At 64.1% G+C, this 113703-nt stretch carries 105 protein-coding genes, 1 tRNA gene, 1 pseudogene and 2 riboswitches (1 of these 109 running past the window's edge); of the genes and pseudogenes, 57 read left to right on the top strand and 50 right to left on the bottom strand.

All coding sequences use genetic code 11. The features are described from left to right. Both CK224_RS04190 and cbiE read right to left on the bottom strand, forming a co-directional pair. On the bottom strand, positions 1–360 hold the 5' portion of the coding sequence (locus tag CK224_RS04190) for a cobalamin biosynthesis protein (protein ID WP_095780855.1). The gene continues 27 nt to the left of window position 1, outside the view; 360 of the gene's 387 nt are visible here — the first part of the coding sequence; its start codon is at positions 358–360; its stop codon lies beyond the left edge, outside the window. Continuing rightward, positions 357–1598: a precorrin-6y C5,15-methyltransferase (decarboxylating) subunit CbiE gene (gene cbiE / locus CK224_RS04185; protein ID WP_095780854.1), complete on the bottom strand. Its 1242-nt coding sequence runs from the start codon at positions 1596–1598 to the stop codon at positions 357–359. The genes CK224_RS04190 and cbiE overlap by 4 nt, the downstream gene beginning before the upstream one ends. Before the next feature lies 1 nt (position 1599). Between cbiE and CK224_RS04180 the strand changes: the two genes are divergently transcribed. Continuing rightward, positions 1600–2367, top strand: coding sequence for a cobalt-precorrin-6A reductase (locus CK224_RS04180; protein WP_095780915.1), 768 nt, complete (start codon positions 1600–1602; stop codon positions 2365–2367). Here CK224_RS04180 and CK224_RS04175 read toward each other — a convergent pair. The 8 genes from CK224_RS04175 to CK224_RS04140 all read right to left on the bottom strand — a co-directional run bounded on the left by CK224_RS04175 (position 2331) and on the right by CK224_RS04140 (position 12389). After that, a complete protein-coding gene (locus tag CK224_RS04175) occupies positions 2331–3095 on the bottom strand; it encodes a precorrin-3B C(17)-methyltransferase (RefSeq protein WP_095780853.1) in 765 nt (254 codons plus the stop codon). The genes CK224_RS04180 and CK224_RS04175 overlap by 37 nt on opposite strands. Then, positions 3092–3850, bottom strand: a complete 759-nt coding sequence (locus CK224_RS04170) for a precorrin-2 C(20)-methyltransferase (protein ID WP_066998739.1) — start codon at positions 3848–3850, stop codon at positions 3092–3094. Before CK224_RS04170 ends, CK224_RS04175 begins: the two co-directional genes overlap by 4 nt. Next, on the bottom strand, positions 3847–4479 hold the full coding sequence (locus CK224_RS04165) for a precorrin-8X methylmutase (RefSeq protein WP_066998742.1): 633 nt from the start codon (positions 4477–4479) through the stop codon (positions 3847–3849). The genes CK224_RS04170 and CK224_RS04165 overlap by 4 nt, the downstream gene beginning before the upstream one ends. Positions 4480–4482: 3 nt before the next feature. Further along, the gene (cobG, locus tag CK224_RS04160) at positions 4483–5844 is read right to left on the bottom strand and encodes a precorrin-3B synthase (RefSeq protein WP_095780852.1); all 1362 of its coding nucleotides are present in this window, start codon (positions 5842–5844) and stop codon (positions 4483–4485) included. Next, complete coding sequence (cobN, locus tag CK224_RS04155; RefSeq protein WP_095780851.1) at positions 5841–9437, bottom strand: cobaltochelatase subunit CobN; 3597 nt, start codon at positions 9435–9437, stop codon at positions 5841–5843. The genes cobG and cobN overlap by 4 nt, the downstream gene beginning before the upstream one ends. Before the next feature lie 17 nt (positions 9438–9454). Next, a complete protein-coding gene (gene cobW, locus CK224_RS04150) occupies positions 9455–10492 on the bottom strand; it encodes a cobalamin biosynthesis protein CobW (protein ID WP_095780850.1) in 1038 nt (345 codons plus the stop codon). 1 nt (position 10493) lies between these two features. Further along, a complete protein-coding gene (locus tag CK224_RS04145; RefSeq protein WP_066998755.1) occupies positions 10494–10922 on the bottom strand; it encodes a DUF1636 family protein in 429 nt (142 codons plus the stop codon). Between the two features lie 38 nt (positions 10923–10960). After that, a riboswitch (cobalamin riboswitch) is annotated at positions 10961–11160 on the bottom strand. A 29-nt stretch (positions 11161–11189) separates the two neighbouring features. Further along, positions 11190–12389 carry a winged helix-turn-helix domain-containing protein gene (locus tag CK224_RS04140; RefSeq protein WP_095780849.1) on the bottom strand — a complete coding sequence of 400 codons (1200 nt, stop codon included), beginning with the start codon at positions 12387–12389 and terminating at the stop codon, positions 11190–11192. A 327-nt stretch (positions 12390–12716) separates the two neighbouring features. On the opposite strand from CK224_RS04140, the gene CK224_RS04135 reads away from it, so the two are divergent. The 23 genes from CK224_RS04135 (at position 12717) to CK224_RS04025 (ending at position 37587) form a co-directional block, all read left to right on the top strand. After that, positions 12717–13082, top strand: coding sequence for an NADH-quinone oxidoreductase subunit A (locus CK224_RS04135; protein ID WP_027169002.1), 366 nt, complete (start codon positions 12717–12719; stop codon positions 13080–13082). Further along, entirely contained in the window at positions 13073–13654 is a 582-nt protein-coding gene (locus CK224_RS04130; RefSeq protein ID WP_013531090.1) for an NADH-quinone oxidoreductase subunit B, read from the top strand. The genes CK224_RS04135 and CK224_RS04130 overlap by 10 nt, the downstream gene beginning before the upstream one ends. A gap of 4 nt (positions 13655–13658) precedes the next feature. Further along, positions 13659–14264, top strand: coding sequence for an NADH-quinone oxidoreductase subunit C (locus CK224_RS04125; RefSeq protein WP_066998762.1), 606 nt, complete (start codon positions 13659–13661; stop codon positions 14262–14264). Between the two features lie 9 nt (positions 14265–14273). Continuing rightward, the gene (locus CK224_RS04120) at positions 14274–15464 is read left to right on the top strand and encodes an NADH-quinone oxidoreductase subunit D (RefSeq protein WP_095780848.1); all 1191 of its coding nucleotides are present in this window, start codon (positions 14274–14276) and stop codon (positions 15462–15464) included. Continuing rightward, positions 15465–16769: an NADH-quinone oxidoreductase subunit E gene (locus CK224_RS04115; RefSeq protein ID WP_095780847.1), complete on the top strand. Its 1305-nt coding sequence runs from the start codon at positions 15465–15467 to the stop codon at positions 16767–16769. 10 nt (positions 16770–16779) lie between these two features. Then, positions 16780–18084, top strand: a complete 1305-nt coding sequence (gene nuoF, locus CK224_RS04110) for an NADH-quinone oxidoreductase subunit NuoF (protein ID WP_066998771.1) — start codon at positions 16780–16782, stop codon at positions 18082–18084. Positions 18085–18158: 74 nt separating this feature from the next. Continuing rightward, positions 18159–18839 carry an NADH-ubiquinone dehydrogenase gene (locus tag CK224_RS04105; protein ID WP_066998774.1) on the top strand — a complete coding sequence of 227 codons (681 nt, stop codon included), beginning with the start codon at positions 18159–18161 and terminating at the stop codon, positions 18837–18839. Between the two features lie 72 nt (positions 18840–18911). Then, a complete protein-coding gene (nuoG, locus tag CK224_RS04100; protein WP_095780846.1) occupies positions 18912–20993 on the top strand; it encodes an NADH-quinone oxidoreductase subunit NuoG in 2082 nt (693 codons plus the stop codon). Positions 20994–20995: 2 nt separating this feature from the next. Next, positions 20996–22039, top strand: a complete 1044-nt coding sequence (gene nuoH, locus CK224_RS04095) for an NADH-quinone oxidoreductase subunit NuoH (protein WP_066998780.1) — start codon at positions 20996–20998, stop codon at positions 22037–22039. After that, positions 22039–22530 (top strand): NADH-quinone oxidoreductase subunit NuoI, encoded by a 492-nt coding sequence (gene nuoI, locus CK224_RS04090; protein ID WP_066998784.1) that lies wholly within the window; start codon positions 22039–22041, stop codon positions 22528–22530. The genes nuoH and nuoI overlap by 1 nt, the downstream gene beginning before the upstream one ends. Before the next feature lie 236 nt (positions 22531–22766). Then, positions 22767–23387 (top strand): NADH-quinone oxidoreductase subunit J, encoded by a 621-nt coding sequence (locus CK224_RS04085; RefSeq protein ID WP_066998787.1) that lies wholly within the window; start codon positions 22767–22769, stop codon positions 23385–23387. A gap of 1 nt (position 23388) precedes the next feature. Then, positions 23389–23697, top strand: coding sequence for an NADH-quinone oxidoreductase subunit NuoK (nuoK, locus tag CK224_RS04080; RefSeq protein ID WP_066998791.1), 309 nt, complete (start codon positions 23389–23391; stop codon positions 23695–23697). Positions 23698–23708: 11 nt separating this feature from the next. Next, positions 23709–25682, top strand: coding sequence for an NADH-quinone oxidoreductase subunit L (nuoL, locus tag CK224_RS04075; protein WP_095780845.1), 1974 nt, complete (start codon positions 23709–23711; stop codon positions 25680–25682). Beyond that, positions 25682–27187 carry an NADH-quinone oxidoreductase subunit M gene (locus CK224_RS04070; RefSeq protein ID WP_066998796.1) on the top strand — a complete coding sequence of 502 codons (1506 nt, stop codon included), beginning with the start codon at positions 25682–25684 and terminating at the stop codon, positions 27185–27187. The genes nuoL and CK224_RS04070 overlap by 1 nt, the downstream gene beginning before the upstream one ends. Positions 27188–27200: 13 nt before the next feature. Beyond that, positions 27201–28637 carry an NADH-quinone oxidoreductase subunit NuoN gene (gene nuoN / locus CK224_RS04065; RefSeq protein ID WP_095779755.1) on the top strand — a complete coding sequence of 479 codons (1437 nt, stop codon included), beginning with the start codon at positions 27201–27203 and terminating at the stop codon, positions 28635–28637. A 4-nt stretch (positions 28638–28641) separates the two neighbouring features. After that, positions 28642–29463, top strand: a complete 822-nt coding sequence (locus tag CK224_RS04060) for a biotin--[acetyl-CoA-carboxylase] ligase (RefSeq protein ID WP_095779754.1) — start codon at positions 28642–28644, stop codon at positions 29461–29463. Positions 29464–29512: 49 nt separating this feature from the next. Further along, entirely contained in the window at positions 29513–31183 is a 1671-nt protein-coding gene (locus CK224_RS04055) for a ribonuclease J (RefSeq protein WP_095780844.1), read from the top strand. 94 nt (positions 31184–31277) lie between these two features. Next, positions 31278–31682, top strand: coding sequence for a methylmalonyl-CoA epimerase (gene mce / locus CK224_RS04050; protein ID WP_095780843.1), 405 nt, complete (start codon positions 31278–31280; stop codon positions 31680–31682). Continuing rightward, a complete protein-coding gene (locus tag CK224_RS04045; protein ID WP_095779752.1) occupies positions 31679–31963 on the top strand; it encodes a DUF1467 family protein in 285 nt (94 codons plus the stop codon). The genes mce and CK224_RS04045 overlap by 4 nt, the downstream gene beginning before the upstream one ends. Positions 31964–32540: 577 nt before the next feature. Beyond that, positions 32541–33866: a proline--tRNA ligase gene (proS, locus tag CK224_RS04040; RefSeq protein WP_095780914.1), complete on the top strand. Its 1326-nt coding sequence runs from the start codon at positions 32541–32543 to the stop codon at positions 33864–33866. After that, positions 33866–35149 (top strand): lipoprotein-releasing ABC transporter permease subunit, encoded by a 1284-nt coding sequence (locus tag CK224_RS04035; protein ID WP_067001237.1) that lies wholly within the window; start codon positions 33866–33868, stop codon positions 35147–35149. The genes proS and CK224_RS04035 overlap by 1 nt, the downstream gene beginning before the upstream one ends. Beyond that, positions 35146–35829 (top strand): ABC transporter ATP-binding protein, encoded by a 684-nt coding sequence (locus CK224_RS04030; protein WP_176477841.1) that lies wholly within the window; start codon positions 35146–35148, stop codon positions 35827–35829. Before CK224_RS04035 ends, CK224_RS04030 begins: the two co-directional genes overlap by 4 nt. A 507-nt stretch (positions 35830–36336) precedes the next feature. Beyond that, positions 36337–37587 carry an SRPBCC family protein gene (locus tag CK224_RS04025; protein ID WP_095780841.1) on the top strand — a complete coding sequence of 417 codons (1251 nt, stop codon included), beginning with the start codon at positions 36337–36339 and terminating at the stop codon, positions 37585–37587. Between the two features lie 10 nt (positions 37588–37597). Here CK224_RS04025 and lipB read toward each other — a convergent pair whose 3' ends face one another. Continuing rightward, the gene (lipB, locus tag CK224_RS04020) at positions 37598–38341 is read right to left on the bottom strand and encodes a lipoyl(octanoyl) transferase LipB (protein ID WP_095780840.1); all 744 of its coding nucleotides are present in this window, start codon (positions 38339–38341) and stop codon (positions 37598–37600) included. 239 nt (positions 38342–38580) lie between these two features. Between lipB and CK224_RS04015 the strand changes: the two genes are divergently transcribed. Next, positions 38581–38665: transfer RNA gene (locus tag CK224_RS04015), tRNA-Leu, on the top strand. A gap of 145 nt (positions 38666–38810) precedes the next feature. Here CK224_RS04015 and CK224_RS04010 read toward each other — a convergent pair. From CK224_RS04010 to CK224_RS03980, 7 genes are all read right to left on the bottom strand, one after another. Further along, complete coding sequence (locus tag CK224_RS04010; protein WP_095780839.1) at positions 38811–41495, bottom strand: phosphoenolpyruvate carboxylase; 2685 nt, start codon at positions 41493–41495, stop codon at positions 38811–38813. 66 nt (positions 41496–41561) lie between these two features. Next, positions 41562–42530: a D-glycerate dehydrogenase gene (locus CK224_RS04005; RefSeq protein WP_095780838.1), complete on the bottom strand. Its 969-nt coding sequence runs from the start codon at positions 42528–42530 to the stop codon at positions 41562–41564. Positions 42531–42616: 86 nt separating this feature from the next. After that, on the bottom strand, positions 42617–43516 hold the full coding sequence (gene sucD / locus CK224_RS04000; protein WP_067001220.1) for a succinate--CoA ligase subunit alpha: 900 nt from the start codon (positions 43514–43516) through the stop codon (positions 42617–42619). Positions 43517–43529: 13 nt separating this feature from the next. Beyond that, a complete protein-coding gene (locus CK224_RS03995; protein WP_095780837.1) occupies positions 43530–44717 on the bottom strand; it encodes a malate--CoA ligase subunit beta in 1188 nt (395 codons plus the stop codon). Between the two features lie 17 nt (positions 44718–44734). Further along, a complete protein-coding gene (locus tag CK224_RS03990; protein ID WP_095780836.1) occupies positions 44735–45697 on the bottom strand; it encodes a CoA ester lyase in 963 nt (320 codons plus the stop codon). A 10-nt stretch (positions 45698–45707) separates the two neighbouring features. Continuing rightward, the gene (locus tag CK224_RS03985) at positions 45708–46898 is read right to left on the bottom strand and encodes an aminotransferase class V-fold PLP-dependent enzyme (protein WP_095778527.1); all 1191 of its coding nucleotides are present in this window, start codon (positions 46896–46898) and stop codon (positions 45708–45710) included. 121 nt (positions 46899–47019) lie between these two features. Continuing rightward, positions 47020–47643, bottom strand: a complete 624-nt coding sequence (locus tag CK224_RS03980; protein ID WP_095780913.1) for a response regulator transcription factor — start codon at positions 47641–47643, stop codon at positions 47020–47022. A 391-nt stretch (positions 47644–48034) separates the two neighbouring features. On the opposite strand from CK224_RS03980, the gene mgtE reads away from it, so the two are divergent. After that, positions 48035–49453: a magnesium transporter gene (gene mgtE / locus CK224_RS03975; protein ID WP_067329211.1), complete on the top strand. Its 1419-nt coding sequence runs from the start codon at positions 48035–48037 to the stop codon at positions 49451–49453. 144 nt (positions 49454–49597) lie between these two features. Continuing rightward, positions 49598–49984, top strand: a complete 387-nt coding sequence (locus CK224_RS03970) for a MerR family DNA-binding transcriptional regulator (protein WP_040969921.1) — start codon at positions 49598–49600, stop codon at positions 49982–49984. 144 nt (positions 49985–50128) lie between these two features. Here CK224_RS03970 and CK224_RS03965 read toward each other — a convergent pair whose 3' ends face one another. Next, positions 50129–50608 (bottom strand): isoprenylcysteine carboxylmethyltransferase family protein, encoded by a 480-nt coding sequence (locus CK224_RS03965; RefSeq protein WP_066999543.1) that lies wholly within the window; start codon positions 50606–50608, stop codon positions 50129–50131. Then, the gene (locus CK224_RS03960; RefSeq protein WP_095780835.1) at positions 50605–51606 is read right to left on the bottom strand and encodes a DUF1624 domain-containing protein; all 1002 of its coding nucleotides are present in this window, start codon (positions 51604–51606) and stop codon (positions 50605–50607) included. The genes CK224_RS03965 and CK224_RS03960 overlap by 4 nt, the downstream gene beginning before the upstream one ends. A gap of 225 nt (positions 51607–51831) precedes the next feature. Between CK224_RS03960 and CK224_RS32445 the strand changes: the two are divergent. Beyond that, positions 51832–53031: pseudogene (locus CK224_RS32445) on the top strand (MFS transporter). Here the strand turns inward: CK224_RS32445 and CK224_RS03950 are convergent. After that, positions 53010–54200, bottom strand: coding sequence for an aromatic ring-hydroxylating dioxygenase subunit alpha (locus CK224_RS03950; protein ID WP_095780834.1), 1191 nt, complete (start codon positions 54198–54200; stop codon positions 53010–53012). The pseudogene CK224_RS32445 and the gene CK224_RS03950 overlap by 22 nt on opposite strands. 141 nt (positions 54201–54341) lie before the next feature. Here CK224_RS03950 and CK224_RS03945 point away from each other — a divergent pair, with 141 nt between their 5' ends. From CK224_RS03945 to cobO, 5 genes are all read left to right on the top strand, one after another. Further along, on the top strand, positions 54342–55028 hold the full coding sequence (locus CK224_RS03945) for a gamma-glutamylcyclotransferase (RefSeq protein WP_095780833.1): 687 nt from the start codon (positions 54342–54344) through the stop codon (positions 55026–55028). 70 nt (positions 55029–55098) lie between these two features. Beyond that, positions 55099–55298, top strand: a riboswitch (cobalamin riboswitch). A gap of 36 nt (positions 55299–55334) precedes the next feature. Further along, positions 55335–55514, top strand: a complete 180-nt coding sequence (locus CK224_RS03940; protein WP_095780832.1) for a CbtB domain-containing protein — start codon at positions 55335–55337, stop codon at positions 55512–55514. 15 nt (positions 55515–55529) lie between these two features. After that, the gene (locus CK224_RS03935) at positions 55530–56327 is read left to right on the top strand and encodes a CbtA family protein (protein ID WP_095780831.1); all 798 of its coding nucleotides are present in this window, start codon (positions 55530–55532) and stop codon (positions 56325–56327) included. Continuing rightward, a complete protein-coding gene (cobU, locus tag CK224_RS03930; RefSeq protein WP_095780830.1) occupies positions 56320–56841 on the top strand; it encodes a bifunctional adenosylcobinamide kinase/adenosylcobinamide-phosphate guanylyltransferase in 522 nt (173 codons plus the stop codon). The genes CK224_RS03935 and cobU overlap by 8 nt, the downstream gene beginning before the upstream one ends. Position 56842: 1 nt before the next feature. After that, positions 56843–57472, top strand: coding sequence for a cob(I)yrinic acid a,c-diamide adenosyltransferase (gene cobO / locus CK224_RS03925; protein ID WP_095778518.1), 630 nt, complete (start codon positions 56843–56845; stop codon positions 57470–57472). Positions 57473–57478: 6 nt separating this feature from the next. Here cobO and cbiB read toward each other — a convergent pair whose 3' ends face one another. After that, positions 57479–58468 (bottom strand): adenosylcobinamide-phosphate synthase CbiB, encoded by a 990-nt coding sequence (gene cbiB, locus CK224_RS03920; protein WP_095780829.1) that lies wholly within the window; start codon positions 58466–58468, stop codon positions 57479–57481. On the opposite strand from cbiB, the gene cobD reads away from it, so the two are divergent. Next, complete coding sequence (cobD, locus tag CK224_RS03915) at positions 58467–59516, top strand: threonine-phosphate decarboxylase CobD (RefSeq protein ID WP_095780828.1); 1050 nt, start codon at positions 58467–58469, stop codon at positions 59514–59516. The genes cbiB and cobD overlap by 2 nt on opposite strands. 2 nt (positions 59517–59518) lie before the next feature. Beyond that, positions 59519–60028 (top strand): tyrosine phosphatase family protein, encoded by a 510-nt coding sequence (locus CK224_RS03910; protein WP_095778515.1) that lies wholly within the window; start codon positions 59519–59521, stop codon positions 60026–60028. A 15-nt stretch (positions 60029–60043) separates the two neighbouring features. Here the strand turns inward: CK224_RS03910 and CK224_RS03905 are convergent, their stop codons facing one another. Next, positions 60044–60841 carry a creatininase family protein gene (locus tag CK224_RS03905; RefSeq protein ID WP_095780827.1) on the bottom strand — a complete coding sequence of 266 codons (798 nt, stop codon included), beginning with the start codon at positions 60839–60841 and terminating at the stop codon, positions 60044–60046. Positions 60842–60907: 66 nt separating this feature from the next. Then, positions 60908–61291 (bottom strand): RidA family protein, encoded by a 384-nt coding sequence (locus CK224_RS03900; protein WP_067329236.1) that lies wholly within the window; start codon positions 61289–61291, stop codon positions 60908–60910. Positions 61292–61545: 254 nt separating this feature from the next. Between CK224_RS03900 and CK224_RS03895 the strand changes: the two genes are divergently transcribed. The 7 genes from CK224_RS03895 to CK224_RS03865 all read left to right on the top strand — a co-directional run bounded on the left by CK224_RS03895 (position 61546) and on the right by CK224_RS03865 (position 68229). Next, complete coding sequence (locus CK224_RS03895; protein WP_095780826.1) at positions 61546–62550, top strand: ABC transporter substrate-binding protein; 1005 nt, start codon at positions 61546–61548, stop codon at positions 62548–62550. Positions 62551–62565: 15 nt separating this feature from the next. Further along, the gene (locus tag CK224_RS03890) at positions 62566–63384 is read left to right on the top strand and encodes an ABC transporter ATP-binding protein (protein ID WP_095780825.1); all 819 of its coding nucleotides are present in this window, start codon (positions 62566–62568) and stop codon (positions 63382–63384) included. Continuing rightward, positions 63371–64222, top strand: coding sequence for an ABC transporter permease (locus CK224_RS03885; protein WP_095778512.1), 852 nt, complete (start codon positions 63371–63373; stop codon positions 64220–64222). Before CK224_RS03890 ends, CK224_RS03885 begins: the two co-directional genes overlap by 14 nt. A 12-nt stretch (positions 64223–64234) precedes the next feature. After that, on the top strand, positions 64235–65533 hold the full coding sequence (locus CK224_RS03880) for a cytosine deaminase (protein ID WP_095780912.1): 1299 nt from the start codon (positions 64235–64237) through the stop codon (positions 65531–65533). A 2-nt stretch (positions 65534–65535) separates the two neighbouring features. Then, entirely contained in the window at positions 65536–66933 is a 1398-nt protein-coding gene (locus CK224_RS03875) for an FAD-binding oxidoreductase (protein WP_095780824.1), read from the top strand. Between the two features lie 127 nt (positions 66934–67060). Beyond that, a complete protein-coding gene (locus CK224_RS03870; protein WP_095780823.1) occupies positions 67061–67642 on the top strand; it encodes an NAD(P)H-dependent oxidoreductase in 582 nt (193 codons plus the stop codon). Continuing rightward, a complete protein-coding gene (locus CK224_RS03865; protein ID WP_066999596.1) occupies positions 67642–68229 on the top strand; it encodes an NAD(P)H-dependent oxidoreductase in 588 nt (195 codons plus the stop codon). The genes CK224_RS03870 and CK224_RS03865 overlap by 1 nt, the downstream gene beginning before the upstream one ends. 145 nt (positions 68230–68374) lie before the next feature. Here CK224_RS03865 and CK224_RS03860 read toward each other — a convergent pair whose 3' ends face one another. From CK224_RS03860 to CK224_RS03840, 5 genes are all read right to left on the bottom strand, one after another. Beyond that, the gene (locus tag CK224_RS03860; protein ID WP_095780822.1) at positions 68375–70822 is read right to left on the bottom strand and encodes an FAD-dependent oxidoreductase; all 2448 of its coding nucleotides are present in this window, start codon (positions 70820–70822) and stop codon (positions 68375–68377) included. Next, positions 70819–72000, bottom strand: a complete 1182-nt coding sequence (locus CK224_RS03855) for a pyridoxal phosphate-dependent aminotransferase (RefSeq protein WP_095780821.1) — start codon at positions 71998–72000, stop codon at positions 70819–70821. The genes CK224_RS03860 and CK224_RS03855 overlap by 4 nt, the downstream gene beginning before the upstream one ends. After that, positions 72000–72899, bottom strand: coding sequence for a homocysteine S-methyltransferase family protein (locus CK224_RS03850; protein WP_095780820.1), 900 nt, complete (start codon positions 72897–72899; stop codon positions 72000–72002). Before CK224_RS03850 ends, CK224_RS03855 begins: the two co-directional genes overlap by 1 nt. Further along, a complete protein-coding gene (locus CK224_RS03845) occupies positions 72896–75349 on the bottom strand; it encodes an FAD-dependent oxidoreductase (protein WP_095780819.1) in 2454 nt (817 codons plus the stop codon). Before CK224_RS03845 ends, CK224_RS03850 begins: the two co-directional genes overlap by 4 nt. A gap of 105 nt (positions 75350–75454) precedes the next feature. Then, positions 75455–76042 (bottom strand): XRE family transcriptional regulator, encoded by a 588-nt coding sequence (locus CK224_RS03840; RefSeq protein WP_176477840.1) that lies wholly within the window; start codon positions 76040–76042, stop codon positions 75455–75457. 235 nt (positions 76043–76277) lie between these two features. Here CK224_RS03840 and CK224_RS03835 point away from each other — a divergent pair, with 235 nt between their 5' ends. Beyond that, positions 76278–76982, top strand: coding sequence for a nitroreductase (locus CK224_RS03835; RefSeq protein ID WP_067329264.1), 705 nt, complete (start codon positions 76278–76280; stop codon positions 76980–76982). 27 nt (positions 76983–77009) lie between these two features. Here CK224_RS03835 and CK224_RS03830 read toward each other — a convergent pair whose 3' ends face one another. The 5 genes from CK224_RS03830 to CK224_RS03810 all read right to left on the bottom strand — a co-directional run bounded on the left by CK224_RS03830 (position 77010) and on the right by CK224_RS03810 (position 83817). Further along, entirely contained in the window at positions 77010–78452 is a 1443-nt protein-coding gene (locus CK224_RS03830) for an MFS transporter (RefSeq protein ID WP_095780818.1), read from the bottom strand. Positions 78453–78651: 199 nt separating this feature from the next. Beyond that, a complete protein-coding gene (locus CK224_RS03825) occupies positions 78652–79239 on the bottom strand; it encodes a sarcosine oxidase subunit gamma (RefSeq protein ID WP_095780910.1) in 588 nt (195 codons plus the stop codon). 22 nt (positions 79240–79261) lie between these two features. Further along, entirely contained in the window at positions 79262–82255 is a 2994-nt protein-coding gene (locus CK224_RS03820; protein WP_095780817.1) for a sarcosine oxidase subunit alpha, read from the bottom strand. Further along, positions 82252–82545, bottom strand: a complete 294-nt coding sequence (locus tag CK224_RS03815; RefSeq protein WP_067329272.1) for a sarcosine oxidase subunit delta — start codon at positions 82543–82545, stop codon at positions 82252–82254. Before CK224_RS03815 ends, CK224_RS03820 begins: the two co-directional genes overlap by 4 nt. A 12-nt stretch (positions 82546–82557) precedes the next feature. Continuing rightward, a complete protein-coding gene (locus CK224_RS03810) occupies positions 82558–83817 on the bottom strand; it encodes a sarcosine oxidase subunit beta (RefSeq protein WP_095780816.1) in 1260 nt (419 codons plus the stop codon). 205 nt (positions 83818–84022) lie between these two features. Here CK224_RS03810 and CK224_RS03805 point away from each other — a divergent pair, with 205 nt between their 5' ends. From CK224_RS03805 to CK224_RS03785, 5 genes are all read left to right on the top strand, one after another. Further along, on the top strand, positions 84023–86512 hold the full coding sequence (locus CK224_RS03805) for a mechanosensitive ion channel family protein (RefSeq protein ID WP_095780815.1): 2490 nt from the start codon (positions 84023–84025) through the stop codon (positions 86510–86512). A gap of 142 nt (positions 86513–86654) precedes the next feature. Continuing rightward, complete coding sequence (locus CK224_RS03800; RefSeq protein ID WP_059187066.1) at positions 86655–86918, top strand: hypothetical protein; 264 nt, start codon at positions 86655–86657, stop codon at positions 86916–86918. A 322-nt stretch (positions 86919–87240) separates the two neighbouring features. Beyond that, entirely contained in the window at positions 87241–89802 is a 2562-nt protein-coding gene (locus tag CK224_RS03795) for an FAD-dependent oxidoreductase (RefSeq protein ID WP_095780814.1), read from the top strand. Positions 89803–89894: 92 nt separating this feature from the next. Further along, a complete protein-coding gene (locus CK224_RS03790) occupies positions 89895–90743 on the top strand; it encodes a DUF1194 domain-containing protein (RefSeq protein WP_067329284.1) in 849 nt (282 codons plus the stop codon). A 114-nt stretch (positions 90744–90857) separates the two neighbouring features. Continuing rightward, positions 90858–91199, top strand: coding sequence for a peptidase inhibitor family I36 protein (locus tag CK224_RS03785; protein ID WP_067000849.1), 342 nt, complete (start codon positions 90858–90860; stop codon positions 91197–91199). A gap of 149 nt (positions 91200–91348) precedes the next feature. Here CK224_RS03785 and CK224_RS03775 read toward each other — a convergent pair whose 3' ends face one another. The 3 genes from CK224_RS03775 to CK224_RS03765 form a co-directional block, all read right to left on the bottom strand. Further along, positions 91349–92287, bottom strand: coding sequence for a GlxA family transcriptional regulator (locus CK224_RS03775; protein ID WP_348626470.1), 939 nt, complete (start codon positions 92285–92287; stop codon positions 91349–91351). 340 nt (positions 92288–92627) lie between these two features. Next, on the bottom strand, positions 92628–92762 hold the full coding sequence (locus tag CK224_RS32250; RefSeq protein ID WP_082980636.1) for a hypothetical protein: 135 nt from the start codon (positions 92760–92762) through the stop codon (positions 92628–92630). A 336-nt stretch (positions 92763–93098) separates the two neighbouring features. Continuing rightward, the gene (locus tag CK224_RS03765) at positions 93099–93284 is read right to left on the bottom strand and encodes a hypothetical protein (protein ID WP_066999640.1); all 186 of its coding nucleotides are present in this window, start codon (positions 93282–93284) and stop codon (positions 93099–93101) included. Positions 93285–93504: 220 nt separating this feature from the next. Between CK224_RS03765 and CK224_RS03760 the strand changes: the two genes are divergently transcribed. Then, positions 93505–94404, top strand: a complete 900-nt coding sequence (locus tag CK224_RS03760; RefSeq protein ID WP_095780813.1) for a LysR substrate-binding domain-containing protein — start codon at positions 93505–93507, stop codon at positions 94402–94404. Position 94405: 1 nt separating this feature from the next. Here CK224_RS03760 and CK224_RS03755 read toward each other — a convergent pair whose 3' ends face one another. From CK224_RS03755 to CK224_RS03745, 3 genes are all read right to left on the bottom strand, one after another. After that, a complete protein-coding gene (locus CK224_RS03755; RefSeq protein ID WP_066999648.1) occupies positions 94406–95365 on the bottom strand; it encodes an alpha/beta hydrolase in 960 nt (319 codons plus the stop codon). A gap of 231 nt (positions 95366–95596) precedes the next feature. Then, the gene (locus CK224_RS03750) at positions 95597–95782 is read right to left on the bottom strand and encodes a hypothetical protein (protein WP_067329623.1); all 186 of its coding nucleotides are present in this window, start codon (positions 95780–95782) and stop codon (positions 95597–95599) included. 186 nt (positions 95783–95968) lie between these two features. Next, positions 95969–98038 carry an ASKHA domain-containing protein gene (locus CK224_RS03745; RefSeq protein ID WP_095778499.1) on the bottom strand — a complete coding sequence of 690 codons (2070 nt, stop codon included), beginning with the start codon at positions 98036–98038 and terminating at the stop codon, positions 95969–95971. A gap of 89 nt (positions 98039–98127) precedes the next feature. Between CK224_RS03745 and CK224_RS03740 the strand changes: the two genes are divergently transcribed. Beyond that, on the top strand, positions 98128–98370 hold the full coding sequence (locus tag CK224_RS03740) for a hypothetical protein (RefSeq protein ID WP_245299687.1): 243 nt from the start codon (positions 98128–98130) through the stop codon (positions 98368–98370). 79 nt (positions 98371–98449) lie between these two features. Here CK224_RS03740 and CK224_RS03735 read toward each other — a convergent pair whose 3' ends face one another. The 7 genes from CK224_RS03735 to CK224_RS03705 all read right to left on the bottom strand — a co-directional run bounded on the left by CK224_RS03735 (position 98450) and on the right by CK224_RS03705 (position 103950). Then, positions 98450–99427, bottom strand: coding sequence for a methyltetrahydrofolate cobalamin methyltransferase (locus CK224_RS03735; protein ID WP_095778498.1), 978 nt, complete (start codon positions 99425–99427; stop codon positions 98450–98452). 141 nt (positions 99428–99568) lie between these two features. Continuing rightward, positions 99569–100663, bottom strand: a complete 1095-nt coding sequence (locus CK224_RS03730; protein ID WP_095780812.1) for a methylenetetrahydrofolate reductase — start codon at positions 100661–100663, stop codon at positions 99569–99571. After that, the gene (locus CK224_RS03725; RefSeq protein WP_066999668.1) at positions 100660–101259 is read right to left on the bottom strand and encodes a methylenetetrahydrofolate reductase C-terminal domain-containing protein; all 600 of its coding nucleotides are present in this window, start codon (positions 101257–101259) and stop codon (positions 100660–100662) included. Before CK224_RS03725 ends, CK224_RS03730 begins: the two co-directional genes overlap by 4 nt. Next, positions 101252–101554: a virulence factor gene (locus CK224_RS03720; RefSeq protein ID WP_066999671.1), complete on the bottom strand. Its 303-nt coding sequence runs from the start codon at positions 101552–101554 to the stop codon at positions 101252–101254. The genes CK224_RS03725 and CK224_RS03720 overlap by 8 nt, the downstream gene beginning before the upstream one ends. Positions 101555–101689: 135 nt before the next feature. Continuing rightward, a complete protein-coding gene (locus CK224_RS03715) occupies positions 101690–102472 on the bottom strand; it encodes a formyl transferase (protein ID WP_066999675.1) in 783 nt (260 codons plus the stop codon). 105 nt (positions 102473–102577) lie between these two features. Then, a complete protein-coding gene (locus CK224_RS03710) occupies positions 102578–103153 on the bottom strand; it encodes a DUF4893 domain-containing protein (protein ID WP_095780811.1) in 576 nt (191 codons plus the stop codon). Positions 103154–103320: 167 nt separating this feature from the next. Beyond that, on the bottom strand, positions 103321–103950 hold the full coding sequence (locus CK224_RS03705) for a DUF1638 domain-containing protein (RefSeq protein WP_095780810.1): 630 nt from the start codon (positions 103948–103950) through the stop codon (positions 103321–103323). Positions 103951–104006: 56 nt separating this feature from the next. On the opposite strand from CK224_RS03705, the gene CK224_RS03700 reads away from it, so the two are divergent. Further along, entirely contained in the window at positions 104007–104144 is a 138-nt protein-coding gene (locus CK224_RS03700) for an entericidin A/B family lipoprotein (protein WP_095780809.1), read from the top strand. An 83-nt stretch (positions 104145–104227) separates the two neighbouring features. On the opposite strand, the gene CK224_RS03695 is transcribed toward CK224_RS03700, so the two are convergent. Beyond that, the gene (locus tag CK224_RS03695; RefSeq protein WP_066999684.1) at positions 104228–104926 is read right to left on the bottom strand and encodes a B12-binding domain-containing protein; all 699 of its coding nucleotides are present in this window, start codon (positions 104924–104926) and stop codon (positions 104228–104230) included. 281 nt (positions 104927–105207) lie between these two features. Here CK224_RS03695 and CK224_RS03690 point away from each other — a divergent pair, with 281 nt between their 5' ends. From CK224_RS03690 to CK224_RS03665, 6 genes are all read left to right on the top strand, one after another. After that, positions 105208–106782, top strand: a complete 1575-nt coding sequence (locus CK224_RS03690; RefSeq protein ID WP_095780808.1) for a trimethylamine methyltransferase family protein — start codon at positions 105208–105210, stop codon at positions 106780–106782. Positions 106783–106871: 89 nt separating this feature from the next. Continuing rightward, positions 106872–107561, top strand: coding sequence for a hypothetical protein (locus CK224_RS03685; protein ID WP_095780807.1), 690 nt, complete (start codon positions 106872–106874; stop codon positions 107559–107561). 104 nt (positions 107562–107665) lie between these two features. Beyond that, positions 107666–108397, top strand: coding sequence for a dienelactone hydrolase family protein (locus tag CK224_RS03680; protein ID WP_095780806.1), 732 nt, complete (start codon positions 107666–107668; stop codon positions 108395–108397). A gap of 73 nt (positions 108398–108470) precedes the next feature. Further along, a complete protein-coding gene (locus CK224_RS03675; RefSeq protein WP_067329326.1) occupies positions 108471–109034 on the top strand; it encodes an RNA polymerase sigma factor in 564 nt (187 codons plus the stop codon). A 2-nt stretch (positions 109035–109036) separates the two neighbouring features. Continuing rightward, positions 109037–111205, top strand: coding sequence for a VWA domain-containing protein (locus CK224_RS03670; RefSeq protein ID WP_095780805.1), 2169 nt, complete (start codon positions 109037–109039; stop codon positions 111203–111205). A 14-nt stretch (positions 111206–111219) separates the two neighbouring features. Beyond that, positions 111220–111621 carry a hypothetical protein gene (locus CK224_RS03665; RefSeq protein WP_245299688.1) on the top strand — a complete coding sequence of 134 codons (402 nt, stop codon included), beginning with the start codon at positions 111220–111222 and terminating at the stop codon, positions 111619–111621. Positions 111622–111633: 12 nt separating this feature from the next. Here the strand turns inward: CK224_RS03665 and bmt are convergent, their stop codons facing one another. Both bmt and CK224_RS03655 read right to left on the bottom strand, forming a co-directional pair. Then, positions 111634–112650 (bottom strand): betaine--homocysteine S-methyltransferase, encoded by a 1017-nt coding sequence (gene bmt, locus CK224_RS03660; protein ID WP_066999705.1) that lies wholly within the window; start codon positions 112648–112650, stop codon positions 111634–111636. A gap of 155 nt (positions 112651–112805) precedes the next feature. After that, positions 112806–113663, bottom strand: coding sequence for a helix-turn-helix transcriptional regulator (locus CK224_RS03655; protein ID WP_066999708.1), 858 nt, complete (start codon positions 113661–113663; stop codon positions 112806–112808). Positions 113664–113703: the final 40 nt, after the last annotated feature.

Here is a 113703-nt window from a genome sequence, read left to right as displayed (position 1 = left end):
GGCGCAGGTAACAGGACCAAGTACCGTGCGCGGCCCAAGCAGTTTCGCCTCTTTGCCGGCCGCGGCCAGGGCCGACGCTTCCGAAACCGACGGCGTGCCGGCATGAGCCCGCGACCATTCGGATTGGCTGATCGTGCCGGACGAGACGGTTTGCAAGGCGTCGTCGGAGACGACGAGCACGGGCAGGTCGAGGTCGCGACCGGCAAGAAAGATCGCTTGCTCGTCGCGTTTCATTTCGCCCGTTGCCAGCGCTGAAAGCGCGGTTACTGCTAACCCATGCGCTTCGAGCGCGGTCTCGATCGCGGCCCGCACGTCGCGCGCCGTCACACCCTTCCGGCAGCCGATACCCGCGACCATCATGGCTTTACCCAGCTCCATTGCATGACCGGCATGGCCGGACGCCAGGCCTGCATGGATCCTACCGGCGCCGCACGCGAGAGGGCGATGCGCAGAAGGTCGCCGCCGCGCCTGGTATGCTGGTCAAGCAGCAGCGCCTCCATTTCCAGCGTCACAGCATTGGCGATCAACCGGCCGCCGGCGCGCAGCGACTTGATCGCTGTCTCCAGCACGCCGGCATCGCTGCCGCCGCCGCCGATGAAGATGGCGTCTGGTGTCGCCAGTGTTGCCAGCGCTTTCGGCGCCGAGCCTTCGATGACGACGAGACCGGGCACGCCGCAATGCGCGGCGTTGCGATGGATGCGGGCGGCGCGCTCGCTGTCGGCTTCGATGGCAATCGCCCGCATCGAAGGGTGAGCCCGCATCCATTCGATGCCGATCGAGCCGGAGCCGGCACCGATGTCCCAGAGCAGTTCACCGCGCCGCGGCGCCAGCGCCGACAGCGTCATGGCGCGGATCTCGCGCTTGGTGATCTGGCCGTCATGCTCGAACAGATGATCGGCAAGGCCGACGGTCAAAGGCAGGATGCGCGCATCCGGAGTCGATTCTATTTCGAGCGCCAGCACGTTGAGCGGATTGATGTTTTTGAGATCGAAGGCGTCGGCGCGGACAGCGTGGCGCGTTTCGCCCTGGCCGCCAAGCGCTTCGAGAACCGTCAACCGCGACGGACCGAAGCCGAGTTCGTCGAGCAGCGCGGCGATGGCGGCCGGCCCGTCGCTGTCGGATGTGAGCGCAAGGATACGTGCGCCGGGGTGGAGCAGGGGGCGGAGGAGGTCGATCGAGTGGCCATGCAACGAGATGGTTTCGACATCGTGCAGCGCCCAGCCGAGGCGGGAAGCGGCTAGCGACAGCGATGACGGCGCCGGCAGGACGAGCATCTCATCCGGTTTCACTTTGCGCGCGAGCGTGACGCCGACGCCGTGGAAGAACGGGTCGCCGGAAGCCAGCACGCAGACGCTTCTGCCTTCGAGCGCCAGCACGTCATGCATCTCGGCATCGAACGGCGTCGGCCACGGTCGCTCCTTGCCCTTGGCCAAGTCTGAGACGAGCGCGAGGTGCCGCTTGCCGCCAAAGATGACTTCGGCCTCGGCGATCCTGCGCTTGGCCTCGTCGCCCAGACCCGCTACACCGTCCTCGCCGATGCCGACGATGGTCAGCCATCTTGCGACCGGCTTGGCAGCGCGCGAACCGTCAGCAGGCATGATGACCCACCGTATTCTGATTCTCGGCGGAACCACGGAGGCCCGGCAGCTGGCGGGCAAGCTGGCTCGCCGGAAGGATTTCTCGATCACGCTGTCGCTCGCCGGCCGCACCGAAAGCCCCATGGCGCAAGGCGTGCCCATGCGTAGCGGCGGCTTTGGCGGCATGCAGGGATTGGCCGCCTACCTCCATCGGGAACAGGTCGATCTGGTGGTCGACGCCACGCATCCTTACGCGGCCCGTATGTCGGCCAATGCCGCTGAGGCGGCCAGGCAAACCCGCGTGCCGATGGTTGCGCTGCGGCGTGCCGGCTGGGAGCCTGTCGCGGGTGATCGCTGGACTTTCGTGGAGAGCGTCGCTGAAGCGGCCAAGGCGCTTGGCACGGCGCCGCGACGAGTCTTGCTGGCGATCGGCCGGCAGGAAGCCGGCGCGTTCGAGGCCGCTCCGCAGCATCGCTATCTCATTCGCAGCGTCGACCCGATCGAGCCGAAGCTGGCTGTGCCTGACGCAGTTTACCTTCTGGCGCGCGGGCCGTTCCCCGAAGCGGACGAGCGCGCGCTGCTTGAAAAATACGCCATCGATACCGTCGTTTCGAAGAACAGCGGCGGCGAGGCGACCTACGGCAAGATCGCCGCGGCGCGCGCGCTCGGCATCGAGGTGATCATGGTGCGCAGGCCGCCGCTGCCTGACGTTGCGTCGGCCGAGACCGTCGATCAGCTGGCTGCGATGGTCGATCATTTTCTCGACCCAGTTGCCGAACGCGGCGTGTAGACCAGCGCGGGCTTGTCGCCGCGCTTGATGATGCGGGTCTCGGGCGAGCCGATGATGACGCAGGTCGACATGTCGGCCTTTGCCGCATCGGCGTCGGCGAGCAGAAACACCTCGATGCGCTCTTCGGGCCGGCCGGCGGCGCGACCGAAGATCACCGGGGTGGTGCCCGGCAGAATGGCCTTCAGGCATTCGAAGGCGCGGCCGAGCTGCCAGGGGCGCGCCTTGCTGATCGGATTGTAGAGCGCAATGACGAAGCCGGCGCCAGCCGCCGCCAGCAGACGCAGCTCGATCAGCTCCCAGGGTTTTAGATTGTCGGAGAGCGAGATGGCGCAGAAATCATGGCCGAGCGGCGCGCCGATGCGGGCGGCGACCGCGAGCATGGCGGTGACGCCGGGGACGACCGCGAGCTCGATCGACCTCCATTCTGGCGGGCCGGCTTCGATCGCCTCGCAGACGGCGGCCGCCATGGCGAATACGCCGGGATCGCCGCCGGACACGACAGCGACGCTGTGACCTTCGGCTGCCTTGGCCAGCGCCTCGTTCGAGCGGGCTAGCTCTTCGCGATTGTCGGAGGCGATGCGGGTCTGATCCTGTCGCAGCTCGAGCCGGTCGAGATAGGGCTTGTAGCCATAGAAGAAGGAAGCCTCAGTCACGGCGCGGATCGCCTCCGGCGTGACCTGATCGGCATTGCCGGGACCGAGGCCGATCACGGTGAGGCGGCCGCTCATGGCTTTGCTCCGGGAACTCCGGGACGCGCCGACCAGCCGGCGACCAGCACGATGGCGAAATAGGGCGCCTTGTCGTCTTGCTTTTCCGCGAGCCGCATCGACACGCTGCCCGGCATGGTGCCGCGCTCGACATAGACGGCCTTCGCCAGCTTGCCGGTCGCTTCCAGCGCGCGGCGGATCTTCGGCAGGTTGCGGCCGACCTTCATGATGACGGCGGCGTCGGTATCGGCCAGCCGCCGCGTCAGCTCGAACTCGCTCATCGTGCCGGGAAGCACGGTCAGCACATCGTCGCCCTGGACGATCGGCAGGCCGGTCGCCGACCAACAGCCGGACATGGCGGTGATACCGGGAATGACTTCGGTCGGGAATCGGTGCGAGAGGCGCACATGGAGATGCATGTAGGAGCCGTAGAAAAGCGGATCGCCCTCCGACAGCACGGCCACCATCTTGCCGGCGCCGAGATGCCCGGCGACCTGTTCGGCGGACTGCTCGTAGAAATCGGTGATCTGCGAGCGATAGTCGTCGTGATCCTTGTCGATCTCGGTCGTCACCGGATAGAGCAGCGGCAGCTCGACCATATCCGGGCGGAAGCGCGCCTCGACGATGGCGCGCGCGTTGCTGTTGTTGCCGCGCTTGGCGAAATAGGCGACAACGTCAGCCTCGGCCAGCGCGCGCGCCGCCTTCAGCGTCAACAGCTCCGGATCGCCGGGACCGGTGCCGACGCCGACGAGCCGGCCTTTGGGGAAAGCGTTCACAGGCCTGGCCTCGCCAATGCGTTGAGTGCTGCGGCCGTCATGGCGCTGCCGCCCAGCCTGCCGCGCACGATGGCGCAAGGTACGCCGTAGGAGTTTTCCGCCAGTGCATCCTTGGATTCGGCAGCACCGACGAAACCAACCGGCATGCCGATGATGGCGGCCGGCTTCGGCGCGCCGTCGCGCAGTTTTTCGAGCAGATAGAACAGCGCGGTCGGTGCGTTGCCGATGGCGACCACCGAACCTGCCATGCGCTCGCTCCAAAGGTCGATAGCGGCGGCCGAGCGCGTGTTGCCGATTTCCTTGGCGATATCGACGGTGCGCGGGTCGCGCAGTGTGCAGATCACCTCGTTTCCGGCCGGCAGGCGGGCACGGGTGATGCCGTGGGCGACCATCTCGGCATCGCAGAAGATCGGCGCCCCGGCGGCAAGGGCGGCACGGGCCGCTTCAACGAAACCGCTGGAGAACACGAACTGGCTGGCTGCCTCGACCTGGCCGCAGGCGTGGATCATGCGGATCGCGACATCGGCCTCTGTCTCGGAAAAGCGCGACAAGTCCGCCTCGGCGCGGATGATGGCGAAAGAGCGCTCGTAGATCGCCATCCCGTCATGGATATAGTCGTAGGCGGCCATTCTTCAGTTCCGTCGATAGAGTTCGGCGATCTCAGTCGCGCCGAGCCTTGTGAGGCAAGCGGCGGCAGTCTCGCCGGGATGCCGTGCGTTTCGGATCGCCGCCGCAATGCCGGCGACCCCGCGCGCGGCGTCATAGCCCGGCCTGTATCCGGCAGGAAGGGCCTTTGCCGTCCCGTCCACGACAAGTCCGGCTCCGTTTTCGTCGCCGACCAGGGTGAGGCCCGCTGGGCCGGGATGGGCGCAGCCCTTGGCGCAGCCGGAAATGTGGAGGGTGAGGGAGGCATCGAGGAGGTCGGGGCTTTCCGTTGCCATTTTTTCGGCGATGGCGCGGGTGGCGATGCGGCCGGAAGCGCAGGCGGGCGCTCCGGGGCAGGCGGCAATGCGGGTGCGCGGATCGGCGGCCTTGGTGACGAAGCCGAGGGCGGCGGCGGAGGCTTGGAGGGGAGGGCAGGCGGATGCGGTGAGGCCGAGGAAAAGCAGGGTGCGGCCTGGGGCCAGGCGGATTTCGGTCGAGTCCAGATCTGAGGCCCGGGCGGCGAGGTCGATGAGGTTCTGGGCCGGCATGCTTCCGAAGGGCAGGCCGATGCCGAGGGCTTGACCTTCGCGTAGGTCAAAGAGGCCGATCGGTGAGCGATGGCGCTCTAAGGCGCCCCCCTCTGTCCTGCCGGACATGTCCGGCAGGACAGAGGGGGGCGCGAAGGAATGCCAGCCTGCGAGAGAAGCCAATTGCCGCTCCGACAAATCCCGTGTGTGCGCCTCGCGACCTTTCTCGGCGACCATCCTGAGCGTTGCGAGGGCGATGTCGCGTGCGGCATCCGCATCGACTGTCGCGAGCGGTCTTGCATCGTGCGCGTCGCCCGCAACGGACATGCCCCATTTCACGCCAGCAGCAGTGTGCACTGCCTTCAACCGCACATCAGCTGTCACTGCGTCCAACGTCAACTGCCCGCCGCCGTCGACGACCACGGACACCTTCGGCCCCAACCGTCGAGTCAGCCCGGCCTCTTCAACCGCCGCCCTGATCCGTTCCGCCAGCGGGCGCGGATCTGCAATCTCCTGCGGGTCGATACCCGCGAGCGGCCCGGTCTCCACCGGCACGCCCGTCCGCACCGCAATGCCCAGCGCATCCACTTCCGCCGCCAGCAGCCCAGCGCTGTCTGCGGTCAGGCCCCGGATCTGCAGGCTACCGCGAGCGGTCACTTCCATGATGCCGTTGCCGTGGCGCAAGGCGGATTCGCAAAGACCGATCAGCGACTTGGGTGCAAGCCCTCCAGCAACCGGATTGAGCCGCACCAGCAGGCCATCGCCGGTCTGCATCGGCGCGCTCAACGCGGGGCAGGCGCCACGGCGCGAGAAGGCGTTCATGCCGCCACCTCGCTTGCCTGCGCCTCGGCGATCAAGGCCGTGAGATCGTCGTCGATGGAATTCCTGAGCGGATGCCAGAGACCGCGCCGTCGCGCAGCCAGGAATCGCTCAGCGATGACCTTCGCGGCGGCGGGATTTTCGCGCAGCAGGAAGGCTCGGACTTCCGCATCGCCGATATAGGCGTCGTGCACCGCCTCGATCAGCGCGCCCGATATGGCATGCGTGGTCTCGGCGAAGCCAACCAGGCGGTCGACCGTCTCGGCGAATTCCGAGGCGCCGCGGGGGCCGTGGCGCATCTGCCCGGCAATGAAGCGCGGATTGACGGCGCGGGCCCGCACCACGCGCGACACGGCTTCGCCGACCGATCGCGGCCTCGGCTTCTTAGGGTCAGTCGTGTCGAGCACGATGACATCGGCATTCCTGCCAAGCGCGGCCAGTGCGGCCGAAAACCCGCCGATGAAGGCGACATCGGCCGAACCTTCGAGGATGTCGCGGCCCGGGTCGTCGCCGGTGTGGACAAGCAGGTCCGCCTCGGCGATGCGGCCCTCGAACACGCCGGGCGCGGAGATGGCCTCACCGTCGGCGCCGCCATAGGCATGCGAGGTTGCTTCGAGATAGGCGCGGCCGATCTCTTCGCGCGCGCTCCATTCGCCGCGCGACAGCAATTCCTCGATCCCGGCGCCGTAAGTGCCGGGCGAGGTACCGAAAATGCGCGGACCGATCTTGCCTTGGGCACGGGCCGCGGCGGCAAGCGGATTTTCCGAATCGTCCTCGTCGCGGCCGGCGACGGCGCTGGCGGCGGCGTCGATCAGCGCGATCTGGATCGGGAACATATCGCGAAACAGGCCGGAGATGCGCCAGGTGACGTCGACGCGCGGGCGGCCGAGCGAAGCCGGCGGCAGCACCTCGATGCCGGTGACGCGACCCGTGGCGGCATCCCATTGCGGCCGGCAGCCCATCAGCGCGAGGCCTTGCGCGATCTCCTCGCCGCCGGTGCGCAACGACGCCGAGCCCCAGAGGTCGATGACCAGCGAGCGCGGCCAATCGCCATGGCTCTGCATGTAGCTGCGCACGACTTCTTCCGCCGCCGCCTGCCCGAGATCGCAGGCGGTCGACGTCGGCATGGTGCGCGGATCTGAGGTGAAAAGGTTGCGGCCGGTGGGCAGCACGTCGGAACGGCCGCGCGCCGGCGCGCCTGCCGGTCCGGCTTTGATGTGACGGCCGTCGAGCGCAGCGAGCAGGGCGCTTTTTTCGGTCTCGGCGCTTTGGCGGCGCAGCGGATCGGCTTCGTCATCGGGCGCGCGGCCATAGACATGCAGCCCGTCCTTGACGGCAAAATCCTTGAGGTCGCACAGCCACGCGTCGATGCGGCGCAGCGCCTCGTCCGGCGCATCGGTTCCGGCAACTCCGGCTTCAGAAGCAAGGCCTGTCTTCTGCGCCGTTTCGACGATCAGCCTTGCGAGTCGGTCGCGGCGGCGGCGGTCGAGCCCGTCGGCTTGTGCGTATTCGTCGACCAGCCGCTCAAGCCTCTGTTGCGCCTCGTCGAGCCCGGCGCCGGTCAGCGGCGGCGGCAGATGACCGAGCGTGACGGCCGCGATGCGGCGCTTGGCCTGCGCCGCCTCGCCAGGATTGGAGACGATGAAGGGATAGACAACCGGCAGCGAGCCGGTGACGATCTCGGGAAAGCAGGTGTCGGAGAGCGCGACCGTCTTGCCCGGCAGCCATTCCAGCGTGCCATGCGCGCCGACATGGACGATGGCGTGGACGCCGAGCGACTTTTGCAGCCACAGGCCGAAGGCGATCAGTTCGTGGCGCGGGGGAAGGGTGGGGTCGTGGTAGTCGGCGCGGCGGTCTGCGGAGCGACCACGGTCGGGGGCCAGCGCCACGGTAACGTTGCCGAAGGTGGCGGCGCGGAAGGGGAAGCTTGCGGAAGGAGGCGCTTGAACACCCCCCTCTGTCCTGCCGGACATCTCCCCCTCAAGGGGGGAGATTGGCAGTTTCGCTGACGGCGCTTCTCCTCCAGCGTTGATGATTGGCGAAAGCATCGATGCAGGCGCAATCTCCCCCCTAGAGGGGGAGATGTCCGGCAGGACAGAGGGGGGCGCATTGACGTGAGCTTTGCCGTTGGCTCTTCCCCATGCTGCCTCAACCGTGTCGCGTGCACCTTCGGGAAGCGCTGCCGAAAAGGCGAGATATTCCTGTAAGGTGAGACCAAGTCCACCCACCTCCAACACATCCAGCAATCCGCGCGGCGATTGCGGAATCCCATCAACCGCATAGCCCTGTTCCTTGAGGTCGTGCAGCATGGCGAGCACACTCGACGGCACATCCAGGCCGACAGCATAGCCGGTGCGTCCGGGCGCGCTTGGATAATCCGGAATCAGGATCGCCAGCTTGCGTTCCGCCCGCTGCGTCCGTTGAAGGCGGAGGAAGGCGGCGATGCGGGCGGCGACCTGCGCGACGCGATCCGCCTCGGGACGGTTGGCGAAGGCGCGGAAGGCCAGCGCCGGATCGGTGTCAATCTCGCCCTTGAAGGAGATCGCGCCGGCGAGGATACGGCCATCGAGCTCGGGCAGCACGACATGCATGGCAAGGTCGGCGGGCGCCAGGCCGCGCTGGTTTTTCTCCCAGACTTCGCGCCGCGTCGTGGCGACGATGACCTGGAACACGGGCACGCCGGCACGGTCGAAGAGCGTTTCGGCACCCGGCTCGGCACCGGAGGCGAAGGCGGTTGCAGTGACGATCGCGGACGGGTTCAGCGAGGCGATGGCGGTTTCGACGAAAGCCAGCGATACCGGGTCCTTGAGGCTCGAAACGAAGATCGGCATTGGCGTCATGCCCTGCGAGCGAAAGGCATCTGCGAGTGCATCGATTGGCGCGACGTCCGCGGCAAGCAGCATCGAGCGGTAGAAGAGGATGGGGATGACGGGGGCACCGACGCTGTCGATGTTGAGCTCCGTCACACCCCCCTCTGTCCGGCAGGACAGAGGGGGGTGTGACGGATCGCCGACGTTCAAGAAGACTGATTTCGCGACAACTCCGATTCCTGGTTGATAGTACCCCGCCTTCGGCACGCTCACCGGCTCGGCCACGGCCCTATCCGACCCGGCGAGCCTTGCCAGTCTTTGCACCAGCGCGCTCATGTTCGCCGGGCCGCCTTCGCGGAAATAGCCGAGCAGGGCGTCGAGTTCGGCGCGCGGCAGGGTCGAGCCTTCGATCAGCCGCAGATCCTCGTCGTGGCTTTCGCCCGGCAGCAGCGCCAGTTTGATATTTCGCTCGCGCGCAACCGCTGCGAGCTGGTCGCAGCCGTAGCGCCACCAGTCGTAGCCGCCGAGAATGCGGACCAGGACGACCCTGGCATGGCGCGCGACGCTGTCGATCCAGAGATCCACCGACATCGGGTGGCGGAGATCGCGAAGTGCTGCCAGCCGCATCGACGGCAGCCGCGCGGCGTCGGCCTTCCACGCAGCGGCGAGGCCGGCGAGATCGCTGTCGGTGAAGGACAGGGCCACGACATCCGCAGGCGTCTGCCTGAGGTCGATCGGCTCGGCGAGATCGTCGAGCGAGGCGGATGTCGTGGTGAGGATGTGCATCGCGGTTCGGTCTTGCCTCAGCCGGCGAGGATACGCTCGATCGCCGGGCGGTTCAGCCCTTTGAGGCCGATGACGACGAGCCGCGATCGGCGGTCGTCGTTCGACGTCCAGGCGCGGTCGTAATAGTGGTTGACGCGCGGGCCGACAGCCTGGAGCAGCAGCCGCATCGGCTTGCCACCCACCTCGACAAAGCCTTTGACGCGCAGAACGTTTTCCTGCTCGGCGGCGAGAGCGACGCGCTTTGCCAGCTCATCCGGACTGGCGATGGAAGGGATATCGAGGACGAAGGAGTCGAAATCGTCATGCTCATGGTCGAGCTCGTCATCGTGATGGGTCTTGCGGTTCTCGATGTCGTCTTCGACGGCGAGGCCAAGACCGAGCAGCACCGACGGGTCGACCTTGCCCTGTGCGGTCGGTACGACCTTGACGGCGCGCGCCACGTGCTCGCCGATGACGGCGTTGGCGCGCTCCGAGCCGGCCGCGTCCATCAGATCGCTCTTCGACAGGATGATCAGGTCGGCGCAAGCGATCTGGTCCTCGAATACCTCTTCGACCGGATCATCGTGGTCGAGGGAATCGTCGGCGGCGCGCTGCGCCTGCAGGGCGTCCATATCGGCGGCGACGCGGCCGTCGGCCAGCGCCGGACCGTCGACCACGGCGATGACGCCATCGACCGTCACGCGGCTCTTCACCGTCGGCCACTGGAAGGCCTGGACGAGCGGCTTCGGCAAAGCGAGGCCGGAGGTTTCGATCAGGATGTGGTCGACTTTCGGCGTGCGCGACAGGATCTGGTCGAGCGCCGGCACGAAATCGTCGGCGACGGTGCAGCAGATGCAGCCATTGGCCAGTTCGACGATGTTTTCCTCCGGACAGGTGTCGACGCCGCAGCCTTTCAGGATCTCGCCGTCGATGCCGACATCGCCGAATTCGTTGACGATGATCGCCAGCCGCTTGCCCTTGGCGTTTTCGAGCAGGTTGCGGATCAGCGTGGTCTTGCCGGCGCCGAGAAAGCCGGTGACGACAGTGCAGGGAACACGGGAGAGGGATGCGGTCATGTCAGTCCTTCAGCAGGTCGAGGGGAGGGATGCGGGCAACCAGGCCGCGCTTGAGGGAATCGGGCCGGCCTCGCCAGGGGATGAGGCCGTCGGTCGAGGTGGCAAAGAGCTTTGCGCCGGTGACGAGGTCGGCACCGCTGGTCGTTTCCAGGTCACCGAAGACATAGCTCCAGCAGCCGTCGCGCAGCAGCGCCGCGCTCAGGCGGCGTTTGCAATTGCCGAGACACTCGACGGTGCGGATGCGGATTTTCTCGTCCGGCGCGGCGCGGCGCGCGTCTTCGGCAAGGAGGGCGCCGGCGCGCGGATGCGCGTCCGAACCGGTCTCATCGCGGCAGGAGGAGCAGACGATGACGGTCACTTCCGATAGCGCGTCGCGGGGTTCGGACGAAATGTCCGCGGTACTAGCCGGAAAACTGACGTTGCGATCCAAAACCAGGCTCCTTGCCCGGAAAACCCGCCGAGCGATCGGATTCTCATGTCTCAGACGGCAGGTCTCCTGGCTCGCGGGTCGTCGCCTTGCGCCGCCTTCCCGGGAACATCCCAGTGGTTTTCGGCTGAGGCTCGTCGCTCACAGTTGCGGGGACAGCCGCGGATTTGGGTTTTCCCGCACCGCATTCCCTCTTGGCTCCTCCCCTTGCCGGGAGGAGACCGTCTGCGGCGGATTTAGGCTTAGAGGTGCTGGCATGTCAACGCGCGGCTACGACACCGAAATGTCGGCCAACGCCGGCCCAAGGTCGCCGGCCGGCGTAACCTCGATGGTTTCCAAGCCGAGCCATGCCTGCATCTGTTTCAACTCATCGAAGAGCTGTGCGGCCGTTTCGGCGGGAGCGCCGGCTTCGGCAAAAGCCGCATGGACGCGCAGCACGCCGGCCGGGCGGTCGGCTCTCAGATCGACGCGGGCAACGATGCGGTCGTCGAGCAGGAAAGGCAGCACGTAGTAGCCGTACTGGCGCTTCTCGGCCGGCGTGTAGATCTCGATGCGGTAGCGGAAGCCGAAGAGTTTTTCCGTCCGAGTGCGTTCGAAAACCACCGGATCGAACGGCGCGAGCAGGGCGCGCGCGTCGATGCGGCGCGGAAAACGGGCGTCCTTGTGGAGATAGGCAGGCTTGTCCCAGCCTTCGACCTTCATCGGCACCAGTTCGCCCACCTCGACCAGTTCCTCGATCCTGGCCTTCGTATCGCCCGGCGCCAGGCGGAAATAGTCGCGCAGGTCGCCATAGGTGGCGATGCCGTGGGCGCGCGCGGAAATGCGCAGCAATTCGCGATGCGCGTCCTCGACCGAGGGCACCGGCAGGTCGAGCACGGCCTGCGGCAGAACCCGCTCGGGCAGGTCGTAATAGCGCTCGAATCCGCGCCGGTAGGCGGTGGTGATGCGCCCGGCCCAGAACAGCCATTCGAAAGCGTGCTTGGCCTCGCTCCAGCCCCACCAGCCGCCATTGCCCTTGTGGCCTTCGATGTCGGAGGCGGCGATCGGCCCGCGTTGCGCGACTTGGCCGTAGATCTCCTCGATCATCGCCTTGCGCTCGCGGCCCCATTTGGCGAGGCCGAGATACATTTCCTCGCCTTGCTCGGCGCGCTGCATGCGCCAGCGCATCAGCGGGTAGGTCTCGACGGGCAGGAAGGAAGCCTCATGGGCCCAGTATTCGAAGACGGTTCGCTTGCGGGTGACGGCCGCGTTGTCGAGCAGCGCAAGCGGGTAGGGGCCGAGGCGCGAATAGAGCGGCATATAGTGGGCGCGCACCACCGCGCTGACGGAATCGATCTGCAGCAGGCCAGTTCGGGAAAGCACGCGGGCGAGATGGCGACGATCGGGCGTGCCGGCAGGCCGCGCATCGGTAAAACCCTGCGCGCCGAGCGCAATGCGCCTTGCTGCGGCGAGCGAGATCTTTTCCTTCATCCAGCTACCGATCCTTTGCCGGGGTTTCCAGTCGGTGATTCCGGCCATGCTAGCAGGCAAATGGCGGGAGATATGTCAGGATAGAAAAGTGGAGTAGAACATGAAAGAAATCAAACAGGAGCGGATCGGACCAGTTTCTTCCGATATGGCGTCCAGCGCCGGATTTTGAACAAGGTTTGACTTGCGTCGCCGAAACCGCTGCGCTAACCCTCGCCGCGTCGCAGCATAGGCCACCTAAAACGGTTCAGCGGGTTAAACTGTCACGCTTCCGCCTTAGAGTCCGTTGCTGTAATCAAAGTGAACTGGCCGCCGAAGGAAAGTCGCCGCATGAGCGCACTCCTAAGTTCGTATCTGCCCATCGTGCTCTTCATCGCAGTGGCGATGGTCGTCGGCCTGGCGCTGATCGTTGCGCCGTTCCTGGTTGCCTACCGCAATCCCGATCCGGAAAAGCTTTCCGCCTATGAATGCGGGTTCAACTCGTTCGACGACGCCCGCATGAAGTTCGACATCCGCTTCTACTTGGTGTCTATCCTGTTCATCATCTTCGATCTCGAGGTCGCCTTCCTGTTCCCGTGGGCGGTGTCCTTCTCCAAGCTCGGCATGCTCGGCTTCTGGTCGATGATGGTGTTCCTGGCGGTGCTGACCATCGGCTTTGCCTATGAATGGAAAAAAGGAGCGCTGGAATGGGATTGAACGACAGTTCAGGCACCCTCGTCGCGCCGAAGCCCAAGGGCATCATCGATCCCAACACCGGCAGGCCGGTGGGGGAGGACGATCCCTTCTTCCTCGAGATCAATAATGAGCTGGCCGACAAGGGCTTCCTTGTCACCTCGACCGAGGCGCTGATCACTTGGGCGCGCAGCGGCTCGCTGATGTTCATGACCTTCGGTCTCGCCTGCTGCGCGGTCGAGATGATCCACACCTCGATGCCGCGCTATGACTCAGAGAGGTTCGGCGTCGCGCCGCGCGCGTCTCCGCGCCAGTCCGATATCATGATCGTCGCGGGCACACTGACCAACAAGATGGCGCCGGCGCTGCGCAAGGTCTACGACCAGATGCCGGAGCCGCGCTACGTCATCTCGATGGGTTCGTGCGCCAATGGCGGCGGCTATTATCACTATTCCTATTCGGTGGTGCGCGGCTGCGACCGCATCGTGCCGGTCGACATCTATGTCCCCGGCTGCCCGCCGAGCGCCGAAGCGCTGCTCTACGGCATTCTCCTGTTGCAGAAGAAGATCCGCCGCACCGGCACGATCGAACGGTGAACCAATGGCCTTGGCGTTGCACGAACTCTCCACCTATCTCGGCGAGAAGCTCTCCGGCCGCATCGGCGAAACGGTGCTTGCTTATGGCGAACTGACGGTTTGCGTCGAGCCGGGCAACCTGACCGAGGTCGCGACCTTCCTGCGCGACGACCCGCGCTGCCAGTTCGTCTCGATCATCGACATTTGCGGCGCCGACTATCCGTCGCGTGCCAAGCGCTTCGACGTCGTCTACCACCTGTTGTCGCCGAAGCAGAACGTCCGCATCCGCCTCAAGGTCCAGGCCGACGAGGAGACGCTGGTGCCGTCGCTGACCGGCGTCTATCCCGGCGCCGACTGGTTCGAGCGCGAGACCTATGATCTCTACGGCGTGCTCTTCTCCGGCCATCCGGACCTGCGCCGCATCCTCACCGACTACGGCTTTGAAGGGCATCCGCTGCGCAAGGACTTCCCGCTGACCGGCTTCGTCGAGGTTCGCTACGACGACGAGGCCAAGCGAGTCATCTATGAGCCGGTGGAATTGAAGCAGGAATTTAGAAACTTTGACTTTTTGAGCCCGTGGGAGGGAACGGATTACGTCCTTCCGGGCGATGAAAAGGCGAAGCCAAATTGAGGCGCCACAATGGCTGAAACCTCCGTCCGCAATTTTAACATTAACTTTGGGCCTCAACACCCTGCTGCGCACGGGGTTTTGCGTCTCGTGCTGGAGCTGGACGGCGAGGTGGTCGATCGCGTCGATCCGCATATCGGCCTGCTGCATCGCGGTACCGAGAAGCTGATCGAGGCCAAGACCTATCTGCAGGCGGTGCCCTATCTCGACCGGCTCGACTATTGCGCGCCGATGAACCAGGAGCATGCCTTCGCGCTCGCGGCCGAGCGCCTGCTCGGCATCGAGGTGCCGAAGCGCGGCCAGCTGATCCGCGTGCTCTATTCCGAAATGGGCCGCATCATGTCGCACATCCTCAATGTGACGACGCAGGCGATGGACGTCGGCGCGCTGACGCCGCCGCTGTGGGGCTTCGTCGAGCGCGAGAAGCTGATGGTGTTTTATGAGCGCGCCTCCGGCTCGCGCATGCATGCGGCCTACTTCCGGCCAGGCGGCGTGCATCAGGACCTGCCGCAGAAGCTGATCGAGGATATCGGCAAGTGGATCGATCCGTTCCTGAAGTCGGTCGACGACCTTGACGCCTTGCTCACCGGCAACCGCATCTTCAAGCAGCGCAATGTCGACATCGGCACGGTGTCGCTCGCCGACGCCTGGGCCTGGGGTTTTTCGGGCGTGATGGTGCGCGGCTCGGGTGCCGCCTGGGACCTGCGCAAGGCGCAGCCCTATGAATGCTATTCCGAGATGGATTTCGACATCCCGATCGGCAAGAACGGCGACTGCTACGACCGTTATCTCGTGCGCATGGAAGAGATGCGCCAGTCGGCGAAGATCATGCGCCAGTGCGTCGAACTTCTGCTCGGCAAGGAAAGCGGTGGCCCGGTATCGAACCTCGACGGCAAGGTGGTGCCGCCGAAGCGCGCGGCGATGAAGCGCTCGATGGAAGCGCTCATCCATCACTTCAAGCTCTATACCGAGGGCTACCGCGTGCCGGCCGGCGAGGTCTATGCGGCTGTCGAGGCGCCGAAGGGCGAGTTCGGCGTCTATCTCGTCTCCGACGGCACCAATAAGCCCTATCGCTGCAAGCTGCGCGCGCCGGGTTTTGCGCATCTGCAGGCCATGGATTTCCTGTGCCGCGGCCACATGCTGGCCGACGTCACCGCCGTGCTTGGCTCCCTCGACATCGTGTTTGGTGAGGTCGATCGCTAAATGTCAGTCCGCCGTCTCGCAGATGCCAGCGTCCAGCCAGCCTCCTTCGCCTTCAACGAGGCGAACGCCGCGGCGGCGCAGCAGTGGATCGCCAAATACCCGAAGGGACGCGAGCAGTCGGCCATCATCCCATTGCTCATGATCGCTCAGGAACAGGAAGGCTGGGTGACGAAGGCGGCGATCGAGACGATCTCGGATATGCTCGGCATGCCGCGCATCCGCGGCCTCGAGGTGGCGACCTTCTACACGCAATACCAGCTCAATCCGGTCGGCACCCGCGCCCATATCCAGGTCTGCGGCACCACGCCCTGCATGCTGCGCGGCTCGGAAGCGCTGATGGATGTGTGCCGCTCGAAGATCCATCACGACCAGTTCCATACCAACGACAAGGGTACGCTGTCGTGGGAGGAGGTCGAATGCCTCGGCGCCTGCGTCAACGCGCCGATGGTCATGATCTTCAAGGACACGTTCGAAGACCTGACGCCGGAGCGCCTTGCCGAGATCATCGATCTCTATGAAGCCGGCAAAGGCGCCGAGGTGAAGCCCGGTCCGCAGAACGGCCGCATCGGTTCGGAGCCGGCCACGGGCCTGACGACGCTGAAGAGCGAGAAGGCAATCCTGAAATCCACCCGCGACAAGGAAGCCAAGGCCGCCGCGAAGGCAGCCAGACAAGCCGCTGCCGCAGCGCCCGCTGCTGCATCCGCCGCCGTCGTCTCGCAGGCGCCTGCCGCGCCGCCCTCGGCCCCTGTCGGGCCATCGAAATCCGGCAAGCCGAAAACCGACGCGCCCGAAACCAGTCCGGCACTAAGGACACCGTCGCCGGTCAAGGTTTCGCCCGCCACCGAGAAGGCGGCCAGCGTCAGGGCGCCGCGCCACTCCGCAGCCAATGCCAACCAGGCTTCTCCGGAAGTCGAGGCGGTTTCGAAGCCGCGCAGCGGGCCGAAGGCCAAGGCCGAGCCGGCGTCCGCCTTCAAGTCGCCGGAAGCGAAGCAGCCTGCGACTAAGACGGCCAAGCCTTCGCTCGAGGACAAGAACCGCCCGGCCGGGATCGCGCGTCCGGCAACGGTCGACGATCTGAAGCTGATCTCCGGTGTCGGTCCGAAGATCGAAGGCGTCCTGCATTCGCTTGGCATTTATACTTTCGCGCAGGTCTCTGCGTGGAGGAAGGCCGAGCGCGAATGGGTCGACGGCTATCTCAATTTCCGCGGCCGTATCGAGCGCGACGACTGGGCGAAGCAGGCCAAGGCGCTGGCCAAGGGCGGCGTCGCCGAGTACATCCGCGTCTTCGGCAAGAAGCCGGTCTGAGGGACGAACAATGCTTCAGGACAAAGACCGCATCTTCACCAACATCTACGGCCTGTTCGACAAGTCGCTGGCCGGAGCGCAGGCGCGCGGCATGTGGGACGATACACCCGGCCTGATCGCCAAGGGACGCGACTGGATCATCAACGAAATGAAGGCAAGCGGCCTGCGCGGCCGTGGCGGCGCCGGCTTCCCGACCGGCCTGAAATGGTCGTTCATGCCCAAGCAGAGCGATGGCCGGCCGAGCTATCTCGTCATCAATGCCGACGAATCCGAGCCCGGCACCTGCAAGGACCGTGACATTCTGCGCAACGATCCGCATACGCTGGTCGAGGGCGCGCTGGTCGCCGGTTTCGCCATGGGCGCGGTCGCTGCTTACATCTATGTGCGCGGCGAGTTCATCCGCGAGCGCGAGGCGCTGCAGCGCGCCATCGACGAGGCTTATGCGGCCAAGCTCATTGGCAAGAACAACACCTCCGGCTACGACTTCGACGTCTATATGCACCACGGCGCCGGCGCCTATATTTGCGGCGAGGAGACGGCGCTGCTCGAAAGCCTCGAGGGCAAGAAGGGCCAGCCGCGACTGAAGCCGCCATTCCCGGCCAATGTCGGCCTTTATGGCTGCCCGACTACGGTCAACAACGTCGAATCCATCGCGGTGGCGCCGACGATCCTGCGCCGGGGTGCTGCCTGGTTCTCGTCCTTCGGCCGGCCGAACAATGCCGGCACCAAGCTCTTCTGCGTGTCCGGGCACGTCAACAATCCGTGCACCTTCGAAGAGGCGATGTCGATCCCGTTCCGCGAACTGATCGAGACGCATTGCGGCGGCATTCGCGGCGGCTGGGACAATCTGCTCGCGGTCATCCCGGGCGGTGCTTCGGTGCCGCTGGTGCCGGCCGAGCAGATCATCGACGCGCCGATGGATTTCGATGCATTGCGCGACCTCAAATCCGGCCTCGGCACTGCGGCTGTCATCGTCATGGACAAGTCGACCGATATCGTGAAGGCGATCGCCAGGCTTTCCTACTTCTACAAGCATGAGAGCTGCGGCCAGTGCACGCCGTGCCGCGAAGGCACCGGCTGGATGTGGCGGGTGATGGAACGGCTGGTGCGCGGCGAAGCGCAGAAGCGCGAGATCGACATGCTGCTCGATGTCACCAAGCAGGTGGAAGGTCACACGATCTGCGCGCTGGGCGATGCCGCGGCCTGGCCGATCCAGGGCCTGATGCGGCATTTCCGTGGCGAGGTGGAGCGCCGCATCGACGAGTTTTCGCGCAACGCGCACCGGGTCGAGCCGGTGATGGCGGCGGCGGAATAGATTTGCAAGACGGGCATTGCCCGGGACGGAAAAACAGGGGCGGGGGCGTACGAAGAAACGACCAGGAGATGTCTATGGCGCCGTATTCGATAGCCTACCCGCTGATGCCTTATTTGGACGAACTCGAGAAGATGAACCCGGACCTGACCAAGATGATGCCGAGGGAGATGGCCAGCGCCGTCAACCTGATGGCGCATCCTGTCGCGGGCGTGGCTGCACTATCGGCGGTAGGCATCGGGTTTGCCAACCATGCCCTGGGTGTCTGGATGGGCGCGCTCTCCGGCGCCGTCGAAGCCTCGCAGCGCATGCTCCAGCCATTCCTCGACGATCTCGAGGCGCGGACCGAGGCGGCCAACAATTCGTCCAAGGCGCGCAAAGCGACCGAGACGCTGATCGCCGAGGCGCAGACCTTCGCCAGGGATGTGACCGACATCGCGGCGAACGCCAGCGCTGAGAAGGCGCTCGACGCGAGAGGCGACACGGTAGCCGGAACGGCCGCGACCGGTCTGATGCCGGAAGATTTCAGGCAGCCCAAGGCGATCGACAAGCCGGCAAAGCCGTCCGACCTGAAGGCGATATCGGGCATCGGGCCGAAGCTGGAGAAGGTGCTGAATGGTCTTGGCATCTGGTCCTACGACCAGATCGCTGCCTGGACCTTGGAAGAGATCGCCTGGGTCGAGGATTACCTGTCGCTCGCCGGCCGCGTCGGCCGCGACGACTGGACTGGCCAAGCGGCGGCGCTGGCCGCCAAATAATGAGATGAAATGCCGGGCGCAGTCGCGCCCCGGAACGAAAGATTGCGGGAAATCCGCGAGGGTTTGAGGCGAATGGCAAAGCTCAAGGTCGACGGGAAAGAGATCACGGTACCCGACCATTACACGCTGCTGCAGGCGGCCGAGGACGCCGGCGCGGAAGTGCCGCGCTTCTGCTTCCATGAGCGGTTGTCCATCGCCGGCAATTGCCGCATGTGCCTGATCGAGGTGAAGGGTGGCCCGCCCAAGCCGCAGGCCTCCTGCGCCATGGGCGTGCGCGACCTGCGCCCCGGCCCGAATGGCGAAGCGCCGGAAATCTTCACCAACACGCCGATGGTCAAGAAGGCCCGCGAAGGCGTGATGGAGTTCCTGCTGATCAACCATCCGCTGGATTGCCCGATCTGCGACCAGGGCGGCGAGTGCGACCTGCAGGACCAGGCGATGGCCTTCGGCGTCGACTCCTCGCGCTACCATGAGAACAAGCGGGCGGTCGAAGACAAGTATATCGGTCCGCTGGTCAAGACGGTGATGAACCGCTGCATCCACTGCACGCGCTGCGTCCGCTTCACCACCGAGGTCGCCGGCATCTCCGAACTCGGCCTGATCGGCCGCGGCGAGGATGCCGAGATCACCACCTATCTCGAACAGGCGATGACCTCGGAGCTCCAGGGCAACGTCATCGACCTTTGCCCGGTCGGCGCGCTGACCTCCAAGCCGTTCGCCTTCCAGGCGCGGCCGTGGGAGCTGACCAAGACGGAGTCGATCGACGTCATGGACGCCGTCGGCTCGGCGATCCGCGTCGATAGCCGCGGCCGCGAGGTGATGCGCATCCTGCCGCGCGTCAACGAGGCCGTGAACGAGGAGTGGATCTCGGACAAGACGCGCTTCATCTGGGATGGCCTGCGCACCCAGCGCCTCGATCGTCCCTACGTTCGCAAGAACGGCAAGCTTGCTCCGGCAAGCTGGGCGGAAGCCTTCACGGCGATCAAGAACGAGGTGTCGAAGACCGCGCCCGAGCGCATCGGCGCCATCGCCGGCGACCTCGCCGCGGTCGAGGAAATCTATGCGCTCAAGCTTTTGATGGCAGCGCTCGGCTCCAAGAACATCGACTGCCGCCAGGACGGCGCTGCGCTCGATCCGTCGCTCGGCCGCGCGAGCTACATCTTCAATCCGACCATCGAAGGCATCGAGCAGGCCGACGCGGTGCTGATCGTCGGCGCCAATCCGCGCTTCGAGGCCTCGGTGCTCAACGCCCGCATCCGCAAGCGCTGGCGCGTCGGCAACCTGCCGATCGGCGTCATCGGCGAGATCGGCGACACGCGCTATGACTACGAGCTCATCGGCGCCGGCCCAGAATCCTTGAAGGACTTGGCCGACGGCAACGGCAGGTTCTTCGAGGTGCTGAAGAATGCAGCGCATCCGCTGATTATCGTCGGCCAGGGCGCCCTGGCGCGCTCGGACGGCGCGGCAGTGCTCGGCCAGGCGGCAAGGCTGGCGATGGCCATCAATGCCGTCACGGCCGAGTGGAACGGCTTCGCGGTGCTGCACAACGCGGCGGCCAGAGTCGGCGGGCTCGACGTCGGCTTCGTGCCGGGCGAGGGCGGCAAGAATGTCGCCGGCATGCTGGGCGCGACGGATCTCCTGTTCCTGCTTGGCGCCGACGAGATCGACATGGCCAAGACCGGCGGCGCCTTCGTCGTCTATATCGGCACGCATGGCGATGTGGGCGCGCACCGCGCCAATGTCATCCTGCCGGCTGCCGCCTACACCGAAAAGTCCGGCACCTATGTGAACACGGAAGGCCGCGTGCAGCAGACCAACCGCGCCGGTTTCGCCCCGGGCGAAGCGCGCGAGGACTGGGCGATCCTGCGGGCGCTGTCGGATGTGCTCGGCAAGAAGCTGCCGTTCGATTCGCTCGCGCAGCTGCGCGCGAAGCTCTATCGCGAATACCCGCATCTTGCCCGCGTCGATCATGTCGCGGCGGGCAGCGCCGACGGCGTTGCCAGGGCGGCGAAGCTCGGCGGACGCTTGAACAAGGGCACCTTCACCTCGCCGGTGAAGGACTTCTATCTCACCAACCCGATCGCGCGGGCCTCGGCCGTGATGGCTGAGTGCTCGGCGCTGGCCAAGAGCGGCTTCAAGCAGGCGGCGGAATAAGCATGGACACCTTCTTTTCCTTCTACGTGCTGCCGGCGCTGCTGATCCTGTTGAAGTCGGTCGTGCTGATCGTCGTTCTTTTGATCTTTGTGGCTTACGTGCTTTATGCCGACCGCAAGATCTGGGCTGCGGTGCAGCTGCGCCGCGGCCCGAACGTGGTCGGTCCCTGGGGCACGCTGCAGGCCTTCGCCGACCTTTTGAAATTCGTCTTCAAGGAGCCGGTGATCCCGTCGGGCGCCAACAAGGGCGTCTTCCTGCTGGCGCCACTGGTCTCAGCCGTGCTCGCGATCTCGGCCTGGGCGGTCATTCCGGTCAATCAAGGCTGGGCTATCGCTAACATCAATGTCGGCATCCTTTATGTTTTCGCCATCTCCTCGCTCGAGGTCTACGGCGTGATCATGGGCGGCTGGGCGTCGAACTCGAAATATCCGTTCCTCGGCGCGCTGCGCTCAGCCGCGCAGATGGTGTCCTACGAGGTGTCGATCGGCTTCGTCATCGTCACCGTGCTGCTTTGCGTCGGCTCGCTCAACCTCTCCGACATCGTGCTCTCGCAGCAGGATGGCCTCGGCACCAAGCTCGGCCTGCCCAACACCTTCCTCGACTGGCACTGGCTGTCGCTGTTCCCGATGTTCATCGTGTTCTTCATCTCGGCGCTGGCCGAGACGAACCGTCCGCCCTTCGATCTGGTGGAAGCGGAATCGGAACTCGTCGCCGGACACATGGTCGAATATTCGTCGACGCCGTTCCTGCTCTTCTTCCTGGGCGAGTACGTCGCCGTCGTCCTGATGTGCGCGCTGGCCACCATCCTGTTCCTCGGCGGCTGGCTGCCACCGTTCGACTTCGCGCCCTTCACCTGGGTGCCGGGCCTGATCTGGTTCGTGCTCAAGGTCTGCCTGGTGTTCTTCATGTTCTCGATGGTGAAGGCGTTTGTGCCGCGCTACCGCTATGATCAGCTGATGCGGCTAGGCTGGAAGGTCTTCCTGCCGATCTCGCTGTTCATGGTCGTCGCCACCGCGGCCTTCCTCAAGATCACGGGGTTTGCGTGATGTCCGCTCTTGCCCAAGCCGCAAAGGCCCTGTTGCTGAAGGATTTCGTCAGCGCCTTCTTCCTGTCGATGCGCCAGTTCGTTGCGCCGAAGGAGACGATCAACTATCCGCACGAGAAGGGACCGACCAGCCCGCGCTTCCGCGGCGAGCACGCGCTGCGCCGCTACCCCAATGGGGAGGAGCGCTGCATCGCCTGCAAGCTTTGCGAGGCGATCTGTCCGGCACAGGCGATCACCATCGAAGCCGGCCCGCGCCGCAACGACGGTACGCGGCGCACCGTACGCTACGATATCGACATGGTGAAGTGCATCTATTGCGGCTTCTGCCAGGAAGCCTGCCCGGTCGACGCCATCGTCGAGGGGCCGAATTTCGAATTCGCGACCGAGACGCGCGAGGAGCTTTACTACAACAAGGAAAAGCTGCTCGCGAACGGCGATCGCTGGGAGCGTGAGCTGGCGCGCAACATCGCGTTGGACGCGCCCTATCGCTGACATTTGAGGCATGGACGGGGCGAGGGCCTCGTCCAAAGGATGGTCCCCGAAAAGTTGCAGACTTTCGGACCAGATCATCCTCCGGAATGAAAAGAGTGTCGCATGTTTCTTTCGATCGGGTCTTTCAACCCGATCGGAACATGCGATAGGAACACGCAACTTTGCCAGCCGGAGGCGGCGGCGACATCGAGCAGGGGCGCTGAGCCAGTGTTCGGACAGGAACCCGAGGGAACCCCATGCTGAGTGGACTAGAGGCGGTCTTTTTCTACCTCTTCGCCTTTATCGCCGTGGCGTCGGCCTTCATGGTCATTTCGTCGCGCAACCCCGTGCATTCGGTGCTGTTCCTGATCCTCACCTTCTTCAATGCCGCTGGCCTGTTCATGCTGACCGGCGCCGAGTTCCTGGCGATGATCCTGCTCGTCGTCTATGTCGGCGCTGTGATGGTGCTGTTCCTGTTCGTCGTCATGATGCTCGACGTCGACTTCGCGGAGATGAAGCAGGGCGCGCTGCAATATGCGCCGATCGGCGCGCTGGTCGGACTGATCCTGGCGGCGGAGCTGATCGTCGTGCTCGGCGGCTACAGCTTCGCGCCGCAGCTTGCCTCGACGGTGGCGAAGGCAACGCCGGACCTCGCCGCGCGCTCCAACACGGCGGCGCTCGGCGACATCCTCTACACGGACTATCTCTATTATTTCCAGATCGCCGGCCTCGTGCTTCTGGTCGCCATGATCGGTGCCATCGTGCTGACGCTGCGCCACAAGGAAGGCGTCAAGCGGCAGTCGATCGCCGCCCAGGTCGGCCGCACGCCGGCAACGGGCATGGAAATCCGCAAGGTCAAGTCGGGCGAGGGTATCTGAGATGGTCGTCGGCATCGCGCATTATCTGACCGTATCGGCGATCCTGTTCACGCTCGGCGTGTTCGGCATCTTTTTGAACCGCCGCAACATCATCGTCATCCTGATGTCGATCGAGCTGATCCTGCTCGCGGTCAACATCAACTTCGTCGCCTTCTCGGCGGCGCTGCATGACCTCGTAGGGCAGGTATTCGCCCTGTTCGTGCTGACGGTCGCCGCGGCGGAGGCCGCGATCGGACTTGCCATTCTTGTCGTCTTCTTCCGCAACCGCGGCTCGATAGCGGTCGAAGACGTGAACCAGATGAAGGGTTGACGGGAACAACCATGTACCAGGCCATCGTCTTCCTTCCGCTGCTCGGCTTCCTGATTGTCGGCCTGTTCGGCAATTCGCTCGGCGCCAAGGCATCCGAATACATCACTTCCGGCTTCCTGGTGATCGCGGCGGTGCTGTCGTGGATCGCCTTCTTCACCGTCGGCTTCGGCCATGGCGAAGTGTTCACCGTGCCGGTGCTGCGCTGGATCCAGGCGGGCGGGCTCGACGTCGCCTGGGCGCTCAGGATCGACACACTGACGGTGGTGATGCTGGTCGTCGTCAACACCGTGTCGGCGCTGGTCCATATCTATTCGATCGGCTACATGCACCACGATCCGAACCGGCCGCGCTTCTTCGCCTATCTGTCGCTGTTCACCTTCGCGATGCTGATGCTGGTGACGGCTGACAATCTGGTGCAGATGTTCTTCGGCTGGGAAGGCGTCGGCCTCGCCTCCTATCTGCTGATCGGCTTCTGGTACAAGAAGCCCTCCGCCAACGCCGCGGCGATCAAGGCCTTCGTCGTCAACCGCGTCGGCGACTTCGGCTTCGCGCTCGGCATCTTCGGCGTCTTCGTGCTGTTCGGCTCGGTCAATCTCGGCACAGTCTTCGCCAACGCAGCCTCCTTCCTTCCGGCCGAAGGCGCGCCGGAGGGAGCCGCGGTGCTCACCTTCTTAGGCCATGCGCTCGACAAGCACACGGCGCTGACGGTGGTCTGCCTGCTGCTGTTCATGGGCGCCATGGGCAAGTCGGCGCAGGTGCCGCTGCACACCTGGCTGCCCGACGCCATGGAAGGCCCGACGCCCGTCTCGGCGCTGATCCATGCCGCGACGATGGTGACGGCCGGCGTGTTCATGCTGGCGAGGCTCTCGCCGCTGTTCGAGCTGTCGCATTCGGCGCTGACCGTCGTCACCTTCATCGGCGCCTTCACCGCCTTCTTCGCGGCCACTGTCGGCCTTGTCCAGAACGACATCAAGCGCGTCATCGCCTATTCGACCTGCTCGCAGCTCGGCTACATGTTCGTGGCGCTCGGCGTCGGCGCCTATGGCGCGGCGATCTTCCATCTGTTCACGCATGCCTTCTTCAAGGCGCTGCTCTTCCTCGGCTCGGGCTCGGTCATCCACGCCGTCTCCGACGAGCAGGACATGCGCCTGATGGGCGGGTTGAGGACGCTCATCCCCAAGACCTACTGGATGATGGTGATCGGCACCCTGGCGCTGACCGGCGTCGGGATCCCGGCGACGGTGATCGGCACCGCCGGCTTCTTCTCCAAGGACGCCATCATCGAAGCGTCCTTTGCCAGCCACAACGCGGTCGCGGGCTTTGCCTTCGTGCTGCTCGTGATCGCCGCCGCCTTCACAAGCTTCTATTCCTGGCGACTGATCTTCATGACCTTCCACGGCGAGCCGCGCGCCAGCCACGAGGTCATGCATCACGTGCATGAATCGCCGCCGGTGATGCTGGTGCCGCTCTACGTGCTGGCTGCCGGCGCGCTGTTTGCCGGTGTCATCTTCCACGGCGCCTTCATCGGCGAGGGCTATGCCGAGTTCTGGAAGGCCTCGCTGTTCACGCTGCCGGACAACCACATCCTGCACGAGATCCACGAATTGCCGTTGTGGGTGGAACTGGCTCCGTTCATCGCCATGGTCATCGGCTTTGCGGTCGCGTGGAAGTTCTACATCCGCTCGCCGGAACTGCCCCGGAGCGTCGCCGCCAACCATCGCCTGCTCTACGGCTTCCTGCTCAACAAATGGTATTTCGACGAGCTCTACGACTTCCTTTTCGTGCGGCCGGCGAAGCGCCTCGGCCGGTTCCTATGGAAGACGGGTGACGGCGCCATCATCGATGGGCTCGGCCCCGACGGCATCTCGGCGCGCGTCGTCGACGTCACCAACCGCGTCGTCAAATTGCAGACCGGCTACCTCTACCACTATGCCTTCGCCATGCTGATCGGCGTGGCCGCTCTCGTCACCTGGATGATGCTCTGATGACCGACTGGCCAATCCTCTCGCTGGTCACCTTCCTGCCGCTGGTTGGTGTTCTGCTCATTCTGCCGATCAGCGACGACAGCGAAAACGCGCGCCGCAACATCCGCTCGATCGCCTTCATCACGACGGCGTTCACCTTCGTGGTGTCGCTGTTCATCTGGAAGGGTTTCGACAATTCGCAGGCCGGCTTCCAGTTCGTCGAGAAGCACGCCTGGCTGGATTCGGGCATCTCCTATCATATGGGCGTCGACGGCATCTCGATGCTGTTCGTCATCCTGACCACCTTCCTGATGCCGCTCTGCATCCTGGCCTCGTGGGATGCGATCGAGAAGCGCGTCAAGGCCTACATGATCGCCTTCCTGATCCTCGAGACGCTGATGATCGGCGTGTTCTGCGCGCTCGACATCGTGCTCTTCTACGTTTTCTTCGAGGGCGGCCTGATCCCGATGTTCATCATAATCGGTGTCTGGGGCGGCAAGCGGCGCGTCTATGCCTCGTTCAAGTTCTTCCTTTATACGCTTGCCGGCTCGGTGCTGATGCTGCTCGCCATCATGGCGATGTTCTTCCAGTCCGGCACGACCGACATCACCACGCTGCTGACGCATAGCTTCCCGGCCAACATGCAGACCTGGCTGTGGCTCGCCTTCTTTGCCTCCTTCGCGGTGAAGATGCCGATGTGGCCGGTGCACACCTGGCTGCCCGACGCGCATGTCGAGGCGCCGACGGCGGGTTCGGTCATCCTGGCCGGCATCCTGTTGAAGATGGGCGGATACGGCTTCCTGCGCTTCTCGCTGCCGATGTTCCCGCTGGCGTCGGAGATGTTCGCGCCGCTGATCTTCACGCTCTCGGTCGTCGCCATCATCTACACCTCGCTGGTGGCGCTGATGCAGGAGGACATGAAGAAGCTCATCGCCTATTCGTCGGTCGCCCATATGGGTTTCGTCACCATGGGCATCTTCGCGATGAACCAGGAGGGCGTGCAGGGCGCGATGTTCCAGATGCTCAGCCACGGCCTCGTCTCCGGCGCGCTGTTCCTGTGCGTCGGCGTCATCTACGACCGCATGCATACGCGCGAGATCGACGCCTATGGCGGGCTGGTCAACAACATGCCGAAATATGCGACCGCGTTCATGATCTTCACCATGGCCAATGTCGGCCTGCCGGGCACCAGCGGCTTCGTCGGCGAGTTCCTGACCATGCTCGGCGTGTTTCGGGTCAACACCTGGGTGGCGTTCTTCGCCGCTACCGGCGTCATCCTGTCGGCAGCCTATGCGCTCTGGCTCTACCGCCGCGTGATCTTCGGGGCGCTGACCAAGGAGAGCCTGAAGAACCTGCTCGATCTGTCGACGCGCGAGAAGGCGATCATCTACCCGCTGGTGGTGCTGGTGATCTTCTTCGGCGTCTATCCGGCGCCTGTCTTCGATGCCACCACGCAGTCGGTCAAGGCGCTCGTCACCAACGTCACCGCATCCATCAATTCCGCGCAGACCGCGGCGGCGAACTGACCGGGGAAATACCATGACGCCGGACCTTCTCTCCAGCCTTTCGCTCTCAACGCCGGAACTGATCCTCGCCATCGGCGCACTGGCGCTTCTGATGGTGGGCGCCTATTCGCGCTCCAACAACACGATGACGGTGACCGGGCTCGCGGTCGCGGTGCTTGTGATCGCCGGCCTGTGGCTGGCTTTCTCCGACGGCGAGGGGTCTGCCTATGGCAGCGCTTTCGTCCAGGACTCCTTCGGCCGCTTCATGAAAATGCTGGCGCTGATCGGCTCTGCGGTCACGCTCGTCATGTCGATGCGGTTTGCCAGGCAGGAGCATTTCGACAAGTTCGAATATCCGGTGCTGATCGTGCTGTGCACGCTCGGCATGATGCTGATGATCTCCGCCAACGGCATGATCGGCCTTTATCTCGGGCTCGAGCTGCAGTCGCTGGCGATCTATGTGCTGGCGGCGATCAACCGTGACAATGTCCGCTCGACCGAGGCCGGCCTCAAATATTTCGTTCTCGGCGCGCTGTCGTCGGGCATGCTGCTCTACGGCATCTCGCTGGTCTACGGCTATACCGGCAACACCGGCTTTCACGAGATCGCGACGGCGCTGGGCAGCGGCGAACGCCAGCTCGGCCTTGTCTTCGGCCTTGTCTTCGTGCTCGCCGGCCTCGCCTTCAAGATCTCGGCGGTGCCGTTCCACATGTGGACGCCGGACGTCTATGAGGGCGCACCGACGCCGATCACCGCCTTCCTGGCCGCCGCCCCGAAGATGGCGGCGATGGCGCTGATCGTGCGCGTCACCATGGGCGCCTTCAAGCCGATCGCCGCCGACTGGCAGCAGATCGTCGTCTTCATCTCGATCGCCTCGATGGCGCTCGGCGCCTTCGCCGCGATCGGCCAGACCAACATCAAGCGGCTGATGGCCTATTCCTCGATCGGCCATATGGGCTACGCGCTGGTCGGCCTTGCCGCGAACAGCCAGGCCGGCGTGCGCGGCGTGGCGATCTACATGCTGATCTATCTGGTGATGACGCTCGGCACCTTCGCCTTCATCCTCGCCATGCGGCGCAAGGAGGGCAATGTCGAGCAGATCGGCGATCTGGCGGGCCTCGCCTCGACCAATCCCATCATGGCCACCATCCTCACCATCCTGATGTTCTCGCTGGCCGGCATTCCGCCGCTCGCCGGCTTCTGGGGGAAATGGTACGTGTTCCTCGCCGCCATCAACGCGCATCTCTATGCCCTGGCGATCATCGGCGTGCTGGCTTCGGTGGTGGGTGCCTACTATTACCTGCGCATCATCAAGATCATGTGGTTCGACGAGCCTGTCGGCGGCTTTGTGCCGATGGCCAGCGAATTGCGCCTCGTGCTCGGCGTCAGCGGCGCCTTCGTGCTGTTCTATGTGCTGATCGGCGGGCCGATCGGCAGCTATGCCGAAGCCGCCGCCAAGACCTTCTTCTGACGGGATGGCATTTCGGCTGGCTCCAACCGCGGCGTCGGAGGGGTTCCGGCTCGAGGCCCATGACAGCGTCGGCTCGACCAACGCGCTGGCGCTTGAGCATGCACGCGCGGGCGATCCGGGAAAACTCTGGGTCGTCTCGAAGAGGCAGGAAAGCGGACGCGGTCGGCGCGGCCGCGCCTGGGCGACGCCTGAAGGCAATCTGGCGGCGACGCTGCTTCTGGTTCCGAATGGCGAGTTGCGGCTCGCCGCGACGCTTGGCTTCGTCGCTGGGCTTGCATTGGCCGACGCGCTCGATGCCGTCGTCCCGCAAGGGCGGATCGCCGTTGGCCTGGACGGAGCCAGCGAAGGACGCAACCGCTTCGAGCTGAAATGGCCGAACGATGTGCTCGCCACCGGCGCCAAACTTGCCGGCATCCTGCTGGAATCGACCCTGCTCGAAGGCGGCCGTTTCGCGGTTGCCGTCGGCATCGGCGTCAACGTCGTGGCATACCCCGAGGATCTGCCTTATCCGGCGACGTCGCTGCAGGCACTTGGCGCCAATTGCGATGCCGAGATGCTGTTCCTGGCGCTCTCGGATGCCTGGAGCGAGAATTTCAGATTGTGGGATGACGGGCGGGGACTTAGCGCGATTAGGAAACGCTGGTTGGCTCGCGCCGCGGGGCTCGGCGGCGAGGTTGCTGTCAGAATTGACGGCAATGTGGTGCGCGGCGTCTTCGAAACCATTGACGAGGACTGCCGTTTCGTGATCCGCGACGATGACGGAACTGTTTTGACGATCGCGGCCGGCGACGTGCATTTCGGCGCGGTCGCGTCGGCCCGTCTTTGACGACTTGATTTGATTGGCTTGGCCTGACTGGCCAGGAAGGAAAGGATTTATGGCGAATACTGAGAACGCCGAACTCGTCTTCGCGCCGCTCGGCGGCGTCGGCGAGATCGGCATGAACTTCGCCCTCTATGGATACGGGCCCGCGGACGCGCGCGAATGGATCGTAGTCGATGTCGGAGTCACATTTCCGGACAGCGCGCATCCGGGCGTCGATCTGATCCTGCCCGACACACGCTTCATCGAGGAGAACCTCGACGGCTTGCGCGGCGTGGTCATAACGCATGCGCATGAGGACCATTACGGCGCGCTGCTCGATATCTGGCCGAAGCTCAAAGTGCCGGTCTGGATGACGCCGTTCACCGCCGGCCTTCTGGAGGCCAAACGGCAGGGCGAGCAGAACGCGCCAAAAATCCCGGCAATGATCTACAGGGCCGGCGAGACGTTCACTGTCGGGCCGTTCGAGATCGAAGCCATCCCGGTTGCGCATTCCATTCCCGAGCCGATGTCGCTGGCGATCTCCACGCCCGCCGGCACGGTAATCCACACCGGCGACTGGAAGATCGATCCGGCGCCGACGATCGGCCCCAAGACGGACGAGGCGCGCTTCCGCGCTTACGGCGACAAGGGCGTGCTGGCGCTGATCTGCGATTCCACCAATGCGCTGAGGGAAGGGGAGTCGCCGTCGGAAGTGGCGGTCGGCGAGGGCCTGAAAGGCGTCATCGAAAACGCCAAGGGCCGCGTCGCGGTCACCACCTTTTCCTCCAATGTCGGGCGCATCGTTTCGATCGCCAAGGCTGCGCGGGATGCAGGCCGGCAGTGCCTTGTGCTCGGCCGCTCGCTGAAGCGCGTGATCGATGTCGCGACCGAACTCGGCTACATGGACGGCCTGCCGGAATTCATTGCCGAGGAGGATTACGGCTATATCCCGCGCGAGAATCTGGTGGTCATCTGCACCGGCAGCCAGGGCGAGCCGCTGGCCGCACTTGCGAAGCTTTCGCGCGACGAGATGAAGTCGGTGGCGCTGACGGCCGGCGACACGGTGGTGTTTTCGTCGCGCACCATTCCCGGCAACGAGAAGGCGATCCTGGAAATCAAGAACCGGCTGATCGACCTCGGCATGAAGATCATCGAGGACGGCGACGCGCTGGTGCATGTCTCCGGCCATCCGCGCCGCAGCGAGTTGCGCAAGATGTATGAATGGGTGCGGCCGCAGATCGGCGTGCCGGTGCACGGCGAGGCGGCGCATCTGGTGGCGCAGGGCTCGCTGATGTCGATGTCGGGCATCGGCCAGGTGGCGCAGGTGCGCGACGGCGATATGTTGAGGCTCTGGCCCGGTCCGGCCACGATCATCGACCAGGTGCCGTTCGGCCGCCTCTACAAGGATGGATACTTGATCGGCACCGATCAGTCGATGGGCATACGCGACCGGCGCAAGCTGTCCTATGCCGGACATGTTGCGGTCAACGTCGTGCTCGACGAGAAATACGAGCTAGCCGGCGATCCCGATCTGGTGGCGATCGGCGTCGCCGAGGCCGATGCCAGCGGCGAGACGCTAGAGGACCTGATGCTCGATGCGGCAATCGGCGCGGTGGACTCGATCCCCCGCCAGCGCAGAAAAGACCTCGACCTTGTGCAGGAGGCCGTGCGCCGCGCCGTCCGCGGCGCCGCCAACGAAGCCTGGGGCAAGAAGCCGCTGGTGACGGTGTTTGTTACTAGATAAGGGAGTAGGGGAGTACGGGAATAAGGGAGTAGGGAAGAGCAAATAGCTCGGAGTCTTTCCCAACCCCCCTACTCCCCTAACTTTCGGAGCGCTTATGCTCGGACGCCTAAATCATGTCGCGCTTGCCGTGCCGAACCTGGCTGCGGCGACAGCTGCGTATCGCGATACGCTGGGCGCTCAGCTGAGCGAGCCGCAGGCGCTGCCGGAACATGGCGTCACGGTTGTGTTCGTCGATGTCGGCAACGCCAAGATCGAGCTGCTGGAGCCACTGGGCGACGCTTCACCGATCGCAGCCTTCCTCGCGAAGAACCCGTCGGGCGGCATGCATCATGTCTGCTACGAGGTCGACGATATCCTCGCCACGCGCGACCAGCTCAAAGCAAGCGGCGCGCGTGTGCTCGGCGACGGCAATCCGAAGATCGGCGCGCATGGCAAGCCGGTGCTGTTCCTGCATCCCAAGGATTTCTTCGGCACGCTGGTCGAATTGGAGCAGGCATGAACTGGGTTTCCTTCGTCGCACTGTTCTTCGTCACCTGGTGGCTGGTGCTGTTTGCGGTGCTGCCCTTCAGCCTGCGCACCCAGGATGAGGACAAGGACGTGACGCTCGGCACGGTCTCGAGCGCGCCGAAGGGACCGCATATGCTGCGCGCGGCGATCCGCACGACGATCGTCACCGCGATCGTGATCGGCATTTTCTACGGCCTGACAAGGGGGCTCGGCTTCGGTTTCGACGACATTCCGCACATCGTGCCGGACTTTACTCATACTGCCGGCCGTTAGCGCTCTGCCCAGTTTCCGCAAGTATTGATCAGCCCGCGCCCGTGCTGGTTGAAATCGGAAGCCGGCTTCCGATTTCAAGGGCTGACGCAGCATAATGCTGTTTGGCAGGTCGTGGTGCTAAGCAGATGATTGCACAAAAAAAATGCAAGGCACGAGGCCTTGCAATTTAAACGCGTCCGATCTGTTTCCGGTGTCCGGCGGCAGCGAGTAACCGCGCCTAGATCGCATCCTCCCAAGACTTTGACCGCGTAGGAGAGCAGATTTTTCTCCGCCCTCTCGGTTATCGGCGCACACTAGACCAAGGCAGGTGAAAATGTCACGAAGAATTTTGCCCCCAAATAGGCAATATCGTGCTGCACTGCACAATAGTGGGGCAGGGCTTGCTTGTGAATCGATCAAAAGGCCAGATGCGGCACTTTGGTGGCCAAAACGGGCCCTTTTGATCATGCGCAGAACGCCGCAACACTTTGGAGCGCTCGGGTTTCCATTCGGTCATGAAATGGCTATGAAGCCCGGGCAAGCAGCCTCGGTTGCGCCGATTCCCCGCGCCGCCATTTTTTCATTCACGGACCACTCCATGCGTTTGTCGCGCTACTTCCTGCCCATTCTCAAAGAAAACCCCCGTGAGGCCGAAATCGTCTCGCATCGGCTGATGCTGCGCGCCGGCATGATCCGCCAGCAGGGGCAGGGCAGCTTCTCCTGGCTGCCGCTCGGCAAGCGCGTGCTGGACAAGGTCTGCCAGATCATCCGCGAGGAGCAGAACCGAGCCGGCGCGCTGGAAATCCTGATGCCGACGATCCAGTCGGCGGATCTGTGGCGCGAGAGCGGTCGTTACAATGACTACGGCAAGGAGATGCTGCGCATCAAGGACCGGCAGGACCGCGACATGCTCTATGGTCCGACCAATGAGGAAATGGTCACCGAGATCTTCCGCGCCTACGTCAAGTCCTACAAGGACCTGCCGCTCAACCTCTATCACATCCAGTGGAAGTTCCGCGACGAGGTGCGGCCCCGCTTCGGCGTGATGCGCTCGCGCGAGTTCCTGATGAAGGACGCTTACTCCTTCGATCTCGATTTTGAAGGCGCGAGAGCCGCCTATAACCGCATGTTCGTCTCATACTTGAGGACGTTCACGCGCATGGGCCTGCAGGCCATTCCGATGCGCGCCGATACCGGCCCGATCGGCGGCGACCTCAGCCACGAGTTCATCATCCTGGCCGAGACCGGCGAGAGCCAGGTGTTTTGCGACCGCGCCTATCTCTCGCTCGACGTGCCCGGCGCGGACACGAACTTTTCCAACGATGCCGAGATCGGCGGCATCGTGACGAAATGGACGACTCCTTACGCCGCCACCGACGAGATGCATGACGAAGCGGCATGGGAGAAGGTGCCCGAAGGCGAGAGGCTCTCGGCGCGCGGCATCGAGGTCGGCCATATCTTCCATTTCGGCGAGAAGTATTCGAAGCCGATGAACGCGAAGGTCACCGGTCCCGACGGCAAGGACCATTATGCTTCGGGCGGCTCCTACGGCATCGGCCCGTCGCGGCTGGTCGCGGCGATCATTGAGGCGAGCCATGACGAGAACGGCATCATTTGGCCGGAAGCGGTCGCGCCGTTCGATATCGGTCTGATCAACATGAAGGTCGGCGACGCCGAATGCGACCGCGTCTGCGACGAGCTCTACGCAGCGCTGACCTCGGCCGGCAAGGACGTGCTTTATGACGACACCGACCAGCGGCCGGGCGGCAAGTTCGCAACCGCCGACCTGATCGGCCTGCCCTGGCAGGTGATCGTCGGACCGCGCGGGGTGGCTAGCGGCGAGGTCGAGATCAAGAACCGCCGGAGCGGCGAGCGCGAGACGCTGCCGATCGCGGAGGCCCAGAAACGCTTGGGTATCGCGTGATGGGCGAGGCGGCTGCAGCTCGATCGCCGGCAGGCGCCTTTTCAGGCTTCGAGCGCATGGTGGCGTGGCGCTACCTGCGTTCGCGGCGCAAGGAGACGGTGATCTCGGTCATCGCCTCGATCTCGTTCCTCGGCATCATGCTGGGCGTCGCCACGCTGATCGTCGTCATGGCAGTGATGAACGGTTTTCGCGCCGAGCTGCTCACCCGCATCCTCGGCGTCAACGGCCATCTGATCGTGCAGCCGCTCGATTCGCCGCTGGAGGACTATGCGCAGGTGGCGAGCCGCATCAACGGCGTTGCCGGCGTCAAATACGCTATCCCGCTGATCGACGGGCAGGTGCTGGCGCAAGGCAATGTCGGCGGCGGCACCGGCGCGCTGGTGCGCGGCATTCGCGCCGAGGATCTCAACAAGATCTCGATTGTGTCCAGCAACATCAAGCAGGGCACGCTCGACGGTTTCGACACCGGCGATGGCGTGGCGATCGGCAAGCGCATGGCCGAGAATCTCGGGCTGGTGCTCGGCGACACCATCACGCTGATCTCACCCGAAGGCGACGTTACCCCGCTTGGCACCACGCCGCGCATGAAGGGCTACAAGGTGGCGGCGATCTTCGAGGTCGGCATGTCGGAATATGACAGCTCGATCGTCTACATGCCGTTTTCGGAAGCCCAGCTCTATTTCAACATGGACGGACGGGCGCAGACCATCGAGATCTATGTCGACAATCCGGACAATGTGGATGCGCTGAAGCCGTTGGTCGAGCAGGCGGCGCAGCGGCCGGTCGACCTCGTCGACTGGCGCCAGCGCAACGAGACCTTCTTCTCGGCGCTGCAGGTCGAGCGCAACGTCATGTTCATGATTCTCACGCTGATCGTGCTGGTGGCGGCGCTCAACATCATCTCCGGCCTCATCATGCTGGTGAAGGACAAGGGCCACGACATCGCGATCCTGCGCACCATGGGCGCGTCGCGCGGCGCGATCCTGCGCATTTTCCTGATGACGGGGGCTGCGATCGGGGTCACCGGCACTATCGCCGGCGTGCTGCTCGGCGTCGTCATCTGCCTCAACATCGAATCGATCCGCCAGTTCTTCTCCTGGATGACCGGCAGGATCCTGTTCAATCCCGAGCTCTATTTCCTCAGCCAGTTGCCTGCGAAGATGGACCCGCGCGAGACCACCTATGTCGTCATCATGGCGCTCACCCTGTCTTTCCTGGCCACGGTGTTTCCGGCCTGGCGGGCAGCCCGGCTCGATCCGGTCGAAGCCTTGAGGTACGAGTGATGGCCGAAGCCATTATCGAGCTTAAGGGCGTCGAGCGGCACTATGTCCAGGGGCCGCGCAAGCTGACAATTCTGAACGGCGCCGACTTCTCGCTCAGGCGTGGCGAGATGGTGGCGCTGGTGGCGCCGTCGGGCACCGGCAAGTCGACGCTGCTGCATACGGCGGGGCTGCTCGAGCGGCCGGACGCCGGCGACGTGATCCTCAGCGGCCGCGCCTGTGGCCGGCTGTCGGATGACGAGCGCACCGCTATCCGCCGCAACGATGTCGGCTTCGTCTACCAGTTCCATCATCTGCTGCCGGAGTTCTCCGCGCTCGAAAACATCATGATGCCGCAGCTGATCAAGGGGCTCGGCCGCAAGGAGGCATCCGAGCGGGCGGCGCAGCTTCTCGACTACATGCAGATCGGCAAGCGGGCACAGCACCGGCCGGCCGAGCTATCCGGCGGCGAGCAGCAGCGCGTGGCGATCGCGCGCGCGGTCGCCAACGCGCCGCTGGTGCTGCTGGCCGACGAGCCTACCGGCAATCTCGACCCGGCCACCGCCTCTTACGTGTTCGATGCGCTGGAGGCGCTGGTCAGGCAGTCGGGGCTGGCGGCGCTGATCGCCACCCACAATCACGAGCTGGCCTCGCGCATGGACCGGCGGGTGACGCTGGCAGAAGGCAAGGTGGTGCCGCTTTAAGGCAAGCCGATAGTAGGCTGAGGCCGGCCTGTCGACCGCAGCTTCTGCGCTTCCGTACTCACCTACGAATAAGTACCCGCCGTTCCGGTTCTCAAAAGCGCCATCCTCGGCTCGGCCTGATCTCGACTTGCCCTCCGCGCGCTCAAAAGAGCCTATCGTCTCGTCAACCTTTCCTTAACCGTGCCCAAACGGATCGCCTGAATTCACTCGGCATGCCGTTCTTCGATCGTTGACATTCGAACAAAATTAGAACAAATGCGAACATATTAACAACAGGAGAGAGTTATGGCCGATCTGGTTCAGGATGTCGTCTCGCTGGTCTGCATGAGCACCTTTCTCATTTCCATGGCGATCTGGATTGGCGCCATGTGAGCAGGCGGCTGGCCGCCGCCTTGGGCGGATGAAGGGTCCGCTCTCTGTTTGGGACGGGCACGAGCCCGCCCATTGTTAAGCTTTTCTTGGCCGCACCCCCGCTAGCTTGCCTCGCAAAGACAGGGAGTAAGGGCAGTGTCGGTCATCGCCACGGTCACACTCGTGGCCGGAAATCTCGGACTCATCTTTCTCTTGATGACGGTGCCGCTCGGGCTGCGCACGGTTACGGTCAGCCGCGTGATCGAGGCTGGCCGGAATCGCCTCTGGCAGGCGCTGTGGCCGTTCGGCAGCGACGCCGGCTGGTCCGGTGAAATCCTCTCTGCCGAACCCATGGACGGCGAGGGGACGACGTCGATCAAGCTGTCCTGGGAAGGGCGCGACGGGCGGCCGATCGAACGCAAGGCGCGGCTCGACGATGTGGTGGAAGGCAGCCGTTTCTCGATGCGCGTCGTTGAGGACACGGCTCTCGATCCCTCGTTCTGGGCCGACTATCGCGAAACCACCGCGCTCGCGCCCGAAGGCGATGCGACGCGCGTTACGCTCACGCAAACCGACCGCTATCGCGGCGTCGCCTTCCTGATCTTCCGCTACTTCGCCATGCGCCGCGAGCTCGCCAAGTTGCAGGTCTGGGCGAGAACCGGAACGTATCGCACGGGCGGCTGGTTCGAGCATCCGGTGAGCCAGATAGGCTTTGCCGTGCTTTCGGCCTTCATCCTGTGGCCGTTCTTCGGCCTCAACCTCGGGGGACTGGCGTTGGCTGTCATCCTAACTTCGGTGGTGGCGCTGCACGAGCTTGGCCACATGGCGGCATTCCGCCTGACGGGGCATCGCCGGGTGCGCATGATCTTCATTCCGTTGCTCGGCGGTATCGCCATGGGCGGCAGGCCGTATGACAGCCGCTTCGAGGTCGCCTTCGTGGCGCTGATGGGGGCGGGCTTCTCCGCTTTCCTGGTGCCTCTGCTGATCGCCGCCAGCGGCCTTGCCGGCAGCGAAGGACACCGCTCGGCGGCAGTGCTGCTGGCGACGCTTGCCGGCTGCGCGTCGCTGTTCAACATCGCCAATCTGGTGCCGGTGTGGAAGTTCGACGGCGGCCAAGTGCTGCGCCAAATCTGCCCGGGCCCGATCGCGCTGGCGCTGGCCTCCTTCCTGCTGCTGTTCGCGTTGCTGGCGCTCGGCTGGCGCGCCGGCTTCTCGCCAAGCTTCCTGCTCGTCGCCGGCGCGGTGTTCTCGGTCCTCAGCCTGCTCACGGTCGGCAGCGGCGTGAAACCGCGTCACGAGCTGAAGCCGATCCACGCCTTCGATCGCCTGGCCATGGCCGGCGCGCTGCTGGCGGTCTTTTCCATTCACGGCTATGGCGTGCTCTGGGCCTCCGCGCAACTGATGTAGCCGCGCCGGATTACCCTGCCTTTCGGGCCGGCTCGGCGACCGGGGCCGCGGCAGGCCCGAACACGTCCTCGAAGGCGGATTTCAGCGCGAGATCGAGATCGGCCATGGTGACCGGAAGGCCGAGATCGACGAGGCTGGTCACGCCATGGTCCGAAACGCCGCAGGGCACGATGCCGCCGAAGTGGGAAAGCTCCGGCTCGACATTGATGGCAATGCCGTGAAAGCTCACCCAGCGCCTGAGCCTGATGCCGATTGCGGCGATCTTGTCCTCGGCGGGCGTGCCGTCAGGCAGGGCAGGCCGATCCGGCCGCACCACCCAGACGCCGACGCGATCCTCGCGGCGCTCGCCGCGCACGTTGAAGGCGGCAAGCGTGCCGATGATCCACTCTTCGAGCGCGGCAACGAAGGCGCGAACATCCTCGCGCCGGCGCTTCAAGTCGAGCATGACATAGGCGACGCGCTGGCCGGGGCCGTGATAGGTGTATTCGCCGCCGCGTCCCGCGGCAAAGACCGGAAAGCGGTCAGGGTCGATGAGGTCCTCGATACGGGCGCTGGTGCCGGCGGTGTAGAGCGGCGGATGCTCGACCAGCCAGACCATCTCGCCGGCAGCGCCATTGCGGATGGCCTCGGCGCGCGATTCCATGAAGGCGAGCGCGTCGGGATAAGACGTCAGGCCGGGCTCGATGACCCACTCGACCGGCGCCGAACCGGGAAGGGGCAGGAACGACGTGGCGATCTGGCTGCGTTCTGTCATGGAACTTTCTCGATGCTCCCCCCATATGGCGGCAATTGGCTGAAACGTCCAGTTTCGCCCGGCCCGTGTCCAGGCTGTGGAGCATTGCGCCAGGAGCTTTGTCTGAGCATGTCGTCTCCCAAAAACCGCCACGCACTTTTGGGCGACATGCATTAGCGAATATTCCGCACGGCACCCTTGTTTCGCCGGAAACGATTTGCTACAGGCCCCGGGCCGGACGGTTCCGGCTCCTACCACGTGCGGTCGTGGCGGAATTGGTAGACGCGCAGCGTTGAGGTCGCTGTGGGGCAACCCGTGGAAGTTCGAGTCTTCTCGACCGCACCATTCTCCCCCAAAAAGGCACTGCTTGGATGAGCCCGTGAGGCGGCGCGTCCGACGTTCTGCGGGCCAAAACAAAAGCGGCGCCAGATCCTGCGGACCGCGCCGCCGCTTTGGGTTTCAAGCCCTTCCGTTCTGAAAAAAACCGGGCCTATCCCGTCCAGCCAAGGCCGGCCGAGATGCAATTGATCGAGACGAGCAGGGCGTCGGTCGTCCGCCGTCGATCCGCCGTGCCGGGACTGGTCCGAACCTCGCGCAGCAGATCGACCTGCAGGCGGTGGATGTCGTCCATCTGTCGCCGCAGATTGTCGAAACGCCGCTTGAACATCGGAAAGCGCGCGGAAAGATCGCCGCCGGTGAGGTCACCGATCAGGCGTCGCGTCAGCTCGTATTCGGCTCCGATGCGGCCGTAGATTCGCCAAGCTGCATCGGCGTCGGCTACCAGGCCGGCGTAGAGCTGCGCGATCTCCATGTCGGACTGGTAGAGCGTCTTCTCGGCCTCGTCGACGATCAGACGGAAGAAGCGCGAGCGCTCGAACATGCGGGCCAGAAGCTCGCGCCCGGCCTCGCCGCGCACCGTGACAAAGGCGTTCAGCGCGCTGCCGATGCCATACCAGCCGGTCAACAGATGACGGTTCTGGCTCCAGGCGAACACCCATGGAATGGCGCGCAGGTCGGCAATGCCACTGGCGCCGAAACGGCGATCCGGCCGTGAGCCCATCTTCAGCAGCGCCAGTTCCGCAACGGGGCTCGCCTGGTTGAAATAATCGAGGAAGCCGGGCTCGGCCATCAACCGGGCATAGGATGCCTGCGACATGCCCGCCAGAGCCTCGTGCGCTTCGTCGAACTCCGGCGTTTCCTTCGGCCCGACATCAGCGGGCGATCCGACACTGTGGGCCAGAACGCCGGCGGCGAGAACCTCGAGCTGGTTGAGGCCGGTGCCGCGATTGGCGAATTTCGAAGAAACGACCTCGCCCTGCTCCGTTACCCGCATTCTGCCGGCGACAGTGCCCGCCGGCTGCGCCGCGATCGCCCGGCCGGTCGGCGCGCCGCCACGGCTGACGGAGCCGCCGCGACCGTGAAAGAAACTGATCCTGACCTTGTGCTTGCGCCCGATTGCGGCAAGGCGCTTTTGTGCTTTCGCCAGTTCCCAATTGGAGGCGAGGAAGCCGCCGTCCTTGTTGGAATCCGAATAGCCAAGCATGATTTCCTGGCGCGCGCCAAAATCGCGCACAGTCCGCCGCACCAGCGAAACACCGAGCAAATCATTCAGGACGGCAGGAGCGGCCTGCAGATCGGCGATGGTCTCGAACAATGGCACGATGCGCAGCCTGATCGTGCCGCTACTACCAGGGGCGGTCGAAAGTCCGCAATATTGCGCCAGCAGATACACCGCGAGCAGGTCGTCGGCCGAGCGGGTCATGCTGAGCACGAACGAGCCAACGGCGTCGGCATCCTCGCCCGAATTGTGCCTGGCGATGACAGAGAATGTCGAAAGCAGTTCGGCCGCCTCAGGCGAGAGCCGGCCTGCGTCGATCTCCGGTTGCTCGCCCTGGCTGAGGCTTGAGCGGAGGTGCGCCGACCATCGCGGCGTGCCGGGTGAGACCGGGTCGGCCGGATCTGTCAGCGCAAACAGCTCGGCCAGCACCCGGTTGACGACCGCGGAGTTCTGCCGGATGTCGAGCGAGACCGTACGGAAGCCGAAGCTTCCGGCTTGCCAGATGAGAGGCTGGACGAAGCGCCTGGCGACCGCGCGCCCACCGATCGATTCGAGAACGGAAGACAGTGCGTTGAGATCGGCACGAAACGCTTCCGCCGAGAGATATGCCGCCGTGCCGCCGTCGCGCGTCGCCGCCAGCCGGGCAAGCATGGCCGAAGCGAATTGGCGAAGCGGTTCATCGGGGTTGCGGGCGGCAATCGCTTGCGCCTGCCCGCTTTTGTCAAGCGCGGCTTGCAGCACCGGCTTGAAGCTCGGCGGCAGGTCGATGACGTTGGAGCTGGCGCTGAGCACCGTCACCAGCCGCTGCACCTGCGTCAGATACCAGCTTATGGCGATATTGCGGTATTCGGCCAGGGCATGAGCGGTGACTGCGGCCGTCACATTTGGATTGCCGTCGCGGTCGCCGCCGATCCACGAGGCATAGCGCATGAAGGAGGGGATTCTGATCGGCTCTCCCGGATAGTGACGCTCGAACGCGCCTTGAAGCTTGCCGTAGAGCTGCGGCGTTGCCTCGAAGATGACTTCGCGAAAGAAGTGCAGGCCCCAGGCGATTTCGCCCTCGACCGTCGGGCGCTCAAGTCGCAGCTCGCCCGTCATCCACAGAAGCTCGATCTCGCTTTCCAGATCGGCGACCAACAGGTCGCGTTCGCGCGGCGCCCAGCGCGGCTGGTCGAGCTCGGTCAACTTGCGATAGATGCGGCGATGGATCTCCAGCACCGTGACGCGCTTGGCCTCCGTGGGGTGCGCGGTCATGGTCGGCCCGACACATAGCTCATCGAGCGTGGCCTGGACTTCCCCCGCCGAGCGGCCGTTCGCCGCCATCTGCGCGACCACGCTGGCGAAGGACCCGGTCACCTCGTCGGCGCCCGCGCCTTGTTCGAGTTCGCGCCGCGCCCGCATGGCAAGCAACTCGTCGGCAATCGTCAACAACTGGAACCACACGCCGCTCGCCTGAAGCGCCGGGATGCGTTGTTCCGCGGCAAGCGAGACAAGCGACCGACGCCCGCTCAGTACGGCGGCGACCTCGGGCTCACGAGCGCTTGCGACCTGAAGCAGCAGGCGCAACAGGAGGCTGCGCTCGTCCTCGCGAAATTTGATGCGTCTGCTCTGTTCCAAACCGCTTTCCTCGGCTGCATCGATTGCAACTGCAGCAGCGCCTTGAATGGAGGCCGGCGCCGGCTGTCAGGCGACCCGATCGGGGACGGGGCGGCCTTCGAAGAAGGCGGTCAGGTTCTCCACCACCTTCATGCCCATCGCCACCCGCGTTTCCTCGGTCGCGCTGCCGAGATGCGGCAACAGCACGACGTTCTCCAACTGCTTCAGCGCTTCCGGAACGGCGGGCTCGTCGGCAAAGACGTCGAGACCTGCACCTGCGATCTCGCGCCGTTGCAGTGCACCGATCAGGGCATCCTGGTCGACGACGTCGCCGCGCGCGGTGTTGATCAGGAAGGCGCCGCGTTTCATCAACCCCAGGCTTCGAGCATCGATGAGATGGCGGTTTTCCGCGCCGCCCGGACAGTGCAGCGAGACGAAATCGGATGCCGTAAGCACATCGTCCAAAGTCGGCAACTGCTCCGCGCCCATAGCGCGCGTCTCGTCATCATCGACCGGTGACCGGTTGAAGAATACGATCTTCATGCCGAAGCCGAAATGCGCGCGCCTGGCCGTCGCTTTGCCGATGCGCCCCATGCCGACAATACCCAAGGTCTTGCCCGACACTTTTGCCCCGGCCATGTGGGTCGGCGACCAGCCTCGCCACTCGCCGGCGCGCAACTGCCGCTCGCCCTCGCCGGTCCGGCGCGCGACGGCCAGCATCAGGCTAAGCGCAAGGTCGGCGGTGCAATCGGTCAGCACGCCAGGCGTGTTGGTCACCACGATGTCGCGGTCGCGGGCCGCCGCGACATCGATATGGCTGAAGCCGACGCCGAAATTGGCGATGATGCGGGTGCGGGCGGCGGTCTCGGGGAACACCGCAACCGGCAAGCGGTCGCTGACCGTCGCCAGGATCGCGTCGAAATGCGCGAAGGCGGACGTCATCGCGGCAGGGCTCAGCGGCTCGTCGCTGTCGTTGAACGTCGTGTCGAAGCGTTCGGCGAGGATCGCTTCGACGGCGGCCGGCCATCTGCGGGTGACAATCAAACGCGGTTTCATCGAGTTTCCTGCTGGTCGATGGCCGCCGCGACGTTTGCGCCGGCCCAGACTTCACCTTTTTGTGGAATGTGCGGCCGTGGGGGCCGTCACGCCGCCTTCTTGGTCCGCGCCAGCGTATCGGCCACGACCTCGCCGAAGGAGGCAGGCGTCGGCACGATGACGACGCCGGCGTCTTTCAGGATCTCGACCTTTTCCTGCGCCGACTCGCCGAAGGCGGAGATGATGGCGCCGGCATGGCCCATGCGGCGGCCCTTCGGCGCCGAAAGTCCGGCGATGTAGGCGATCAGCGGCTTTCGCATGTTGTCGCGCGCCCAGATCGCGGCCTCGGCTTCCTGTGGTCCGCCGATCTCGCCGATCATCACCACGGCGTCGGTGTCCTCGTCGCGCTCGAAGAGCTGAAGAATATCCTTGAAGGACGAACCATTGATCGGATCGCCGCCGATGCCGACGCTGGTCGAGACACCGATGCCCAACGCCTTCATCTGCGAGGCGGCCTCGTAGCCCAGCGTGCCCGAGCGCCCGACGATGCCAACGCGTCCGGGGAGATAGATGCTGCCGGGCATGATGCCCATCAACGCCTGTCCGGGCGTGATGACGCCGGCGCAGTTCGGGCCGACGAGCCGCATGCGGTCCTCGAAGCGGTAGCGGCGCATGTAGCGCTTCACCTGCATCATGTCCTGGGAGGGGATGCCGTCGGTGATGCAGACGCAAAGCTTAATGCCGGCGTCCGCCGCCTCCATGATCGAATCGGCGGCGAAGGGCGGCGGCACGAAGACGATGCTCGCCTCGGCGCGGGTCTCGCGTACAGCGCCCTTGACGGTGTTGAAGACGGGCAGGCCGAGATGCGTCTGGCCGCCTTTGCCGGGGGTGACGCCGCCGACCAGCTTTGTGCCGTAGCGCTTCATGTCGTCGGCGTGGAAGCTGCCGATCTTGCCGGTGAAACCCTGGACGATGACGCGCGTGCTGCGGTTGAGCAGGATTGCCATTTCTCGACCTCCCTCAGGCTGCTTTCTTGTTCTTGGTGCCTTCGCGCCAGGCGGCGACGGCCTTTTCGGCGGCTTCGGCCAGCGTATCGGCGACGATCACCGCCTCGCCGGAATCGGCCAGGATCTTGCGTCCTTCCTCGACCTTGGTGCCGGAGAGGCGCACCACCAGCGGCACGTCGACGCCGACCTCGCGAATCGCCTTGATGACGCCTTCGGCGACCCAGTCACAGCGGTTGATGCCGGCGAAGATGTTGACCAGGATGGTCTCGACATTCTTGTCGCCGAGCACGGCGCGGAAGGATTTCGCCACCCGCTCGGGCGAAGCGCCGCCGCCGATGTCGAGGAAATTGGCCGGTTCGCCGCCGGCGATCTTGATCATGTCCATCGTCGCCATGGCGAGGCCTGCGCCGTTGATGATGCACCCGATATTGCCGTCCAGCCCGACATAGGAGAGACCGCGATCGCTCGCAAAAGTCTCACGCGGGTCTTCCTGGCTCTTGTCGCGCAGTTCCGAGATTTCCGGGCGGCGGAACAGCGCGTTCTCGTCGAACGACATTTTGGCGTCGAGCGCGACGAGGCTGCCGTCGCGGGTCACCACCAGCGGATTGATCTCCAGCATCGAGGCGTCGTAGTCGCGGAACACCTGGTAGCAGCCGAGGATGGTCTCGGTCGCCTTGCCGATCAGGTTGCTTTCAAGTCCGAGGCCGAAGGCGATCTCGCGCGCCTGGAAGCCCTGCATGCCGACGCCCGGATCGACGGTGGCGCGGATGATGGAATCCGGCTTCTTTTCGGAAATGTCCTCGATCTCCATGCCGCCGGCGGCCGATGCCACGATCATGACGCGCTCTTCCTTCCGGTCGAGCACGAAGCCGAGATAGAGCTCCTGCGCGATGTCGACGGCTTCCTCGAGATAGAGGCGCGAGATCAGCTTGCCGCGCGGGCCGGTCTGCTGGGTGACCAGCTTTCGGCCGAGCATGCCCTCGGCGGCGTTGGAGATCTCCTCGTCGTTGGAGCAGAGCTTGATGCCGCCGGCTTTGCCGCGTGCGCCGGAATGGACCTGCGCCTTCAGCACCCATTTCGAGCCGCCGATCTCGCGCGCCCGGTAGGTCGCCTGCTCGGGGCTGTAGGCAAGGCCGCCGCGCGGGACATGCACGCCGTGGCGGGCGAGCAGTTCCTTGGCCTGGTATTCGTGAATGTCCATCTTGTCCTCCCGGTAATCTAATGCGCTGCGCTATGCGCCTGGCTGGCGCGCTCGATCGCCTCGCTCACCACCAGAACATTGCGTGCCATGCGTTCCGAGGCAGCGTCGATCATCTTGCCGTCGAGCGCCGCCGCGCCCTTGCCGAGCGCCTCCGCTTCCTTGAGCACTTCAAGGATGCGGCGAGCGCGGGTGACCTCCTTTTCCGGCGGCGAGAACACGTCGTTGGCCAGAGCGATTTGCGACGGATGGATCGCCCATTTGCCTTCGATGCCGAGTGCGGCGGCGCGCCTGGCGGCTGCTGTGTAACCTTCGGGGTCGGAGAAATCGCCGAACGGTCCGTCGATGGCGCGCAAGCCATAGGCGCGGCAGGCGACAGTCATGCGCGACAGGGCGAAATGCCACTGATCGCCGGGATAGTCAGGGTTGAGGCCGCCGATGTTGACGGTGCGCGCCTTGTTGCTGGCGGCGTAATCGGCGACGCCGAAATGCATCGCTTCGAGCCGGCCGGGCGTGGCGGCGATCGCCTCGACATTGGCCATGCCGAGCGCGGTTTCGATCAGCGCTTCGAGGCCGACCCGGGTCTTGAAACCCTTGGCCATCTCGATCTGGTTGATCATGGCCTCGACCATGTAGAGGTCCGCCGGTACGCCGACCTTCGGCACCAGGATCGTGTCGAGCCGGTCGCCGGCCTGTTCCATGACGTCGACCACGTCGCGGTACATGTAGTGGGTGTCGAGGCCGTTGATGCGCACCGACACGGTCTTGCCCTTGGCGCGCCAATCGATGTCGTTCAGCGCCTGGATGATGTTCTTGCGCGCGCGCTCCTTGTCGGGCGGCGCCACCGCGTCCTCGATGTCGAGGAAGACGAAGTCGGCGGCGCTGTTCGCCGCCTTGTCGATCATTTCCGGGCTGGAGCCGGGAACCGCCAGCTCGCTGCGCTGGAGCCTGAGCTTCTTGAGGTGGTTGATGGTGTGGCTCATCGTCCGTTCCTCACGCCGCCTCGGCGACCGGCATTGCGGCCGTGCGCCGGAAATGCTCGATCGCAGCCGCCACGCCCGAGCCCGGCGCCAGGCGCACTCCGCAATCAAGCAGCGCCATTTCGGCCGCCGACAGCGAGGCGCAGACCATCACCTCGTTCAGCCAGCCGAGATGGCCGATGCGAAAGACCTTGCCGAAGACCTTGTTGAGGCCGCCGCCGAGCGATGTCTGATAGGTGCGGTAGGCGCGCTTGACGACGTCGCCGCTGTCGATGCCTTCCGGCACCAGGATCGCGCTCACCGTATCGGAGTGCCATTGCGGCGCCTTGGCGCACAGCTTCAGCCCCCAAGCGTCGACGGCCTTGCGCACGCCTTCGGCGAGGCGATGGTGGCGGGCGAAGATGTTCTCCAGCCCTTCCTCGGCGATCAGGTCGAGCGAGGCGCGCAGGCCGCGCAGCAGCTGCGTGGCGGGCGTGTAGGGGAAATAGCCGGCGTCGTTGGCGCGGATCATGTCATCGAAGGAGAAGTAGCAGCGCCGGTGGGTCGCGACTCGCGACGCCGCCAGCGCCTTCTTGCTGACCGACAGGAAGCCGAGGCCGGCGGGCAGCATGAAACCTTTCTGTGAGCCGCTTACCGCGCAGTCGACGCGCCATTCCTCCTGACGGAAGTCGATCGAGCCGATCGACGAGACCCCGTCGACGAAGAGGAGCGCTGGGTGGTTCACCGCATCGAGCACCGCTCGGCAGCCAGCGACGTCGCTGGTAACGCCGGTCGCGGTCTCGTTTTGCGTGCAGAAGACCGCCTTGATCTGGTGCGACTTGTCCGCCCGCAGCCTTTCGGCATAGAGGTCGAGCGGGACGCCGGTTCCCCATTCGCAATCGATGACGTCGACGTCGAAGCCGAGGCGCTCGGCCATATCGACCCACAGATGCGAGAACTGGCCGAAGCGCGACATCAGCACCCGGTCGCCCGGGTTGAGCACGTTCGTCATCGCCGCTTCCCAGGCGCCGGTGCCGGACGACGGATAGATGAAGACGCGGCCGGTCTCGTTCTTGAAAACCTTCTTGATGTCCTCGAACAGCGGCAGCGTAAGATTGGGGAAGGAGGCGGCGCGCATGTCTTCCATCGGCAGGTTCATCGCCTGCCGGACCTCTTCAGGAATGTTGGTGGGTCCAGGGATGAAAAGATGGGTAAACCCGGCCATGCGCAAACTCCTCCTGCGTTTTGGAATGCTGGAGGAAGTTTCATGTCGATGGCGCCGAGCGACAACACCTTGCCGGGTAAGTTGTCGCCACGCGTGGGTAGGTCGAGCCTACCCGATCCGCCTACCCGAAAGGCGATTTGGAGCCGCGTCGCTTCTCGTTGGCATAGAGCGCGACAGCCATGGCGCGGTTGCGCACGTCAAGCTTGTCGTAAAGATTTTTGAGATGGTACTTCACCGTGTTCTCGGAGATCCCGGTGCGGGTCGCGATCTGGAGATTGGTCCAGCCATCGGAAAGCACCGCAAGCAATTCGCGCTCGCGCACGGTGAGTTGCGACAGCGGCGTATCGTTGACCTTGTTGATGTCGATGTAAGGGATGCAGATGCGCCCATGCGCGACCGCCAGGATCGTCTCGAATATGATCGAGGGATCGTCGAACTGAAAGCAATAGCCCTGGGCGCCGAGCCGCACGCACTGCTTCAGGATGCCGATGTCATGATCATTGGAAAAGACCGTGATGCGCAGGTCGAGCTTGCGGTTCTGGATTTCCGCCAGGACATCGGCGCCATCCATGTCGGCGAGCTTCCAGCCGATGACGGCGACGTCGAACCCGGTGTTCGCCGCCAATTCCAGGAATTGCTTGCCGCTCGGCACGGAGCTCAACAGCTCGAAACGCCCGTCGCATTCCAGCATCTCGCGAAGCGCAGACACGACAAGCGGATTGCGCTCGGCGACGATAACACGCACGCGCTGCTCGCCAACTGCTTCGTTCGTTTTCCGGGACTTGAGGTTCAAGGCCTGCCGATTGTCCTGTCGATCTCGCGCTTGCCGATCCACCTGGACCTGCATCATGGCAATTCTGCCCCAACAGCAAAAGGGCGCTCTTTCCGCAGCGACATGCGCTGTCGCGGCGGCTGAACCCGCAAATGCGGCGCGACCCGCCTTTACCGGGAGGCGTCGCGGGGACATTTCTCTGAATATTCCGCGCGCTACGGCTATATTTTCTCAGGACGAATCGTGTCTCGACCCTATCTGCCGCATAAGCATCGGATTTCCCGAAATGCGGTTTCCACTTTTCGGGCTCATGCTCTAGACCTGATTCACACCCTTTCCGGATTGCTGTTGGCGGGAGGCGCTGGTGGAAGGCCAGGACAGAGAGACGACCGGCGCCAGGACCGTCGAGGAAGGCGGCGCCGACATCTATGGCGAGGACGGCGCCGTCCGTTCTGCCTTCCTTGCGCAGATCGGCGCGGCCATCGCCGATCGCGACACGCTCATCTTAAAACGCGAAGTCGACGACTTGCATCAGTCGGAACTCGGCGATCTGCTGGAAGCACTCCATCCCGAGCAGCGCCGCGCGCTGGTCGAATTGCTTGGCTCGGATTTCGACTTTTCGGCGCTGACTGAGGTGGATGAGGCGATCCGGCTCGACATCGTCGACAATTTGCCAAACGAGCAGATCGCGCAGGCGGTGCAGGAACTCGATTCCGACGACGCCGTCTACATCCTGGAAGACCTCGACCAGGAGGACCAGGACGAGATCCTGTCGCAATTGCCGTTCACCGAGCGCATCCGGCTGCGGCGCGCTCTCGACTATCCGGAAGAGACGGCCGGCCGGCGCATGCAGACCGAGTTCGTCGCCGTGCCGCCGTTCTGGACCATCGGCCAGACGATCGACTACATGCGCGAGGACAAGAACCTTCCCGATCGCTTCAGCCAGATCTTCGTCATCGATCCGAGCTTCAAACTGCTCGGTGCCATCGATCTCGACCAGATCCTGCGCACCAAGCGCGCGGTGAAGGTCGAGGAGGTGATGCATGAAACGCGCCATGCCATCCCTGCCACCATGGACCAGGAAGAGGCGGCGCGGGAATTCGAGCAGTACGATCTGCTATCGGCCGCCGTGGTCGACGAGAACGAGCGTCTGGTCGGCGTGCTCACCATCGACGACGTGGTCGACGTCATCCAGCAGGAGGCAGAGGAGGACCTTCTGCGCATGGGCGGCGTCGGCGACGAAGAGCTATCCGACACCGTGCTTGCGACCTCGCGATCGCGTGTGCCGTGGCTGCTGGTCAATCTGGTCACGGCGTTTCTCGCGGCCTCGGTGATTGGCCTGTTCGACCAGACCATCGAGCATATCGTGGCGCTCGCGGTGCTGATGCCGATCGTTGCCGGCATGGGCGGCAATGCCGGCTCGCAGACGATGACCGTCACGGTGCGGGCGCTGGCGACCAGGGATCTGGACATCTACAACGCCGCCCGGATCATCCGCCGTGAGGTGGGAGTGGGCTTCATCAACGGCATCGTCTTTGCGGTGCTGATCGGCATGGTTGCTGGACTGTGGTTCCACGACCCCAACCTGGGGGGCATTATCGCGGCGGCGATGATCATCAACATGTTCGCGGCGGCCCTGGCAGGCATTCTCATCCCGCTGCTGCTCGACCGCTTCAAGATCGACCCGGCGGTAGCCTCCGCCGTCTTCGTCACGACGGTCACCGACTGCGTCGGCTTCTTTGCCTTCCTCGGATTGGCCACCTGGTGGTTTGGCGTTCCTTAAGACAGTGCTATAATTGACTTTTACGTAAATGCCGTGCGACGTTGCCCTAGGGTCAGATGCCGATTCCGGCACAGACGGGGTTGATTGGAGAAAGGGCGACGCTTCTGCGTGGCGACGCTTGGACGTTTGGGCGTGGGAGCGAGAATGCGGGAATATTACACGATCACCGAGCTGACGCGCGAATTCGACGTGTCGACCCGGACGTTGCGGTTCTATGAGGACGAGGGGCTGGTGCAGCCGATCCGGCGCGGGCGCACGCGGCTGTTTCGCCCGTCCGACCGGCATCTGATCCGCCAGATCATGCGCGGCAAGCGGCTCGGCTTCTCGATCGCCGAAATCCGCGAAATCATCCAGATGTACAAGGAACCGCCCGGCGAGGTCGGCCAGCTCAAGCTGATGATCAAGCGCATCGAGGAAAAGCGCGAGGACCTACGCCAGAAACGGCGCGACCTCGAGGAGACTCTTGCCGAGCTCGACCAGGCCGAGGAGTCCTGCGTGGAACGGTTGGCGGAGCTGGGTGTCAACACGTAGCCCGCTGACAGCCAAGGAATTCAGCTAGGTTAACTGTCGCAGACGTTCGAGATTGGCCGGAGCTTTCGAGCTTCGTGGCGGATGCTTCTGCTAAAGAGGTGCGGGGCCTGCTCGCACCCAGCAACCTTCATTGTCGATACAGCCTTAGATCCAGCGCCGGACCCGCTTGGCGTAATCGCGGTATTTCTTGCCGAACTTTGCCGCCAGTATCTTTTCCTCCTTCTCGATCGCCATTTTCTGCGTCGCGAAGGCAGCGAGGAAGGCGAACAGCAGGAACCATACGATGCCGGTGATGAAGGAGACGCCGATCAACAGCAGCGTATTGGCGAGATACATCGGGTTGCGGGTGATGCCGAAGGGCCCCGATGTCACCAGATGGTCGGGCTCGGCATTGGGATTGAGCGTCGTCCTGGCGCGCACCATGGAGCGGATCGCGGTAACCCAGAGCGCTGCCACGCCAAAGAGCGCTACCCAGCCGGCGCCGACGAGGATAGCGCCGAATATGTCTCCGATCCAGGGCAGCGGGTAGAGCATGCCGAGCACGACGCTCAGCGCGATCGCGACGACATAGATCACAGGCGGCCAGGGAATGATCCCGTGTCCGGGCTTTGCGATACCGGTCATTGCTGCCCTCCCTCCATTTCGTCCTCGGTCCCGGCGGTGCAGGTGCTCGCCAGATCGGCCAGATGCGATTTCCAGGCGCTGGACTGGTCGTTGCTGTAGAGCTTGTCGAGAGACGCTTCGCCCTTCAGCGTGTCCAGCATGCAGCCACAATAGCTGGAACAGAACTTGCTGTCCCGCTGCTGTTCGCACTGCGCCTGGCAAGCCGACAGGAAACCAGCGTCCTTGTCTTGTGGCGCGGCCGGCATCACCTGCGAGAACAGCCACACCGAGCCGAACAGAAGCGGCTGGTGGATGAGATAGAAGGCGAGGCTGTGCCGGCCGATGAAAGTCAGCGGGTTCGACCAGCGTCCGGGCATCCAGGTCGCCAGCCGGGCGAGAAGCCCGGATGCCGAAGCGAGCTTGACGACCGCGATGGCGGCAAGCACTGCGCCGAACCAGGGAAACAGCGGCACATAGTCGTTCGAGCGCGGGTTGGTCGGCGACAGCCCGACCCACCATAGCGCCGGATGGTCGAAGACTTCCGACCGCAGATAATAGGGCGCCGCAATCACGGCCGCGGCGACGATCGCCGTCAGCAATGTCGGCAGCCTGAGAAAAGCCAGGCCGAGCAGGCTTGCCAGCGCGATCTCGTGCAGGATGCCGAAGAAGATGAAGCCGTCCGGCGTGGCGATATAGGTGACGACCGAGATGGCGATCGCCGCAATCGCAACCATCGCAAAGCGCTTCCAGAAGCCAGGCCAACGGATATGGCGGCCATGTGCGAGGAACAGGCTGACACCGACCAGGAACAGAAAAGTCGAGGCGATGCAGCGGGCGTAGAGCTTCCACCAACCGAAGGCGGTGAGGCCCGGCGAGGTGTAGCCGAAGTTTTCGAGATCCCAGGTGAAATGATAGCTCGCCATCGCAATCAGCGCGATGCCGCGCAGGACGTCGATGGCGACGATGCGGCCGTGTTTCGGCGCGTCCTGAACGGCGTCGCCGGTCGTCTGAAGGGTCATTGATCTCGCAATCCGATTCAGTCGTGCCAAACGACTATCACGGTTCGGGCGAACAACAGAGGGTGGATCGGCTGTTGCGATTCCGGCGGCATGGCAAGCCGCTTAGGCCAGCGGCGGAAAGCCTTCGGCCGGCTTCGCTTTTCGGCCTCTCGGAGTCGGTTTCCTGCTACCGGTCCGCTACTGGTCCGGCCAGATTTGGCGAGCGATTCACTTTTCGGAGGGCCGATGTCCACCCATGTGCGCCATCCGATCTGGCTTCCGGCTCTCAGGCCCGCGGATGCGCGCACCTTCGCTTCGCTCTATGCGGTCGAATCCTTTGCTCGCGCCACCATCTCCAGCGTCATCCCGATCCAAGCCTACGAGATCCTGCACAATGAGCAGATCGTCTCGATCCTCTACACCATCGTGTCGCTGCTCGGGCTGTCGGTGACGCTGTTCATGCCGATGCTGATCCGCCGCTTCGCGCGGCGCTGGGTCTACACGGCCGGCTGCCTGATGCTGGCGATCGGCTCGGTGTTCTTCGTCACCCACACGCTGCCGGGACAACTCGCCGGGATGCTGTGCCGCGTCATGGGGGCGAGCGCGCTGTCCATCACACTTAACCTCTACATCATGGACCACATCCGCAAGACCGACTTCATGCAGGCGGAATCGCTGCGCATGGCTTGGTCGATGTTCGCCTGGACCGGCGGGCCGACGCTCGGCATTTTCCTCTATACGCGCTTCGGGATTTATGCCGCGCACGGCGCGGTCGTGGCTTTCGCGCTGGCGCTGCTGGCGTTGTTCTGGACCTATCGGCTGGGCGACAACCCTTCGATCCGTCCCGGCAAGAGCCGTCCGATCAACCCGCTCGCCAATATCGGCCGCTTCGTCGCGCAGCCGCGGTTGCGCCTCGCGTGGCTGATCGCCTTCGGGCGCTCGTGTTTCTGAACGACCTTCTTCGTCTATGGCCCGCTGTTCATGGTGATCACGGGCGAGGGCAAGCTTGCCGGCGGGCTGCTGGTTTCGGCCGGCAATGCGCTTCTGTTCATGGCGATCTTCTGGGGCAGGGCGGGAAAGCGCTTCGGCGGCCGTCGGACCATGGCTTTCGCCTATTTCGCCATGGCGGCGATGCTCTTCGTGGCCGGCGGCGTCGGCGCCGCCGCGCCGCTGCTCACCGCCGCCTTCCTGCTCGGCGGCGCCTTGTTCAGCATTGCGCTCGACGCGCTAGGCTCGACAGCCTTCATGCGCTCGGTGCGTTCCTATGAACGAGCGCAGATGGCGGCTGTCTACCGAACCTATCTCGATTTTTCCGAGCTGACGCCGCCGCTGGTCTATTCGGTGGTGCTGACCTTCTTCGGTCTCGGCTCGGTGTTCGTCACGCTCGGCCTGTTGGCCGCCTTCTGTGGCTTCTTCACCTGGCGCTATCTGCCGAAGTCGTTTTGATCGGGCTGCAACGCGGCATGGCGCCCACGCACCCACTCGTGGAAGCGGCGCAAATCGTACTCCTCGGGCATCAGCACGCCGGCCTGGTGGCGGATCGAGTGCAGGCCCTTCTGGTTGATCTCGCAGATCGCGGCGTCCTCCTCCAGCACCTGCGCGCCGAAGGCGACGATGTTGTCGATATCGGTTTGTGCCAGGGCATCGGGCGCGAACAGCCATTCGGCGGTGAGCTCCGTTTGCTCCGGCCCGAGCGGGGTCAACCGCACCGTGCGGACATAGTCGACATGGCCGACGATGAACATCGAGGGCAGCGAGGTAGCGTAGGTCTGGCCGGCGGCTCGCTCGGCCGGCGTCAGGTCGGCAAAGACCGGTCCATGGACGCGTCCGTCGCGCGACCAGGTCTCGGCGCCCGCGCGCAGGCCGCCGGAAAACTCCGGCGCATCATTATCCGCATAGCGCGCCCATTCCGGATCGTCATGCCTCGCGATCAGGCCGCGCCCATAGATCGGCACCAGCCGCGACAGGTCCTTGTGCACGCCCGGGCAATGCAGGCATTCGTTGAAGTTCTCCCAGAAGATTTTCCAGTTGCAGTTCATCACCTTGGTGAGCCGGTGCCCGGGGACGAGCGTCTCCAGCGGCCAATTCGAAAGATCGCGGGAGGCGGAGTCGAAGGAGGCTTCCGCCGAGCCATCGGGATCCTCTGCGAGATTGATGAAGACGAGGCCGCGCCACACTGACAGCGCCACCCCGTAGAGCGGATAATTGTCCTTGTCGAAGCCTTCGGGCAGCGATTTCGATGGGACACGGACGAGATCGCCGCGCAGCGAATAGGACCAGGCGTGGTAGGGGCAGGTGAGCAGCCTTGCCTTCAGCCGCCCTTCGCTTCCCTGGCAGAGCTGCGAGCCGCGATGCCGGCAGGTGTTGTGGAAGGCGCGCAAGCTCCCGGTCTCGTCGCGCAGCACGACGACCTCCTGCGAGCCGATACGCGCGGTTCGAAAGGCAAGAGGTTCCGCGAGATCGGCTTCGCGGCAAACCATGAGCCAGCTCCGATACCAGATCGCTTCGAGATCGAGCCGGTAAGCGTCGGCTTCCCGATAGGCGCTTGCAGGCAACGTCGGCTCGAGGCAGGTGAGGCCATTGTAGCGGCTGTGTTCGCTAGGATTTGGCTGCATGAGCGGCTCCCCTTGGCTGGCGACAGCCGACACCCGGGCAGGACCGTTGTCAATTGCGCGGCCATTGTCGCTTCCGGGTGCTGCCCTTAAGGTCACTTCGTAATCGCCTGCGGTTTCGCCGGCTGCCCAGGATTGCAAAGTATGCCTGCAAGAACGATGTCGCTGACCGTGGAACTGGTCGCCCGCTGTTTTCGCGCGGTCGATGACCCGGGGCCCGACCCGGATGCCGAGCATCTCGTGGACAGCGACTATGAAGCCATGCTGGATGCATTCGAGGCCGAGCTACCTGCAACCGAGCCTCTCTGGCTGTTCGGCTACGGCTCGCTGATCTGGAAACCGGAAATCGAGCATTTTGAGGAGCGCGTCGCCGTGGCTCGCGGCTGGCATCGCTCCTTCTGCATGAAGATGACGCGCTGGCGCGGCACCAAGCAAAGCCCCGGCCTGATGATGGCGCTGGATCGTGGCGGCCAATGCAAGGGCGTTGCTTTCCGCCTGAACGGTGGTGACCGCCGGCAGGCGTTGGACAGGCTTTTTCGCCGCGAGATGACGCTGAAGCCGACCAGCTACCGACCTCGCCTGCTGCAACTCGCAACCGACAAGGGACCGTTGAGAGCGCTTGCCTTCGTTATCAATCGCAAAGGCACGACCTATGCCGGCCCACTCAACGAAGACGAGGTGGTCGAAAGGCTGGCGACCTCGTGCGGCCACTGGGGTTCAGGCGCCGACTATCTCTACAACACCGTGAAGAACCTCGAACAGCGCGGTATTCACGACCGCCATTTGTGGCGATTGCAGCAGCTCGTTGCCGAGCGGATCGCCGGATCTTAGTCCGAAACCGGTGCCGCAATCACGCTGCGGCGTGACGGAATTTGGTTTGCCGGTCGCGACGATTCTGCCTATAGTCGATGGCGTCGTCGGTTCCGTTTTTGGAGCCAAGAGGGAATGCGGTGAGGGTGGAGTCTTTGCCCTAAGCCGTGGCTGCCCCCGCAACTGTGTGCGGTAGTCCTCTCCATAGAACCACTGAGGTTTGTCCTCGGGAAGGTGGGGAAGGGTGCGAATCCGCGAGCCAGGAGACCTGCCGGCGACAGGAAAGTTGACTTCGATGCCCTCGGGTGGAGGGCGAAAGGACAAGACATGAATACCGCTTCCGTCTCCCTCGGCGCCTCCGTCTCCTCGCAGTCGCGCATCATGCAGCTGGCTCTCGCCGCGCTGCTCGGCATTTTCGTCGTCGGTTTTGTCGGCTTCTCGCACATCGATGCAGTCCACAACGCTGCCCACGACTATCGTCACTCGATGGCTTTTCCCTGCCACTGACGAAGGCCCGATATCATGAATCTGTTTCGCAACGTCGTGTTCGTCGCGGCGATCGCAGGGCTCGTGGCGGGCATCGCGCTTGCCTGCATGCAGGCCTATGCGACCGTGCCGCTGATCCTCAAAGCGGAAGTCTATGAAAAGGCGGGCGGCGGTCATCACCACGACCATGCCGCCAACACTGGAACTAGCCCTGCCATGAGCTCGGCCGAACCGGTAGGCAATGCGATGAGCAGCGCCGTTCCTGCGTCGACGGAAGCGGCGGCTCCGACCGAGGACGAGGGCTGGGCTCCGGCCGACGGCTTCGAGCGCTTCGCCTTCAACGTTGTCGCCAACATCGTCACCGGCATCGGCTTCGCGCTGATCCTGGTCGCGGTCTCGGAATTCGCCGGTGGCATCGGCAGCTGGCGCCAGGGCGTGTTCTGGGGTCTTGCCGGCTTTGCGGTTTTCACGCTCGCGCCCGGCCTCGGCCTGCCGCCGGAACTGCCGGCCATGCCGGCGGCGGAACTTCTGCCGCGCCAGATCTGGTGGATTTCGACGGTGGCCGCAACCGCGGTCGGCCTTGGATTGATCGCCTTTCGCAAGTCGCTGCCCTTGGCAATTCTGGCGGTCGTGCTGATCGTCGCTCCGCACGTAGTCGGCGCGCCGCAGCCCGTCAGCTTCGAGACGGCGATTCCCGAGGGGCTGCACCATCAGTTCGTGGTGGCGGTGACCCTCACCGATCTGGTCTTCTGGCTGGTGCTCGGTGCGGCCGTCGGTGTGGTGCGCGGCCGCTTCACCGGTACGTCGACCAGCCTGCGCGACAGCTTTGCCTGATCGCGCGGAGGGCCATCTGACCTTCATCATCGGCGGTGCGCGCTCCGGCAAGAGCGCGCATGCCGAGTGCCTGGTGGCGGCAAGCCCGTCGCCTTGGGCCTATATCGCCACAGCGCAGGCCTATGACGAGGAGATGCGCGAGCGCATCGCGCTGCATCGCTCGCGCCGTGGCAAAGGCTGGGTCACCGTCGATGCTCCGCTCGACCTGGTCGCCGCGATCGAGGCCTTGCCCGATCACCAGCCTGTGCTGATCGATTGCCTGACATTGTGGCTGAGCAATCATATGCTGGCGGACCACGATATCGCGGCCGAGTGCCGGCGGCTCTCGGATGTGCTTTCGCAGCCGCGCGGACCGTGGTTTGTGGTATCCAACGAAGTCGGGCTCGGCATCGTGCCGGACAATGCGCTGGCGCGCCGGTTCCGCGACGCCGCAGGGCGGCTCAACCAGCAGGTCGCGGCTGTCGCCGACAGCGTGCTGATGATGGTGGCGGGGCTGCCGCTCAAGGTGAAGTGACATGGGCGAGATCAAAGACACGATCATCGACGACAAGGATGCCGAGCGCCATCGCGCGAAGATGGCCAAGCGCAAGGCGGTGCAGGATGCCGAGGTGGCCGGCAAGACGATCGAGAAGGGACTGCTCATCGTCAACACGGGGCCGGGCAAGGGCAAGACCACGGCTGCGTTCGGCCTGGCGCTGAGGATGCTCGGCTACGGCAAGCGCGTTGGCGTCATCCAATTCATCAAGGGCAAATGGCACACGGGCGAGAAGGATGCCTTCGCCGCTTTCGGCGATCGCGTCGTCTGGCACGCGATGGGCGAGGGCTTCACCTGGGAGACGCAGGACCTGAAGCGCGACATTGCCGCCGCCGAGGCTGCCTGGGCGAGGGCGCTCGAGCTGATTGCCGACCCGTCAATCAGCCTCGTGGTCCTCGACGAGCTCAACATCGCTCTGCGCTACGACTATCTCGAGCTGGAAAAGGTGGTCGCGGCGCTGAAGGCGCGTCGCGAGGGCTTGCATGTCGTCGTCACCGGCCGCAATGCCAAGCCGCTGCTGGTCGAGGCGGCCGATCTCGTCACCGAGATGGGGCAGACCAAGCACCATTTTGCGGCCGGCGTGAAGGCGCAGCAGGGGATTGAATTCTGAGGCGCCTTAGCCGCCGATCAAAATGGTCAGGTAGATCACCGTCGCCGACAGAATCGCGAACAGGCCGATCAGCAGCCCGTCGGCGACACGATAGAGTTCCAGCGCCTGCCTTATGTCGGTGCTTTCGGCCTCGCGCCTGCCGCCTTCGCCCATGAAGGCATCCTCGACGACCTCGCCGCCATAACTGCGCGGTCCGGCCAGGGCGAGCCCCAGCGCGCCGGCCATGGCGGCTTCCGGCCAGCCGGCATTGGGCGAACGGTGCTTCTTCGCGTCACGCCGCATGACCTGCCAGGCGTTGCGGGGGTCGGCGCCCTTGACGATGAAGGCCGCCAGCACAATCAGCAGGCCGGTGAGCCGCGATGCCGGCAGGTTGACCAGGTCGTCGAAGCGAGCGGCCGCCCGGCCGAAGGCCTGGTATTTCGGCGTGCGGTGGCCGATCATCGAATCGGCAGTGTTGGTGGCCTTGTACGCAGCACCCCCGGCCAAACCACCGACACCGGTCCATATGGCGGGCGCGACGATGCCATCGGAGAAATTCTCGGCCAGGCTTTCGATCGCGGCGCGGGCAACGCCCGCCCTGTCGAGCTTGTCCGGATCGCGGCCGACGATGCGCGAAACGGCGATGCGGCCGAGCGTCAGGCCACCGGTCTCCAGCGCATCGGCGACATCCTCGACATGCTCGGCGAGGCTCTTCTGCGACAGAAGCGAGGAGCTGAGAATGGCCGCGATGACCAGGCCGGACGGAAAGATCAGCCAGAGCAGGACATGCAGCGTCAGGCCGATGGCCGCCGGCACCAGCAGGATGACCAGAAGCGCCTGGACGCCGCGGCGGCGACGCAATTCGTCGGAATCGGTGGCGTGGTTGAGCCTGCGATCGAGAAAGGATATCAGCCTGCCGATCCAGGTTACCGGATGACCGATGGCGTTGAACAGCCAGTCCGGATAGCCAAGGGCACGTTCGATGGCGAGTGACAGGAAAGCGATCAGGATCGACATGAAGCTTCTAAGCGGAGCGGTTGCAGCGGTTGATCACGGCGGCAGCCTTGGCCGGGCAAGCGCTCTCTTTCCTCATGCGCCGCAGCCTTTCCTTGACCTCTCGACAGGTATCAATCCGCACTCCTATCCGCTTTTCGATCTGCCCGCCACCGCCCTGTCACGATTGCCCGAGCCAGGACGACTGCGCGAATTGGCCGAAATTGCGGCCAAGGCGTATGGCGCGCGGTCGGCGGCGCATGTCGTGGCCGCGCCCGGCACGCAGATCCTGTTGCCGCGGGTCGCTTCGCTGGTGAGGCCCGGCAAGGCACTGGTGCTGGGTCCAACCTATGCCGAGCATGCCAGGGTGGCCGCGATTGCAGGCCATGCGGTTGTGGAGGTGGGCGACTTCGACGCCTTGGCGGACGCTGACCTTGCGGTGCTGGTCAACCCGAACAATCCGGATGGGCGAGTGATCGAAAGGCACCGCCTGGTCGGCCTTGCTGCGCGGCTTCGCGCGAAGGGCGGCCTGCTGGTGGTCGACGAAGCCTTCATGGATGTCGGCCCGATTGAACACAGCCTGGCCGGCGATGTGGGCGAAGGCGGCATCGTAGTGCTGCGCTCCTTCGGCAAATTCTTCGGCCTTGCCGGCGTCAGGCTTGGTTTCGCGCTGGCCGACCAACTGACCGCCGAGCGGCTGGAGGCGCAGCTTGGACCATGGGCTGTCGCCGGTCCTGCACTTGAATACGGAATCCGCGCATTGGCGGACGCCGAGTGGCAGGATGACATGCGACAGGGCCTGGCAGCCGATGCCAAGCGCCTCGACGCGCTGCTCAGCCGATTCGGTATCGCGGTCGCCGGCGGCACCAGTTTGTTCCGCTATTTGTCTTTCTCTGATGCTGCCTCCCTGTTCTCCGCTCTTGGCGAACGCGGTATCCTGGTCCGTCATTTTGCCGATCGACCGCAGGTCTTGCGCGTCGGTCTGCCCGGCAGCGAAGAGGAGTGGCAGCGGCTGGAGAGCGCGCTTGCAGCGTGGGTCTCGCGGCGCGACGATGCGCCGAAGGAGTGCTGACGATGATCCATGTCTGTTCGCTGTCGAAGGTGGAGGAGACCGTTGCGAGAACCGGCGCGGAGCGCTTGCTGTCGCTGCTCGCTGACGGCACCGAGATGATCCGTCCGGCCTCGATACTGGCCGAAAACCATCTGCATCTCGTCATGCACGACATCGTCGCCGCGCAGGAAGGCATGACTATACCGGGCGAGGAGCATGTGCGCGCGCTGCTCGACTTCGCCTATCGCTGGGACAGGGCCAAACCGATGGTCGTGCACTGCTATGCCGGTATCAGCCGCTCGACGGCATCGGCCTATATTATCGCGGCGGCACTGGCGCCTAAACGCGACGAGGCGGAGCTGGCGAAGACGCTGCGCTTTCTCTCGCCGTCAGCGACGCCCAATCCAAGGCTGATTGCCGTTGCGGACATGTTGCTTGGACGAGAAGGCCGGATGATCGCGGCAGTCGAAGCAATCGGGCGCGGTGCAGACGCTTTTGAAGGGATTCCCTTCGAACTCAGCATTGGAGATTGAGCTCGCACTGTTCCGCTACGCCAGCCAGTCGGCAAGCCTCGCCTTACGCACATCCCTGGCCAGGGTGATGAAGCCATCGGCCTGATGCTCGGCCGTGAGCCGGCCTTTTTCGGCGGTGGCGATGCTGGCGTCGCCGACCACGCCGTTCGGATTGAGGTCGCTGGCGATCCAGGCGAAGGCGTGCGTTCCGGTGTGCCGCAGCAGGGCGAATTCCTTTTCGGCGCGACCGACATTGGAGACGAAATTGTCGGCGTTGCCCATATCGACGAGATCTGGCCGGAAATGCAGCATCAGCGAGGTCTCGACATCGCCGCCATGGATGCCGTGACGGTCCTCGAGCTCGGTATACATGCCGGAGGGACGGCCGAAGCGCTGCCAGCTCGTCTTCACCGCCAGCATCTTTGCGCGCACGCGCAATTCGCGCGTGACAATGCCCATGATCTCCTCGTTGCCGCCATGCGAGTTGACGACGATCAACTTTCTGACCCCAGCGCGGGCGACCGAGAGGCCAAGCTCGGTCCAGGCGTCGACCAAGGTGGTGGCCGGCAAGGTAAGCGTTCCCGGCGCATGCAGATGCTCGTTCGACTTGCCCACCGCCTGCACCGGCAGGATGCGGATGTCGAGGTGGTCGGGCAGGCGCGCAATCACCGTCTCCAGCATGCCCATCATGATCGAGGTGTCGGTCGAGACCGGAAGGTGAGGGCCATGCTGCTCGATCGCCGCCACCGGCAGAACGGCAATCGTCGCTTCCGCGTCGATCGAGGCGTATTCGGTCGTCCGATAGTCGCCCCACCACACACGTCTTGTCGTCACTGTCGTCTCCCGATGGTCTGCTGTTCGGCCCGAAGGTCTAAAGCGCCTGGCCATTCCGGGCAACAGCTAGCCTGCTGCCAGAACCTCCACCTCGACCTTGAATTCCGGGCGGGCAAAACCTGAAACGATCATCAGCGTCGAAGCGGGCGCCGGATCGGAAAACAGGCGATTGCGAACGTCCATATAGGCTTGCAGGTGCGCGCGATCGGTGACGAAGGCGTTGATGCGCACGACATCGTTCAGCGTCAGCCCGGCTTCGCTTAATATTGCGGCAATGTTCTTGAAGCAAAGCTCGGTTTGCGCGCCGGCATCCTCCGGGACGGCGTCATCCGGCGCGATGCCCAACTGACCCGAACATAGCACAAGGCGCTTTCCCGCTGGAATTTCAACGCCATGGCTATAACGGGCAAAGGGCGGCTTGATCGACTTGGGGGCGAGATAATTGAGCATGGCATTCTCCTGTCGGCAGGCAGACTAAGGCCGGATTCATGAAAGCTTCAAGATGCGGTGCATGCCGCCGGGCCGATTATGGACAGGCGTCCAAAAAATGGGCACGATGCCATTTGTACAGCATGACCCGTCCGGTCTCGGCAATGACTGCCGCGCAAGCAGGCGGCCCAAGGCGGTGGCATGTGTCTTGCTTCTTGAACCAATGGAGTGGAGCCCAGCGCGCAGCGCGCCGGAGCCAAGAGAGGGTGATGTTTATGTACGGAAAAGAAAAAATCCTGGCGGGTGCGATCGCGCTGCTTGCGGCCAGCACGCTGGGCGCTGCGGCCAACGAGAAGGTCACCTTTGGCACCAACTGGCTGGCCGAGCCGGAACATGGCGGCTACTACCAGGCGATCGCCGACGGCACCTACGCCGCCTGCGGCCTCGACGTCACCATCATGCAGGGCGGCCCGCAGGTCAGCGGCCGGCCGATGCTGCTGGCCGGCAAGATCGATTTCTACATGGGCGGTAACCTGCTCTCGGCCTTCGACGCCGTGCAGCAGGGCATCCCGATGCGCGTCGTCGCCGCCGACTTCCAGAAGGACCCGCAGGTCATCATGTCCCATCCGGGCGAAGGGCTGGACAAGTGGGAGGACCTGAAGAACGCCGACCAGTATATCCTCGGCGACGAGGGCGCGCAGACCTTCTTCCAGTGGATGGTGACCGATCTCGGCTTCGATGCCGCCAAGCGCGTGCCATACACCTTCAATCCGGCGCCCTTCATCGCCAACAAGAAGTCGATCCAGCAGGGCTATGTCACGTCGGAGCCCTTCGCGGTGCAGAAACAGGGCGGCTTCGTGCCGAACCAGTTCCTGCTCGCCGACAATGGCTGGGATACTTATGCCACGACCATCGAGGTGATGCAGGACACCATCGACAAGCGGCCGGAGGTGGTGCAGTGCTTCGTCGATGGCTCGGCCAAGGGCTGGTACAATTACCTCTACGGCGACAACAAGGCCGCCAACGAGATGATCAAGAAGGACAATCCGGACATGACGGATGAGCAGATCGCCTTCTCGATCGAACAGCTGAAGAAGTTCGGCATTGTCGATTCCGGCGATACCGAAAAGCTCGGCATCGGCGGCATGACCGAAGCGCGCATCCAGAGCTTCTACGACAAGATGGTCAAGGCCAAGGTCGCGCAGCCGGGCATCGACATCAAGAAGGCCTATACGCTCGCCTTCATCAACAAGGGGGTCGGGCGGGAGCTGAAGAAGTAAGGCAGCCTGCCTGAGATGATCCAAGAGAAAGTGGCGCAGGGGACGGTATCGGGTGAGAGCCCGATGCTGCTTTCCTTACGCAATGTCGGCAAGGTCTTTTCCAACGGCGTCCCGGCGCTGAGCAAGGTCGACCTGGCGATCCGCGAAGGCGATTTCCTCAGCCTGCTCGGGCCCTCGGGCTGCGGCAAGTCGACGGCGCTCAGGTTGATCGCCGGTCTGTCGACGCCGACCTCCGGCCAGTTGGACTGGCGCGGCTCGATCGACCGCTCGAATATCGGCTTCGTCTTCCAGGAACCGACGCTGCTGCCATGGGCCAGCGTCTTCGACAATGTCTGGCTGCCGCTCAGGCTGAAAGGCGTGTCGCGCGCGGAGGCCAAGCCCGCGGTGATGGAAATGCTGTCGCGCGTCCACCTCACCGGTTTCGAGAATGCCGTGCCGCGCGAGCTTTCCGGCGGCATGAAGATGCGTGTCTCGATCGCACGGGCTATGGTGACCAAGCCGCGCATTCTTCTGATGGACGAGCCCTTCGCGGCGCTCGACGAGATTACCCGCTTCAAGCTCAACAACGATCTTCTCGAGCTTTGGCAGGACGAGCGGTTTACCGTCGTCTTCGTCACCCACAGCGTCTTCGAAAGCGTGTTCCTCTCCAGCCGTGTCGTCGTCATGGCGGCACGACCGGGCCGCGTCCACGGCGAGCTTGCAATCGAAGCGCCTTATCCGCGCGACGAGGCATTCCGGACTTCGCCCGACTATGCGGCGCTCTGCCGGCAGGCCTCGGACGTGCTGGTCAATGCCATCAACTCAACCGCCGGACCTCATCATGACGGCCATTGAAGACAATGCCCTGAAGCTCGACCCCGAAGAGGCGCGCCGCGTCCGCCAGGAGCGGCTGGAGCGGATTGGCAAATGGGTTCTGCCGCTGGCAATCATGGTGCTTGCGATCTGGCTGTGGGATCGCATCTGCGTCTGGAACGGGATCCCGCAATACATCCTGCCGCGCCCGGGCGTGGTTCTGCAGACGCTGCATGACGATGCCGGGCTGTTGTTCTCTTCGCTGCTGGTGACGCTCAGGATCACCTTCCTCAGTCTGCTGCTTGCCGTCATCGGCGGCGTCGGGCTGGCGGTGCTGTTCGCGCAGTCGAAATGGGTGGAGATGTCGTTCTTCCCCTTCGCCATCGTGCTGCAGGTGACGCCGATCGTGGCGATCTTTCCGCTGATCAACATCTACATCAACAACCAAACGACCAAGCTCCTGCTCTGTGCCTGGATCGTCGCCTTCTTCCCGATCCTCTCCAACACCACGCTCGGGCTGAACTCGGTCGACCGCAACCTGCGCGATTTGTTCAAGCTCAACGGAGCAACCCGCTGGCAGCAATTGCGCTATCTGCGCCTGCCGGCGGCGATGCCCTATTTCCTCGGTGGGCTGAAGATCGCCGGCGGCCTGTCGCTGATCGGCGCCGTGGTGGCCGAGTTCGTCGCCGGCGCGCAGGGGCAATCGTCCGGGCTTGCCTCGCGCATCATCGAGGCGGGCTACCGGCTCAATGCTCCCAGGCTGTTCGCGGCGCTGATCCTGATCTCGCTCACCGGCATCCTGATCTTCCTGGTGCTGTCGCTGGTGTCGCATCTCATCCTGCGCCGCTGGCACGAGAGCGCGCTGAAGCAGGAGCGCTAGGGTGCCTGAATGTTGATCCCAGCCTCTGGTCGTTACCAGCTCGCCAACGTCCGCGTTCATCAATCGCTGACGCCGGGCCTTGCCGCAAGCTTCGATGCCGATGGTTTTGCGCTTGCCGACATTGCCGTCGCCGACGGCAAGATTGCTAGCATCATTGCGCACGGCAAAGCCGAGCCGCCATTCGACGCAATCGACCTTGGCGGCCGCATCGTGCTGCCCTGCTTCGTCGACTGCCATACGCATATCGACAAGGGCCATATCTGGCCGCGCAAGCCAAATCCCGACGGCACATTCATGGGCGCGCTCAACGCAACTGGCGCCGACCGCGCCGCTCGCTGGACCGCGGAGGACGTGGCGAGTCGCATGGATTTCTCGCTGCGCTCAGCTTACGCGCACGGCACCAAGGCCTTGCGCACGCATCTCGACAGCGTGGCGCCACAAGAGGAAATTTCCTGGCCGGTGTTCGAGACGATGCGGGAAAAATGGCGAGGCCGGATCGAGCTGCAGGCCGCCTGTCTGCTTGGCATCGAAGGCGTGCGCGACAAGGCCTGGTTCGAGCGTCTGGCAAAACGCGTCGCCGCGGCCAAGGGCGTGCTCGGCGTGGTCACTTACATGGTGCCCGACCTCGAGGAACTGCTCGACAAGGTGTTCGCTGAAGCCATAAAGCACGGGCTGGACCTCGATTTCCATGCCGACGAGACCGACGATGTCGCGGCCGTCTCGCTGAAGAAGATCGCCGAAGCTTCGCTGTGGAACGGTTTTGACGGCAATATCCTGATCGGCCATTGCTGCTCGCTGGCGCGCCAGCCCGATCTCGAGGTTCTCGACACGCTGGACAAGGTGGCGAAGGCCGGATTGGCCGTAGTGTCGCTGCCGATGTGCAACCTCTATCTGCAGGACCGGCGCAACAACCACACCACGCCGCGCTGGCGCGGCGTGACGCTGCTGCACGAGATGAATGCACGCGGCATCAAAGTGGCTGTCGCTTCCGACAACACGCGCGACCCGTTCTACGCCTATGGCGACCTCGATATGCTGGAGGTCTATCGCATGGCGACACGGATCCTGCACCTCGACCACCCTGTCGGTGACTGGCCGAAAGCGATAGCGGCGACGCCGGCCGAGGTGATGCGGCTGGAAGGTGTCGGCACTCTCGCCGCCGGCGGCACCGCCGACTTCGTCGTCTTCAAGGGACGCAGCTGGACCGAATTGCTGTCGCGGCCCGAATCGGATCGCATCGTGGTGCGCGAGGGCAGGGCGATCGAGCGCCGGCTGCCCGACTATGCTGAACTCGACGAATTGATGGTGTGATGATGGATATCGCAGCGCTGAAGCGCGATCTCGAAGGCCTCAAGATCGACGACCATCCGGCCATCGTCCAGCAGAAGAGCCGCGACTTCTACTGGTACAGCCCCGTCCTCAAACAACAGCTCGATCATGTCACCGGTGACCTGATCGTGACGCCGAAGAACGAGGACGAGGTGATCCGCGTTTTGGCTGCCTGCCACCGGCACGGCGTTCCAGTCACACCGCGCGGCAGCGGCACCGGGAATTACGGACAGGCGATGCCGCTGTCAGGAGGCGTGGTGCTCAACCTCGCCGAAATGAATGAAGTGAAGGCGATCGCGCCGGGCCGCGTGGTGACCGGGCCCGGAGCGGTTCTGGCCGACATCGATCGCGCCGCGCGGGCACATTCCGCGCAGGAACTGCGCATGTCGCCCTCCACCTACAACACCGCCTCCATCGGCGGCTTCGTCGCCGGCGGCTCGGGCGGTGTCGGCTCGATCCGCTGGGGCGGATTGCGCGATCTCGGCAATGTGATCCGGCTGCGGACCGTGACGATGGAGGCGGAGCCGCGCGTCATGGACCTCTCGGGCGAGGACGTGCTCAAGGTCATGCATGCCTATGGCACCAACGGCATCATCACCGAGGTTGAGATGCCGCTGACGGCGTCCTACGATTGGGTCGATGTCATCGTCGGCTTCGACGATTTCATGGGTGCCGCGGGCTTCGGCAACGACCTCGCCGAGCAGGACGGCATATTGGCGAAGCTGATCACGCCGATCGCGGCACCCATTCCTTACGATTATTTCAAGCGACACCAGAAGTTCTTCCGGCGCGAGCAGAGCATCGTGGTGTGCATGATCGCGCCGCACGCGATGGATGGCTTCCTCGCGTTCGTCCGGGCCAGCAAAGGCGAAATCGTCTTCCGGGCCGACCAGGAGACCGACCTCAAGGGATTGCCGCCGGCCTACGAGCTGACCTGGAACCACACGACGCTGCGCGCCATCAGGGTCGATCCGACGATCACCTATCTGCAGGCGCGCTATCCGTCGCCGGACCATCTCGCGCACGTCAAGGCGATGGTCGACCGTTTCGGCGACGAGGTGCCGGCCCATCTCGAATTCATCCGCTTCGACGGCGCGATCGGCGCCGCCGGGCTGCCGCTGGTCCGCTTCACCACGGAAGAAAGGCTCGACGAGATCATCCGTATCCACGAAGACAATGGCTGCTGGATCTTCAACCCGCATCGCTACACGCTGGAAGAGGGCGGCATGAAGCAGACCGACGAGGTTCAGCTTGCCTTCAAGCGCGAGACCGATCCGCAAGGATTGCTCAACCCCGGCAAGATGATTGCCTGGGAGAATCCGGGCTATGACTATCGCTCCGGCAAGCCGTTCCTGTTCAAGGGGCTGCAAAGGGCGAGGTGATCGCGATGAGCGCCCGGCGCTGCACCCACCTCTGGCCTGTCGCCTTTGGCGACATCTCCCCCACAAGGGAGGAGATGTGGCATGGGACAACAGGGGTTTGTCGAGCTGACCTGCGGGATCCACTCCCGTGAACATCCTCGTGCTCTACGCACATCCGGTGGAGACCAGCTTCAACGCCGGACTGCATCGGACGATCGTCGAGCGGCTCGGCGCGGCGGGCCACACGATCGACGACTGCGACCTCTATGCCGAGGACTTCGATCCGGGGATGACGTGCGCAGAGCGGCTCGGCTATCACGATCAGCGCGGGCCGAACGACGCGGTCGCCGGTTACATCGCAAGGCTTCAGAAGGCGGAAGCGTTGGTGCTGTCGTTTCCGGTCTGGAATTACGGCTATCCGGCGATCCTGAAGGGCTTCTTCGACCGCGTCTTCCTGCCCGGCGTATCGTTCAAGCTGGTCGACGGCAAGGTTCGGCCGACGCTGCACAACATCCGCAAGCTCGCCGCCATCACCACCTATGGCGGCAGTCGTTTTCGCGCCATGCTGATGGGCGATCCGCCGCGCAGAATGGTGACGCGCACGCTGCGGGCCACCATCAAGCCAGGCGCTCCCGTCTCTTACCTCGCACACTATTCGATGAACCTTTCGACGGATCAGACGCGCAAGGCCTTCATGGCGAAGGTGGCCGCGAGCATGGATCAATTCTGATGCGCGTGCTGGTGGTCTATTGCCATCCGGTGCCGGAGAGCTATTGCGCCGCGATCCGCGACATGGCGATAGAGGTGCTGACGCGACGAGGCTGGGACGTGCGGCTGCTCGATCTCTATGCCGAGAAGTTCAATCCGGTGATGAGCTGCGAAGAGCGGCGCTCCTACAACGAGCGCGCGCCTGAGGATCCCGCGCTCAGGCCGCATTTCGAGCATCTGCAATGGGCCGAGGCGATCCTCTTCATCTACCCCACCTGGTGGTACGGATTGCCGGCGATGCTGAAGGGCTGGTTCGATCGCGTGTGGGCGACCGACATCGCCTTCAAGCTGCCGCGCGGCAAAGGCCGGATCCAATCGCTGATGACCCATGTGACCAAGGTCGGCGTCATCACCACCTGTGGCGCGCCGACCTGGTGGAGCGTCGTTGTCGGCCAGCCCGGCCGCAAGACGATCCTGCGCGGCATGCGTGCCATCTGCGCACCCCGCTGCAAGACGTTCTTCCTGGCGCACTACCTGATGGATTCCTCGACGCCGAAGAGCCGGACGGCGTTTCTGGCGAAGGTAAGGGCGAGGCTGGAAAACTTTTGAGGATAGCTCTCTTCTCCCCCGTTCAACGGGGAGAAGATGGCGGCAGCCAGATGAGGGGCGGCGCCAAATTACAAAGGTGAGGCGCTGCCCCTCATCCGCCCTTCGGGCACCTTCTCCCCGTAGAACGGGGAGAAGGAACACTGCGCTACATCCTGACCCGTTCAGCCTTCGGGTCGTACATCGGCCTCAACGATGCTTCCGCGGCGAAGCGTTCGCCGGCGATCTCGACCTCGTAGGATGAGCCCAGCACATCCGCCTCGCTCTCGCCCTCGCAGGGCACATAGCCGAGCCCGATCGCGCCGCCGAGATGGTGGCCGTAATTGCCCGAGGTGATCGGACCGACGATCATGTCGTCGCGCAGGATTGCTTCGTTGTGGAATAACAGGGGCTGCGGGTCCTTGAGGCGGAACTGCACCAGCCTGCGGCTCAACCCGGCTTCCTTCTTCCTGAGCACCGCGTCACGGCCGATGAAGTCGCTCTTGGCCGTCTTCACCGCAAAGCCAAGGCCTGCCTCCACCACATGGTCCTCGTCGGTGATGTCGTGGCCGAAATGGCGGAAGGCCTTTTCGATGCGGCAGGAATCCAGCGTATGCAGGCCGCAGAGCTTCAGCCCGACATCGGCGCCGGCTTCAATGATCGCCTCGAAGACATGGGCGGCCTGATCGGTCGAGACATAGAGTTCCCAGCCGAGCTCGCCGACATAGGTAACGCGATGGGCACGGGCCAGCCCCATGCCGATCTCGATGTCCTGGCAAGTGCCGAACGGATTGGCCTGGTTGGAAAAATCGTTGGGGCTCACCTTCTGGATCAGCTTTCGCGAATCGGGGCCCATCAGGCAGATGACGGCTTCGGCAGCGGTTAGGTCGGTAATGACGACGAATTCGTCGGCGACGTGCCGCCTCAGCCAGGCGAGGTCACGCTGCAAGGTGGCGCCGGGCACGACGAGGAAATAGGCGGTCTCGGACAGCCGCGTCACGGTGAGGTCGCTCTCGATGCCGCCTTTGGCGTTGAGCATCTGCGTGTAGACGATCTTGCCCGGTTCCACGTCCATGTCGTTGGCGCAGAGCCGCTGCAGGAAGGCACAAGCGTAGCGGCCTTCAACGCGGATCTTGCCGAACGAGGTCATGTCGAACAGGCCGACGCCGTTGCGCACGGCGAGGTGTTCCTCGCGCTGGTTGTCGAACCAGTTCTGCCGCTTCCAGGAATAGCGGTATTCGCGCTCCTGTCCTTCGCGGGCAAACCAGTTGGCGCGCTCCCAGCCGGCCACCTCGCCGAAGACGGCGCCACGAGCCTTCAGATGCTCGTGCAGAGGCGAGCGGCGCACGCCGCGCGAGGTAGCCATCTGGCGATAGGGGAAATGATCGGCGTAGAGCAGGCCGAGCGTTTCGGAGACGCGTTCCTTGAGGTAGCGACGGTTCTTCTGGAAGGGCTGGGCGCGGCGGATGTCGACCTCCCAGAGGTCGAAAGGCGCCTCGCCGTCATTGATCCACTGCGCCAGGGCCATGCCGGCCCCGCCGGAGGAAACGATGCCGATTGAATTGTAGCCGGTCGCCATCCAGTAGCCGGAGAGTTCCGGCGCCTCGCCGAGATAGTAGCGGTCGTCGGGAGTAAAACTCTCGGGGCCGTTGAAGAAGGTGTGGATGCCGGCCGTGCCCAGCATCGGCATACGGTTGACGCCCATTTCGAGGATCGGCTCGAAATGGTCCATGTCCTCGGGCAACTGGTCGAAGCAGAAATCCTCGCGGATGCCGTCCATGCCCCAGGGTTTCGCCACCGGCTCGAAGGCGCCGAGCATCATCTTGCCGGCGTCTTCCTTGTAGTAGGCGCACTCGTCCGGCACGCGCAGCACCGGCAGGCGGGTGAGGCCGGGGATGGGCTCGGTGACGAGGTAGAAATGCTCGCAGGCGTGCAGCGGGATGGTGACGCCGTTCTGCCGGCCGAGCTCGCGCGCCCACATACCGGCGCAGTTGACGACGATGTCGGTCTCGATCGTGCCCTGGTCCTCGCCCTGAGCCCAGGAGACAGCGGAGACGCGGCCGTTCCGGGTGTGGACCTTGGTGACCTTCACGTTCTCGATAACCGTCGCTCCGCATTGCCGCGCGCCCTTGGCCAGCGCCATGGCGATATTGGCCGGGTCGCACTGGCCGTCGAGAGGCAAATGTACCGCGCCGACCACATCGGAGACGTTGAGATGCGGGTACATCTCCTTGACTTCGCTGGGCGAAATCTCGCGCACGTCGACATCGAAGGCGCGGGCTAGCGAGGCCTGCCTGTAAATTTCGTGCTTGCGTTCTTCGGTCAGCGCCACGGTGATCGAGCCGACCTGGCGCATGCCGGTGCCGACGTCGGTTTCCGCCTCGAGCTTGACGTAGAGGTCGGCCGAGTATTTCGCCAGCCGGGTCATGTTCTGCGAGGCGCGCAACTGGCCGATCAGGCCGGCGGCGTGCCAGGTCGTGCCTGAGGTGAGCTGCTTGCGCTCAAGCAGCACGATCTCGGTCCAGCCGAGCTTGGCCAGATGATAGGCGACCGAGCAGCCGGAGACGCCGCCGCCGATAATGACCGCGCGAGCTTTGGTTGGAATGGTTTTGGTCATGCGGCCTCGCGGCGGTAGTCGGAAGCGAAGCGGCGCACGCGAAGCGCTGCTTCCTGAAGGACAGGTTCAGGCTGGCAGAGGCTGATGCGGATGTGGCCGGCGGCGGCCTCGCCGAAGCTCGAGCCAGGCATGACGCCGATCTTCTCCTTGTCGAGCAGCGCCCAGGCGAATTTCTCGTCGTCGGGCTCGATGGCCGATATGTCGAGCATGACATACATGCCGCCTTCGGAGCCGCGCACGGTGACTTCATTTGCGCCGCGAATGGCGTCGAGGAAGACGGCGCGGCGCCCGGCGTAACGCTCGGCTATTTCGTCCACGCCGTAGTGGTTTTCAAGCGCCTCGGCGCAAGCGATCGAGATGAAGGCCGGCAGGCCGTAGGTGGTCACCAGGTTGAGATCGGTCATCAGCGCGATCATCGCCTTCGGGCCGGTGAGCCAGCCCATGCGCCAGCCGGTCATCCCGTGGCTTTTCGACATGGAATTGATGACCAGCGTGCGCTCGGACATGCCGGGCAGCGAGCGCGGCGAGATGTGCTCGCCGCCGCCGAGCGTCCAGTAGACCTCGTCGGATAGCAGCCAGAGATCGTGCTCCTTGCAGATTTCGGCCAATTGCTCGAGCCGTTCGCGCGAATAGACTGCGCCTGTCGGGTTGTTCGGGGTGTTGATCAGGATGGCGCGCGTGTTGGGCCTGAGCGCCGCGCGGATCTTATCGGCGCGCGGCTGGAAGCCGTCCTCGGCCGGCGTCTCGACCACGGTGAAGCTGGCGCCGGCGGCGCTGAAGGTGTTGGGGTAGGTGGCATAATAAGGCGCGACGACGATCGCGTGATCGCCGGGGTCGAGCACGCCCTGCACGGCGGCGTAAAGTGCGCCCTGACCGCCGGCCGTGGCGATGACCTCGTCGGGGTCCGTCAGGACGCCGGTGCAGACGGTGGAGGCAGCTGCCATGGCCTTGCGCAGGCGCGGCAGGCCGGGAAGCGGCGTGTAGTGGTGGTTGCTGCCGCGGACGGCGTTCACGCAGGCCTCGATCGTTTGCGACGGCGTGTCGAAATCATGGTCGCCGACCGAGAGCACGATGATGTCCTCGCCGGCTGCCCTGCGGGTCCAGGCGGCGAAATGGACTTCCCAGCCGTCCTTGCCCGATGGCACGATGCCGGTAATGCGCTTTGATGGTTTTGGCATCAGGCTACTCCCGAGATGTGATGGCCGGCCTGAATGAGCCGGTCGCGTAGCGCAGCGATGTGAGCTGGCCCGACTTCACAACAGCCGCCCACAATGCTGGCGCCAGCCTCGACCCAGCCCATCGCCTGGTCGGCATAGGCATGCGGATCGAGATCATGGCGCGCGTGCAGCACGTCGACCGTGCCGCCATGCTTGAGCGCCTCGACCGAGGTGAAGCCATTGGCATAGGCGCCAACCGGACCGCCGAGGGCCAGCAGTTCCGGCAATGCGGCGGCAATGGCTTCGGGCCGGCAGCAGTTGAGCAGCCGTGCCACCACCGGCAGATCGCCGAGGGCGCTAGCCGCGGCGGCAATGCTCTCGCCGCTGCGCAGGCGGGGCGTGCCGTGGTCGGCGAGCGTCCAGGAAATCCAGACCGGCTTGCCGCTCTCGCATGCCGCGGTGACCGCCGCGCGGGCCTCGTCGGCGGAAGCCATGGTCTCGCACAGGAATAGATCGACGCCTTCTGCCTGTTCGGCGACGATGCGGCGGTAGATGCCGAGCGTCTCCTCGAAGGAGATGGTCAGCGCCGGCGCGTAGCTGCCGAACAGAGGCGAGAGGCAGCCGGCGATGGCGGCTTCACCCGCTTCGTCGCGCGCCTGCCGGGCGAGCTCGATGCCGCGCTTCTGCAGAGGCTTAAACAGCTCTTCCGCGCCCTCGCGCGCCAGGCGCTCGGGCGTGGCCGAATAGGTGTTGATGGTGATGACGCGAGCGCCGGCACGGATGAATTCCGCATGCAGGTCGCGCACCAGTTCCGGTTCGTCGATCAGCACTCTGGCCGACCACAAAGGCGTCGGTTCGGACTGACTGCGACGGACCAACTCCTGGCCCATGCCGCCATCGGTAAGAATGACGGATGTCATGCTCTCAACCTTTCGTTCTTCGGATCCCACAGCGGCTCGTCCTTCTGCACCACCGCCTTGAAACGGTCGCCGAAGATTTCGACCTCGACCGCCGTGCCGGGCTCGGTCAGGTCGGAACGCAGCATGCCGAGCGCGATCGACTTGTCGACGCGATGGCCCCAGCCGCCCGACGTCGTCTCGCCGACAATCTTGCCGTCATGCCAGAGCGTCGACATATAGGGCGCGTCGCAATCGCCGGGGTTTTCTACGACCAGCGTGACGAAGCGCTTCTTCACGCCCTGCTGCCTTTCGTTGAGCAGCGCCGCCTTGCCGCGGAAGTCGGGCTTGTCCCATTTGACGAAGCGTTCGAGCCCGCCCTGCAGGATCGAATAGTCGGTCGAGAGGTCGCCTTTCCAGGCGCGGTAGCCTTTTTCCAGCCGAAGCGAATCCAGCGCGTACATGCCGAAGGGCTTTAGGCCATGCCTCTGGCCGGCGGCCCAGACCGCGTCGAAGACGGTAGCCGTGTCCGCGACCTTGGTGTGGATCTCCCAACCGAGCTCGCCGGCGAAGGAGACGCGCACCAGCTTCGCCCAGCGGCCGGCGATGGTCGTCTCCTGATGCGTCAGCCAAGGCAGGGAGAGATCGGCGTCGCAGACGTCAGCAAGGATAGCGCGCGAGTTCGGGCCGGCGAGAATCTGGGTTGAGTATTCCTCCGTGCGATCGGTCAGCCTGAAGGCCGCATCGGCCGGCATGCGCGACTTCAACCATTCGAAGTCATGCCACTGCGCGACGGCCGCGGTGATTAGCGTCATCTGGTCCTCGCCATGGCGCACGACCGACATTTCGGTAACGATGCGGCCCTTATCGTCCGCGAAATAAACCAGGCCGATGCGGCCGGGCTTCGGCACGAGGCCGGTGACCTGCAGGGCCAGCCATTCGGCGGCGCCCGGACCTTCGAGGTTGAAACGCGAGAAGCCGGGCAGGTCGAGGATGCCGGCTGCGTCGCGCACAGCCAGGCATTCCTCGCGAACGCGCTGCTGCCATGGCCCGTCGCGGCGGAAAGTCAGCGTTGATTCTTCCGAAATGTCGTCGCCCGGTTGCGCATACCAAGTGGCGCGTTCCCAGCCATTATAAGCGTCGAACTGGCCACCCTGCGCTTTGACGCGCTCATGCAGCGGCGAGTGCTTGCGGTCGCGGCCGGCCGGCCAGGCGTGGCGCGGGAACTGGATGGCGTATTCGTTGCCGTAGATCTCCATGCCCTTGGCAACGCAATAGTCGGGTGCCGAAGCAAAGGCGGTGAAGCGGCGCGGATCGCAGGACCACATGTCCCATTCGGTCTGGCCCTCGGTCACCCATTCGGCCAGCACCTTGCCGGCGCCGCCACCTTGCGCAATGCCGAAGGTGAAGACGCAGGCCTCGAAAGCGTTCGGCACGCCGGGCATCGGACCGATCAGTGGATTGCCGTCCGGCGCATAAGGGATCGGCCCGTTGATCACCTTGGAAAGGCCTGCGGTGCCGAGGATCGGCACACGGGCAACGGCGTCGGCAAGGTAATGCTCGAGACGGTCGAGATCGTCCGGGAAAAGCTGGAAGGAAAAATCCTCCGGCATCGGATCGTTGTGGCCGACCCAATGCGCGCGGCAATTGCGCTCATAGGGACCGAGATTCATGCCGGTCTTTTCCTGGCGCAGGTAGTAGGAGGTGTCGACGTCGCGCAGCAGCGGCAGTTTCTTGCCCTGTTCCTTGGTCCATGCGGCCAACTCGGGGATTTCCTCGAACAGGATATATTGATGGCTCATCACCATCATCGGCACTTCGCGGCCGAACATTTTTCCAACTTCGGCGGCGCGATAGCCGGCGGCATTGATCACGATCTCGCAGCGGATCTCGCCCTGCGGCGTCGCCACCACCCATTCGCCGTTTTCGCGGCGAACGCCGGTGACCGGGCAGAAGCGGATGATTTTCGCGCCCATGTCGCGCGCACCCTTGGCAAGCGCCTGCGTCAATTGCGCGGGATCGATGTCGCCGTCGCTCGGGTCGTAGAGCGCGCCTTTCAGCTCATGCGTCTCGATGAAGGGGTAACGGCGCTTGATCTCGTCGAGGCCGACGACGTCGATGTCCATGCCTTGATAGCGGCCCATGCCTTTGGCGCGCTGGAACTCCTGCATGCGCTCCTTGGTGTGGGCGAGCCGCAACGAGCCGGTGACATGGTAGTTCATCGGATAGTCGACCGCGTCGGCGAGGCCCCGGTAGAGCTCGGTAGAATAGCGCTGCATGTTCATCAGCGACCAGGACGACGAGAAGGTCGGCACGTTGCCGGCCGCGTGCCAAGTTGAGCCGGAGGTCAGCTCGTTCTTTTCCAAGAGCACGCAGTCGGTCCAGCCCGCCTTGCAAAGGTGGTAAAGTGAGGAGGCGCCAACGACACCGCCTCCGATGATCACCACGCGTACCGTGGTCGGCAAACCGGCCATGTTCTCCTCCAACGTCCAAAGCGCGTCAGGACGCGCTTTTGATCTTTGTTTCATGCAGGCCTTGTCCCAAAAACCGCTGCACGGTTTTGGGCGGCATGCATTGGTTCAGTACACCGGTGGCGAAACCACCCAGATGACGACCGCCGGCTCGGCGCCAGGATTGCGCCAGCGGAACGGCTTGCCTTCGAAGCGGAACGAGTCGCCTTCGCTGAACCGATGCCAGACGCCGCCGATCTCGAGCTCGAAAGTGCCCGACGCGACGTAGCCTGCTTCCTCGGTCGGACGGCGTGCTTCGGTTTTCAGTTCCGCGCCCGGCGCGAAGACCGAGCGCAGCATCTCGAAGCTACCGCCAAGATCGGGCGACAGAAGCTCCTCCACGAGGCCCGATTCGCTTGTGCCAAGCGAGCGGCGGCTGCCGGCGCGCACAACCACGCCGCGCTCCTCTTCGGCAGGCACGTCATGGCTGAAGAACAGGCTGAGCGGCACGCCGAAGAGTTCGGCGAAGGCCCGCAGGTCACCAAGCGAAGGGATCGACAAGCCGCGCTCGACCTGGCTGACCCAGCCTACCGAGCGGTCGAGCTTCAGAGCAATCTCGGCAAGCGTCAACCCGCGGGCCTTGCGCAGCGCACGGATGTCGCCGGCCAGCAGCCGCTCGCCATTGTCCTGCTCCGATCTAATGGCGGTCGAGGTCACCCGCTGCTCGTGAAAAAATCTGCTCAAATTTCATGAGAAAGCAAGTGCATGAAAAAATCAAGTGAATTTTCATGCGACGCAAGATTTGCTTGCGCCATTTTGGCGGTTGATGCAAAGCCTCGCCATCGAATGGCGAGTGGGGCGTCCGGTCGAGGACCAGTTAGTTATTTGTGTCTGCCTATGGTCGTTGCGGGAATCGGGTTGCCGGATCCAGCCATGCGTGAAGGGACGGCCCATGCTGGAGAAGAATAACCGGAGCGCGCTCGACGCAGCGATCGTCGATGAGGCGATCATGTCGCGCCGGTCGGTACGCGCGTTTTTGCCCGACATGGTCGACGACAGCACAATCCGCGCCATCCTGACGGTCGCGGCAAGGGCACCCTCGGGCACCAACATGCAGCCCTGGCGCGTCTATGTGACCAAGGGCGAGGTGAAGCAGCGCATCAGCGACGCCATCCTCAATTCGGGCATCCGCGCCGAAAAGGCCGAATGGGACGAGTACCGTTACTATCCCGACCAGTTCTTCGAGCCCTATCTCAGCCGGCGTCGCGCCAACGGTTTCGGCCTCTACGGCGCGATCGGCATCGGCCGGCGCGAAGTCGACAGGATGCGGGCGCAGCACGACCGCAACTTCGTCTTCTTCGACGCGCCGGTCGGCCTGATCTTCACGGTCGACCGGCGGCTGAACAAGGGCTCGTGGATCGACTACGGCATGTTTCTGCAGAACATCATGGTCGCGGCACGGGGCAGGGGCCTGCATACCTGCCCGCAGGCGGCTTTCGCGCCCTATCACCGGCAGATCCGCCCGGTGCTCGACATTCCCGACGAGGAGATCGTGGTCTGCGGTATGGCGCTTGGTTATGAGGACACGTCCAAGCCCGAGAACGAATTCCGCACCGACCGCGCGCCGCTCGAAGACTGGGTGACGTTCGCGAAGTAGCTCCGGCGCGGATCGCAGCCCGATGTGCTAATCCGTGCTGATATGCCCGCCATGGCCGCTGACATGGGCACCGTCCTGCGGGGTGAGCCTGAAATAGGCGAGCAGCGCGCAAAGCGTGATCAAGCCTTCGACGACGAACAGGAGCCGGTAGTCGTTGACGCTCGCCTGGCCGCCGCCGGCGAGCAGCGAGAGCATCGCAGCGGCCAGACCGACGCTGATCGCCACCGCCAGCTGCCAAAGGATGTAGTACAGGGCGCTGAAGCGCGAGAGCTGCTCGGGCGCGATGTCCGAGTAGGCGAGGTTGCCGGTCGAGGCCCACTGCACCGAACGGAAAAGGCCGAAGGCGAAGATGTAGGCAAGCACGATCCAGGTAGGCGTGCTTTCCTGCATCAAGGCAAAACCTGCGACCAGCAGGGCGGCGATCGGCGTGTTGACGATCAGAACCCGCTTGAAGCCGAAGCGGTTCAAGATGCGCGGCATGAAGAAGCGCATAAGCAGCGAGCCGATCGCCGCGACGAAGGTCAGCGATCCGGCCTGCACCGCGCTCATACCGAAGCCGAGCTGGAACATCAGCGGCAGCAGGAAGACAACGGAGCTTAGCCCTATCGTGTCGAGCCCGCCGCCGGTCAGAAAGCTGATGCGGAAGGTGCGGATACGCAGCAGATTGAGGTCGAGCAAAGGGTTTCGGGTCCGCAGACAATAGAAGGCGGCGACGGTGAGGATGGCGATTGCCAGGCCAAGCTCGACGCCGATAATGCTGGCGGCGGCGTCCTTCGCGGCAAGCGAATCCATGCCGAAGACGAGCAGCGCCATGCCGCCGCCGACTAGCAGGAAGCCGGGAAAATCGAAGGGCGTGCGGACCGGCTTGGTGGTCGTGGGGAACAGCGAGGCCGCGAGCAACGCGGCCGTCAGCGCGATCGGTATGTTGATGTAGAAGATCCAGCGCCACGAGACGTAAGTGGTCAGCGCGCCACCGACGAGGGGCCCGACCAGCGGGCCGGACTGGCCGGCGAGCGAAATATACATGTTGATCCTGAGCGTGCGGTCGCGCGGAAAGCTCGACAGGATCACGACCTGCCCGAGGGTGCCCATCAGCGCACCGCCGAAGCCCTGCAGCGCGCGAGAGCCGACCAGCATCCAGATGTTTTCCGACAGGCCGCAGAGGGCCGAGGCGCTGGCGAAGACCAGCAGCGCAAAGCAATAGACGTTGCGCAGGCCGAAGCGGTCGGCCAGCCAGCCGCCGAGCGGCATCGTGACGATGAGGCTCGCGACATAGACGGTGATCAAAAGCCCGAGCTGACTCGGCGGGCGGCCCAGGCTTTCGCCGATGCCGGGCAGCGCGGTCACAATGACATTCTGGTCGAGGCTGGTCATGAACACGCCGCAGGCGACGGTCGCCGGCAACAGCAGCGACGGGTCACCCGCCGGAGCAAAGCGGGTCGTGGCTGTCGCCGTAGTCTCTGCGGTCATGGAAGGATGTTGTCGAACCGGTTGCCTGAGGGCTCCGAGAGCCCACGTTGCCTTATCTATCGTCTTCGCTGGCCCAAGGCTCAAGCAGCAGTTGTGGGCGTCGATAGTGCCACGCGCCGGCTGAACCAATCCCCGAGTGCTGCCTGCTCAGAAGCAATTCGGCACGGAAAACCGCCGCGCAATTTTCCTGGAATTGCGCTCAGTGCACCTCGTAGCCGACTTCTTCGCTCGCGTGGCACAAGGCCTTCCAAAAGGAGCGCGCGAAGGAGCGGAACACATAGATGTCAAATTGGTCGCCACCGGTGCGCTGGATTTGTGCAAAGACATCGTGGTGGTTGGTCGAGCGGCCGGCGCCGAGCGGGAAGGCCGGCAAGGCGAAGTCGATAGCGAAGAGTTTCGCCATCACCCACTCCGCTTTGGGCCCAGAAATGCGAATCGCGGTACGGCCATGCGAGAGATCGGTAATCGTGCCGATGGAGGGCGTGATGAGGCCCGTGAACGCGGAAGCCAAGCCCTCGGCCTCGTCAACCACCGTGAATTTGCCCGGCGCGAATCCGAACGCGGCTTTCGCGCCGTTGACGACGCCGCCGCCGGCTCCATCCGGCAGGGCAAGGCCTGTCACCTTGTATATGCCGGACATCAGCCGCTTCTCCTCGCCCGGCCATGCTGCGAGCTGCAGGATCGAGCCCGGCCGCGTTTCGGACAGGATAACGTCAACGCCATGCTCGAAATTGCCGTGCGAGCCTGGATGATAGACCGGTTCAAGCGGCGACAGGCGCTCAGGCAATTGCCGCTCGGGAAGTTGTCGTTCAACCATGCATGCGGCTCCCGTCCGGATCGTAGAAATGGTTGGAGACGATCTCGACCGGCCCGAACCGGTTGCGCAGCGGATCGGAGACGAAGGCGCGCGTGCCGTGGCGCCCCTTGCCGCCTTTGACCAGCGCAAGCGCTATGTATTTGCCGAGCGCCGGCGAATAGCAGCAGGCGGTGATATGGCCGATCGAATCGTGCGGGTTCTCTGCGTCCAGTTCCTCGACGATATGTCCGCCACCGTCGAGCGCGCGGTTGTCGAGAGCGATCAAGCCGACCAGTTCCAGCCGGTCCGGAGCGATCAGCCCTTCGCGGTCCATCATGGCGGAACCGATGAAGGGCTTCTTCTTCGACAGCATCCAGTCGAGATGCAGGTCGCGCGCCGTGGTGCGGCCGTCGATCTCCGCGCCGGTGACGTGGCCCTTCTCGATGCGCATGGTGCCAAGCGCCTCGAGCCCGTAGGCGACCAGGCCGAAAGGCTTGCCGGCCTCGATGAGAGCCTCCCAAACGCGCATTCCATAGCCGGCGCCGGAATAGACCTCGAAGGCCATCTCGCCGGAGAAGGAGAGGCGGCAAATCATCACCGGCACGCCGGCGATCTCACCGTGCACAATGCCCATGAACGGAAGCGCGGCGTTGTCGACGGCCGTGCCCTTCACGCAGGCAGCAAGGATCGCCCTGGCTTTCGGTCCCCCGATCGCGGCCCCCGCCCACTCGTCGGTGACGGAGGTGACGGTGACCTTCAGTTCCGGCCAGATCACGTCGAGGAAATATTCCAGATGCTGCATCACCTTGCCGGCATTGGCGGTGGTGGTGGTCATCAGGAAATCCTGTTCGCCAAGCCGCCATGTGGTGCCGTCGTCGAAGGCAAGCCCATCCTCGCGCAGCATCAGGCCGTAGCGGGCCTTGCCGACCGTGAGGGTGGAAAACATGTTCGTGTAAACGCGGTCGAGGAATTCCGCCGCATCCGGGCCCTGAACGGCGATCTTCCCAAGCGTCGAGACATCGACGATGCCGGCGCTCTCACGCGTTGCCGCGGCCTCGCGGACATAGGCCTGCTCGACCGTCTCGCCGGCGAGACCGTAGATCATCGGGCGGTACCAGAGACCGGCCGCAAACATGGTCGCGCCGTTGTCGATGTGCCAGTCGTGCATCGGCGTCAGCCGGTCGGGCTTCAGGTCGCCGAAGCGCTCGGCCGCCAGCGAGCCGATCGACACGGCCGTGTAGGGCGGCCGGAACCGCGTCGTACCGACTTCGGGGATCGGCTTGCCCAGCGCCTCGGCCATGATGGCGAGGCCCGGCACGTTCGAGTTTTTGCCCTGGTCGGTCGCCATGCCGAGCGTGGTGTAGCGCTTCAGATGCTCGACCGAGACGAAGCCCTCGCGGTGCGCGAGCCGCACATCCTCGGCGGTCACGTCGTGCTGGAAATCGACGAAGCTTTTGCCCTTGGCCTTGATCTCGAAGACCGGTGCCGGATCCGGTTCGCCGGGGACGGCCTCCACGACGGGTAGCGGAGCGGAGGACGCGCTTCCGCCGGCGGCCTGAATGCCAGCCGCGCGGCCTTCGGCAATCGCTTCCGCGGTCGAGAAACTGCCGGTGAAGGCGCCGGCGCCGATCCAGCGCTGCGTCGGCTGCGGCGGCAGGAAGGCCTGCCTGGCAGGGTTCCATATGGCCCTGGCTCCAGCCTGGCTGGCGAGATGGATCGTCGGCGACCAGCCACCCGACATCAACAGGCAGTCCGCATGGATGCTGCGCTCGTCGCCGCTCAGCGCGCCGCTCATCAATTCGAAGCGCCGGACGTTGAGACCGGTCTGCGCCTTGCCGCCTTCGGTTGCAACCACGGCATGGCCGGCAAGCAGCTCTGCTTCGGCCTGGCTCGCCAGCCTGCTCATCTCGTTCGACACGTCGCTGCGGACATCGACGATGGCGACGACGGCGGCCCCGGCCTTCTTCAGTGTAACGGCGGAGCGATAGGCGCTGTCATTGTTGGTGAACAGTGCGATGCGTTCGCCGGGCAGCACGCCATATTCATTGGCGTAACGTTCGGCCGCATGCGCCAGCATGACGCCCGGACGATCGTTGCCGGGGAATACCAGCGGACGCTCGAAGGAGCCGGTGGCGAGAACCACCGTTTTGGCGCGGATCGCCCAGTAGCGCTGGCGCGGCTCGCCCTTGGCCGGAACTTCCTTGTGGTCCGTCACCCGTTCGAGCGCGGCCAGCGTGTTGCCGTCGTAATAGCCCCACACCGTCGTGCGCGGCAGAAGGCGGACATTGTCATTGCCTTCGAGCTGGCCGACGATGCGCGCCGCCCAGTCGGCTGCCGACGCCCCGTCGATGGTTTCGCCCGACCAGTTGGCGGAGCCGCCGAACTTTGCTTCGAGCTCGGCCAGGATCACGCGGGCGCCCTGGTCGGCCGCGGCCTTCGCCGCCATCAGCCCGGCCGGGCCGGAACCGACGACCAGCACGTCGCAGAAGGCGTTCATGCGCTCGTAGCGCGAGGTATCGGGCGCGGTGCCGGCTCTGCCGAGGCCGGCGGCGCGGCGGATGAAATGCTCGCAGAACATCCAGAAGCGCGTGCCTTTCAACGGGCCGATCACCGGTCCCATGAAGGTCTTGTAATAGAAGCCGGCCGACAGGAGCTTGCCGCCGAGCTGGTTGAGCGCGCCGATATCCCAGGCGAGCGAGGGGGAGCGGTTCTGGCTGACCGCGACGAGCCCGTCATAGATCTCGACCATGGTGGCGGGAATGTTGGGCTCGCGCACCTCGCCGCGCAGCACCGTCACCAGAGCGTTCGGTTCCTCGACGCCGGCGGCGAGCAGGCCGCGCGGGCGATGGTATTTGAACGAACGGCCGAACAGCGTCACGCCATTGGCGAGCAGCGCCGAAGCCAGCGTGTCGCCGGCGTGTCCGGTATAGCGCGCGCCGTCGAAGGTGAAGCGGATGGTGCGCAGCCGGTCGATGCGGCCGCCGGTTTCTGTGCGGCGAGGGCTCACTGGTGGCCTCCCGCTTTGTGGCCCGCGGACTTGTGTCCGCCACGGGCAAAGGCAGTGCTCAGGATTTCATGGGTTAAGGTGTTTCGCACCACCCGCAGATGCGCGCGGCAGCCGCCGGAATGCTGCCAGATCTCATTGTGGTCGCCGGCCGGGTTCAGCCGGTCGTAGACATAGGCATTCCAGGCGTCGAGATCCTGCGAGGCAGGCTGCGGCCGCTCGCGGTTGCCGTCGCCCTGGTAGGTGAACTCAATGACATCGCGCGGGCCGCAATAGGGACAAGTGATCAGCATATGATTCGAAACCTAATGCAGCCGCGGCGTCGCGCCCTGGCCTTTGTCGTCGATGATGAGGCCGCGATAGAAACGGTCGAGCGTGAAGGGCGCGTTGAACTCGTGCGGCTCGTCCTTGGCGATGGTCCAGGCAAAGCACCATCCTGAGGCTGGCGTTGCCTTGAAGCCGCCATAACACCAGCCGCAATTGAGATACATGCCGGGCAGCGGGCCGGTGGTGATGATCGGCGAACCGTCCATCGTCATGTCACAAAGCCCGCCCCAGGAGCGCAGCATGCGCACCCGCGCCAGGCCCGGGAAGAGTGCCAGCATCTCGCTCATCACCTCGTCGACGACGGGCAGGCTGCCGCGCTGGGCATAGCTGTTGTAGCCGTCGAGGTCCCCGCCATAGACGAGGCCGCCCTTGTCGGATTGCGAGATGTAGAAGTGGCCCATGCCGAAGGTGAGAACGGTGCCGATGATCGGCTTCAGCGATTCCGAGACGAAGGCCTGCAGAACGTGGCTTTCGATCGGCATATGCGAAATGCCGGCAAGCTGCATGACTTGGCCAGTGCTGCCGGCCACCGCAAGCGCCACCTTCTTGGCGCGGATATCGCCGCGCGTCGTCGTCACACCGGTGATGCGGTCGCCGTCGCGCAGGAAGCCGGTGACCTCGCAATTCTCGATGATGTCGACGCCGCGCCGGTCGGCGCCGCGCGCATAGCCCCAGGCGACGGCGTCGTGGCGCGCGGTTCCGGCACGCGGCTGCATCAGCCCGCCAAGGATTGGAAATCGCGCCGAGCCCGAAACGTCCAGGGCCGGAACAAGGCGCTTGATCTCTTTGACGCTCATCAGTTCGGCGTCGACGCCGAGATGACGCATGGCATTGCCGCGCCTTGCGTAGTCGTCGAGCTGAGCCGGCGTGTGCGCGAGGTTCAGGCAGCCCCGCTGGGAGAACATGACGTTGTAGTTGAGGTCATGCGACAGGTTCTCCCACAGCTTCATCGAATGTTCGTAGAAGCGGGTGTTCTGCGGCAAAAGATAGTTGGAGCGCACCGCCGTGGTGTTGCGGCCGACATTGCCCGAGCCCAGCCAGCCTTTTTCCAGCACAGCGACATTGGTGATGCCGTGCTCCTTGGCGAGGTAATAGGCGGTCGAGAGCCCATGGCCGCCGCCGCCGATGACGATCACATCATAGGAGGCCTTGGGGTCCGGCTTGCGCCAGGCCGGTTTCCAGTCCTGGTTGCCGTTGAGCGCGTTCTTGAGCAGCGAAAAGGCTGAGTATTCCGCCATTCTTCCTGTCGTCCTTTTGGTGCGAGCCGGCAGACTATAGAGCAGGCGAGAAGCGCAAAGCCAAGATTGCGCCATCGCTTTTCGACAGGCCGACTTCGATCCGCGCCGAGGCCCGCGGATGGAGACGTCTTGCCGCTTGATAGGCCGGTCTTTATCAAGGGCGGGATTTTCGAAGATTTTTCGGCCGTGAGTCGCCCGTCACGTCATGATTTTCCGACTGCTCCGCCTGATCCTGATCGCCATTGTCGCCGTCGCGGCGCAGTCCTCGCCCGGCGCGATGGCGCAGGCGATCGGCCAGGGCTCCACGCAGCTCATCGCCGACCAGACCAAGGCCATCCAGGATCTGACGGCCAAGACCGACGGACTGGAGAACAAGTTAAGCGCCCCAGACCAGGACGACGCCGGCCTTGTCGATATCCGCTTGCAGCTCGAGGATATTTCACGGGCAGCGCTGAACAGCGCGCTCGCGTTCCGATCACGCCTCAACGACATCAATGCGCGCATCCAGGTATTGGGGCCGCCGCCGGCCCAGGGGCAGCCGCCGGAGCCGGCGATCGTCGCCAACGAGCGCGCGGCGCTTACGGCCGAGAAGGCCGAGATCAACGCCGTGGTCGCCGGCGCGCAGAACCTGTCCATCCGCATCAGCGGGCTGGTCGACAGGATCGCCACGCTACGCAGTCAGCTTTTCCGCAGCGTTCTGACGAAACGCTACGAGTTGAGCGATGCGCTGAGCCCGCAGGCCTTTTCCGACGCGCACGACCAGTTCACCGGCCTCTATAAGGCGGTGGCGTCCTGGCTCACCTTCGCATTGAAGTTCAAGTTCCAGGCGATGCTTGCGGCGACGCTGATGGCGCTGGCGCTGGCGGCCGTGCTGCTGATCGGCGGCAGGCGTCTCTTCGGCCGCATCTTCGAGGCCGATGCTTCGGTCGAAGAGCCGTCGTACCTGAGCCGGCTTTCGGTGGCGTTCTGGTCGACGCTGCTGCCGACCGTGGCGCTCGGCGCGTTCCTCGCCTCGACCGTGTTCTTCTTCAACTATTACAACGTCCTGCGCGGCGACATCGGCGAATTCCTCAACGCGCTGCTCTCGGTCGTCGCGGTGGCGTTCTGCGTCAACCGGCTGACCAATGCCGCCCTTGAGCCGCGGCTGCCGAACTGGCGGCTTATTCCAGTGGCAACCGGACCGGCGCGTTGGCTGGTGCGGCTGGCCACCGCCATGGCCGTGGTCCTCGGCTTCAACTACTTCCTGTCCGTCGTCAACGAGAAGATGGGCTCGCCGCTGTCGCTGACGATCGCCAGGAGCTTCGTTGCCACCGTCATCGTGGGCGTCATCCTGATCCTGATGGGAGTGCTGAAGCCTTTCAGAGCGAGGGACGGCTCGTGGCGCCCGTGGCCGGCCTGGCTTCGCTTCATTGCCATCGGGCTCGGCGTCTCCACAATCGCCGCGGCACTGCTCGGCTATATCGGTCTTGCTCTTTTCGTCTCTATTCAGGTCGTCGTCACCGGCACCACGCTGATCACCGCCTATATCGGCTTTCTTTCGGCGCGGGCGATCGGCGAGGAGGGCGGCTTCGCCGACACTTCGGTCGGGCGCTGGCTGTCAGCCAATTCCAGCTATGAGGACACCGCGCTCGACCAGCTCGGCCTGGTGGTCAGCATCGCCATCAACCTGATGATCGTGCTGGTGTTCCTGCCGCTGATCCTCTTGATGTGGGGCTTCCAGCCCGGCGATATCGAAACCTGGGCCTTTAAGCTCGCAACGGGCGTGACCATCGGGTCGGTCACCATCTCGGTGCTCGGCATCCTCACCGGCATCGTCGTCTTCGCCATCGGCTATTTTCTCACGCGCTGGTTTCAGGGCTGGCTCGACGGCTCGGTCATGGCGCGCGGCAAGGTTGACACCGGCGTGCGCAATTCGATCCGGCTGGCGGTTGGCTATGCCGGCGTCGCGCTTGCAGCGCTGGTCGGCATATCGGCGGCGGGCATCGATCTTTCCAATCTGGCGCTGGTCGCCGGCGCACTTTCGCTGGGTATCGGCTTCGGCTTGCAGAACGTCGTCTCGAACTTCGTCTCCGGGCTGATCCTGCTTGCCGAGCGACCGTTCAAGGTCGGGGACTGGATCGTCGCCGGCGACATCAGCGGCACGGTCAGAAAGATAAGCGTGCGCGCCACCGAGATCGAGACGTTCCAGCGCCAGTCGGTGATCCTGCCGAACTCGAACCTCATCAACAATGCGGTCGGCAACTGGACGCACCGCAACAAGCTTGGCCGCGTCGACATCAAGGTGGGCGTCGCCTATGGCAGCGACGTCAAGCGCGTCCACGCCATCCTGCTCGGCATAGCCCGCGCCCATCCGATGGTGCTCAAGAACCCCGAGCCCTTCGTGCTGTTTGCCAATTTCGGCCCGGCTGCACTGGAATTCGAGATCCGCGTGTTCGTCGCCGACGTGTTGAACGGCAGCATCGTCCAGAACGACATCCGATTCGCGATCTTCGACATCTTCGAAGACGAGCACATCGAGATCCCGTCGGCGCCCCGCGCCGTGGTCGAGAGCAAGAAGCATGAGCCATGGCCGATCGACGACGACAAGATCGAGGCCGAATTCGCCGAACGCGAGCGGCTGGAAGCGGAGGCCGCGGCCGAGCAGACGCGTCTGGCTAAAACCAAGAGAAGAGGCCGCAAGCCCGACCCCGACTAGCTTTGGCGGCCGCCGAAGCCGATTGTGGCATGAATGCGGCATTCAGTTGCGGTTCACGTTACATCTCATATAAGCTCTCACGCAAAGGGCGAGAATGCCTTGCGAAATTGAACAGAGGCGGTGTGGAAACACCGGAATTGCAATGTGGAAGTCTGTCGTTGCCGCCATCGCTTTCCTGGCCCTGGGCGGTTCGGCTTTTGCCGCCAGCGCGGTCAACAAGGACGCCCAGACGCGGACGCTGATCGTGACCGAAGGCGGCGGCAAGACCGAGCTGGCGCTGGCCGCCGGCGAGACGGTGGAGTTCTGCCCGAATGGCTGCTTCGTCACCCTGCCCAATGGTGATCTCGAAGCGCTGACCGGTTCGGAAACGGTCGAGATCTCCGGCGGCGTCGCGCGGATCAAGTAAGAACTCCTTGAATATGATCGGCAAGGCCGGGCGTTCGTCCGGCCTTTGTCGTTTCCAGTAGCCGCTCCTTAACGATGACGCCGGAAATGTCCCCTGTCGTGGTCAAGCTTTAAGACCGCCGGCTACCAGGTCGGCCTCCAGGCCGAGGACATCTGGGCTTTCGCCGAGCGAAATCGCATCCCGAGCCGGGCCGGCGCGCCGGGTCGCGCGGCATCCGCGACGTGTCGCAAACAGGCGGTAGCTCAATCCGCGTCCTCTGCATATTGTGGCGCAATTCGAACGGGCGCCGGCGCGCCCGCTTTAGCACTTTGGAGTCGCGGGCATGGCAGAGTTTCCGAAAAAGGCGAAGGTCGTCATCGTCGGTCTTGGCGGTATTGTCGGCGCGTCGGTCGCCCATCACCTGATCGAGCGCGGTTGGGACGACATCGTGGGCATCGACAAGTCGGGCATCCCGACCGATATCGGCTCGACCGCGCATGCCTCGGACTTCTGCTACACGACCAGCCACGATTTTCTCTCCTGCTGGACGACGCTCTATTCCATCGATTTCTACGAGAAGATGGGGCATTACGCGCGCATCGGCGGCCTCGAAGTCGCGCGCGTCGGCGACGACGGCCGCATGGACGAGATCAAGCGCAAGATTGCTTCCGCCAAGGCATTCGGCACCCGCGCGCGCCTGATCGAGCCGGCCGAGATCAAGCAGAAGTTCCCGCTGATCGAGGAGCATCTTGTGCAGGGCGGGTTGTGGGACCCCGACGCCGGTCTCGTCATCCCGCGCTCGCAGACGGTGGCCGGCAAGCTCGTCGACCAGGGTGTCGCTTCCGGCAAACTCCAGGCTTTTGCCAACACCTCGGCCAAGGACCTGATCGTCGAGAACGGCCGCATCAAGGGCGTCGCGACCGAGCGCGGCACGATCGAAGCCGATTATGTGGTCGTCTGCACCGGCATTTGGGGCCGGCTGACCGCGGCACTGGTCGGCGAAGACCTGCCGGTCATGCCGATCGACCACCCGCTGACCTTCTTCGGCCCGTATAACGAGTTCGCCGGCACCGGCAAGGAGATCGGCTGGCCGCTGCTGCGCGACCAGGGCAACTCGGCCTATATGCGCGACACCGGGGATCCCAAGACCGCGGAGGGCGGGCAGATCGAATGGGGCTATTACGAGGAGACCAATCCGCGCCTTTGCCATCCGCGCGACCTGCTGGAAAAAGACCAGGCGCGGCTCTCGCCCTCGCAGCGTGACCTCGACATGGAGCAGATCATGGCGCCGCTGGAGCGCGCCATGGAACTGACGCCGATCCTCGGCGAGCTCGGTTACAATGAAGGCCATTCCTTCAACGGCCTGCTGCAGGTCACCACCGACGGCGGCCCGTCCATGGGCGAAAGCCAGAAGGTGAGGGGCCTCTGGTACGCCGTCGCCATTTGGGTCAAGGACGGCCCGGGCATGGGCAAGCTGATCGCCGACTGGATGACCGACGGCCGCACCTCGATCGACCATCATGCCATCGACTATGCGCGCTTCTACCCGCACCAGACGAAGGAAGAGTTCATCTGGGATCGCTGCACCGAGACGGCGATGAAGGTCTACAATCCGGCGGTGCATCCGCGCGAGCCGTTCTCCAAGGGCCGCAACATCCGCCGCTCGCCGTTCTGGGAGCGCGAGAAGGAACTCGGCGGCTACTTCATGGAACTGGGCGGCTGGGAGCGCGCCCACGGCTATGCCGCCAACGAGCATCTCCTGGAAAAATACGCCAACCGCGTGCCGGTGCGCGAGAACGAGTGGGACAACCGCCATTTCTGGCGCGTCTCCAATGCCGAGCATCTGGCGATGAGCGAGGATTGCGGCATCGTCAACCTGTCGCATTTCTCGATGTACGACGTCGAAGGCCCTGACCATGTTGCGCTGCTGGAATGGCTGTGCGCGGCCAAGATCGGCGGCGACAACAATATCGGCAAGGGCATCTACACTCACTTCCTCGATGAGGAGGGCATGGTGCGCGCCGACTTCACCGTGATCCGCATGGCCGATCGCTGCCGCGTCATCGACGGCGCCGACGCCGGGCCGCGCGACTTCCGCTATATGCAGCGCACCGCGCAGGACAAAGGTTTCGATGTCACTGTCACCGATGTCACCGAAAAATACGTCACCATCGGCATCTGGGGACCGAATGCGCGCACGACGCTGCAGAAGGTGGTCGAGGACCCGAACGGGCTGACGCCGGAGAATTTCCCGTTCGCGGCGATCAAGCCGATCAGGATCGGCGGCAAGGACGTCACCGCCTTCCGCATCTCCTATGTCGGCGAGCAGGGCTGGGAACTGCATATGCGCTACGAGGACGGGCTCGCCGTCTGGGACGCGCTGCGCTCGACCGGTGTGATGCCGTTCGGCGTCGAGACCTACGCCAACACGCGCCGCATGGAGAAGAGCTTGCGGCTGCAGAACGCCGACCTCTTGACCGAATACAATCTGCTCGAGGCAGATCTTGCCCGCCCGAAGGTCAAGGAGAACGACTTCTGCGGCAAGGCCAAGCACCTGGAATATCGCGCCCGCGAGCATCAGCCGGCTATGCTCTGCACGCTGGCGATGACCGAGAACACCGATTCCAAGGGCGTCGCGCGCTATCCGGTCGGCATCATGCCGGTGCAGGATCCCGCGACCGGCGAGACGCTGGTCGACGAGCTCGGCCGACGCTCCTTCACCACGTCGGTCGCCTACGGCCCGACCATCGGCAAGAACATCGCGCTCGCCTATCTGCCCTGGGCCTACTGCCAAGAAGGTCGCAAGCTGCAGGTGGAGTATTTCGGCGAGACCTATCCCGTCGAAGTGGCCGGCGTCGGCTACAAGCCGCTTTACGACCCGGAGAATCTCAAGCCGCGCAGCTAAGCGAGCGCGCGTTCGTCCGGATTGGTGGAAGGCCCGGTCGACGCCGGGCCTTTTTGCTTTGTTCATGCGCGATTATCGCTTACCGTTGCGTCATGTCCGCTTTGGGCCGAACAAGGCATTGGCTTTCCGGCGCCGCCGCGCTGGCGCTGCTCCTCGGCCCGCCCACGCGATCGAGTGCGATCGAGCCGGTAGATGTCGAGCTGGTGCTCGCAGTCGATGTTTCGCTCTCCATGTCGCCGGCCGAACTCGAGATCCAGCGCCGTGGCTATGCGGCGGCACTGACGGATGACAACGTGCTCAAGGCCATCGCCGACGGCGTCCACGGCAAGATCGCGGTCACCTATGTCGAGTGGGCCGGCACCAGATGGCAGCGGGTCGTCGTACCGTGGACAGCGATTGCCAATCGCGCCGACGCCGAACGGGTGGTTGCGCAGATGAACGCGCGTCCGCCGGACAGCGCGCGACGTACTTCGATCTCCGGCGCACTGGCCTTCGGCAGCGACCTTTTCGCCGAAAGCGGCTTTCAGGGGACCAAGCGCGTCATCGACGTTTCGGGCGACGGACCCAACAACCAGGGCGCGCCGGTCGACATCACGCGCGACGAGGTGGTGAGGCAGGGCATCACCATCAACGGACTGCCGCTGATGACAAGGGGCGGGTACGGCGGCGCCTTCGACGTCGCCAATCTCGACCGCTACTACAGCGACTGCGTGATCGGCGGGCCGGGCGCCTTCATGATCCCGGTCAACGACTGGACGCAATTCCCGGAAGCGATCCGCCGCAAGCTGGTGCTCGAGCTCGCCGGCCCGGCTTCGCGGCAATGGGCGGCAGAAGAGGCGGCTCACCCGCCGGTCGTGCTTGCCGACGACAGGCCGGCCGCCGATTGCCTGGCCGGTGAGAAGATGTGGCGCAACCGCGGCTGGATGATGGATAGCCGGTGACGGTCGGCAAGCTCCGCCGGAGCGGGGTTCGGACTTGCTTCCTCGTGTGGCACAATGGCAAAATGTGATCGGGCCGGCGCCATCGCGCAACGCGATGAAATGAGGAAATATTACATGAAACGTTTGGTCATCCTGGCGGCGCTTGCGTCGACAATATTTGCCGGAAGCGCCAGCGCCCAATTTTACGGCGAGGCCGCCTGCGTGCTGTTCGAGAATGCGAACTTCCGCGGACGCTCGCTTGCAATGGGTCCTGACGACGCCGTCAATTTCCGGGGCGGCTTCTGGAACGACCGCGTTTCCTCGGTGCTGGTGCGGCGGGGCTGCACGCTTGTCGCCTATGAGAATGCAGGAAGGCGCGGCCGCTCGATCGAGCTCAATCGCAGGGTCCGCGATTTCGGAGGTTCCGGCTGGAACGACCGCATCTCGTCCGCGGAGTGCTATTGCGACCGATATTGAGGTCGTCAAACCGGCGAGCGGTCATAACGCCAGGCTGAAAACCAGCCCGGAATTCTCGGCGCTGAAGGCGAAGTTGACCGAGGACATCCGCATCGAGGCGATACGGACCGCGCACACGCAGTCCGCGTAGGTTTTCGTAGCCTTGTCGCTTAGGCGGCCAGCAACTGCTTGCGGTCGACGCGCTCCTGCTGCGGCGAGCGGGCATAGAGCTCGCGGTAGCATTTGGAGAAGTGCGAGGCCGAGACGAAACCGCAGGCGACAGCCACTTCCACCACGGGCAGCGACGACTGGATGAGCAAATGCCTGGCGCGGTCGAGCCGGATCTCGAGATAGTAGCGGGCAGGCGAGCGGCCCATCTCGGTGCGGAAGAGGCGCTCGATCTGCCGGCGCGACAGATCGACATGGTCGGCGATCTCGATCAGCGACAGCGGCTCGGAGAGGTTCGCCTCCATCAATTCAATGATGGTCAGCACCTTGGAATTCTGCACACCGAGACGGGCGCGCAGAGGCAGGCGCTGGCGATCCGTCGGGCTGCGCACGCGGTCGGTCAGCACCTGCTCGCAGACGCGGTTGACGAGGCTTTCGTCGAAGTCGTCGCCGATCAGCTTTAGCATCATGTCGAGCGCCGCGGTGCCGCCTGCGCAGGTGTAGACATTCTGGTCGATCTCGAAGAGGTCGGCGAAGACGTTGGCCTTGGGAAAGGCCTCCGAGAAGCCCGGCAGGTTTTCCCAATGGATGGCGCAGCGCTTGTTGGAGAGCAGGCCCGCGGCCGCCAGGATGTGCGCGCCGGTGCACAGGCCGCCCACGGCGACGCCGCGGTTGTATTCCTCGCGCAGCCAGGCGAAGGCCGACTTGTTATGATAGCGCTCGACATTCATGCCGCTGCAGACGATCGCCATGTTCGGGCGGTCCGGCCCGGCCATCTTCCTGCGCTCTTCCTCGAGCGAGGTGTTGACGGCGCATTCGACGCCGTTCGAGGCGCGCACGGGCTTGCCGTCGATACTGGCCAGGCGCCAGCTATAAGCCTCGTAGCCGAGCATCCGGTTGGCCGAGCGGAGCGGGTCGAGCGCCGTTGCGAAGGCGATCATGGTAAAGTCGGGGATGAGGAAGAACACAAACGATCTCTTGATCGGGTGCTTTACGGCATTCACGGGAAACCTCACGCGGCCATGACGCGAACAGAATGTCGCTAATAGCATAGCGACATCAGGAAAAATCATTCCTGTCAATCGGCTAGACGGCTAAGCGACGATTAAATTTGCGACACGGGTCGCAAACGGGCAATCGTCGATGGCGCGAGACCGAAGGTTGCTACTTCAGGTTCCAACGAATGCGCCGTCAGAAGAAAAACGCCGCCACGGCGGAGCCGGGCGACGTTGAATTTCATTCAGCGCGACGGCAAACCAGGTGCCGTTCGAAACTGCTGTCTCAGGCAACGAAGCCGAGGCGAGCGGCAGCCATGGCGCCGGTCTGGCCGGGCATGGTCTTGGCAAGACGCTGACGCTCAAGAGCGGTCGTCAGGTTCATTTCGCGACGGGGGAACAGGCGGGCAAAGAGCTTCATCATCATCTCCATTTGGTTGCTCAGACGGGTCGCCTTCGCTTAATGGAGTGGGGCAGCTCGTTTTTGCTGGCGTTGATATAGGCCTGCTTCAGTCAAAACTAAATCGCAAAAACGAAGCGCTTGTTATGAAAAGCGACATCCCACGCGACATTTTTGAGCTCCGTGTTCGAAATTTACTATTATTTACAGCGGTTTATTTCGAAACGGACCCCGCTATGCGAGTGCTTCATATGCGTCATGCGACGGCCGCATGGCTGGAAAAGTCATTTGAGTACAAACAAAAAGGGCCTGCCGGTCTGACACGCGGCAAGCCCTTAGCACGTGATGCACACTTATTTACTTGGCTCCGGCCCAGGTTCCCACGCCGTAGCGCAATCCAGTCTTGGCATCGGCGGCTTCCGGCCAGCCGATATCCTTCTGCAGTTCGATCGGCAGCGCATGGATTGCGCGTTCGGTCTGGTAGCGAGCGCGGGCGGCGCTGAATTCGGTCGCGAGCCGACCGATAGACGACAGGATAGACATTTTCTTTCTCCTCGATTCGGGCAGGGAGGCGCCCGGCAATGGGTTACGTCAGGTCTGTTTCAGCTTCATTTCATGTCGATTGCAGGTCTGTATCGTGGTCGTTCGATGGCTGCTTTTGGCAGCATCCTGCATCGATCGAGTTGACTATGCGCTCGAAGTGATGTTCAATCAAACGAAATGGAATGATCATTTGCATCAGAAAAATTGAAGGCAAGCTCCGATGAACGCCCCACTCAACCATCCTTTGCCGCTGCTCGATCTCGACGTGCTGCGCACCTTCGTGGCGATCGCCGAGACCGGCAGCTTCACCACCGCCGCGAATGCGGTGTTCCGCACCCCCTCGGCCGTCTCCATGCAGATCAAGAAGCTCGAAGACATTCTCGGCCGTTCCGTCTTCGCGCGCGACGCGCGCTCGGTGACGCTGACCACGGACGGCGAGATGCTTCTCGGCTATGCCCGGCGGCTTTTGTCGATCAACCGCGAAGTGGTGTCGAAGTTCATCATTCCCGACATTGTCGGTGTGGTCAGGCTTGGCTCTCCGGACGACTATGGCGAGCGCGTGCTGCCTCACGTGTTGAAGCGCTTCGCGCAATCGCATCCGTCGATCGCCGTCGACGTCACCATCGACCAGAGCGTCAATCTGCGCCGCCGCATGGACGACCGTGCGCTCGACATCACGTTGCTCACCAATTCCTACAAGACCAGCGCGGTCGGCGCCGAGGTGCTGCTAACCGAGCCGATCGTCTGGGCCGGCGCCAAGGGCGGCTGCGCGCATCTGCGCGAACCGCTGCCGGTTTCGCTTTGGGAAGAAGGCTGCGCCTGGCGGGCCGGCGCCCTGGAAGCGCTCGGCCGGGAAGGTCGCAACTACCGCATCGCCTATATGAGCGCTCATACCGCCGGCCAGCGCGCCGCCATCATGGCTGACCTTGCCGTCGCGCCGCTGCCGAAGTCCTTCCTCGGCGACGAGATGGTTTCTCTGGGCGCGAAGGACGGCATGCCCGATATGGGCACCTACAATCTCGCCATGGTGGTGGCACCCGATGCCAGTGCGCCGGTGAAGGCGGTTGCCGACCACATCCGTGCGACCTTCGAACTGTTCCGGGAAACCGGCAAGTTCTGAGCTATTCGGCCGCCGGCGCAGGTCGCGCCGCATAAGTGGTTCGGCGCGATGCATGGGCTCGCTGCGGTACGATCTCGGCTGTGAGGAAGTCGACGATGCTGTCACGTGCGCGCCGCGCTTCCGGCATATCGATCAGCGGCCAAACGTGGAACATGCCTTCCTCGTATACGACATCGACCTCGACGCCTGCGGCGCGCGCCCGTTCGGCGAAGATCAGATTGTCGGGGCTGAGCAGGTCGCGCGAGCCGGTGAGCAGCAGCGTCTTCGGCAGCACCGAGAGATCGCCGTAGAGCGGGCTGATGTGCCAGTCGGAGCGGTCGATGCCGGCGCTGTAGAGCCGGATCGCCTCGAGCCCGCCGGGGATGCCCAGCCAGGGGTCGTTGCGTTCGGCTTCGAACACTTCCGGATTGGACAAGGACATATCGAGGCCGGGCGAGATCAGCACGTGGCGCGCCGGCGAGGGCAGGCCTTCCTCGGCGGCCATCATGGTGAGCACGACTGCCATGTTGCCGCCGGCTGAATCGCCCATGAAGACGATGTTCTCGGCATTGGTCTCTTGCAGCATGCGCCGGTAGACGTCGCCGACCATGCCGAACATGTCATGGAAATTGTGCTCCGGCGCGATCGGATAGATCGGCACGGTGATGCCGAAGCCCAGCCGCTCCGCCATCTCGGCAATCAGCACCCAGTGATAGGACGTGATCTGAAAGACGAAGGCGCCGCCATGCAAATAGAGGATACGCCGGCGCTCGCCCGATTTCGGTGCGATCTCATAGACGGGGAAACCATCGACGCTGGTCTCGGCGATATCCAGCCGCGCCTTCAGAAGAGCCGGCGGATGATAGTCTTCGGTCTTGCGGGCGTAGGCGATCCAGCGCTGCAGATTCTCGGGACTGGAAAAGGCCTTCTTGCGGCTGTGCCTGAGAATGAACGAAACGACGTGGCTTTTCAAACTGGGCATACGGAACACGGATCGGTCGAGCCGACTAAGAGAAATTCCCCCTGCTATGCGAAGATTGTAGTTAGGTTGAAAATGTCAAGGTTCGCAGCGGGCACATCGGCGTGATGCGACGCCGGTCGCGTCAACGGCGCCCTGGCAGCAGCGCGGCGCGCAACTTGTTGTCGCCGATCGCCGAGGCCGCTTGCCGGCCTCGGCGCTTGCCGAGCAGCTTACATTTGTCGGCGAAGGTCATCAGCGGGCGGTTCCCAGGAGCAGCGCGTGCAGGGCTGCCTGCGGGTCGCTCGGCGGCGAAGCCGGCCAGCCGATATCCTTCTGCACATGCACGGGCAGGTCGTTGAGCGCGCGGATCGCCTTGCTCCGGGCATGAGCCTGCCTGATGGTCACGCCGAAGCGGCCGAGGTTATCGAACATCGACATAGTGGGTTCCTCCGGAAGGTCGCGCCGGCTCGAAGACATTTCGCGCCAGCCCTTCGATGGCGGGCTAAATGCGCCCGGCATGTTTCCGGCGGATTTCACGAAAACAGCGTTCCGGTTTCCGGATCGATGGATCCGGAAACGTTTGCATGCATACGAACTAAAGAGAGGCGTCGGGCGAAGGGGACCCTATTCGCGCCCGCGCCGCGCCGCGCGTTCCTCGCGCGAGCGCCGGCGCGGGGTGGCGTCGCCTGCGGTGCCGTCCTCGCCGACCGTCTTGCGCGGCGGCAGCTTCACTGCGGCCGCGAGCTTCGGGAAAGGGTCGACCTTGTTCGGCAGGGCCATGGCGTAGACGAAGTGCTCCTGGAATTTTGGTTCCAGCGCGGTTTCGATCTTTTCGATCCTGCTCACCGTCTCCTCGATCTCACGGCGGTAGCCGCGATTGAGGAGCGCCATGCGCGCGCCGGCGCCGGCGGCGTTGCCGACGGCCGAGACCTTGTCGAGATCGCAATCGGGAATGAGCCCCAGCACCATGGCGTATTTCGGGTCGATGAAAGAACCGAAGGCACCGGCGAAATGGATGCGGTCGACATGGTCGGCGTGCTGCTTTTCCATCAACAGCTTGGTGCCGGCGTAGAGCGCCGCCTTGGCGAGCTGGATGGCGCGCACGTCGTTCTGGGTGATGGTGATCTTCGGCTCGCCGTCCTTCAGCACATAGGAGAAGGTGCGGCCGTTGGCGACGATGCGCGGCGAGCGCGCGCCAAGCGATCCGTCGACGACGCCGTCCTCGGAGATTATACCGGCGAGATACATCTCGGCCACCACTTCGATGATGCCGGAGCCGCAAATGCCGGTGACGCCGGTCGTCTGCACGCTTTCGGCAAAGCCCGGCTGATCCGACCAGAGTTCCGAACCGATGACCCGGTAGCGCGGCTCAAGCGTGTCGGGATCGATGCGCACGCGCTCGATGGCGCCGGGCGCCGCGCGCTGGCCGCCGGAAATCTCGGCGCCCTCGAAGGCCGGGCCGGTGGGAGAGGAGGCCGCAACGACGCGCGTGCTGTTGCCGAGCACAATCTCGGCATTGGTGCCAACGTCGACGATCAGCATCATCTCGTCCTGGCGGTGCGGACCCTCGGAGAGCGTGACCGCGGCTGCGTCGGCGCCGACATGGCCGGCGATACAAGGGAGCATATAAAGGCGAGCGCCCTGGTTCAGTTTCAAGCCGAGATCGGAGGCCTTGATGCGCACGGCGCCGGAAACGGCGAGCGCGAACGGCGCGCCGCCGAGTTCGGTCGGATCGATGCCGAGAAACAGATGATGCATGATCGGATTGCCGACGAACACCGCGTCGAGGATGTCGTTGCGCTGGACATTGCCTTCCGCACAGACCTTGTCGACCAGGCCGGAAACGGCCTCGCGCACGGCGACCGTCATGCCCTCGCGGCCGTCCGGGTTCATCATCACGTAGGAGACGCGGCTCATCAGATCCTCGCCGAAGCGGATCTGCGGATTGGAGGTGCCGGAAGAGGCGGCGACGCGGCCCGACAGCAGCGACACGAGATGCATGGCAATGGTCGTCGAGCCGATGTCGCAGGCGAGCCCGTAGGCCTCGTTCTTCAGGCCCGGCCACAGCGCGATGACGCGCGCGATGTCGCTGTCCGCATCCTTGTGGATGGCGGCGGTGGCGGTCCAATTGCCCTTGCGCAGAATGCCCTGCACCTGCGGCATGAGATAGAAGTCGAACTCGACGTTCTTGAACCCCCAGTCCTTCATCAAGGCGATCTTGAGTCGGTCGAGGTCGCCGAGCGGCTTGTGCATGTCGGGCTCTTCAATCTCGACATAGCACATGCGGATTGCCGTATCGCGAGCGATAACCCTGGTGTCGGCTGCCTTGCGGATGGTCTGGGCGTTGATGACCGTGTCCTGCGGCACGTCAATGACGAGGTCGCCGAGTATCTGCGCTGAGCAGGAGAGGCGGCGGCGCTCGGGCAGGCCGCGCACGCGCTCGTAGCGCTCTTCCTTGGCGCCCTTGGGCGAGATGTGGTCGTTGGCAGAGACGATCTTGTGCTTGGCGAAATTGCCTTCCTGCACCTCGATCTGGCAGCGCCCGCAAGTGGCGCGGCCGCCGCACACGCTCTCGACATAGACGCCGAGCTGGCGCGCGGCGTCCAGCACCGGCGTGCCAACGGGAAACCGCCCGCGCTTGCCTGACGGCATAAACAGCACAAGCGGATCGGTGATGTTGGGCGGGGGATTCATGCTGGCACGCGTCTCGATGGCAATTGCCGATACCGTTTAACGGATCGTTTTACTGTTGGGTGGAGTGTACGTTGGTCCAGGGGCCAAACATGTCGGATATTCTGCTGCCCGCCATCTTCACCGCTTTCACCATGGTGCGCGTGCTCAAAGGCCCATGGCTGCGCAATCCGCAATATCTGGCCTCCGGAATTCTCGGCGCGATCGTCGGAGCGCTCCTGCTCCACGCATTCTGGCCCGCCTACGACGATGATGTCATCGTCGGCGGCGGCACAGGCATCTTCGGATCCTGGGCTGGAATGGCGTTGTTCGACGCCATATTGGGCGTCGCCTGACCGCAAAGCAGACTTCTCCGACCGCATCGACGATGCGACCGGATCAGGGCTGTTTGCAATGCGGCTCACGATTGCGCGCTTACCCCCTGGCCATGCGGGCTTCACGACCGCCGCGGCGACGCCCGCCGGCAGCGGCGGCGCCATCGCCGGGGGCGGTGACCGCGACCGGAGCCGCGACCGCATGGCCGCCTTCGGCCGGCTTGTAGTCCTTGTAGGTGCGGATCCAGTTGGTGCAGTTCTCGTCGGTGCCGTTGAGCACGTTGGCGCCGCGCACGGCCTCCATCTCCTGCGGGCGGACCGGGTTCATGATGGCGCTCGTCATGCCGGCGCCGATCACCATCGGGATGAAGGCGGCGTTGATGCCGTGGCGATGCGGCAAGCCAAACGAGATGTTGGAAAGGCCGCAAGTGGTGTTGACCTTGAGTTCCTCGCGCAGCCGGCGCAGCAGTGCGAACACCTGGCGGCCGGCATCGCCCAGCGCGCCGATCGGCATCACCAGCGGATCGACGACGACGTCATGCGCGGGAATGCCGTGATCGGCGCAGCGCTCGACGATCTTCTTGGCGACCGCGAAGCGGACGTCCGGATCCATCGAGATGCCGGTCTCGTCATTGGAGATGGCGACGACCGGAACGTTGTATTTCTTGACCAGCGGCAGGATGGCTTCGAGCTTCTCTTCCTCGCCGGTGACGGAGTTGACCAGCGGGCGCCCCTTGGCGACCTTCAGCGCCGCCTCGATCGCGGCGGTCACCGAAGAGTCGATAGACAGCGGCAGATCGACCAAGTTCTGCACGATCTCCAGCGTCTGCACCAAAAGCGCCGGCTCGGTCGCATTGGGGTCGACGGCGGTGACACCGGCATTGACGTCGAGCATGGTGGCGCCGCAGGCGGCCTGCTCCAGCGCATCCTTGATGACGGTCTCGAAGTTGCCGGCCACCATCTCGGCGGCCAGCTTCTTGCGGCCGGTCGGGTTGATGCGCTCGCCGATCACGCAGAAGGGCTGATCGAAGCCGATGACGATTTCTCGGGTCGCCGAGGCGACGATGGTGCGGGTCATGCAATCTCTCCGTCGGGATATAAAGAGTTCTTTATATCGTTATCTGGTCTTGTTCAAGCGGACGGGTGCCGGCCGCGCCTTGGACTTTAAGTTCATGTATGTCGTTGCCCCAAACCGGTTCTCACTTTTGGGCGACATACATCAATGCGCGGTCTTCACCATGTCGACCTGGGTTTCGGTAATCTCGTCGTGCAGTATGTGGTCGAGCCGCTCCGCGACGATCTGGTCGTCGCGGCGGATCTCCCGTTTCCAGGGCTGGCGGCCTTTCAGCACGCCGGATTCATCGACGATCTCGGCGACATATTCTTCCTGGCGGTAGGCCATCACATGGACGCCGGCGACGCCCGGAATTTCCTTCACCTCGTTGATGATGTCGATGCAGAGCTGCTTGCCTTCCTTCTTCTGGTCCTGCGCGCCTTCGAGCCGCTTGATCACCGCATCGGGGATATGGATACCCGGCACGTTGGAGCGGATCCATTTGGCGGTCTTGGCAGAGGCGAGCGGCCCGACGCCGCACAGGATGAAGACTTTTTCGGTGTGGCCGAGGTCGCGCGCCTTTTGCATGAAGGTTCGGAACATCGGCACATCGAAGCAATATTGCGTCTGCACGAATTGCGCGCCGGCGGCGATCTTCTTGCCGAGATGGATGGGACGGAAATCGAAAGGCGGCGCGAAGGGGTTTACGGCAGCACCGAGGAAGACCTGCGGCGGCGTCGTCAGCTTGCGGCCGGACAGGAACTTGCCGTTGTCGCGCATGATGCGGATGGTTTCGAGCAGCGACATGGAATCGAGGTCGAAGACCGGCTTGGCGCCCGGCTGATCGCCGGCCTGCACGCCGTCGCCGGTGAGGCAGAGCATGTTGGCGACGCCCATTGCCGCGCCGCCCAGCACGTCGCCCTGAATGGCGATGCGGTTCTTGTCGCGGCACGCGATCTGCATGATCGGGGCGTAGCCCATGCGGGTCAAAAGCGCGCAGATGCCGACCGAAGACATGTGGCAATTGGCGCCGGAGGCGTCGACCGCGTTGATGGCGTCGACCCAACCGTCGAAGATCTTGGCGCGGTTGTAGACGTCTTCAGGGTCGGCGCTGTCGGGCGGGTTGAGCTCGGTCGTCACCGCGAACTCGCCGCGGCGCAGCACGCGCTCCAACCGACCGCGCGACGAATGGCCGGGCAGGGGATCGAGCGGCAGGTGAACGCCGGCCGGGTTCTCGTCGCGCTGGTGGCGGATGCTCATGCTGAAGCTCCGGGGTTCTGCGGATTCTGGGCGGCTTCACGCGCCGCGGCCGCCTGCGCGGTCACCCTGAGCCAGGCCGAGGTTTCGCGCAGCGACTGATCGACCGGCTTCTGCACGGTGAGGATCTTGTCGCCATGCTTCATGTTGCGGGAGCCTTCCCAGGCCTTGACCCAGACACAGGGCATGTCCGGCTCGACCTCGCAATTGCCGTTGGCGCGCACGCCGCCGCACGGGCCGTTGCGCAGCTGCTTCGGGCAGTTCATCGGACACGACATGCCGGTGGAGGAGAGCACGCACTGGCCGCACATGCGGCAGTCGAACATGAAGCCCTTGACGCGTTTCTCGACGAATTTCACCGGCGCTTCGACGCGGCCGTAGCCGATGCCCTTCCACAAAGGATGCAAGAGCAGGAAGACATCGGCGAACCTGCCATAAAACCATTCGAGCAGTCGCGAATGGCGGATGGACCACAACCTCACGGCAAAAGTGCGCTGAACGCGGCGTTGCGGCGACACGTCCGCGGGCTTGTAGTCGGACTTCGGCGCTGCCTTCTTGACCAGGGTGGCCTGGGTGACCGCCGGCTGCTTCTCAGACATTTTCTTTCCCGCCAGCCTTGACCAGAGCGACCAGCCGCTCGCGGTCATATTTCGTATCGAGTTCCTGGTAGGCCTTCTCAACCTCGGCTTCGATGTCGTCGCCGACCGGAACCGGATCGGCCTTGCGCCATTCGGCGAGGTAATCGTCGGTGCCGCCGGCGCCGGTGCGCATGGCGCACATGTCGATCGCCTCGGTGAAGCGCAGCGGCAGCTCGCGCTTGGCGTTCTGCCGGCCTTTCTTGACGATGACCTGCGCAGGGATATCGCGCCAATAGACGACGATCAGATCGGCCATGAATTCTCAACTCCTCGATGTTGGGAGCATTGCCGCATGCGCCCTTGTGCCGCTTGTTATGGGACGACGCGCGCGCCTTCAAAAGCGACGCTGGCGATGACGCAAAGCGAGTGCTGAATTTCCGACGCTGGCAGATTACCAGACGCGCTTCGTCAGGCCGGTCCAGAGGTAGAACCAAATCGTCGGGTGAAACCACTGTTTCGAGGGCAGGCCGGGATCGATCATCGTAAGTTTTCCCGCCAGCGTCTCGGCCACTGCCTGGACGCAGATGTCGCGGGAAAATGCCGCCTGCCGCAGCGCGTAGCTGGCGATGGTGTCGCCGCGTTTCGACTTGCCGCGCGCCTGCTTCAGCACTCCGCCGGTGTCGACGCCGGCATCGACCAGATGCACGGTGGTGCCGAAATTCACTCGATCGCCGGAGGCCAGCGCCCAGTAGCCGCCATTCATGCCACGATATTTCGGGGCAATGCCGGCGTGATAGTTAAGCACCGGGCAAGGCATCTTCGCGAGCGTATCCCTCGACAGCAGCCGGCAGCCGGCGAGGAGCACGACGCCCGGCCCGATCTTCTCAATCGCCTGAAGGCATTCCGGACCGTTGGCGGAAGGCACATGAATGATCGTCTGGGTCGGGCGAGGTTCTGTCTCGAGCTTTTCCTCGGCAATCAGCCGTGCAGCATGGCCGGCAAAGAACCGCTTGCCAAGCCTGGTCAGCAGCATCGTGCCGAGCTGGCCGATGGCCGAGATCCAGCCCTGGCGGCGGGCGCGGCCGAGCAGCAAACGCTTTTTTGATTCAGGGGTTTCGAGGATGACACTGACAGGGCCGACGCGATCGGCGATGGCGTTGACGATGGCCCAGATATGCGGACCGCCTTCGGTGACGACCACAATCCGTCGCGGACTGGATTCCGACGTTGCCATGGCAAGCACCCGCTCTCAAAGTCGGGCGCATGCTAGGGCGAGCGGGTTAACCCTTGGTGAGACGCATGATCCTGGTCCGAAAAGTCTGCAACTTTTCGGGCTCAGTCAGCGCTTGAATTCCATGATGTCGAGCTTCGATTCGTAATAGGGCGCGGGGAATTCGATGCGCCACTCGGTGGCGCTGTTGCGGAAGGCATAGCCCACTTGGTCGCTTTCGGCGCCGCTGCCATAGGGCTTGGCCTTGTCGTCATTGACCGAAAACGAGCCGAGATAGATGGCGCGCTTCTCACCGTCGTCGAAGAACCGACCGGTGGTGCGCTGGGAGCCGCTGATCTTCTGCAGCCGCCAGCCCGAGCCGTCCTCGGTGACCTTGCATTTGAACCAGCCATAGATGACGAGCGGGCTCAAGCCGCCGGCCTTGATGGTGCGACATTTCCAGTTGCCGGTCAGATCCTTGTCGGAGAAAGCGACCAGCGGCTTCGCGAGCAGCGCATCGAGTTGCTTGACCTCGGCCGGATCGCCGGCTTTCGCTTCCTCAAGCGCGGCCTTGCGCGTTTCGCCATATTTGTCGAGCCGCGCCTTGTCGGCGGCGGTGATCAGCTTCTGCACCTCGCCATCGGCATAGGCCGGCAGGGTAAAGCCAATAAGGCAAAGGGCGGCAAGCAGCAGGCGAGGGATCATGGACGTTCCCCGAATCGGTGGCTGGAACAGCTGTTTGGTCTGCTGGGGCACAACTTACCCGTTCGCAGGCCGCTGTCATCCGGCTTAACAGCGGCGGCGAGGGGGCTTCGTCTGCAAGTCGATCGTCCGTTCCGCTGGCCGCCGTTTGAAGCAGCCCTGCGAGAGCCTCAAGCGTTGGCTGCCGCCCGTGCCAGTTCACCCGTGAGATCGCCATAGCCGGTCGAGCGGCGCTCGTAGGCGAGGTCGAGCATGGCGGCGGCTTTCTCGGCAACCTTGTCGAGTTCCGGATCGTCGGTTTGCGCGAGATAGATCAGCTTCTCGTAATTGCCGAAATAGTCCTTGATAAGCTCGGGATGCCTGTCGAGCCCGAGCGGCTTGATGAAGAAGGCGTCGAATTGGCGGCAGAGGAAGTCGGTCATGTAGAACGACATCATGTCGCCGTCGGCGACCTTCGCGTAGGCGTCCATGCTCTGGTAGAAGGCGAAGCAATGCGGGCCGGCCATGCGCTCCACGCCATGCTTCTCGATCACGTGGTCGAGCATGCCGCCGGTGCCGCAATCGGCATAGCCGACGAAGATGTGGTTGTAGCCTTCCGCTTTGGCCTTTTCGATGGCCTTGTCCATGGCCGGCGCGATGCGGTCCGGATAGAAGTGGAACTCGGCCGGCAGGCAGGTCAACTCAAGGTGATCGAGCTTTAGCTGTTGCTTGACGGCCAAAACTTCGCGCGCAATCATCCCGCAGGCGATGACGAGCAGCCTGTCTGTTTGATTCGGTTTCGTTTTTTGCGTTTTGACCATGAACCAGTCGTGCCGGTTTTCGCTGCGGGGCTAATTATCTGTTGAGGGAGACACCCATGAATCTGCTACGCATCGCGCCGATTGCCATCCTTGCCTGCGCGCTTGCACTCACCGCCTGCGCCAACACCATTCGAGGCGTCGGCAAGGACGTCAAATCGACGGCGAGGGCGGTCAAAGACACTGTCGCCAACTGATCGTTCAGCCTCATCATCATCTGGGAACAAAAAAGCCGCGCTGCAAGGCGCGGCTTTTTTCGATCCATCCTGATGCCCTGGGATCAGGCGGAAGCGCGAACGTTGTGCTTGCGCTTCATGAAGTCCTTGGCGGTCTCGACCGCCACCGCGGCATCGCGGCAATAAGCGTCGGCGCCGACGGCCTTGCCGAATTCCTCGTTGAGCGGCGCACCGCCGACCAGCACGACGTAATCGTCGCGAATGCCCTTTTCCTTCATCGTGTCGATGACGACCTTCATATAGGGCATGGTCGTGGTGAGCAGCGCCGACATGCCGATGATGTCAGGCTGATGCTGCTCGATCGCTTCCAGATACTTCTCGACCGCGTTGTTGATGCCGAGGTCGATGACATCGAAGCCGGCGCCCTCCATCATCATGCCGACGAGGTTCTTGCCGATGTCGTGGATGTCGCCCTTGACGGTGCCGATCACCATCTTGCCCTGCTTGGGCGCGCCGGTGGCGGCAAGCAGCGGGCGCAGGATGGCCATGCCGGCCTTCATGGCGTTGGCCGAGAGCAGCACTTCCGGCACGAACAGGATGCCATCGCGGAAATCTTCGCCGACGATGCGCATGCCTTCGACCAGCGCCTCGGTCAGCACCGTGTAGGGCTGCCAGCCGCGCTCAAGAAGGATATGCGTGCCTTCCTCGATCTCTTCCTTCAGCCCGTCATAAAGGTCGTCATGCATCTGCTGCACGAGTTCCTCGTCGGAAAGCTCGGAAAGGATGATCTCGTCGTCGGACATTTTTTCCTCGGGCTCCTTGCTGCTCGGAATGCTTGCTGCAGCTCAAAAATCGATGCGCCAATACCTAACCCGCGAGGGCAAGGTAGCCATAGCTGATTTGCGACTTCCCGCAAAAGGAAAGCGACTGAAAAGTTGGCGGTTTTCTTGTCGATTTTGCGACAGGCGTTGGCGCTGGCGGGCCGTTTCCAATAGGGTGCATGGCTACGATCCGAAAAGAAGCGGCGGCGAACCGGCCGCGAGCCAATTCAGGCCCAAATCTAAAATCTATAGGAAGAACGATCATGAGCGATAACGCGGCAGTCGAGCAGGAAGCGTCGGGCGGACGACGCGGACGCGGCGCCAGCGGCGGCGCGGCGGCCAGGCGCGCGGCGCGCGCAGGCGGCGGTCCGGGCACCCAGCTCACCTATATCAAGCGCAAGATCAACGTCTACGAGGTCCTCGACGAGGAAGGCCTGGCGCTGATCGAGAAGAACACAGACACGGTGCTGGAAGAGATCGGCATCATCTTCCGCGACGACGCCGAGGCGCTCGCGCTGTGGAAAGAGGCCGGCGCCGATGTGAAAGGCGAGCGCGTGCATTTTCCCAAGGGGCTTTGCCGCTCGCTGCTCAAGACCGCGCCTTCGATCTACACCCAGCATGCGCGCAATCCGGAGCGTTCGGTGCAGATCGGGGGCAAGGGAACGGTGTTCGCGCCGGTCTACGGCCCGCCCTTCGTGCGCGACCTCGACGGCAACCGCCGCTACGCAACGCTTGAGGATTTCCAGAATTTCGTGAAGCTCGCCTATATGGCGCCGTCGATCCACCATTCGGGCGGCACGGTATGCGAGCCGGTCGACGTGCCGGTCAATAAGCGCCATCTGGACATGGTCTATTCGCATATCCGCTATTCGGACAAACCGTTCATGGGCTCGGTGACGGCGCCGGAGCGGGCCGAGGATACGGTGGCGATGGCCAAGATCGTGTTCGGCGAGGATTTCGTCGAGAACAACACGGTGCTGACCAGCCTGATCAACGCCAACTCGCCGATGGTGTTCGACGAGACCATGCTCGGCGCGCTGAAAGTCTATTCGCGCCACAACCAGGCCTGCATTGTCACGCCGTTCATCCTGGCCGGCGCGATGAGCCCGGTGACGGTTGCCGGAACGCTGACGCAGATCCTGGCCGAGGTGCTTGCCGGCGCCTCTTTCACGCAGCTGATCAGGCCCGGCGCGCCGGTGCTGTTCGGCACTTTCGCCTCGTCGATCTCGATGCAGTCGGGCGCGCCGACTTTCGGCACGCCGGAACCATCGCTGGTTTCCTATGGCGCAGCGCAGCTCGCGCGCCGGCTAGGCCTGCCGTTCCGCACCGGTGGCTCGCTCTGCGCCTCGAAGGTCCCGGATGCGCAGGCGGCCTATGAGAGCGCCAACACGCTGAACTCGACCATCCTTGCCGGCACCAACTTCGTGCTGCATTCGGCCGGCTGGCTCGAGGGCGGACTGGCGTCCTGCTACGAGAAATTCATGATGGACATCGACCAGCTCGGCATGACGCAAAAATTCTCCGAGGGCGTCGACCTGTCGGAGAACGGCCAGGCGATGGACGCCATCCGCCAGGTCGGTCCGGGCAGCCACTATCTCGGCTGCGACCACACGCAGGCGAATTTCCAGACCGCCTTCTACCGCTCCAACATCGCGGACAACAATTCCTATGAGCAGTGGCTGGCCGAAGGCGAAAAGACCGCGCCGCAGCGCGCCAACGAGCTCGCTCGTCGCTGGCTGGAAAGCTACGAGGCACCGCATCTCGATCCGGCGATCGACGAGGCACTGAAGGATTTCATCGACAGGAAGAAGGCCTCGATGGCCGACGCCTTCACTTGAAAGGAGCCCGAGTCAGGCCGGGCTAAAGTCGCCAACATCATCCATAAGGAAGTCTGGCGGAGCGCGTTCTCCGACCCGGACAAGAAGGGATGACTTTTTCGCGCGGCACGATCGAAGGGACCGCGGCCGCGCTTGCCGCCGACGGCCTGATCCTTCGGGGCGGCTTTCGCTTCGCTAGTGATGAAGTGGCGCCTGCGGGGCTTTCAGGCGCGCCTGCGAAGTCCGCCCTCTTGGTTGGGCAGGCCGGCGCCGCACCCTGGCCGCACTTCCAGCGCTGGCTCGGGCAGCGGGCCAGCGGGATCGTCAACCCGCTCGACACCTGGTCGCGGGAGGTGATCGGCGCGGTGGCGCAAGCGTTCGGCGCTCGCGCCGTGTCGCCCTCCGACAGGCCCTATCTGCCGTTCCAGCAATGGGCGATGCGGGCGGAAGGGTTGAAGCCGTCGCCGCTCGGCATCCTCATGCATCCGCAGTATGGGCTCTGGCATGCCTATCGCGGCGCGCTGCTGTTCGAGGAAGAGATTTTCCTCCCCGAGCCTCGAGAACCGATTCATCTCTGCGACACATGCGTCGAAAAACCCTGCATGAAATCCTGCCCGGTCGATGCCTATTCCGAGCAGGGTTTTGCCCATGAAGCCTGTCTTGGGCATGTGCGCGGCCCCAGTGGCGGCTTGCGCCGCACGAGCGGCTGCCTCGACCGCAATGCATGTCCCTACGGGGCGGACTATCGTTATCCGCCAGAGGTGCAGGCCTTTCATATGGCCGCCTTTGCTCGGCTGTAAAATGAAGGCCAACCGCACGAAATCTTGAACGCCAGGCTCCGGGATTGTCTTGCCGGGCCGCTCCAGCCGGATATCTATCGCGCGGACAGACGACGGAGAGCAGCATGGCCAAGCAAGAGATCGAGATCGAAACCCGGGACGGGAAGGCCAAGGCCGGGCTGTTCCGACCGGCGGCGGCGGCCAGGGCCGGCGTCATCCTCTACATGGATATTTTCGGCCCGCGGCCGACGCTCGACCAGATGGCCGAACGCCTCGCAGGGCATGGCTATGCCGTGCTGGTGCCCGATCTGTTCTATCGCAGCGTGCCCTATGGACCGTTCGACCCTAAGACTGCGTTTGCTGAGGATAAGACCAGGGCTCAACTGACGGCGCTGAGCGGTGGCACCACGCAAGAGATGACCATCCGCGATAGCGTGGCCTTCCTCGATGCGCTCACTGCCGAAGGCCTAGACGGGCCGGTCGGCGTCGTCGGCTATTGCATGGGCGGCGCACGGGCTCTTAATGCCGCCGCGGCCTATCCCGACCGCATTGCTGCCGCCGCCAGCTTCCACGGCGGCAATCTGGCAAGCGACGCGCCCGACAGCCCGCACCGGAAGGCGGCGTCGATCAAGGCACGCATCTACGTCGGGGTCGCCGGCGTGGACCGCAGCTTTCCGCCGGAGCAATCGGCCCGGCTGGCAGAGGCGCTCAGGGTCGCCGAAGTCGACCACACGATCGAGAACTATGTCGGCGTCGGTCATGGCTGGTGCGTCAAGGACCACAGCGTCTATGACGAAGCGGGCGCCGAGCGCCATTGGAAGCGGCTCATCACGCTGTTCGCCGAAACCTTGGGGTAGGGTGCGGAGGCTGCCGCAAAAAAATCTTTCCATCGCCCCAAGGAATCGCCATTAGCCTTCGTCCAACAGGCAAATGACGGCGATGATGCTGGACGACAGCGAAGCCTCCGATGCCGAATTGATCGGGCGGGCGAGGGGCGGAGACCGGGGGGCTTTCGGCAAACTGCTCGAAAGGCACTATGGCTTCGTCTATCGCGCCGCCTATCGCTGGTGCGGCCGCAAGGCCGATGCCGAAGATATCGCCCAGGATGTCTGCGTGCGGCTCGGCCGGGCAATCCGCGACTATCAGGGCAATGGCGCGTTCACGACCTGGCTCTACGCCATGACACTGAACGCTTCGCGCGACATGATGCGCAAGCGCGCCCGCGACAGCGCCAAGACCGAGGCCTTCGGCACGTATGCGCTGATCGCGGGGGAGGGCTCGGCGGAAGCCCAGGACCCGGCCGAGGCGCTGTGGGCGGCGGTGCGCATGCTGCCGGACAAGCAGCGCGACGCGGTGCTGCTCGTCTATGGCGAAGGGTTGAGCCACGCGGCTGCGGCCGAGGTGATGGCGATCTCGGAGGCGACGGTTTCCTGGCACATCCATGAAGCGAAGAAACGGCTGAAGCTGCTCATGCGCTCAGCCGGGGAAGTGTGACCATGGTCGACGACAACGAACTCGAAAGGCTGCGCAATCTGGCAGTTCCGGCGCCGGACAGCGAAGCGCAAACGCGTGCGTTGGCCGCCGCGATGCAGGCCTTCGACTTGAACGAAAAAATTTCGACCGTCCCCCAAGGATCGCCGGCAGATCTTCGTCTCACGGAGCGAGCACAAAGGCTCTGGAGAGAGATCATGCAACGGAAACTCATTGCCACCCCGGCCCTGACCGCGCTGGTCGCGCTGCCTATCGCCGGCTATGCCGCTTTTGAGATGCTGAGGGAGCAGCCGCCCGTTATTTCAAACGGGAAGGTCACCGAAACGGTGGCCGACAAGCCGGTTGCGCAGAAGCCGATACCGAACCAGCCCGCGATCAGCGAGCCGCTGGCGGCCGCGCCTGCCAAGGAGAAGAAGACCGGCGCCGACAGCGAGAGGCGTGTCGAAGACGAGGCGCAGGTCGCACCGGCATCGCCGCCGAAAACTGAATTGAGCCGATCCGATGATCGGACCAGGCAGGAATACGGGGCGTTGAAGGACTTTGCCAAGCAAGTACCACAGGCGCTGCCTGCGCCGCCGCCTGCACCTGCGGAGGTTGACCAGCTGGCCGCCGGCGGACGCGCGGATGCCCAGGCGCCGGCAACCGCCATGCAGCCTGCAGAGATGCCGGCTGGCGCCGTCGCTGGTTCCAGGCCGATGGTTCAGCCGGCGCCCATGCCGGCCGATCAAATGCAGCCGCAAGAGCAAAACCGCGACCGCATCGAGACCTTCAAGACCAATCCGGTTCACCAAGCCGCCCAGGATCCGGTGTCGACCTTCTCGATCGATGTCGACACGGCGTCCTATTCCTTCGTCCGCCGCTCGCTGAAGGAAGGTATTCTGCCCGACCCAGGTACGGTGCGGGTCGAAGAGATGATCAACTACTTCCCCTATGACTGGAAGGGGCCGGACTCGGCCGCGACGCCGTTCAATTCGACCGTCACCGTCATGCCGACGCCCTGGAACGAGCGCACCAAGCTGATGCATGTTGCGATCAAGGGTTTTGACGTGAAGCCGGTCGAGGCGCCGAAGGCCAACCTGGTGTTCCTGATCGACGTTTCGGGTTCGATGGACGAGCCGGACAAGCTGCCGCTGTTGAAGTCGGCGTTCCGGTTGCTGGTCAGCAAGCTCAAGGCCGACGACACCGTCTCCATCGTCACCTATGCCGGCAATGCCGGCACGGTGCTGATGCCGACAAAGGCCGCGGAAAGGCAGAAGATTCTTGCGGCGATAGACAATCTGGAGCCAGGCGGTTCGACCGCCGGCGAGGCAGGCATCAAGGAAGCCTACAAACTTGCGCAGCAATCCTTCGTCAAGGACGGCATCAACCGCGTGATGCTTGCCACCGACGGCGATTTCAACGTCGGCCAGACCGATGACGACGAACTCAAACGGTTGATCGAGAAGGAGCGCAAGACCGGCGTGTTTCTCTCGGTGTTCGGCTTCGGCCGCGGCAACCTCAACGACCAGATGATGCAGACCATCGCCCAGAACGGCAATGGCACGGCCGCCTATATCGACACGCTTGCCGAGGCCGAGAAGGTGCTGGTCGAGGACGCGTCCTCGACGCTGTTCACCATTGCCAAGGACGTGAAAATCCAAGTCGAGTTCAACCCGGCCAAGGTCTCGGAATACCGCCTGGTCGGCTATGAGACGCGGGCGCTCAAGCGCGAGGATTTCAACAATGACCGCGTCGACGCCGGCGATATCGGTTCCGGCCATTCGGTGACTGCGATCTACGAGGTCACGCCTAAGGGAAGCGGCGCCGAGCAGGTCGATCCGTTGCGCTATGGCGAGGCGAAGGTCGACAATGGCGGCGTTGCCAATGCGGGCGAATATGCCTTCGTAAAAATCCGCTACAAGCTGCCGAACGAGAATGTCTCGAAACTGATCACGACACCGGTGACCGCGGCCAACGAGGTGCCGTCCTTCGATGAAGCCGGCGTCGACCAGCGCTTTTCGGTCGCGGTCGCGGCTTTCGGGCAGAAGCTGCGCGACGCGGATCAGACGGCGAATTTCGGCTACGACCGGATCCTGGAGATCGCCAACGCCGCGCGCGGCGCTGATCCGTTCGGCTACAGGGCGGAATTCCTGTCGCTGGTGCGGCTAGCCTCGTCGCTGGGCACCAACAGATAGGGCGGGTGCCATCCATGGAACAAAAAGCCGGCGGAGGACCTGCCGGCTTTTGCCGATCGTTAAATTGCGCGGCTTTTCCGGAACTTGATCGCAATGCCCTCCTGTTAGTCAAAGCTGATAGAAGTGAGGGGCTGGAATTGCATATCACCGGGAACGTGACGCCGACTGCGGGCAATCTTCAGACGCGAGCACCGTCCGCTCCGTCGGCGGAATCCGCGCGGATCAGGAATAATGTCGATGCGGCCCGCGACACGGCGCTCTCTGCGCTCAACAACGACCGCTTTCGCGTGATGCTGGAACAGATCAGCGACCCGCGCGCGTCCGGCGCGTTGATGACGATGGGCGCCGACGGCAAGAACAGCGCCGCCACCGATCTCGGTACGGCGCTGTCGCGCTACGCTGAAAACAGCGAATAGAGCAGGCCAACTTCAGGCGCGGCTGCGCCGGCGTTCGCGACGGCCTTCGCCTGCCTCGGCAGCGCTCGCTATCTTGTTGCGCATCGGCCCGATGCGCTCGACGATGGACTCGACTGTCGGACGCGCCGACTTGGTGTGCGCGTCGAGCGCCTTGCGCATCGCGGCAAGGTGAGCGAACGAGGTGCCGCAGCAGCCGCCGACGATCTTGGCGCCGGCATCGACTGCCAGCCGGACATAGTCGGCCATCAGTTCCGGCGTGCCGGAATAGTGGATCTCGCTGCCGCGGAATTCCGGAATGCCGCAATTGCCCTTGACGATCACGGTGGCTTCCGGCTTCGCGTCGGTCATGTCGAGCAGCGACGCCAGGATGTCGGCTGCGCCGACGCCGCAATTGGCGCCCACCCCAAGCGGAGCCTGCGATAGTCCGTCCGCAACGCCGTGGATATCCTTGGGCAACAGCCCCATCATGGTGCGGCCGGCCGTATCGAAGGAACCGGTATAGGTGTAGGGCAGGCCGACACGGATCGCGGCTTCGGCCGCGGCGCGGATCTCATCCGGCGCCGACATGGTCTCGATCCAGGCGACTTCGGCTCCGCCGGCCTTTAAGCCCTCGATCTGCTCGGCGAAGGCATCCACCGCTTCCTCATAGGACATAGCGCCGAGCGGCACCAAAAGCTCGCCGGTCGGGCCGACGGAGCCGGCAACGATCACCTTGCGGCCTGCCTTGTCGGACACCGAACGGGCGATTTCGGCGGCGCGCTTGTTCAAGTCATGCACGCGGTCCTGAGCGTGATGCAGCTTCAGCCGATGACGGGTGCCGCCGAAGGAATTGGTCAGGATGATGTCAGCGCCGGCATCGACGAAATTCTGATGCAGCGCGGCGATGGTGTCGGGCGCCGTCTCGTTGAGCAGCTCGGGGGCTTCGCCGGCCTCAAGTCCCATCGCGAATAAATTGGTGCCGGTGGCGCCGTCGGCCAGCAGCACGCCTTTTTCGGCAAGCAATGCGTCGATCGGATTGGTGGCGGTCATGGCTCTGGCTTTCGCATCTTGAATTCAAATAACGATATAAAGAAGTCTTTATATCTAGTCAATGAATTTGCGCCCCCGCTCTTGCATGAGTTTCCTAAAACGGACGGGTCGGCCAGGTTGGTCGCCGCATGCCAGCATGGCGATGATGGTCACGTTCAGACAGAGCCTGAGGGGAAAGAGATGCCGGCCAGCTTCTGCGTGAAGCTCGCCGCCTCATGCGCGTTGATGTCGGCGGCTCGGATCAGATTGTCGAAGTGGCTGGTCAGGGTACGGACCGGCTGGGTGGCGTTCAACACCAGATACATATCGCCGACATAGATTGCGGCGCGGTACGGCCCGAAGATCGTATAAGGGATCGAATAGCGCATGCGGCCGTCATAGAGGAACAGGCGGAAGGTCGGGTAAAGGTCGTCGAGGAGCGTTGCCATGTGCAGCAATTGCCGGCGGCGCTCGGCTTCCGGGAACCGGTCCCAGACGCCGAGCCCGCGTGCGAAAATCTCCAGCGTATGGCGCGGCATGCAGACCTCCATGTCGGTCTCGGGCCGCCTGTTGTAGTCGATGCGGTATTGCGTTTCGCCGGCCTGCGCCTCGCGGCTCTTGTTGGTAATGCCGGCCTCGTATTCGACAAGGGCCTCGGTGCGCAGGAGGTCCGGAATGCCCGCCGGCACGTAGCGGATCTTGGTGCCGACCGCCTCGGCGTGCCATTTGGCAAGTAGCGTGCGGTCAAAGCCGTCCGGCGCCTCCTCGATCTCGAGGCTTTCGCGAATCTCGCCGGTGACGCCTTCGTCCTGGCTAAGGCCCAGCAGCCAGTCGAGCGATACCTTGAACTCGGCGGCGATGTTGAGAAGCGTCTCGGCGCGGGGCAGGCGCGTCGAGGCGCCCGACAGGAGTTGCGACAGCGCCGAACGATCGATGCCGACGGCGCTCGCGAAGGCCGACTGGTTCAAGTCCGAGCGTGTCAAGAGCAATTTCAGGCGCTCTCGGAAGACCGTCGACAGATCACGCTTGTCCATCACGCCGCTCCTTTCCAGTGGAGGAAAAATTTGCGCCCAG

Source organism: Mesorhizobium sp. WSM3862, from assembly GCF_002294985.1.
Taxonomy (GTDB): Bacteria; Pseudomonadota; Alphaproteobacteria; order Rhizobiales; family Rhizobiaceae; genus Mesorhizobium.
The sequence above is the reverse complement of the archived record's forward strand: the minus strand, read 5'-3'. Positions and strand labels throughout refer to the sequence as shown.

Excerpts from the sequence above, each read along its gene's own strand:
- cbiE (WP_095780854.1), bottom strand. The coding sequence starts at position 1,598 with ATGCCTGCTGACGGTTCGCGCGCTGCCAAGCCGGTCGCAAGATGGCTG.
- CK224_RS04180 (WP_095780915.1), top strand. The coding sequence starts at position 1,600 with ATGACCCACCGTATTCTGATTCTCGGCGGAACCACGGAGGCCCGGCAG.
- CK224_RS04175 (WP_095780853.1), bottom strand. The coding sequence starts at position 3,095 with ATGAGCGGCCGCCTCACCGTGATCGGCCTCGGTCCCGGCAATGCCGAT.
- CK224_RS04165 (WP_066998742.1), bottom strand. The coding sequence starts at position 4,479 with ATGGCCGCCTACGACTATATCCATGACGGGATGGCGATCTACGAGCGC.
- cobG (WP_095780852.1), bottom strand. The coding sequence starts at position 5,844 with ATGAACGCCTTCTCGCGCCGTGGCGCCTGCCCCGCGTTGAGCGCGCCG.
- cobN (WP_095780851.1), bottom strand. The coding sequence starts at position 9,437 with ATGCACATCCTCACCACGACATCCGCCTCGCTCGACGATCTCGCCGAG.
- cobW (WP_095780850.1), bottom strand. The coding sequence starts at position 10,492 with ATGACCGCATCCCTCTCCCGTGTTCCCTGCACTGTCGTCACCGGCTTT.
- CK224_RS04140 (WP_095780849.1), bottom strand. The coding sequence starts at position 12,389 with ATGAAGGAAAAGATCTCGCTCGCCGCAGCAAGGCGCATTGCGCTCGGC.
- CK224_RS04135 (WP_027169002.1), top strand. The coding sequence starts at position 12,717 with ATGAGCGCACTCCTAAGTTCGTATCTGCCCATCGTGCTCTTCATCGCA.
- CK224_RS04130 (WP_013531090.1), top strand. The coding sequence starts at position 13,073 with ATGGGATTGAACGACAGTTCAGGCACCCTCGTCGCGCCGAAGCCCAAG.
- CK224_RS04125 (WP_066998762.1), top strand. The coding sequence starts at position 13,659 with ATGGCCTTGGCGTTGCACGAACTCTCCACCTATCTCGGCGAGAAGCTC.
- CK224_RS04120 (WP_095780848.1), top strand. The coding sequence starts at position 14,274 with ATGGCTGAAACCTCCGTCCGCAATTTTAACATTAACTTTGGGCCTCAA.
- CK224_RS04115 (WP_095780847.1), top strand. The coding sequence starts at position 15,465 with ATGTCAGTCCGCCGTCTCGCAGATGCCAGCGTCCAGCCAGCCTCCTTC.
- nuoF (WP_066998771.1), top strand. The coding sequence starts at position 16,780 with ATGCTTCAGGACAAAGACCGCATCTTCACCAACATCTACGGCCTGTTC.
- CK224_RS04105 (WP_066998774.1), top strand. The coding sequence starts at position 18,159 with ATGGCGCCGTATTCGATAGCCTACCCGCTGATGCCTTATTTGGACGAA.
- nuoG (WP_095780846.1), top strand. The coding sequence starts at position 18,912 with ATGGCAAAGCTCAAGGTCGACGGGAAAGAGATCACGGTACCCGACCAT.
- nuoH (WP_066998780.1), top strand. The coding sequence starts at position 20,996 with ATGGACACCTTCTTTTCCTTCTACGTGCTGCCGGCGCTGCTGATCCTG.
- nuoI (WP_066998784.1), top strand. The coding sequence starts at position 22,039 with ATGTCCGCTCTTGCCCAAGCCGCAAAGGCCCTGTTGCTGAAGGATTTC.
- CK224_RS04085 (WP_066998787.1), top strand. The coding sequence starts at position 22,767 with ATGCTGAGTGGACTAGAGGCGGTCTTTTTCTACCTCTTCGCCTTTATC.
- nuoK (WP_066998791.1), top strand. The coding sequence starts at position 23,389 with ATGGTCGTCGGCATCGCGCATTATCTGACCGTATCGGCGATCCTGTTC.
- nuoL (WP_095780845.1), top strand. The coding sequence starts at position 23,709 with ATGTACCAGGCCATCGTCTTCCTTCCGCTGCTCGGCTTCCTGATTGTC.
- CK224_RS04070 (WP_066998796.1), top strand. The coding sequence starts at position 25,682 with ATGACCGACTGGCCAATCCTCTCGCTGGTCACCTTCCTGCCGCTGGTT.
- nuoN (WP_095779755.1), top strand. The coding sequence starts at position 27,201 with ATGACGCCGGACCTTCTCTCCAGCCTTTCGCTCTCAACGCCGGAACTG.
- CK224_RS04060 (WP_095779754.1), top strand. The coding sequence starts at position 28,642 with ATGGCATTTCGGCTGGCTCCAACCGCGGCGTCGGAGGGGTTCCGGCTC.
- CK224_RS04055 (WP_095780844.1), top strand. The coding sequence starts at position 29,513 with ATGGCGAATACTGAGAACGCCGAACTCGTCTTCGCGCCGCTCGGCGGC.
- mce (WP_095780843.1), top strand. The coding sequence starts at position 31,278 with ATGCTCGGACGCCTAAATCATGTCGCGCTTGCCGTGCCGAACCTGGCT.
- CK224_RS04045 (WP_095779752.1), top strand. The coding sequence starts at position 31,679 with ATGAACTGGGTTTCCTTCGTCGCACTGTTCTTCGTCACCTGGTGGCTG.
- proS (WP_095780914.1), top strand. The coding sequence starts at position 32,541 with ATGCGTTTGTCGCGCTACTTCCTGCCCATTCTCAAAGAAAACCCCCGT.
- CK224_RS04035 (WP_067001237.1), top strand. The coding sequence starts at position 33,866 with ATGGGCGAGGCGGCTGCAGCTCGATCGCCGGCAGGCGCCTTTTCAGGC.
- lipB (WP_095780840.1), bottom strand. The coding sequence starts at position 38,341 with ATGACAGAACGCAGCCAGATCGCCACGTCGTTCCTGCCCCTTCCCGGT.
- CK224_RS04005 (WP_095780838.1), bottom strand. The coding sequence starts at position 42,530 with ATGAAACCGCGTTTGATTGTCACCCGCAGATGGCCGGCCGCCGTCGAA.
- sucD (WP_067001220.1), bottom strand. The coding sequence starts at position 43,516 with ATGGCAATCCTGCTCAACCGCAGCACGCGCGTCATCGTCCAGGGTTTC.
- CK224_RS03995 (WP_095780837.1), bottom strand. The coding sequence starts at position 44,717 with ATGGACATTCACGAATACCAGGCCAAGGAACTGCTCGCCCGCCACGGC.
- CK224_RS03990 (WP_095780836.1), bottom strand. The coding sequence starts at position 45,697 with ATGAGCCACACCATCAACCACCTCAAGAAGCTCAGGCTCCAGCGCAGC.
- CK224_RS03985 (WP_095778527.1), bottom strand. The coding sequence starts at position 46,898 with ATGGCCGGGTTTACCCATCTTTTCATCCCTGGACCCACCAACATTCCT.
- CK224_RS03970 (WP_040969921.1), top strand. The coding sequence starts at position 49,598 with ATGCGGGAATATTACACGATCACCGAGCTGACGCGCGAATTCGACGTG.
- CK224_RS03965 (WP_066999543.1), bottom strand. The coding sequence starts at position 50,608 with ATGACCGGTATCGCAAAGCCCGGACACGGGATCATTCCCTGGCCGCCT.
- CK224_RS03960 (WP_095780835.1), bottom strand. The coding sequence starts at position 51,606 with ATGACCCTTCAGACGACCGGCGACGCCGTTCAGGACGCGCCGAAACAC.
- CK224_RS03950 (WP_095780834.1), bottom strand. The coding sequence starts at position 54,200 with ATGCAGCCAAATCCTAGCGAACACAGCCGCTACAATGGCCTCACCTGC.
- CK224_RS03945 (WP_095780833.1), top strand. The coding sequence starts at position 54,342 with ATGCCTGCAAGAACGATGTCGCTGACCGTGGAACTGGTCGCCCGCTGT.
- CK224_RS03940 (WP_095780832.1), top strand. The coding sequence starts at position 55,335 with ATGAATACCGCTTCCGTCTCCCTCGGCGCCTCCGTCTCCTCGCAGTCG.
- CK224_RS03935 (WP_095780831.1), top strand. The coding sequence starts at position 55,530 with ATGAATCTGTTTCGCAACGTCGTGTTCGTCGCGGCGATCGCAGGGCTC.
- cobO (WP_095778518.1), top strand. The coding sequence starts at position 56,843 with ATGGGCGAGATCAAAGACACGATCATCGACGACAAGGATGCCGAGCGC.
- cobD (WP_095780828.1), top strand. The coding sequence starts at position 58,467 with ATGAAGCTTCTAAGCGGAGCGGTTGCAGCGGTTGATCACGGCGGCAGC.
- cbiB (WP_095780829.1), bottom strand. The coding sequence starts at position 58,468 with ATGTCGATCCTGATCGCTTTCCTGTCACTCGCCATCGAACGTGCCCTT.
- CK224_RS03910 (WP_095778515.1), top strand. The coding sequence starts at position 59,519 with ATGATCCATGTCTGTTCGCTGTCGAAGGTGGAGGAGACCGTTGCGAGA.
- CK224_RS03900 (WP_067329236.1), bottom strand. The coding sequence starts at position 61,291 with ATGCTCAATTATCTCGCCCCCAAGTCGATCAAGCCGCCCTTTGCCCGT.
- CK224_RS03895 (WP_095780826.1), top strand. The coding sequence starts at position 61,546 with ATGTACGGAAAAGAAAAAATCCTGGCGGGTGCGATCGCGCTGCTTGCG.
- CK224_RS03890 (WP_095780825.1), top strand. The coding sequence starts at position 62,566 with ATGATCCAAGAGAAAGTGGCGCAGGGGACGGTATCGGGTGAGAGCCCG.
- CK224_RS03885 (WP_095778512.1), top strand. The coding sequence starts at position 63,371 with ATGACGGCCATTGAAGACAATGCCCTGAAGCTCGACCCCGAAGAGGCG.
- CK224_RS03875 (WP_095780824.1), top strand. The coding sequence starts at position 65,536 with ATGGATATCGCAGCGCTGAAGCGCGATCTCGAAGGCCTCAAGATCGAC.
- CK224_RS03865 (WP_066999596.1), top strand. The coding sequence starts at position 67,642 with ATGCGCGTGCTGGTGGTCTATTGCCATCCGGTGCCGGAGAGCTATTGC.
- CK224_RS03860 (WP_095780822.1), bottom strand. The coding sequence starts at position 70,822 with ATGACCAAAACCATTCCAACCAAAGCTCGCGCGGTCATTATCGGCGGC.
- CK224_RS03855 (WP_095780821.1), bottom strand. The coding sequence starts at position 72,000 with ATGCCAAAACCATCAAAGCGCATTACCGGCATCGTGCCATCGGGCAAG.
- CK224_RS03850 (WP_095780820.1), bottom strand. The coding sequence starts at position 72,899 with ATGACATCCGTCATTCTTACCGATGGCGGCATGGGCCAGGAGTTGGTC.
- CK224_RS03845 (WP_095780819.1), bottom strand. The coding sequence starts at position 75,349 with ATGGCCGGTTTGCCGACCACGGTACGCGTGGTGATCATCGGAGGCGGT.
- CK224_RS03835 (WP_067329264.1), top strand. The coding sequence starts at position 76,278 with ATGCTGGAGAAGAATAACCGGAGCGCGCTCGACGCAGCGATCGTCGAT.
- CK224_RS03830 (WP_095780818.1), bottom strand. The coding sequence starts at position 78,452 with ATGACCGCAGAGACTACGGCGACAGCCACGACCCGCTTTGCTCCGGCG.
- CK224_RS03815 (WP_067329272.1), bottom strand. The coding sequence starts at position 82,545 with ATGCTGATCACTTGTCCCTATTGCGGCCCGCGCGATGTCATTGAGTTC.
- CK224_RS03810 (WP_095780816.1), bottom strand. The coding sequence starts at position 83,817 with ATGGCGGAATACTCAGCCTTTTCGCTGCTCAAGAACGCGCTCAACGGC.
- CK224_RS03805 (WP_095780815.1), top strand. The coding sequence starts at position 84,023 with ATGATTTTCCGACTGCTCCGCCTGATCCTGATCGCCATTGTCGCCGTC.
- CK224_RS03800 (WP_059187066.1), top strand. The coding sequence starts at position 86,655 with ATGTGGAAGTCTGTCGTTGCCGCCATCGCTTTCCTGGCCCTGGGCGGT.
- CK224_RS03795 (WP_095780814.1), top strand. The coding sequence starts at position 87,241 with ATGGCAGAGTTTCCGAAAAAGGCGAAGGTCGTCATCGTCGGTCTTGGC.
- CK224_RS03790 (WP_067329284.1), top strand. The coding sequence starts at position 89,895 with ATGTCCGCTTTGGGCCGAACAAGGCATTGGCTTTCCGGCGCCGCCGCG.
- CK224_RS03785 (WP_067000849.1), top strand. The coding sequence starts at position 90,858 with ATGAAACGTTTGGTCATCCTGGCGGCGCTTGCGTCGACAATATTTGCC.
- CK224_RS03775 (WP_348626470.1), bottom strand. The coding sequence starts at position 92,287 with ATGATCGCCTTCGCAACGGCGCTCGACCCGCTCCGCTCGGCCAACCGG.
- CK224_RS32250 (WP_082980636.1), bottom strand. The coding sequence starts at position 92,762 with ATGAAGCTCTTTGCCCGCCTGTTCCCCCGTCGCGAAATGAACCTGACG.
- CK224_RS03765 (WP_066999640.1), bottom strand. The coding sequence starts at position 93,284 with ATGTCTATCCTGTCGTCTATCGGTCGGCTCGCGACCGAATTCAGCGCC.
- CK224_RS03760 (WP_095780813.1), top strand. The coding sequence starts at position 93,505 with ATGAACGCCCCACTCAACCATCCTTTGCCGCTGCTCGATCTCGACGTG.
- CK224_RS03755 (WP_066999648.1), bottom strand. The coding sequence starts at position 95,365 with ATGCCCAGTTTGAAAAGCCACGTCGTTTCGTTCATTCTCAGGCACAGC.
- CK224_RS03750 (WP_067329623.1), bottom strand. The coding sequence starts at position 95,782 with ATGTCGATGTTCGATAACCTCGGCCGCTTCGGCGTGACCATCAGGCAG.
- CK224_RS03745 (WP_095778499.1), bottom strand. The coding sequence starts at position 98,038 with ATGAATCCCCCGCCCAACATCACCGATCCGCTTGTGCTGTTTATGCCG.
- CK224_RS03740 (WP_245299687.1), top strand. The coding sequence starts at position 98,128 with ATGTCGGATATTCTGCTGCCCGCCATCTTCACCGCTTTCACCATGGTG.
- CK224_RS03735 (WP_095778498.1), bottom strand. The coding sequence starts at position 99,427 with ATGACCCGCACCATCGTCGCCTCGGCGACCCGAGAAATCGTCATCGGC.
- CK224_RS03730 (WP_095780812.1), bottom strand. The coding sequence starts at position 100,663 with ATGAGCATCCGCCACCAGCGCGACGAGAACCCGGCCGGCGTTCACCTG.
- CK224_RS03725 (WP_066999668.1), bottom strand. The coding sequence starts at position 101,259 with ATGTCTGAGAAGCAGCCGGCGGTCACCCAGGCCACCCTGGTCAAGAAG.
- CK224_RS03720 (WP_066999671.1), bottom strand. The coding sequence starts at position 101,554 with ATGGCCGATCTGATCGTCGTCTATTGGCGCGATATCCCTGCGCAGGTC.
- CK224_RS03715 (WP_066999675.1), bottom strand. The coding sequence starts at position 102,472 with ATGGCAACGTCGGAATCCAGTCCGCGACGGATTGTGGTCGTCACCGAA.
- CK224_RS03710 (WP_095780811.1), bottom strand. The coding sequence starts at position 103,153 with ATGATCCCTCGCCTGCTGCTTGCCGCCCTTTGCCTTATTGGCTTTACC.
- CK224_RS03705 (WP_095780810.1), bottom strand. The coding sequence starts at position 103,950 with ATGGTCAAAACGCAAAAAACGAAACCGAATCAAACAGACAGGCTGCTC.
- CK224_RS03700 (WP_095780809.1), top strand. The coding sequence starts at position 104,007 with ATGAATCTGCTACGCATCGCGCCGATTGCCATCCTTGCCTGCGCGCTT.
- CK224_RS03695 (WP_066999684.1), bottom strand. The coding sequence starts at position 104,926 with ATGTCCGACGACGAGATCATCCTTTCCGAGCTTTCCGACGAGGAACTC.
- CK224_RS03690 (WP_095780808.1), top strand. The coding sequence starts at position 105,208 with ATGAGCGATAACGCGGCAGTCGAGCAGGAAGCGTCGGGCGGACGACGC.
- CK224_RS03685 (WP_095780807.1), top strand. The coding sequence starts at position 106,872 with ATGACTTTTTCGCGCGGCACGATCGAAGGGACCGCGGCCGCGCTTGCC.
- CK224_RS03680 (WP_095780806.1), top strand. The coding sequence starts at position 107,666 with ATGGCCAAGCAAGAGATCGAGATCGAAACCCGGGACGGGAAGGCCAAG.
- CK224_RS03675 (WP_067329326.1), top strand. The coding sequence starts at position 108,471 with ATGACGGCGATGATGCTGGACGACAGCGAAGCCTCCGATGCCGAATTG.
- CK224_RS03670 (WP_095780805.1), top strand. The coding sequence starts at position 109,037 with ATGGTCGACGACAACGAACTCGAAAGGCTGCGCAATCTGGCAGTTCCG.
- CK224_RS03665 (WP_245299688.1), top strand. The coding sequence starts at position 111,220 with ATGGAACAAAAAGCCGGCGGAGGACCTGCCGGCTTTTGCCGATCGTTA.
- bmt (WP_066999705.1), bottom strand. The coding sequence starts at position 112,650 with ATGACCGCCACCAATCCGATCGACGCATTGCTTGCCGAAAAAGGCGTG.
- CK224_RS03655 (WP_066999708.1), bottom strand. The coding sequence starts at position 113,663 with ATGGACAAGCGTGATCTGTCGACGGTCTTCCGAGAGCGCCTGAAATTG.